The sequence below is a fragment of the Bacteroides faecichinchillae JCM 17102 genome, assembly GCF_000614145.1.
In the GTDB taxonomy this organism is placed as follows: Bacteria; Bacteroidota; Bacteroidia; order Bacteroidales; family Bacteroidaceae; genus Bacteroides; species Bacteroides faecichinchillae.
In genome coordinates, this window is record NZ_BAKK01000008.1 from 57672 (window position 1) to 148376 (window position 90705).

At 38.1% G+C, this 90705-nt stretch carries 56 protein-coding genes, 11 pseudogenes and 1 riboswitch (1 of these 68 cut by a window edge); of the genes and pseudogenes, 39 read left to right on the forward strand and 28 right to left on the reverse strand.

Translation table 11 applies throughout. The features are described from left to right. On the forward strand, nt 1-70 hold the 3' portion of the coding sequence (locus tag JCM17102_RS06025) for a 4'-phosphopantetheinyl transferase family protein (RefSeq protein WP_025074405.1). It extends 563 nt beyond the left edge of the window; the window shows 70 of its 633 coding nt (coding positions 564-633); the start codon falls outside the window, past its left edge; it ends in the stop codon at nt 68-70. 121 nt (nt 71-191) lie between these two features. Here the strand turns inward: JCM17102_RS06025 and JCM17102_RS06030 are convergent, their stop codons facing one another. The 6 genes and pseudogenes from JCM17102_RS06030 to phoB all read right to left on the reverse strand — a co-directional run bounded on the left by JCM17102_RS06030 (nt 192) and on the right by phoB (nt 8471). Continuing rightward, nucleotides 192-1046, reverse strand: coding sequence for a hypothetical protein (locus tag JCM17102_RS06030; RefSeq protein ID WP_025074406.1), 855 nt, complete (start codon nt 1044-1046; stop codon nt 192-194). A gap of 13 nt (nt 1047-1059) precedes the next feature. Continuing rightward, a complete protein-coding gene (locus JCM17102_RS06035; protein WP_025074407.1) occupies nt 1060-2400 on the reverse strand; it encodes a DUF5074 domain-containing protein in 1341 nt (446 codons plus the stop codon). Nucleotides 2401-2418: 18 nt separating this feature from the next. Further along, nucleotides 2419-3798, reverse strand: coding sequence for a DUF5074 domain-containing protein (locus tag JCM17102_RS26410; RefSeq protein WP_051572794.1), 1380 nt, complete (start codon nt 3796-3798; stop codon nt 2419-2421). Between the two features lie 205 nt (nt 3799-4003). Continuing rightward, nucleotides 4004-4209, reverse strand: a riboswitch (cobalamin riboswitch). A 102-nt stretch (nt 4210-4311) separates the two neighbouring features. Beyond that, nucleotides 4312-5252: pseudogene (locus JCM17102_RS26415) on the reverse strand (DUF5106 domain-containing protein). Between the two features lie 738 nt (nt 5253-5990). Next, complete coding sequence (phoR, locus tag JCM17102_RS06050) at nt 5991-7772, reverse strand: two-component system sensor histidine kinase PhoR (protein ID WP_025074408.1); 1782 nt, start codon at nt 7770-7772, stop codon at nt 5991-5993. A 9-nt stretch (nt 7773-7781) separates the two neighbouring features. Continuing rightward, entirely contained in the window at nt 7782-8471 is a 690-nt protein-coding gene (gene phoB, locus JCM17102_RS06055) for a two-component system response regulator PhoB (protein ID WP_025074409.1), read from the reverse strand. Between the two features lie 241 nt (nt 8472-8712). On the opposite strand from phoB, the gene JCM17102_RS06060 reads away from it, so the two are divergent. The 4 genes and pseudogenes from JCM17102_RS06060 (at nt 8713) to JCM17102_RS06075 (ending at nt 13611) form a co-directional block, all read left to right on the forward strand. Beyond that, a complete protein-coding gene (locus JCM17102_RS06060) occupies nt 8713-9906 on the forward strand; it encodes a hypothetical protein (RefSeq protein ID WP_025074410.1) in 1194 nt (397 codons plus the stop codon). A 102-nt stretch (nt 9907-10008) separates the two neighbouring features. Beyond that, nucleotides 10009-10833 (forward strand): DUF3805 domain-containing protein, encoded by an 825-nt coding sequence (locus JCM17102_RS06065; RefSeq protein ID WP_025074411.1) that lies wholly within the window; start codon nt 10009-10011, stop codon nt 10831-10833. A 60-nt stretch (nt 10834-10893) separates the two neighbouring features. Continuing rightward, nucleotides 10894-12701 (forward strand): annotated as a pseudogene (locus JCM17102_RS26420) (ABC-F family ATP-binding cassette domain-containing protein). Between the two features lie 67 nt (nt 12702-12768). Continuing rightward, nucleotides 12769-13611, forward strand: coding sequence for a histidinol-phosphatase (locus tag JCM17102_RS06075; protein ID WP_025074412.1), 843 nt, complete (start codon nt 12769-12771; stop codon nt 13609-13611). Here JCM17102_RS06075 and JCM17102_RS06080 read toward each other — a convergent pair. Both JCM17102_RS06080 and JCM17102_RS06085 read right to left on the reverse strand, forming a co-directional pair. Then, the gene (locus JCM17102_RS06080) at nt 13601-15670 is read right to left on the reverse strand and encodes a M48 family metallopeptidase (protein ID WP_081800197.1); all 2070 of its coding nucleotides are present in this window, start codon (nt 15668-15670) and stop codon (nt 13601-13603) included. The genes JCM17102_RS06075 and JCM17102_RS06080 overlap by 11 nt on opposite strands. 99 nt (nt 15671-15769) lie before the next feature. Then, nucleotides 15770-17005, reverse strand: a complete 1236-nt coding sequence (locus JCM17102_RS06085) for an L-arabinose isomerase family protein (RefSeq protein WP_025074414.1) — start codon at nt 17003-17005, stop codon at nt 15770-15772. A 180-nt stretch (nt 17006-17185) separates the two neighbouring features. Here JCM17102_RS06085 and JCM17102_RS06095 point away from each other — a divergent pair, with 180 nt between their 5' ends. Together JCM17102_RS06095 and JCM17102_RS06100 are read left to right on the forward strand one after the other, a co-directional pair. Further along, complete coding sequence (locus JCM17102_RS06095; RefSeq protein ID WP_025074415.1) at nt 17186-18385, forward strand: pyridoxal phosphate-dependent aminotransferase; 1200 nt, start codon at nt 17186-17188, stop codon at nt 18383-18385. 18 nt (nt 18386-18403) lie between these two features. Continuing rightward, complete coding sequence (locus JCM17102_RS06100) at nt 18404-19648, forward strand: ABC transporter permease (protein ID WP_025074416.1); 1245 nt, start codon at nt 18404-18406, stop codon at nt 19646-19648. Between the two features lie 18 nt (nt 19649-19666). Here JCM17102_RS06100 and JCM17102_RS06105 read toward each other — a convergent pair whose 3' ends face one another. The 6 genes and pseudogenes from JCM17102_RS06105 to JCM17102_RS06125 all read right to left on the reverse strand — a co-directional run bounded on the left by JCM17102_RS06105 (nt 19667) and on the right by JCM17102_RS06125 (nt 26899). Continuing rightward, complete coding sequence (locus JCM17102_RS06105; RefSeq protein WP_025074417.1) at nt 19667-20839, reverse strand: glycosyltransferase; 1173 nt, start codon at nt 20837-20839, stop codon at nt 19667-19669. A gap of 56 nt (nt 20840-20895) precedes the next feature. After that, nucleotides 20896-21921 (reverse strand): AI-2E family transporter, encoded by a 1026-nt coding sequence (locus tag JCM17102_RS06110; protein ID WP_025074418.1) that lies wholly within the window; start codon nt 21919-21921, stop codon nt 20896-20898. Nucleotides 21922-22459: 538 nt separating this feature from the next. Next, a pseudogene (locus JCM17102_RS31325) lies at nt 22460-22622 on the reverse strand (thioredoxin domain-containing protein); the annotation flags it as partial. 620 nt (nt 22623-23242) lie between these two features. After that, nucleotides 23243-24742: an L-lactate permease gene (locus JCM17102_RS06115; RefSeq protein WP_025074419.1), complete on the reverse strand. Its 1500-nt coding sequence runs from the start codon at nt 24740-24742 to the stop codon at nt 23243-23245. 93 nt (nt 24743-24835) lie between these two features. Then, a complete protein-coding gene (locus JCM17102_RS06120; protein WP_025074420.1) occupies nt 24836-26287 on the reverse strand; it encodes a DUF3868 domain-containing protein in 1452 nt (483 codons plus the stop codon). A 24-nt stretch (nt 26288-26311) separates the two neighbouring features. Beyond that, nucleotides 26312-26899: a DUF3575 domain-containing protein gene (locus JCM17102_RS06125; protein ID WP_025074421.1), complete on the reverse strand. Its 588-nt coding sequence runs from the start codon at nt 26897-26899 to the stop codon at nt 26312-26314. Between the two features lie 184 nt (nt 26900-27083). Between JCM17102_RS06125 and JCM17102_RS06130 the strand changes: the two genes are divergently transcribed. The 10 genes from JCM17102_RS06130 (at nt 27084) to JCM17102_RS06175 (ending at nt 44813) form a co-directional block, all read left to right on the forward strand. Then, nucleotides 27084-28628 (forward strand): acyl-CoA carboxylase subunit beta, encoded by a 1545-nt coding sequence (locus tag JCM17102_RS06130; protein WP_025074422.1) that lies wholly within the window; start codon nt 27084-27086, stop codon nt 28626-28628. Between the two features lie 19 nt (nt 28629-28647). Further along, complete coding sequence (accC, locus tag JCM17102_RS06135; RefSeq protein WP_025074423.1) at nt 28648-30159, forward strand: acetyl-CoA carboxylase biotin carboxylase subunit; 1512 nt, start codon at nt 28648-28650, stop codon at nt 30157-30159. Nucleotides 30160-30182: 23 nt separating this feature from the next. Then, on the forward strand, nt 30183-30707 hold the full coding sequence (locus JCM17102_RS06140; RefSeq protein WP_025074424.1) for a biotin/lipoyl-containing protein: 525 nt from the start codon (nt 30183-30185) through the stop codon (nt 30705-30707). 173 nt (nt 30708-30880) lie between these two features. Further along, on the forward strand, nt 30881-33241 hold the full coding sequence (locus JCM17102_RS06145; protein ID WP_025074425.1) for a PAS domain-containing sensor histidine kinase: 2361 nt from the start codon (nt 30881-30883) through the stop codon (nt 33239-33241). A gap of 443 nt (nt 33242-33684) precedes the next feature. Continuing rightward, nucleotides 33685-34161, forward strand: a complete 477-nt coding sequence (locus JCM17102_RS06150; RefSeq protein ID WP_025074426.1) for a helix-turn-helix domain-containing protein — start codon at nt 33685-33687, stop codon at nt 34159-34161. Between the two features lie 44 nt (nt 34162-34205). Beyond that, the gene (locus JCM17102_RS06155) at nt 34206-37193 is read left to right on the forward strand and encodes a coiled-coil domain-containing protein (protein ID WP_025074427.1); all 2988 of its coding nucleotides are present in this window, start codon (nt 34206-34208) and stop codon (nt 37191-37193) included. A gap of 21 nt (nt 37194-37214) precedes the next feature. After that, nucleotides 37215-38147 (forward strand): BT1926 family outer membrane beta-barrel protein, encoded by a 933-nt coding sequence (locus tag JCM17102_RS06160; RefSeq protein ID WP_025074428.1) that lies wholly within the window; start codon nt 37215-37217, stop codon nt 38145-38147. Nucleotides 38148-38250: 103 nt separating this feature from the next. After that, nucleotides 38251-38826: a DUF4369 domain-containing protein gene (locus tag JCM17102_RS06165; protein WP_025074429.1), complete on the forward strand. Its 576-nt coding sequence runs from the start codon at nt 38251-38253 to the stop codon at nt 38824-38826. Nucleotides 38827-38839: 13 nt separating this feature from the next. Continuing rightward, a complete protein-coding gene (locus tag JCM17102_RS06170) occupies nt 38840-39907 on the forward strand; it encodes an OmpA family protein (RefSeq protein WP_025074430.1) in 1068 nt (355 codons plus the stop codon). Between the two features lie 265 nt (nt 39908-40172). Continuing rightward, entirely contained in the window at nt 40173-44813 is a 4641-nt protein-coding gene (locus JCM17102_RS06175) for a DUF4062 domain-containing protein (RefSeq protein ID WP_033886580.1), read from the forward strand. A gap of 205 nt (nt 44814-45018) precedes the next feature. Here the strand turns inward: JCM17102_RS06175 and bioD are convergent, their stop codons facing one another. The 6 genes and pseudogenes from bioD to JCM17102_RS06205 all read right to left on the reverse strand — a co-directional run bounded on the left by bioD (nt 45019) and on the right by JCM17102_RS06205 (nt 52136). Continuing rightward, nucleotides 45019-45669, reverse strand: a complete 651-nt coding sequence (gene bioD, locus JCM17102_RS06180) for a dethiobiotin synthase (protein WP_025074432.1) — start codon at nt 45667-45669, stop codon at nt 45019-45021. Then, nucleotides 45666-46463 carry a malonyl-ACP O-methyltransferase BioC gene (gene bioC, locus JCM17102_RS06185; RefSeq protein WP_025074433.1) on the reverse strand — a complete coding sequence of 266 codons (798 nt, stop codon included), beginning with the start codon at nt 46461-46463 and terminating at the stop codon, nt 45666-45668. Before bioC ends, bioD begins: the two co-directional genes overlap by 4 nt. 192 nt (nt 46464-46655) lie before the next feature. Continuing rightward, a pseudogene (locus JCM17102_RS26425) lies at nt 46656-47323 on the reverse strand (DUF452 family protein). After that, nucleotides 47320-48483 (reverse strand): 8-amino-7-oxononanoate synthase, encoded by a 1164-nt coding sequence (locus tag JCM17102_RS06195; protein WP_025074434.1) that lies wholly within the window; start codon nt 48481-48483, stop codon nt 47320-47322. The pseudogene JCM17102_RS26425 and the gene JCM17102_RS06195 overlap by 4 nt, the downstream one beginning before the upstream one ends. Nucleotides 48484-48551: 68 nt before the next feature. Next, on the reverse strand, nt 48552-50963 hold the full coding sequence (bioA, locus tag JCM17102_RS06200) for an adenosylmethionine--8-amino-7-oxononanoate transaminase (RefSeq protein WP_025074435.1): 2412 nt from the start codon (nt 50961-50963) through the stop codon (nt 48552-48554). 66 nt (nt 50964-51029) lie between these two features. Beyond that, nucleotides 51030-52136 (reverse strand): DUF4421 domain-containing protein, encoded by a 1107-nt coding sequence (locus JCM17102_RS06205; RefSeq protein ID WP_025074436.1) that lies wholly within the window; start codon nt 52134-52136, stop codon nt 51030-51032. 158 nt (nt 52137-52294) lie between these two features. On the opposite strand from JCM17102_RS06205, the gene JCM17102_RS06210 reads away from it, so the two are divergent. Together JCM17102_RS06210 and JCM17102_RS06215 are read left to right on the forward strand one after the other, a co-directional pair. Next, the gene (locus JCM17102_RS06210) at nt 52295-55420 is read left to right on the forward strand and encodes a SusC/RagA family TonB-linked outer membrane protein (RefSeq protein ID WP_025074437.1); all 3126 of its coding nucleotides are present in this window, start codon (nt 52295-52297) and stop codon (nt 55418-55420) included. Nucleotides 55421-55434: 14 nt separating this feature from the next. Next, nucleotides 55435-56916, forward strand: a complete 1482-nt coding sequence (locus JCM17102_RS06215; protein ID WP_025074438.1) for a RagB/SusD family nutrient uptake outer membrane protein — start codon at nt 55435-55437, stop codon at nt 56914-56916. A 164-nt stretch (nt 56917-57080) separates the two neighbouring features. On the opposite strand, the gene JCM17102_RS06220 is transcribed toward JCM17102_RS06215, so the two are convergent. Further along, nucleotides 57081-58283: an MFS transporter gene (locus JCM17102_RS06220; protein WP_025074439.1), complete on the reverse strand. Its 1203-nt coding sequence runs from the start codon at nt 58281-58283 to the stop codon at nt 57081-57083. Between the two features lie 99 nt (nt 58284-58382). Here JCM17102_RS06220 and JCM17102_RS06225 point away from each other — a divergent pair, with 99 nt between their 5' ends. From JCM17102_RS06225 to JCM17102_RS06235, 3 genes are all read left to right on the forward strand, one after another. After that, nucleotides 58383-59543, forward strand: a complete 1161-nt coding sequence (locus JCM17102_RS06225; RefSeq protein ID WP_025074440.1) for a glycerate kinase family protein — start codon at nt 58383-58385, stop codon at nt 59541-59543. A 99-nt stretch (nt 59544-59642) separates the two neighbouring features. Next, the gene (locus tag JCM17102_RS22325; protein WP_033886581.1) at nt 59643-59879 is read left to right on the forward strand and encodes a GlsB/YeaQ/YmgE family stress response membrane protein; all 237 of its coding nucleotides are present in this window, start codon (nt 59643-59645) and stop codon (nt 59877-59879) included. A 47-nt stretch (nt 59880-59926) separates the two neighbouring features. Further along, the gene (locus JCM17102_RS06235) at nt 59927-60214 is read left to right on the forward strand and encodes a YtxH domain-containing protein (protein ID WP_025074441.1); all 288 of its coding nucleotides are present in this window, start codon (nt 59927-59929) and stop codon (nt 60212-60214) included. A gap of 124 nt (nt 60215-60338) precedes the next feature. Here JCM17102_RS06235 and JCM17102_RS06240 read toward each other — a convergent pair whose 3' ends face one another. Continuing rightward, nucleotides 60339-61190 (reverse strand): sugar phosphate isomerase/epimerase family protein, encoded by an 852-nt coding sequence (locus JCM17102_RS06240; RefSeq protein WP_025074442.1) that lies wholly within the window; start codon nt 61188-61190, stop codon nt 60339-60341. Nucleotides 61191-61661: 471 nt separating this feature from the next. On the opposite strand from JCM17102_RS06240, the gene JCM17102_RS06245 reads away from it, so the two are divergent. The 5 genes and pseudogenes from JCM17102_RS06245 to JCM17102_RS06265 all read left to right on the forward strand — a co-directional run bounded on the left by JCM17102_RS06245 (nt 61662) and on the right by JCM17102_RS06265 (nt 66232). Then, a complete protein-coding gene (locus JCM17102_RS06245; protein ID WP_025074443.1) occupies nt 61662-62732 on the forward strand; it encodes a LacI family DNA-binding transcriptional regulator in 1071 nt (356 codons plus the stop codon). A 22-nt stretch (nt 62733-62754) separates the two neighbouring features. Beyond that, a complete protein-coding gene (locus tag JCM17102_RS06250; protein ID WP_025074444.1) occupies nt 62755-63567 on the forward strand; it encodes an SDR family oxidoreductase in 813 nt (270 codons plus the stop codon). Between the two features lie 33 nt (nt 63568-63600). Continuing rightward, a pseudogene (gene uxuA / locus JCM17102_RS26430) lies at nt 63601-64769 on the forward strand (mannonate dehydratase). Between the two features lie 157 nt (nt 64770-64926). Further along, complete coding sequence (locus tag JCM17102_RS06260) at nt 64927-65745, forward strand: AraC family transcriptional regulator (RefSeq protein ID WP_025074445.1); 819 nt, start codon at nt 64927-64929, stop codon at nt 65743-65745. A 73-nt stretch (nt 65746-65818) separates the two neighbouring features. Continuing rightward, nucleotides 65819-66232 carry a pyridoxamine 5'-phosphate oxidase family protein gene (locus JCM17102_RS06265; RefSeq protein WP_025074446.1) on the forward strand — a complete coding sequence of 138 codons (414 nt, stop codon included), beginning with the start codon at nt 65819-65821 and terminating at the stop codon, nt 66230-66232. Between the two features lie 48 nt (nt 66233-66280). Here the strand turns inward: JCM17102_RS06265 and JCM17102_RS06270 are convergent, their stop codons facing one another. Continuing rightward, on the reverse strand, nt 66281-66808 hold the full coding sequence (locus JCM17102_RS06270; RefSeq protein WP_025074447.1) for a 3'-5' exonuclease: 528 nt from the start codon (nt 66806-66808) through the stop codon (nt 66281-66283). 243 nt (nt 66809-67051) lie between these two features. Between JCM17102_RS06270 and nrfH the strand changes: the two are divergent. From nrfH to JCM17102_RS26440, 5 genes and pseudogenes are all read left to right on the forward strand, one after another. Beyond that, a pseudogene (gene nrfH / locus JCM17102_RS26435) lies at nt 67052-67644 on the forward strand (cytochrome c nitrite reductase small subunit). A 36-nt stretch (nt 67645-67680) separates the two neighbouring features. Then, nucleotides 67681-69162 carry an ammonia-forming cytochrome c nitrite reductase gene (gene nrfA, locus JCM17102_RS06280; protein ID WP_025074448.1) on the forward strand — a complete coding sequence of 494 codons (1482 nt, stop codon included), beginning with the start codon at nt 67681-67683 and terminating at the stop codon, nt 69160-69162. Nucleotides 69163-69172: 10 nt separating this feature from the next. Further along, on the forward strand, nt 69173-70408 hold the full coding sequence (locus tag JCM17102_RS06285; RefSeq protein WP_025074449.1) for a cytochrome c biogenesis ResB family protein: 1236 nt from the start codon (nt 69173-69175) through the stop codon (nt 70406-70408). Further along, the gene (gene ccsA, locus JCM17102_RS06290) at nt 70405-71196 is read left to right on the forward strand and encodes a cytochrome c biogenesis protein CcsA (protein WP_025074450.1); all 792 of its coding nucleotides are present in this window, start codon (nt 70405-70407) and stop codon (nt 71194-71196) included. The genes JCM17102_RS06285 and ccsA overlap by 4 nt, the downstream gene beginning before the upstream one ends. Before the next feature lie 8 nt (nt 71197-71204). Continuing rightward, nucleotides 71205-72481 (forward strand): annotated as a pseudogene (locus JCM17102_RS26440) (alginate export family protein). A gap of 228 nt (nt 72482-72709) precedes the next feature. Here JCM17102_RS26440 and JCM17102_RS06300 read toward each other — a convergent pair. Further along, entirely contained in the window at nt 72710-73399 is a 690-nt protein-coding gene (locus JCM17102_RS06300) for a Crp/Fnr family transcriptional regulator (protein WP_025074451.1), read from the reverse strand. Nucleotides 73400-73621: 222 nt separating this feature from the next. Here JCM17102_RS06300 and JCM17102_RS06305 point away from each other — a divergent pair, with 222 nt between their 5' ends. Together JCM17102_RS06305 and JCM17102_RS26445 are read left to right on the forward strand one after the other, a co-directional pair. After that, a complete protein-coding gene (locus JCM17102_RS06305) occupies nt 73622-74449 on the forward strand; it encodes an MBL fold metallo-hydrolase (protein WP_025074452.1) in 828 nt (275 codons plus the stop codon). Nucleotides 74450-74458: 9 nt separating this feature from the next. Next, a pseudogene (locus JCM17102_RS26445) lies at nt 74459-77745 on the forward strand (S41 family peptidase). A 186-nt stretch (nt 77746-77931) separates the two neighbouring features. Here the strand turns inward: JCM17102_RS26445 and JCM17102_RS26450 are convergent. Both JCM17102_RS26450 and JCM17102_RS06320 read right to left on the reverse strand, forming a co-directional pair. Next, a pseudogene (locus tag JCM17102_RS26450) lies at nt 77932-80294 on the reverse strand (sensor histidine kinase). A gap of 197 nt (nt 80295-80491) precedes the next feature. Further along, nucleotides 80492-81118, reverse strand: coding sequence for an HAD family hydrolase (locus JCM17102_RS06320; RefSeq protein WP_025074453.1), 627 nt, complete (start codon nt 81116-81118; stop codon nt 80492-80494). A gap of 420 nt (nt 81119-81538) precedes the next feature. Here JCM17102_RS06320 and JCM17102_RS06330 point away from each other — a divergent pair, with 420 nt between their 5' ends. Together JCM17102_RS06330 and JCM17102_RS06335 are read left to right on the forward strand one after the other, a co-directional pair. Continuing rightward, the gene (locus JCM17102_RS06330) at nt 81539-83176 is read left to right on the forward strand and encodes a glycosyl hydrolase (RefSeq protein WP_051572795.1); all 1638 of its coding nucleotides are present in this window, start codon (nt 81539-81541) and stop codon (nt 83174-83176) included. A 153-nt stretch (nt 83177-83329) separates the two neighbouring features. Further along, nucleotides 83330-83962, forward strand: a complete 633-nt coding sequence (locus JCM17102_RS06335) for a hypothetical protein (RefSeq protein ID WP_025074455.1) — start codon at nt 83330-83332, stop codon at nt 83960-83962. A gap of 144 nt (nt 83963-84106) precedes the next feature. Here the strand turns inward: JCM17102_RS06335 and JCM17102_RS06340 are convergent, their stop codons facing one another. Continuing rightward, nucleotides 84107-85867 carry a 1-deoxy-D-xylulose-5-phosphate synthase gene (locus JCM17102_RS06340; RefSeq protein ID WP_025074456.1) on the reverse strand — a complete coding sequence of 587 codons (1761 nt, stop codon included), beginning with the start codon at nt 85865-85867 and terminating at the stop codon, nt 84107-84109. A 360-nt stretch (nt 85868-86227) separates the two neighbouring features. Between JCM17102_RS06340 and JCM17102_RS26455 the strand changes: the two are divergent. Together JCM17102_RS26455 and JCM17102_RS06350 are read left to right on the forward strand one after the other, a co-directional pair. Then, a pseudogene (locus JCM17102_RS26455) lies at nt 86228-87618 on the forward strand (dermokine domain-containing protein). A 52-nt stretch (nt 87619-87670) separates the two neighbouring features. Then, a complete protein-coding gene (locus JCM17102_RS06350) occupies nt 87671-89278 on the forward strand; it encodes a hypothetical protein (RefSeq protein WP_025074457.1) in 1608 nt (535 codons plus the stop codon). A 106-nt stretch (nt 89279-89384) separates the two neighbouring features. Here JCM17102_RS06350 and JCM17102_RS31330 read toward each other — a convergent pair. Continuing rightward, nucleotides 89385-89553: pseudogene (locus tag JCM17102_RS31330) on the reverse strand (N-acetylmuramoyl-L-alanine amidase); the annotation flags it as partial. A gap of 431 nt (nt 89554-89984) precedes the next feature. Here JCM17102_RS31330 and JCM17102_RS06355 point away from each other — a divergent pair. Beyond that, the coding region (locus JCM17102_RS06355) for an alpha/beta hydrolase (RefSeq protein ID WP_025074458.1) at nt 89985-90705 on the forward strand (721 nt) is incomplete at its 3' end.

Consider the following 90705-nt stretch of genomic DNA (forward strand, 5'->3'; position numbering starts at 1 on the left):
ACAGAAGCAACTGTTTGATGTGGGCTATCGCATTAATCCCGATTTTGTATTAACTTGGGTAGCCGGTTGATTGGGGCATTTCTATCTTTTATACAGATTTCTGCATGCTGCTATAGTTTCAGTTGATAAAATGAAAAAAGCCAGAGTCTCTTTTTGAAAAACTCAGGTTTATCTTGTGTTATATATTTTTTTTAAAATGCTTTGAAACCTGCTACTTCGGTAGAGACTTCACCAATTACTCCTGCATTTTTTAGAATTGCACTTTGTACTTTCACAAAATGAATACTTTCCAATTGCACCGGATCACCGTTCGAATCAACGGCATTGTCTAGATCGAATTGGTTGTAACGGTAATTTCCATATTCGTCTTTAGCAATATCTTTTCCCCAATTATCAGCATACCCTTCTCCAAAATCCTTGTTATGCCATTCTCCTTCAACTTGTTCAGTACGTGGTTCAAGCTTACTTCCAGTTAATGTGTATGAACTAGTTTTGATCCAATTGGGATAATACATTTGTTTATGGAATTGAGGAAGGTGTGTGATCGTACCTGATTCTCCTTGATTGTCTTCCCAAGGAATATCTCCTATTTCGTCAGGTCTGTAATATGTTACTGAATAGTCGCGAGTCGTTTCATCGCTTCCATTCAATTCATACCAAACGTCGTCTGCTTTTCCGTTACCGTTATCATCTCTTGATACCCATACGATCCCTGGTTCGGAACTGCCGGAAAATGGGTTACCAATAATTGCAAAGTCATATCCTTTACGGTTCTTGATTTCTTTTGGCATTTTTACTGTTATATAACCTCCAAATGCTCCTAAAGAAACAAATCCTTTCTTTTTGAAACGCTCTTCTGCATAGGTGTTTGCTTCATCCATTGTTTGGCAATTGTATCCATCGTTGATAAACTGTCCCGGTGCAGGACAATACTCTAATACTTTTAGTTCTCCATCGTTGTTGTTTGGAAGAAGTTCGTCATGATCGTTTCCACATGAAGAAAATATAGTAGCTATGATAGCTAAAATATACCAATGTTTTTTCATAATTTATATCTGTTTAATTATTAAATATTATGTGAGATGGAACATTTTTACCACAATCAATGGAGTTAATTTGTTCTCCATCTTTGTTATAAATGACAATTTTATAATCTTCCCATTGTTCACCATAGATGGCGTATAGTTCGCCAGTCTTCTGGTTTAACTGTAAAGTAGTGGCAATTGGTAATCCGGATTCATCGGCTGAGATGAAAGGTTCTTTGATAGAGTTGGGATCACCAATGATATATTTATAAATGCAATTGTCAGCAGACGCAATATAAATGATACCCTCCGTTTCTGATACAACCATACCAACTGTGGGGCTTGACCAATACGGACCTTTTGCCGGTTTAAAATTGATAGGAGTTTTTTGTACTGTAAAGTTTTTGTCGATTTGAACAATACTACAACCTTCGTCCGTTGATTCAAGTGTGTATATGTTGCCATCCTTTGCTTGTACAAAATTTATTTTCTGATTCTGTATTATATCAAGTCCCGGTTCTATAGTTAAAGGCATTTCGTTTTCTTTAGCAGCCAACAGGTCACTTACATTATAACATTTAACTTGGGAGGGCTCTCCATAAGTATCGTTCACCAGAACTTTTCCATTATATACAATTCCATTGAATAGGCTATAAGAACTGTTCTTTGTAAGGCTGACACTGCTTAGAGATTTAAGATTGATACGTCGTATTCCATCTCCTCCTGCCAGTGCATATTGGTCATTCAGTATGATCATACCATGCAAATGAGTTCCAATCGTTGCCGATTTCTCATAGTAGAGAGTTTTCGAATCAACAATAAAAAGGTGCTCTGCATTAGTCGTGTTACTATTGTTTAGAATATATAACTTTCCATTATTGCTACAAACACTAGGCTTATCGGCTCCTAACTTTTTACCGGCATTTAAAGAACTATAACAATCTTCATATTTTACTTTCTTTTCTGCATCATAGAAGTTAAAAGTATCATCGATATAGAGGAATCCTTTTGAGAAATCATGATTAGATTTGAAACTTGTAGTCATTTCTACCTTACCATATTCGTTGCTGATAATACAAGTTAGATTAGCACGACAAGGCTTATCAACCTTATAGCTGAAAGTGTTTTCGTTGGAGTATTCTTCTCCATTGATAAGCCAAGAGTAAGTAGCATTTTCCGGATTGAGTAACTCCGGAGTAATTTCCAATGTTTCTCCCATGTTCAGAACCTGATTTTCTGTAGGAAATGTTCCTTTCAATACATTAGGGTAATGTGCCAGATTGTTGAGGTGTAAATCTTCGCAGTCATCGTTGCTGCATGAGGCAAAACCTATGGATACACATACCATCAATAAAATTGAATGTAATCTATTCATTATTTTCTGTTTTTGCGATTAATTGAAAATGAATGTAGCGGGGAAGAAGTATCCGTCATAAGCTACTTCTGATATTTTTTCTCCGGTTTTAGCGTTAAATCTTACTATTAGGTTTTTCTGATAATCTTCAGTCAGATAATTTGCTAATAATTCATTTGTTTTAGAGTTAATGCGAATACTTGCACCATAGAAGTTATATCCTTCCTTAGTATAGTTAATGAAAGCTTCCGAAGGAGCAGGATCATTAAAAGTTGCTTTGTATATGCTTCCGCCAGCAATATAGTAGAATGTACCATCAGGAGTACCACAGAAATTGGCTTCCCTATAACTTCCAAAAGAGGAAGGTATATAGTTACTATGAATTGCTTTTTTTTCTATTTCCCAATTTGAGTTGATTTTTACCAGATTGTTTTCTATATTTTCTTTAATTGTTTCCATTGTGTATAGATCCTTACCACATTGGACAAAGCGAGTACCTCCAGTTGTTTTTATATCTAATGTTTCGAATGGGAACTGGTTCTGCCAATTGTATTGAGAGAGGTCGCCACATAAAGTTTCAATATCAATAACATATATTTTTTGCCCTTTTACATTGAGCAGCAATTTATTATTGTAGACTATTCCACTTCCACAACCTCCCCAGCTGCTGCCTGTAGAGATTCCTACGGCTTCGAATGTATTTAGATCTACTCGATAGAAATCTCCATTGGCTGTTATTACACCGTAGCGGTCATTGATTCCAATAAATTCATAAGCTTGTCTATTATTAGGTAACAAATGCCCTATATTTTTCTCTACATAGAGTGTTTTAGGATCCATAATCACCAATTGATTATTTTCTTTAGAGCAAACATATAATTTTCCATTCCACAATGTCGCTGATTGTGTAGTGACTCCTAAAACATCACCGAAATTTTGATTTTTATAACACCAATGGTCTATATTATTAGTCTGGTAATTATAAAATGAAATACTTCCTGTTCCATGTCCAAACCATCCTTCGTTAATTACGAAGCAACCTTTTGAATAGTCAGCTCCGGGGACAATCACTTTATTTTCCAAAGTTACCTTTCCGAGATCATTGCTAAGTTCCAGTACTACTTTTGTGCGGGTGGGGCGCTTGGCATGGAAAGTGAATGAAGGGTCTGTAGATATATCCTCACCATTCTGATACCATTGATAGTATATGTCTAATGGGCTACTTGCTTTGGGAGAATATTCATATAGCTCCCCGACATTGAGAGTTAGATTTTTTTCAGGAAAAGTTCCTTCTTTAAGAGTTGGCAATCCTTGTAATTTATCGATGTGGTCGAGATCACAATCATCGTTGGAACAAGCTGCAATGACAAGCACTGTAGCCAGGCATAGAAACGATTTAAATAGTTTTTTAAAGTTCATATTTTATTTATTAAAAAAATGCTTGTAAATACAATCCATAATACATTCTTCATAAAAGTGTCCGGGCGAAATCCCTTCGACCGGACACGCATAATAAACTTGGCAGAGTTTATCTTTACTACATACTTTCTCTGAATCAGAGTGGTGAATGAAATGATAGACGAATGGTCCGGTTCATTAGATTCAACGCTTTTTCCTCGAAAGCAGTGAAATAGGTTACATGGCAGGTCTTCTGACTTATTCCTGTTGTGAACGCCTTCCCGGAAAATTATCCAGTGGCTCATGAGTTCAGTTGCTCACAACATAATATATGGAACTTACAGCAGCGGGACTGTTCAGGATTTACACCTGATTCCCTTTTAATCGCTTCCCTCGTATGAGAGTTGCAAACCAATGCAGGACAAAGATAGGTAGTTTCTTTTTCTTATGCAAGAAAGAAAGGAAGGGAATTTAAATAATCTGATTATCCGTTCTTTTAATGCTGGGATAAGTAACGGATAATCAGATTGTATTTTATGAATGGAGGGTTAAAAATTCTTCAATAGCTTGTGCTGTAGCATCTTTCAATAATACGGTTTTCTCTTTGTCAATGAGGTAAAGAGTAGGGATTGCTTTTAAATCGTAGATTTGCTCTTCTTTGATGGTGAATTTTTTATCATAAGCATTGATCCATTCTTTAGGAAATTCACTCAAATGTTTTCTCCATTCATCAAGTTCCTCATCTGGATAAAGAGAAAGTAGTATCAGTTTCTTTTCTTTCAGAAGTTTGTTGATGATAGGAGCATTCTTTAGTTGCCCGATCATTTCAGAACATGCGTGGCAACCGGGGTTGTTGATGAACAATAAGATGTAATCGGCATTAAGCTTATAGAGATTACCTTGTGCACCGGAAGCAACGTGTATGTAAAATCAAGTGCTTTTGTTCCGATACGGTTTTTGAGGGCCAGTTCCAAACGAGCTTTTGGACGTATCTTTTCTGTTTCATTCAGTATGGGTGAGGCGATCATTGCTTCAAGCACAGGAATATAAAATTCTTCGTTGCGTAACGGAGAATTAGGATCATATAAATATTTGTCGGCTAAATCTGTGATATAAAAAAATACTTTTTTATTTGCGTTCGTCTGTTCAATGGTCTTTCGGATAGCTTCATGAGCAGTTGTTAAAGGTACATGATTAAGGATATCACAATAATCAGCCCATGCTTGTTCTGTGATGTCAGGATGATGAATATAATTTGTATCGGTAAAATTTACGTTATCCCAATAATGTTTTACCAGAAAGTCTGCACGTTGTTCCGGATCTGTCATCATTTGTGGAATGGAGGGCAAAGTGAAGGATTTAATGGTATCTTGTGGTATTTCATTCTTGTTTTGACTGGAAGCGTTCCCACTTTTGCAGGAAGTGCAAAGAAGAAAAAAACAAAGAATGGAAAGAAAGTTTATATTCAATTTCATAACTTACTGTTTTTACGTTGAACTTTACATCATATACGTTGAGACAAAGATAGCTTCCTTTTTACTTTCTTCAAAGAATTTTCAGAAAAGAATATTCCAGATATAAGAATGAATTAGGCTGAAAATGTGCTGTTTTTAAGAAATCTCTTCAATTTATTGATGGTTTGGTAAATGAATTAGAAAAGAAATTGTATAAATGAGTGTAATAATATGCAGAAAGTCGGTTTGTTTTGTATGTTACTGCACAGAATATGCAATTAATAGTGTCACTATAAGTTATGTTTCTCACCGACGAACACTCTGTTTCTCACTGATGAACACATTGTTTGTCGGTAATGAACATTCAGTTTCTTGGTAAACTAGTTATAATGTGAGAAAATCTATCTGTTTTTAGTCTGGTTTACTTTTTATTGAAGGTAGATGTAAATTGATAAAATGGAGTGAAATGCAGTCTATGTCGTTCTAAAAAATTATATTGACAAGTGAATATAATCGTTTTGATATGAATAAAGTCTTAGGTGTAGAAAAATGAAATTTACTATTGGTGAATGCCAGTGATTTTCTGTTTACTTCGGAAACTCCGCTAGATTTATTCATTTATAGATTGATTAAATATCCCGTTTTTAAGGATGATCTATTTTATATCATTAATAAGTCTAAGAGTATCGATAAAAAGGAATAAGTCGATTCATTGTTTCGATTCTAATCTATTGGTCATCTCGTAGACTTATATAATGTCTATTTTTCTTTAGCCAGTGTAAATACGAATTCCAATCCTCCTCCTTGATTATTTTTAGCGGAAATGCTTCCACCATGGATAATTACAGCATTCTTTACAATTGCCAGACCAAGCCCTGTTCCACCTAACTTACGTGAACGTCCTTTATCTACGCGATAGAAACGTTCGAATAGGCGATTCAAGTGCTCGGGAGATACACCGATACCAGTATCGGCAACACTAAAATAATAGTAGTTTTCATCTTCACGAAAACAATTGATATTGATTTGGATATTTGTTCCGGCGTAGGCTATAGCATTATCCATCAGATTACGGAAGATAGAGTAAAGCAATGAGTAATTCCCTTTGATTTGAATACTTTTTTTGAGAGAATTGACAACGGTGATTTGCTTCTCTTCTAATTCCAGAGATACTTCATTAATGATATTGCCTACTAAAAGACTAATGTCTATTCGTTCCATATCAATCATATTAGCAGCTTCATCCATACGGGTAAGTACGGAGATATCACGAAGCAAGCGACTCAATCGATTACTTTGAGCATAACATCGTTTAAGGAAGGTATTCATCTTGTCTCTAGGGATTGTCTCATTATTGACAATAGTCTCCAGATATCCCTGAATACTGCTGACAGGAGTTTTTAGTTCATGCGCAATATTCTGAGTCAGTTGACGTTTCAGTCGCACCTGTTCTTCCTCTTGGGTAACGTCATTAATAGAAATCTCGAAACTTGCGTCCTGGAAAATGATGCACTCTACGATAAATGTCCTTCCGTTTTTGTTGATTGTCACAGACATTCTCTTTTCATCTTTACCGCTGGAACGCTGTTGCTGATTCTTGTTGATGAAATGAGTGATATCTTTCAATTCTTCAATGGCAAACACTTCCTCGGTTGTTTCCAGATTAGAGTCTGAAATCAGGTTGCTGTATTGTGTAAAAAGATTATTTACCAGAATTTCTTTCTTGTCTTTAGTGAATATCCCCAATCCTTCGTGTGAAATTTGTAGGTGAGTGATTAACTTTTCACGTTCAATGTAAAGAGCTTCTTTTGTTTCGTGCAGACGTTTGTATATCTGGATAATATGCTGTGAAATCTCTCCTAGTTCATTGTGTGGAAAAGCAGAATTCATCTCCATCTCAATAGGCTCGTTCCGATCGGCACGCATGGCGAATTCGCGAAGTTGACTGATAGAAGTTCCCAGTTTCTTGGTAAACTTGTAAAAGATGAAAATTAATAGTAGAGATACAATCACAGTGAACCACAAATAGTGTGGATCTGCTTTCAGATTATTAATCAGGCTGACGTTGTAGGGTAATGCCGAGCGTATGAAATAATCTCCGTAACGAGTAGCTGAATAGAAATATGGCACTCCTGTGGTTTCCGAAGTGCGGCGTACGTCAAATCCGTTGCCGTTTTTCAGTGCTTTTTGTATTTCCGGGCGGTTCAGGTGGTTTTCAATCTGGAGATTGGATGTTTGATAACTGTCATATAACACATTGCCTTGTAAATCAATCAGCGTTACCCGTAAGTCCTTCAAAGAGTGATTACGGATATATTCATAAGTTGCCTCTTCGATGGCCGATGTGGTATTTAATTGTTCATATAGTCGGTTGCTGTAATCTTGTAACTGTGTATTTAGCAATTCGATTTTGTATTCTCTTTCACGTTGATATTGATATGCGATAAAGCATGCGGCAAATACAAGAAATAGAGATATAACCGAAAGGAACAACTTCCGGCTGAAAGAAAGAAAATGTTTATGTGTGACAGGTAGGTTCATAATTGTTTATTATTCAGCTTCAAAGCAATATCCATATCCCAGGCGGGTAACGATACATTTGCCGTATTCGCCTATTTTCTTGCGTAAACGGGTAATGTTTACGTCAATGGTACGATCGAGTACATACACCTCATCGCTCCAAATGCGTGCAAGAATATCTTCGCGCGAGAAGACACGTCCTTTATATTGTACTAACAGAAGCAGTATTTCAAACTCTTTTTTGGTAAGTTGCACTTCTTCGCCGTCGATACTTACTTTCTTTTTGGTAATATCGATCACGAGTGACTGATAAACAAGACGTTCGGGAGCTTGTTCAGTTTCTGCAGTCGTTGTACGTCTTAAGACAGCTTTTACGCGGGCAATGACTTCACGCAGAGAAAATGGTTTCGAAATATAATCATCCGCTCCCAGATTAAATCCTGTAACGGTATCGTTCTCAGTATCTTTGGCTGTGATAAAGATGATAGGCACCTTATCTGTTTTCTTATCCTTCTTTAGCATATTAGCCATTTTGAATCCGGAGATTTCTCCCATCATCACATCAAGAAGTAGCAGGTTATAACTGCTGATATCCATCTTCAATGCTTCTTCGGCAGAATTTGCGGTATCCACTTCAAAACCTTCATTTTCCAGATTAAACTTCAGGATTTCACAGAGGTCCTCTTCATCATCGACAACTAAAATGCGGTAATCATTCATAATCTATATGTATTAATGTGATATGACAAAGTTACATCTTTATTTTATTCTGTCGCAAAGATGAGGAGACTTTGTTACGGGCGGATGAAACAAATATTACATTCATATTACATTCTACAAAATACGTTATCCGGCATAGATTTTAATAGTTTTTGCGGAATGTATGAGGAATAAATGGTTGCTATTTGTTATCTTTGTTAGAGAAATGTGATAGATACATTATAATATACATCAACAGGCAATGATAAATATTGACTTTAAGCAGCATCGGCGCGAAATAATCGGTATCATTATAGCGATTTTACTAATAATAGGAGGTATGTCTATCTTTAGATATACTTCTTTTAATAAAGATTTTGAGATTGTAGACGATTTGGGAGGGAATATATTTCCGTCGGCTATCTTGTCGGTAGCTACAACGGATGCACAAGTAATCACACCTTCGGATTCTTTGTATTTGGGAAATCCTAAATCGTGTATTGCCATCCGGATAAAATCAAGGACAGCTTATAGTCGTGTGCGGATTGAAGTGGCGGAAACTCCTTTCTTTTCCCGTTCTGTATCGGAATTTGTATTGAATAAACCCCGGACGGAATATACCATTTATCCGGATATTATCTGGAATTATGAAGCATTGAAAAATAATGTGCAGGCAGAACCAATCAGTGTTGCGATGGAAGTCGAGATAAATGGAGAGAGTCTGGGGCAACGTGTCCGTACATTCTCTGTGCGTAGTATCAATGAATGTCTGTTGGGGTATGTGGCAAAAGGCGTTAAGTTTTATGATACCGGTATTTTCTTTGCTGCTTATGTCAATGAGGAGAATCCTATGATTGATCAATTGCTCCTCGAAGCATTAAATACTCGTATCGTGAATCGTTTTCTAGGTTATCAGAGTCCGGTTAAAGGTGCTGTAGACAAACAGGTGTATGCACTATGGAATGTACTACAAAAACGCAAATTCCGTTATAGCTCTGTATCTAATACAAGCCTTTCAAGTAATGTCGTCTTTTCTCAACGTGTTCGTACGTTTGATGATTCATTGGAGTCTTCACAGATCAACTGTGTAGATGGAAGCGTACTTTTTGCTTCCTTGCTTCGTGCCATTAATATCGATCCGATTCTGGTACGTACGCCGGGACATATGTTTGTTGGCTATTATACGGATAACTCTCATAAAGATATGAATTTCTTAGAAACCACAATGATTGGGGATGTGGACTTGGATGACTTTTTTCCAGATGAACAGTTGGACTCTACGATGGTCGGTAAATCTCAGAATGAGATGTCATTACTGACTTTTGAAAAATCCAAAGAATACGGGAATAAGAAATACAAGGAGAATGAGAAAGGAATTCATTCAGGTAAATTGAATTATATGTTTTTGGAAATCTCCAAAGATGTACGTCGAAAAATACAGCCTATAGGGAAATAGTGTTGTTTTTCATCTTGTTTATCAGCCTTTCTTTGAGTGATTGAAATTACTTTCCACTTTTTATTTTTATCTTTGCATTTATAATTCTTAAAATGAAAGAGAATGCAAGGCAAGAAATTTATCTCTCCCGGAGCATGGTTCTCCATGATTTATCCATCAGACTGGAACGAGTTTGAGGATGGTGAAGGCTCATTTCTTTTCTATAACCCTGAAGTATGGACGGGCAACTTTCGTATATCTGCTTTTAAAGGGAAAGTCGGTTATGGCAAAGAAGCCGTTCGGCAGGAACTGAAAGAGAATGAAACAGCTTCTTTGGTTAAAATAGGAATGTTGGAATGTGCGTATAGCAAAGAAATGTTTCAGGAAGAAGGGACTTATTATACTTCTCATCTATGGATGGTCGGAATAGATGATTTAGCTTTTGAATGTTCGTTTACTGTGCCTAAAGGGGGTGATGTGAAGGAGGCGGAAGCTGTCATTGCTACATTGGAAGTTCGGAAGGAAGGACGGAAATATCCAGCGGAACTTATTCCTGTTCGTCTGTTGGAGATTTACCAGATTAATGAAGGATATGAATGGGCAGTTTCTAAAGTGAAGCAGGAGTTGAAGAAAGACTTTCAGGGAGTAGAAGAAGACTTGGAAAAGCTTCAGTGCGTGATTGATAGTGGTAAGATAGGTCCCAAAAAGAAGGATGAATGGTTAGCAATCGGTTTAACGGTTTGTTCTATTTTGGCCAATGAAGTGGAAGGGGTAGAATGGAAAACGTTAATCGATGGAAATCGTGAAACACCTGTTCTTCAATATCACGATCAGGTGATTGATCCTATGAAATTGGCTTGGAGCAAAATAAAAGCAGGTCAGCCTTGCAATGTCATTGAGGAATATAAAACCATACTTAATTTAATCATTACAAACCAACTAACCTAAGTGGCAGTACCTTATTTACAAGTAGACAATCTGACCAAGTCTTTCGGGGATTTGGTCTTGATGGAAAATATATCTTTTGGCATTGCCGAAGGGCAGCGTGTCGGACTTATCGCCAAGAACGGAAGCGGTAAAACGACCTTATTGAATATTATTGCCGGAAAAGAAGGATACGATAGTGGAAACATTGTATTTCGTCGCGATCTCCGGGTAGATTATCTGGAACAAGATCCTAAATATCCCGAAGAACTAACTGTACTTGAAGCCTGTTTTCATCATGGGAACAGTACCGTCGAACTTATTAAAGAGTATGAACGTTGCATGGAAACAGTCGGTCATCCCGGACTAGAAGATCTGTTGGTACGTATGGATCAGGAGAAAGCCTGGGAATATGAACAAAAAGCCAAACAGATTCTCTCGCAACTGAAAATCCGTAATTTCGACCAACAGGTGAAGCAACTTTCCGGTGGTCAGTTAAAGCGCGTTGCATTAGCCAATGCATTGATTACTGAGCCGGATTTACTGATTCTCGATGAGCCTACCAATCACTTGGATCTTGATATGACGGAATGGCTGGAAGAATATCTTCGTCGTACTAATCTGAGTTTGCTGATGGTGACGCATGATCGTTACTTTCTTGATCGTGTATGTTCAGAAATTATAGAAATAGATAACCGGCAAATTTATCAGTATAAAGGAAACTACAGCTATTATTTGGAGAAACGCGAGGAACGGATTGAGGCCAAAAGTGTAGAAATAGAACGTGCCAACAATCTTTATCGTACAGAACTTGATTGGATGCGTCGTATGCCTCAGGCACGCGGACATAAAGCGCGCTATCGGGAAGAGGCTTTTTACGAATTGGAGAAGGTTGCCAAACAACGTCTTCGCAATGATGATGTGAAGTTGGAAGTGAAGGCTTCTTATATTGGAAGTAAAATATTCGAAGCTGATCATCTCTCTAAGAGCTTCGGCGACATGAAGATTCTGGATGATTTTTCTTATATCTTTTCCCGTTACGAAAAGATGGGAATCGTGGGAAACAACGGAACCGGTAAGTCTACCTTTATCAAGATACTGATGGGGCTGGTTCAGCCGGATAGCGGAATATTGGAAATCGGTGAAACGGTTCGCTTCGGTTATTATTCACAGGATGGGCTTCAGTTTGACGAACAGATGAAGGTGATTGATGTGGTACAAGATATTGCTGAAGTGATAGAGCTGGGTAACGGTAAGAAACTGACTGCTTCGCAGTTCTTACAACATTTCCTGTTTACGCCCGAAACTCAACATAGTTATGTTTATAAGTTGAGTGGGGAGAACGCCGTAGACTTTACCTCTGTACGGTGCTGATGCGTAATCCGAACTTCCTCGTGTTGGACGAGCCTACCAATGATTTGGATATTATTACTTTAAATGTGCTGGAAGAGTATCTTCGAAATTTCAAAGGGTGTGTGATCGTTGTATCCCACGACCGTTACTTTATGGATAAAGTAGTCGATCACTTGCTGGTGTTCAACGGGCAAGGAGATATTCGTGACTTTCCGGGGAATTATAGTGATTATCGTGATTGGAAAGAAGCGAAAGCGCAGAAAGAGAAAGAAGCAGCAAAGCCTCAGGAGGAAAAGACTGCCCGCGTCCGCTTGAACGAAAAACGAAAGATGAGCTTTAAAGAAAAGCGTGAGTTTGAACTTCTGGAAAAGGAAATTGCTGATTTGGAGGCAGAGAAGACCCAGATAGAAGAGTTGCTCTGCAGTGGTACGCTTTCTGTCGATGAACTAACGGAAAAATCGAAACGTTTGTCCGAAGTAAATAATTTGATTGATGAGAAAACAATGCGCTGGTTGGAGCTAAGCGAGATAGAGGGGTAGGCTTAATAAACTGACTAAATACGAAAAAACAAGTAATTGATAATAAATAATTTATAACTTTTCTGTCATGTCGAACCTGACCAATTATCATAGTCACTGTCTTTATTGTGACGGACGAGCAAATATGGAAGATTTCATTCGCTTTGCCATTAGTGAGGATTTCTCTTCCTATGGTATTTCTTCTCATGCCCCATTACCATTTTCTACCGCATGGACTATGGAATGGGATCGTATGAATGATTATCTGTGCGAATTTTCCCGTCTGAAGAAAAAATATGCTGATAAGATAGAATTGGCAATCGGGCTTGAGATTGATTATCTAAATGAAGAGAGCCATCCGGCTTTGCCCTGTTTCCAGGAATTGCCACTCAATTATCGAATAGGTTCTGTGCATATGTTATATTCACCGGAGGGGAAAGTGGTGGATATCGATACTTCTGCCGATACTTACCGTCAGCTGATAGACATGCATTTTGGTGGTGATATTGAACAGGTAGTTCGTCTGTATTATAAGAATTTACTTCGGATGGTGGAGTTAGGTGGATTTGATATCGTAGGCCATGCAGATAAAATGCACTATAATGCTTCATGTTATCGTCCCGGTTTGCTGGATGAGGTTTGGTATGACACTCTTGTGCGTGATTATTTTGCAGAGATAGCCCGTCGCGGTTATATTATTGAAATCAATACCAAGTCATATCGTGATTTGGGCACTTTCTATCCCAATGAACGTTATTTTCCTTTCTTAAAAGAATTAGGTGTCCGGGTACAAGTGAATAGTGATGCACATTATCCGGAACGGATTAATAATAGCCGTCACGAAGCCCTTCTAGCCTTGAGAAAAGCAGGATTTGAGACGGTTACAGAATGGCATAAAGGGAAATGGGAGGAAATACCCATTAATCTATAATAGGTAGGTTCCTTTCAATTTCTTCAATCTTCGCTCCTAATCTGATTTTAGACTTGTGTTCCAGTGTTTTCAGAAGATAGAAATAAATGACCTTGACTTGAATCATGGTGTTAATTTGTTCTGTATCAATCACTGAATTTGTGGATTCGTCAAGAGGACTTTGTACAAAGGTTTGTAGAAGTTCTATCATTTTAGTATCTCCCACTGTTGATAATAAATTCCAGTTGCCGGCACTTACTATCTTCTTGATGTCATTTGTTAAGGAGTTAATCATTTTTTTGAGTTCTATTATTTCTTCGTCAGTTCGATTGACGGGGCGGTTAAGCTCATTAACTAATGCATTGATTCTCATGTCTAACTCTGAGTCATGTTCTTTTATGTTAGTTTGTGCAAAGAATATTGCATCATAAATAGAATTAATTTCGTTAGTTAAAGCATTATTATTCAGCTTACAACAATACATCAGATATTGATAGATATCCTTATCGATTTGTTTTACTTTGACTGATAATGTTCCTACGTACTCCTCGTGTCTTTTGATTGGAAGTGCTTTTATTGAACACTCTTCGTTGAGATAACGAATACTCTCTACTTCTATTTGTTTGTAATATACTTTATATAGTGTATTACAATCATTGAGTGCTACTTCGTATTCTTTAATCACATCGCAATTGGCAGCAGTAAAAGGTGTATCTATTTTATTAGCAGCTACTTCCGATCTGTCAAATACCAGAATATTCCGATTCAGAAAATATCTGTACTTTTCTATAACGATATTATTGCAGTAATATTCCAGATACCATTGTCTAAACGCTTCATTAGATATTGTTTTCAGAGTTTCTGCCTCAGCTGATGTTTGGACCTCTTTTTCTACAATATCGGCAACTTTCAGTTTGATGTTCTCTGGTAGTAATGTCCATGAAGAGACGAAAGAAGTCACTTTTTTCTTGCTGTTACATGATGTCAAATGTGAAACTCTTTTTTCTGTAGAAGGATGTGTATCCCATGTGTTCTCAATAACGATTCTGGAAGGGGGATATAGAGTGGGTATCTCCTGATCCATCAATGATTGATAGGATATTGATAAGTGATTATTTTGAGTGATGATATCTGTTATGATTTGATATGCTTCAAAGAAGTTATTCACTTTTTTCTTTTCTTCGGCCAAATTGGCTAATGCTTCTTTAGTAACATTAAATGAGGAGGCTAAAATTTCAATTTTATATAATGCAGAAGCAAATACATCTTTTCCGATGTAATCGCATGCTATCCTGTCCGCATCATATTCCATCTGGCGTGATAGCTTGAAATAGGAATGATTCACTACTCTATACATATATTGTAATATTCTCTTGACCAGATTAGTGAATATTCGGGTGAATTTACCAAAAAAAGCAAGAGATTGTATCGGAATTACACACCACTCATCTACCCATTTATCCCATTTATCTTCTTGAAAAGCAAGGTTATAGATAACAGTGTTAGCTATATAAACAGTAGAGCCTACTTTCATACTTTTTTGTGAGAAGTGGCCGAATTCATGTGCAAGTATCCCTTTTAGTTCATTCGTATTGGTAGCATTGAATAGTCCTAAACCTATTTCCAGATTTTTCTTTACCGGAAAGAATATACTCCAGAAACTGGTATTATAAAAGACGCAGGCATTGACATCCGGTGATAAATATACTTTTTTAGGCATAGGGCATTGCGTTTCCAAAGCAACTTCGCGGATTGCTTGAAATAACTGTGGACATTCTGTTTCTGTAATTAATCTCCTGCTCTCGTTGTTGTTTATTGTACGGGAAAAGATGAATTTCACGAGATAGATACCAAACATAAGGGAGAAACCTATTCCTCCGACCATAAGGGCGAGTAGTAAAAGCATTAGTCTTATCGAATGGAGAGCGGTTAAATGTAGAACTCCCCAAAAACAAAATTGATAAGCCAGCCAAATTAGCAGTACTCCTATGGCGATTAATCCTATATATACAAGGATAAAGAGGGATATTTTGAAGAGAACAATAGAAGAGTGCTGTCGGATAGTGTCGTTGTGTTTCATAGCCTTTATATGATATAGTTATTCCTATGCAAATATAGGATTAATTTGCATAGGAATAACTATATAAAAGACTTTTTGATGAGCAGAACAAGAATAATATTATTCTGTTCTTTTACAAGCATTTGCTTGGAAGAACTCGTTCAACGCATCTTCGTAGTTACCTTGTATTAGGATATGATGATTACCGAGTGGATTTTTCAGGAAATATTCGGTAGGGGTATTCATTTTAATGCGTACTTGTGTACGGCACATGTTGATATAGTTGGTATTTTCTGTTAATGTTCCGGTAGATAGATAATATTCGTCCAAACACTCTCCACCGCATTTTACAATAGTCACATCTCCAGTAGGAAGTAATCCCTGTATACCTATACTTTTCTCCGATTCAAAATGATTTCGGATGACATATCTTTCCGTTTGTTTGAGTCCTACGGTACAGTGTGCCAATACCAGTTCGTTCGAACGAGAGGTTATCATAGACGGGTTAGCCATGAATCCCCCTTTTCCTGTCAGTGTTTTCACTGCAAGTAGGGTAAAGACAGATTGTAAATCGCCTTCACATCCTGCAATGATTCCTTCATCATTCAATAAGGACAAAGCCAGACAGCCTGTAGTATCAATTTGTTCCAATATTTTAAAACAACTGATTGTCAATGCATGCAGCTTGTTTTCTTCACAAACTTTTTTTATAGCCCTATATAGTTTCATTGCATTAATTAAATCTTTGGGACTACCCTCCCGGCAAGCGAGAGCCTGTGAAGCGACGGCAGCGCACGATGCACCTACTTCGTCATCAGTGATATGTTGGAAATGCTTATATATGGACTCTAGTGGAATATCATTGTATTCGATTCCCCAACGTCGTTTGGCTAACAGATAATCAACATTACTGGCTATTAACCAAGGAGAGGGTGTGCCAATGACGCCGATGCGTTTTCCAAATAAGGAACGCTGAGCTTGGAAGTTATTGTATAGGATATGGATTCTCAATATGATAGCTGGTAGTTCTCCATGTAAGATTTCACTTTTCATGCCACGTCCCCGTAACCAGGAAGAAATCTCCAAAGCTGCTGCAAGTGAATTCTGCATACCGTCCGCTAATAAAATAGCGGGGCGGGGGAGACGTTCAAAATGCTGGATGACTAGTCTTTCCACTCCTCCGGTAGCGATGAAGATAATTTTGAAATCATTACTACTCAGTTTGTCCATATCTTGGTAATCGATGAATTTAACGGTATAGTATTTCTCGAGCTCACTTAACACAGCTTCATGTGAACTACGTAGTGAAGTCTGTTTATGAAGAAGCGAAGCGAATGAGATGAGATGTATAGTCATTATGGTATTGTTTTAAGTTTTCCATATGACAAATGTATAGCTTTCTTTCCATATTTCAATAACGATTTTAACCTTGCTAAGGTTTTTAAAGTTTTTATGTCTCTGTATTCAAATTATTGCGTACATTTGCAGCTTCAAGTAGAAAAAGTAAATAGTAATTAGTAATTTGTAATTAAAATTATGCCAACCATCTCCATTCGCGGAAATGAGATGCCTGCATCTCCTATTAGAAAACTGGCTCCTTTAGCAGATGCTGCCAAACAGCGGGGAGTCCATGTGTTTCACCTGAATATCGGACAGCCTGATCTGCCCACTCCTCAGGCCGCGATTGACGCGATACGCAGCATTGACCGTAAAGTGCTGGAATATAGTCCGAGTGCCGGTTATCGTAGCTATCGTGAAAAATTAGTAGGATATTATGCTAAATTCAATATTAATCTGACTGCTGATGATATAATTATTACGTCAGGAGGGTCGGAAGCGGTGCTTTTCTCTTTTCTTTCCTGTTTGAATCCGGGAGATGAAATTATTGTTCCTGAGCCGGCTTATGCCAACTATATGGCTTTTGCAATTTCGGCTGGAGCAAAAATCCGTACAATTGCCACTACTATTGAAGAAGGCTTTTCTCTTCCGAAGGTGGAGAAGTTTGAAGAACTGATCAATGAGCGGACAAAAGCGATATTGATTTGTAATCCGAATAATCCGACCGGATATCTGTATACTCGTCGTGAGATGAATCAGATTCGTGATCTGGTGAAGAAATATGACTTGTTTTTGTTCTCCGACGAAGTTTATCGTGAGTTTATTTATACCGGATCTCCTTATATCTCTGCCTGTCATCTGGAAGGAATTGAGAACAATGTTGTATTGATTGATTCCGTTTCAAAACGATATTCAGAATGCGGTATTCGTATCGGTGCGTTAATTACCAAGAACAAAGAGATACGTGACGCTGTTATGAAATTCTGCCAGGCACGTTTAAGTCCTCCATTGATCGGGCAGATTGCTGCGGAGGCTTCTTTGGATGCTCCTGAAGAATATTCGCGTGAAACGTACGATGAATATGTGGAACGTCGTAAATGTTTGATTGACGGATTGAATCGCATACCAGGTGTATATTCTCCTATTCCGATGGGAGCTTTCTACACAGTGGCAAAGCTTCCGGTGGATGATTCGGATAAGTTCTGTGCCTGGTGTCTTTCTGATTTTGAATACGAAGGGCAAACAGTCTTTATGGCTCCGGCTTCCGGTTTCTATACGACTCCGGGTTCAGGAGTCAATGAAGTACGTATTGCTTATGTATTGAAAAAAGAAGATTTGACGCGTGCGCTTTTCGTTTTGCAAAAAGCATTGGAAGCGTATCCGGGAAGAACAGAATAAAAGAATTGCAGAAAATAAATGTCATTCTCACTTTTTATAGCTCGGCGTATTTATCGTGAAAGCGATGGTGGTAAGCAGGTATCTCGTCCTGCTGTCCTCATTGCGATGGCGGGTATTGCTATAGGGTTAGCTGTAATGATTATTGCTGTTGCGGTAGTGGTTGGTTTTAAGAGTGAGGTGAGGGATAAAGTCGTAGGATTTGGTTCGCATATACAAATCACTAATCTGGATGCAGTTAATTCTTATGAAACTCATCCTGTTGTAGTGGGAGATAGTATGATGACTGCACTTGCCGGTTATCCGGAAGTCAGTCATGTGCAGCGTTATTCTACGAAACCGGGAATGATAAAGACCGATGAGGCTTTTCAAGGAATGGTATTGAAAGGCGTCGGTCCGGAGTTTGATCCGCATTTTATAAAGGAATATTTGTTAGAAGGAGAAATTCCTGTTTTCAGTGATTCGGTTTCTACTAATAAAGTTCTTATTTCCAAAGATCTGGCTGCCAAGTTGAAGTTGAAGCTTGGAGATAAAATTTATACTTATTATATTCAGGATGATATTCGTGCTCGCCGATTAACGATTGCAGGGATTTATCAAACTAATTTTTCTGAATATGATAATCTCTTCTTGCTTACGGATCTTTATACAGTCAATCGTTTGAATGGCTGGCAACCGGAGCAAGTGAGTGGGGTAGAACTAGAAGTTAATGATTATAATCGTTTAGATGAGATTACCTACAAAATAGCGGAAGATACAGACAATCAACATGATCTTTTTGGCGGTACTTACTATGTTCGAAATATAGAACAACTGAATCCTCAAATCTTTGAGTGGTTAGGGTTGCTGGATACCAATATCTGGGTAATTCTTGTTCTTATGATGGGGGTTGCCGGTTTCACCATGATTTCTGGTTTACTGATTATTATTATTGAGCGAACCAACATGATTGGTATTCTAAAAGCTTTGGGGGCTGATAATTTTACTATTCGCAAAACCTTTTTATGGTTCTCTGTTTTTCTGATTGGTAAAGGAATGATTCTAGGAAATATCATAGGACTTGCCTTCTGTTTTCTCCAATCTTATTTTCAGATATTTAAATTAGATCCTACCAACTACTATATGGACTCCGTTCCTGTTTATTTTAATATCTGGTTCTTGTTATTAATCAATGCGGGGACATTACTTTCGTCTGTACTTATGTTGATAGGTCCTTCTTTCATCATTGCTAAAATTAATCCGGCAAGTTCAATGAGATACGAATGATATTTCTAGTGATGATTTTTATCTTCTCATGAAATCTCCTTTCCCACGGAAGAAACGACAAGACTTGAATCTTAGTGATTGTATCGGTTGAAGTAGATCAAAAATAGGTAAAGAGAAATAGTATTTTCTTCCTCCGCCCATTTCTTTGGCTGTCTGATTGATTACGATTGCTTGAAGGATATAACGGAGTATCCAGACAAATAAAGCGATTCCCACGACCAACCAATGAAAGTTAAGGATACCGAATACGATTCCGGCAATACATACTCCATAGAATAGTAATCTTGAAAAGGTTTCGAAGCCTAGTAAATAACGTTGTATTCCACGATAATAACGTGCTGTCGCCATAAAACTTACCTTTTCTTCTTTCCAATCCTTTATACGTTCTATCGGCTGTATTCTTACTGTTGCATTATAATCAGTTTCGACTTTCGTATTTTCTGCTGTAGCTATTTGGTTAATAAACAAATCATCCTCACCACGTTGTAGATTTAGGTAAGATGAATATCCTTTTTGTTTGAAGAATAATTCTTTCCGATAAGCCAGATTACGTCCGATACCCATATAAGGTTTTCCGGCTATAGCAAAGCCAAGATAACGCATGGATTGAAAGAGTGCATCGAATGCCACCCGTTTATGAAACCATCCTTTAGTACGATCATAGCCACTATAACCTAGCACAATCTGTGTTTGCGAAGTAAAGTTACGTGCCATTAGTTTCAGCCATTGATTACTTGCCGGAATACAGTTTGTTTCAGTAAATACCAGCCAATCGTGTTTACTGGCTTTGATACCTAATGTAAGAGCTAGTTTCTTGTGGCTGATATATCGTGCACTTTCCGGAGTGAAACTGTGATAAAGATTGGAATATTTTTCTTCAAAGATTCCTAATACGTCTGCTGTTTCATCGGTCGAAGCGTCATTGATAACGATCACTTCGAATTGCGGATAATCCTGTTCCAAAATCGTTGGAAGTATCTTGCGCAGATTATCAGCCTCGTTACGGGCACAGATAATAACGGATAGAGGAGGAAATTCTCGTGAAAAATGAACCTCTTCCTTGCGTACAGCTGTATTATGTCTGTGTATTCGGTTGTACAAACCAAAATAGTAAATGAGTTGGATAATAAAGAGGATACCTGCAGCTGATAATAATATCAGTTCGATAGTATTAAATGTAAATGCTTCCATTAATTTATATGTCGTTTTTTATACCTGCAAAAGTACGTATTTTTTCGGTAGCTTTGCTACTTTGCAGGGAGGTTATTTCGTGAATCCAGATATTCTTTCTTGAACATATCCACAAACAGAAAGAATAATGACAGCAATAAAGGACCGAATATGACTCCCATAAACCCAAATAATGGTAATCCGACTACGACTCCGAAAATGGTTATCAACGGATGAATATCCGCCATTTTCTTTTGTATAATAAAACGTATCAAATTGTCGAGCTGGGAAATGATTAATCCGCCATAGGCGAAGAGCCCGATAGCGTTAAACCACTCTCCATTCAATGCAAAATAAGCCGCTACAGGTACCCAGACCAGAGCTGTTCCTACCATGGGAATAACTGTCGCAAAACAGGTTAGGAATCCTAAAAGCCAGATATTGGGAGCACCGAAAATAAGATATCCGATCATGGCCACTCCTCCTTGTATGATAGCCAATAAAGGAATACCGATGGCATTGGACCGTACAATCATATTGATTTCGTGAATAACATCTTTGGTGTTTGTTTCATTGAAAGGAAGAATATCATTGACATAAGATTCCATTTTCTGACCACCGATTAACATGAAATATAACACGAAAATCATCACAAATAAATTGATGGCAAGGTTGCTGATTCCACCCATTATTGCCTGTCCTATCCGAGGGAGTAATGATACTATAAATGATAATGTATCACTACCTAACACATCATACCCGGTTTTTTCTTTGATAATGACTGCTGTCTGTTGGATGGGAGCAATAAAGGTCTGTGGTGCTAAATTAATATCTTGTAATTTATTAACCAACAGCCAGATAGTCAATGCAGCAGGGACAAGGAATACGAGAGCTGTTTCTAACGTGATCAGAAAAGCACTGAGACTTCGCTTCATTTTCCTTGTTTTAGTCAAATAAATCATTTGGTTGCGTACTAGGATATATATGGTGAGTGCACCCAACAATCCGCCCAAAAAGGGAGTGATTTGACGGAAGATAATAACTCCTATCAATAGTATAATGACAATGAGGGAATATTTCCAGTATTGTTCTTTAATGTTCATATTGTGTAATCAGTTCGTTTATACGTTAATAAAAACAATTAAAGCCTCTGAAAGTTTTGTTTATAAAGAAAGGTTGATATGAAAAATGGTTCCTTTGGTTCAAAGTTTCTTTTGATAATTCGATCAGATATTCGTTAATATCCGATCGAATTATGTTAAAATGTTAATGAATGCGTTCTTCTTATTAAACCATGTTATAAGATATACTATTTTTTTCCAGAAATTTGGATAAGAACTGAGAAATTGTACTTTTGTAGTGTGTTTTTCATAGTATTAGATTTAAGGTTAATAAAAAAGATTGGCTGTCTGGGATAGATAGCCTTTTTTTTGATATTTATTCTTCTCTGTCCTCTTCCGAATATTTTAATTCAAATATTTAATAGAACTTTAATAGTTATAGTTTCTATAATTGGGTGAATTGTATTTTGTACTTTTGTTTATATGACTATTAAGTGATAACAATGATATAGAATAGCTCTCTATCAACCACAAGAAAATTGATAGAGAGTAACAGCACGACGAGAAAAAGCTGTAATAATTACTTCGTTTTGATATTCTGTTTTAGAAGAAAGTCATTGGTTGTTTTCTTTTGCTGATCTTTAGGCATTGCACCTTGAATAATTCTGGGATCTTCTTTCTTCTAGAATAGGGTACATAGCTTTACAAGGTCCGTACCACGTTGCGTAGAAGTCTATTATCGCGATAAAAAGAGTATTCACCCTTTAAAATGATGGAAAGGGTTTTAATTATGTGGGAGCTATAATATTTTTAAATTAGAACTAAGTTGTCTCGTCGGGAAGATGAGGCTTTGTAACTTCAGTTTTCATATTTACCCCAAATCTTCTATCAGTAGGTAACAGTTGATTAGTCCTGCAATCACTATTTTATTATTCAAATTATTCACTTCAATGCAGTGGATAGATGTGTTGTATAAGTATCCAAGCATTGATATCACGTGTATTCTATGTTTAAAAAGAATAATTATCTGCCATCTTACACCAATTTGTGTATATCTGTTTGATATATAGAAGTTTAATGGCGTGTAAGATGTGTGTTGCAGATGTGTGTAAGATAAAGTATCTTACACACATCTAATTTATTTAAGTAGCACTTTACTTTAAATTAATCTCCTTCTTAAAATTAGTCTCAAACCATCTGACTAAAGTATTTCAAGCCTTTGACTACTTATTTCATATAGGAAGAACACTTTGTTCAAGGCATAGAACACATTGTTTCACTACATAGAACACATTGTTTCAAGCCTTTGAACACTTCGTATTGTACGCTGTTACGATTCATTTGTCAGGTGATTACTTAGAAATTAGCTGAAGATATAAACAATAATTCCCGTAATAATAACATAAGCCAATGCGTATGGGATAGCAGCTTTCAGTATTTCCCCTTCTTTGCCTTGTTGATTTCCGGCAGAGGTGGCAATGGCTATACTTTGCGGGGAAATAATTTTTCCTCCGGTAGCACCTACTGTATTAGCGGCTGACAACCAATCCGGGCTGACATGAATTTGTCCGGCAACACTAGCTTGTAGTTTACCAAAGAGAATATTGGAGGATGTATCACTCCCTGTGATAAATGTTCCCAAGCATCCGATGACTGGGGCAAAGAGTGGGTATAAACTTCCGGTCGCAGTTGCCAATGCCGTAGCAATAACAGCAATCATACCGGAGGTATCCATGATAGTAGATAATCCGACTAGACAAATTACCGTTATAAAAGTTTTCTTTAACTGCTTCACAGTATTCCAAAGAACTATAAATAAATCTTTGACTTTTGCTCCTTGTATCAATCCTCCTATAAAAGTTCCAATGAATAATAATACTCCTGCGTGAGTAAGCCAGGAGATTGTATAATTAACTGTAGAAGCATTGATCGGAAGGCTAATTCTGGTAATCCAATTATTTTCTAATGTATGTCTTAATCCTGGGAGGAGGGGACTAGTCAGAATAATAAGGAATAGAATGAGTAAATAAATACTCCATGCATTAAGAATATCTTTTGTTTTAAGCGTGCTTTTTCGTGCCTTTTCTTCTTTGGAAGCTGTTAGTTTACCGTAGAGAACGATTACGATGATTGATAGTATGCTTCCAATAATGGCCGGAGATTCTGCACCCATATATTTGGCTGCTACATATTGTCCGAGCAAGGAAACACCTCCTACTAATAGAGCTAGAAATATATTCTTTGGCAGTGATTTCACTTTAGGATCAGTGAGGAATAGCAATACTAGAGGGATAAGGAACATTAAGACGGAAAGTTGTAACACAACGTTCGTACTCAGTTGCAATACATCTAAGTTCGTTTCTTTTGCCAATACAAGTACAGGCGTTCCAATGGCTCCGAAAGCGGTGGCAACACTGTTGGCAATCAAACTGACAGTAGCAGAGAAAATCGGCTTAAATCCTAAACTGATTAATATAGCTGCCGGAATAGCAACAGCAGTACCAAATCCGGCCATTGCTTCCAATAAACCGCCGAATCCCCATGTTAATAACAGCACCTGAATACTTTTATCCGTAGAAATCGACGAAAATTGTTGTTTGATGACTTCCATCTTCTGTGTTTTCAGCAAGACATTATAGCTGAAAATAGCCATTAAAATAATGATTAAGATAGGCGAAACTGCCTTCAATGCTCCATAGATAAATGAGAACAACAGATTGTCTACAGTGACGGAAAAACCAAAAAAAGCAATAAGGATAGTAACAATTAGAGAGATGATACTACTTTTATCACCAGGCATTTTGAAGAATGCCATTAAAACTATCAACAGCAGTACCGGAATCACAGCAAGGATTAGAGTCATAACTATCAGATTTAAAAAAGTGAAACGTCCGTTTGTTAAAGTTATAACAAACGAACGTCTCATTTGGTCTGCTGAATAGAATATTTTTTCTATTTATTTCATTTTCATGTTAAGGATTTGCTGCAATTGTTGCAAGTTTGCCTGAGCTGTTTCATTGCCCATCTTAGCTGCCTGTTCGAAAGCAGCTTTCGCACGTTGGATATCACCGTTCAGGAAATTATATACACCTGTATTGTTTAAGAATTCAGCAGTGGCATGATCTGCTTTTTCCATAAATTTCACTGCTGTATTTAAATCCTTCATAGATAAAGCAACAGCTGCTGCATTCAGGTTGGCAACCGGATCGTTCGGATACATACGTACGGCAATGTCGAATACATTTACGAAATCTTTGCTACCTTTCGGATAACTGTTGGCTATTTGATACATTTCATTCAGACTCAAGTATTTTGGATTCTCACGAATAATGATACGTCCTTGCTCTACATCGAAATTGATAACAGTATAGTCAATCTTGCAATTTACTTTACGTAAACCCGGATAGATTTCTTTCAACATGGTACGATAAGGAACACCGCCACCTACGCGCATAATTTCTTGTTTACGTTTCGCATCATCGGTAGTATTTTTGATGATATTCAGGAAAGTTTCTTTGTCTTTCATAGAAGAAGCCTTAAGAGCTTTCACCAGACCGTCCCAGTTTTCACCACCGAAAGTAACATTATATACGTTGGCAGGAACTTTTTCATTCTTTACCAGATAGTCTTTCAAAGCGACTGCACGTTTCTTGGAAAGTTGTTCATTGAATGCCAAAGGACCTTCTGGGGAGGCGAAACCTTCAATGCTGATTCCGGTTACCGTTAAGTTTTTATCATTCTGAATCTTGTCGAACATAGAATGAATATTCACTAATTCAGAATGATTATTCATGAAATCAGTCAAAATGACGTATTTATTAACAGGGAAATCCAGATGAGCTTCGTATTGTTCGCTACGGGTTTTTACCACTTCCACTGTTGGTTGGATATAGGCAACCAGTGGTGACATGGCACTCAGTCGTTTGGCTTCAGTAGAAACATCATTTGTAATTAGTTCCTGAGCGGTCATTTCTTGGTAGTTGCCACATCCGCATAATGTTTCTACAAGTTGTAAGGAAGCATTTGCCATCCATGGTTGGTAAGGAATAACCTGTGTGTAGTTTAAAGTTTCCCGCTTGTTATAAGGGACAATGATAGCCGTTGGCTCTTGTTTACTCATGGCTAATCCACGAATATATGCTTTTTCACGTCTTTTTCCGTTTATAATAATTTCTTGTAGAGGAACATTGTGTTGTCCGTCTGTCAATAGAGGAACAAGGCTTAGACTTCTTGCGGAACCGACTGTTAGATTTTTCATATCCATTGTCATTCCTACATATAAAGACTCTCCCTGTTGCCATAAAGTCACATCCGAGAGTGTGAGTGCATCATTCATGAATTTTTGTGCATGAGCCGGTGCTATGACGGCTACAAGGGCTATAATGAGATAAATAAGTTTCTTTTTCATCATTGTAAGTATTATAAGTTTTGATTATTTGATGACATAAATAAAGCTTAAACCTATTTTGGTCGGACCAAAATAGTTACGAGTATTATGTCCTAGCTTTTCACCTCCGTCGCCGCGGGCATATTTATCATACTTTACGCGGGCATATCCAACTCCGATGGTCGCTTCCATACTCCAACGTCTACTGATAATCCATTGGTATCCATAAGAAATGCCGGCTCCGTACAAGTTACCGTCATAACGGTCGTGCCCCATTCCGAAAATATTCAGATTACTGACATCCATATCAGCATAGTGACCATGCAGACCGAAGAAACTACCGTTGAAACGTTCACAAAGCCAATAACGCAATTCCGGTTGGACAAGCCAATGTTTGATTTGCCGGTCGTCTCCAAATTTCCATGGATTATAGTTACCCGATACATCAAGAGTCAGTTTTTTGGAGAGTGCGATTTCAATTCCCAAGTTGGGAGTGGAAGTCGCCCAATACAAAGCGTTTGTCTTAATAGCAAATTTGGGTAAATAGGTTTCATTACGTTGTACTTGTGCATGAATGCTTGTACCGAAAGCAAGCAGGAAACCAACTGCTAGTAAAAGTTTAATTGTTCTCATTTTCGTTAGGATATTGGTTTTATTAAAATGATAAGCGATAAACACCTGACCAAGGAACTTTGTTGAGACAACTTGCAAAAAAAATATTCGTGGATAAACTAAGAAAGATGTTTAAGGGCATAAATACTAACAAAATATAATGGAGAAACGTTTATTATAGTAAAACATCAAATATACACAGTTTATGAAAGAGCTTATCAAGAATTTGGAAGAATTGAACAGGAAAGCTGAAAAAGGGGGCGGAGATGCCCGTATTGAGAAACAACATTCGGGGGGGAAACTGACAGCCCGTGAACGTATTGATTTACTATTAGAAAAAGGTTCATTTATCGAATTGGATAAATTGGTGACTCATCGCTGTACCGATTTCGGTATGGAAAAACAGAAATTTGCAGGAGATGGAGTAGTTACCGGTTACGGTATGATTGGAAAACGTTTAGTTTATGTTTTTGCACAGGACTTTACCGTGTTTGGAGGAGCTCTTTCGGAAACACATGCCAAGAAGATATGTAAAGTGATGGATATGGCTATGCAGATGGGAGCACCTATCATCGGATTAAATGATTCAGGAGGTGCCCGTATACAGGAAGGAGTGCGCTCATTAGCAGGATATGCTGAAATATTCCTTCGTAATTCGATGGCTTCGGGTGTTATTCCACAAATCAGTGCGATAATGGGGCCTTGTGCCGGAGGGGCGGTTTACTCACCTGCACTGACCGATTTTATTCTGATGGTAAAGAATTCCGGTTATATGTTTATTACCGGTCCCGATGTCGTGAAAAGTGTGACACAGGAAGAGGTAAGTAAGGATGATCTGGGCGGAGTGGATGTTCACATGACAAAATCGGGTGTTGCCCATCTTTCAGCAGAAAATGATATTGAATGTATTAATTATATCAGGGAATTGATCTCCTATCTTCCGGGAAATAATATGGAAGAACCTCCTTTTGTAGCTACCAGTGATTCGCCTACACGCTTGACACCGGAACTATCTAATCTGATTCCTACTAATCCGAATCAACCTTACAATATAAAGGAGATGATAGAATCTGTAGCGGATGAAAATAGCTTCTTTGAACTTCAATCGGAGTTTGCACCGAATATTGTTACCGGTTACATTCGCCTGAATGGAAAGACGGTGGGAGTTGTAGCTAATCAACCATTGGTATTGGCAGGAACATTGGATATAAATGCTTCCGTCAAAGCTGCCCGTTTTGTCCGTTTCTGTGATGCATTTAATATACCATTACTGACATTGGTCGATGTGCCGGGATTTCTTCCGGGAGTGGATCAGGAATATGGTGGCATTATTCGTAATGGTGCCAAATTGCTTTATGCTTATTGTGAAGCTACAGTTCCTAAAGTTACTGTTATCACACGTAAGGCGTATGGAGGTGCTTATGATGTGATGAGTTCTAAACATATTCGTGGGGATGTGAATCTGGCTTTTCCAACGGCAGAGATAGCTGTAATGGGACCGGATGGTGCTGTAAATATCTTGTTCCGCAAAGAAATAGATAAAGCCCAGTCACCCGAGACAAAACGAAAAGAACTTCAGGAAGAGTATCGCGAGAAATTCGCTAATCCCTATCGGGCGGCAGAATTAGGTTATGTGGATGAAGTGATTGACCCGGCAGTTACCCGTTTGCGGTTGATTCGCAGTTTTGAGATGCTTGCCAACAAGCGTCAGTCCAATCCGCCTAAAAAACATTCGAATATTCCACTTTAAGAGATGAAAGGAGAAAATTATGATTAAGAAAATATTAGTTGCTAACCGGGGTGAAATAGCTTTGCGCATCTTTCGTACGTGTAGAGTGATGAATATTTCAACGGTAGCCGTTTATACTCACGTAGATCGTAGTGCTTTGCATGTTCGATATGCAGAGGAAGCTTATTGTATTTCCGATTCGTTGGAGGATACTTCTTATCTGAAACCGGAATTGATATTGGCTATTGCAAAGAAGACAGGTGCGGCTATTCATCCGGGATATGGTTTCTTGTCGGAGAATGCGGAATTCGCCCGTCGTTGTGAAGAAGAAGGAGTGATCTTTATCGGTCCGAGTGCCGACATCATTTCGAAGATGGGAATTAAGACTGAGGCACGTAAGATTATGCGTGAAGCCGGATTACCGATTGTTCCCGGAACTGAGACTCCCGTACAAGGCATAGAGGAAGTAAAAAGAGTTGCCAAAGAAGTTGGTTATCCTATTATGTTGAAAGCTCTTGCCGGTGGTGGAGGAAAAGGGATGAGACTGGTTCGTTCGGAGGAAGAGGTAGATACAGCCCTTCGTCTTTCGCAATCCGAGGCAGGGACGTCTTTTGGAAATGATGCAGTCTACATCGAAAAATATATCGAAAATCCACATCATATCGAAGTGCAGATAATGGGAGATAAATATGGTAATGTGGTTCATCTTTACGAACGTGAATGTTCCATTCAGCGTCGTAACCAGAAAGTGATTGAAGAATCACCGTCTCCTTTTGTGAAAGAAGAGACGCGGAAAAATATGTTGAAAGTAGCCGTAGAAGCTTGCAAGAAAATAGGGTATTACAGTGCCGGAACCTTGGAGTTTATGATGGATAAGGATCAGAATTTCTACTTCCTTGAAATGAATACCCGGTTGCAAGTGGAACATTTAGTAACCGAAGAATGTACGGGAGTAGATCTGGTACGCGATATGATAATAGTTGCAGCAGGTAATCCGTTACCTTATAAACAGGATGATATTAAATTTAGCGGGGCTGCCATCGAATGTCGTATTTATGCGGAAGATCCGGAGAACAACTTTATGCCTTCGCCTGGAGTGATAACAGTTCGTGAGGCTCCCGAAGGTCGTAATCTCCGTTTGGATAGTGCTGCTTATGCCGGTTTTGAAGTATCTCTGCATTATGACCCGATGATTGCCAAGCTTTGTTGTTGGGGACGTACTCGTGCTTCGGCTATCTCTAACATGGCTCGTGCTTTGCGCGAATATAAAATTCTGGGAATAAAGACTACCATTCCTTTCCATCAACGGGTTCTGAAGAATGCCGCATTTCTGGAAGGAAAGTATGATACCACTTTTATTGATACCCGTTTTGATAAGGAAGACTTGAAGCGGCGCCAGAATACAGATCCTACAGTGGCTGTGATTGCAGCTGCGGTGAGACATTATGAAAGAGAGAAAGAAGCTGCTTCCCGAGCAACAACTCTTCCAGTGGTGGGCGAATCTCTCTGGAAGTATTATGGCAAGTTACAAATGACTGCCAACAATTATTAAATGGAGTAATAAAAAATATTAATATGGGTACAACATTAGCTACATATTATGCCAAACTTCTGGATATGCCTGATACAGAATACAAGGTAGAAATTCTGGAAGATGGACCGATCAAGAAAATTGCGGTCAATGGCAAGGTTTATGAGGTAGATTATAATGTGGGAGGTGACTCCATTCATTCAATTATCATCGATCATCATTCTCATGGAGTACAAATTTCTCCTTCTTCCAATAATTCATATACAATCATGAATAAGGGAGAACTTTACCAAATTGAGTTGCAGGGGGAAATGGAGAAAATACACAACGCACGTGCTGCTTCTGAAGCTGTGGGACGTCAGGTAGTACAAGCACCAATGCCGGGAGTTATCCTGAAGACATACGTTAAGAAAGGAGATGACGTGAAGCGCGGGGACCCGCTTTGTGTATTAGTTGCCATGAAAATGGAAAACGAGATCCGTTCCACGACAGATGGAACGGTAAAAGAGGTATTTGTAGAAAATAATATGAAGGTAGGGTTAAATGACCGTATCATGGTGATTGAATAACTTTTTAGATGATTAGTTTTTAAAAATTAGTTTTCAATAGGAATTTCCGTATGGACAACCGAAATACATTCGGACCATACGGAACTTTTTTTAATAATATGTCTTATAATATCTTTATTATTAAAACTTTTATCTACATTTGACAGTTAAGTATATAAATATCTCACTACCTTATGGATAGTGAACAAACAAAAACAACACTCGAAGAGCAACTAGAGGCACTTAAAGAGGAGAATGCGCAATTGAAAAAACAGCTCTCTTTTTTAAAAGAGCATGCCCCTTTTGATTTTAGAGAGAAATATGCAGTTAAGATATTAGATTCACTACCTGATATGCTGACTGTTTTCAGGCATGATGAAGTTGGCGTGGAAGTGGTGTCGAATGAAGAAACCAATCATGTAGGCGTATCAAATAAGGATTTTGAAGGGATGCGAATGTGTGATATGGTTCCGTTGGAAGCATATCAAAATATACATTCCAATATGCAAAAAGTGATTTCAACTGGAACGGTTTCAACAGCACATCATGAATTAGACATTAATGGCGAACATCATTATTATGAAAATCGTATTTTTCCTTTGGATGAAGAATATGTGCTGATAATGTGCCGGGATATTACTAATCGAATTGTTACTCAACGTCAACTGGAAGTTTTTAAAAGTGTACTTGATAAGGTTAGTGATAGCATTCTTGCCGTCTCAGCGGATGGAACATTAGTCTATGCTAATAAACAATTCATTGAAGAATGCGGTGTAACCCAACAACTGGGTGTACAAAAGATATATGATTTGCCTGTTTCTATGAAAACGCCTGAAGCTTGGCAAGCACGTCTTCAACAAATCCGAGATAATGGTGGTAGTTTCTCTTATTGTGCTGATTACACGCGAAAGGGATATGATAAAAAAGGGGTTCACCAAGTTTCCACATTTTTGACTAAAGAAAATAATAAAGAACTAATCTGGTTCTTTACTCAAGATATTACCGATGTTATCAAAAAAAAGGATGAACTTCGGGAACTCAATGCGCTGCTTGAGGGTGTTTTAAATAATGTCCCCGTTTACCTGTATGTGAAAGATCCGGAAGACGAATTCAGGTATTTATATTGGAATAGAGCGTTTACTGAGCATTCAGGAATACCAGCATATAAAGCTATTGGGCATACGGATGCGGAAGTCTTTCCTGAGAGCGAAGATGCCGAAAAATTTCATAGGGATGATTTGGAAGTACTTCGTACCCATGAGCCTCTTGAAATGCAGGAAAACTATATTTCGGCTAGTGGAGAAACACGTATTGTACAAACTTTAAAAACGCTGGTTCCTATGGAAGGACGTAAACCATTGTTAATTGGTATTTCCTGGGATATTACTAGTCTGAAAAGTATAGAGCAAGAATTGATAACTGCAAGACTTAAAGCAGAGCAGTCTGATAGATTGAAAACAGCTTTCCTTGCTAATATGAGCCATGAGATACGTACTCCTTTGAATGCCATTGTTGGCTTTTCCAAGCTGCTGCCTTTAGCAGAAAGTCCGGAGGAGGAGGAAACTTACTCAGATATCATTAATCAGAACTCTGACATACTTTTGCAATTGATTAATGATATTCTTGATTTATCCAAGATAGAAGCAGAGACATTAGAATATGTCAAGCGTCCAATGAATCTTGGAGAATTGTGTCGTACCATTTATGAAGTCCATAAAGGTCGCGTGCAGGAAGGAGTGACTTTATTCATAGACAATCAAGAAGAAGACCTAATGATTGAGGAGGACCATAATCGGATTATGCAGGTCATAACCAATTTCATTACTAATGCTTGTAAGTTCACTTATTCGGGTGAAATTCGTTACGGTTTTGAAGTGCGGGAAGATCACATTTACTTTTATGTGAAGGATACCGGTATTGGAGTAGCACAGGATAAGATCAACCACATTTTTGATCGCTTTGTCAAATTGAACTCTTTTGCTCAAGGTACAGGATTGGGGCTGGCGATTAGTCGAATAATTATAGAAAAGATTGGTGGCGAAATCGGAGCTATCTCCGACATAGGTAAAGGATCCACTTTCTATTTTACTATACCTTATAAAGATAAAGATCGTGAACAGATAAAAGTCTTTAAAGCTGTAGAAGAAAAGCAAGAAGATAGTTTGGTTAAAAGACCACAGCAGATCAAGAAGATTTTGATTGCTGAGGATGTAGAAAGTAATTACATCTTAGTAAAGAGTCTGATAGGGGAGAATTATACGCTATTATGGGCTAAAGATGGAATGGAAGCTGTGGAGATGTATAAGGAATATCAGCCCGATTTGATTTTAATGGATATCAAGATGCCTCGTATGAATGGATTAGATGCTATTCACATTATACGTACTTATTCAAAGGACATTCCTATTATAGCATTGACAGCTTATGCATTTGAAACGGATAAAGAAAAGGCATTTGAGGCAGGGTGTAATGATTTTGTGACTAAGCCTATTTCGGAAGAAGCTTTAGTTAAAGTGCTGAGAAAATATTCCGGTTTTTCTAATCAAATAGTGTAATTGTATGTCTGTATATATACCTGAAAATGGGAAAAATAATTAGTACTGTTTGTTATTATATATCTAAAATGAAAGAAGTCTAGGAAGTTATATTAAAAGATTATCTATTATTTTTCAATGAATACACACTTTATTTTAAAGTGGCTGTTTTGGGGTGGAATGAACGACTCATTAGGTTTAAACCGAGGAGTCGTTCTGCTTATATAAAATAATGTATCTTTTTAAATCATTAATGGATGAATTCTCCTACCTCATGTAATTTAAAAGAGTGTTGAAAGTTATTCAACACTTTACTTTGGTTTTGTCCTTAATAAATTCCCGAAAAATATCTTTTGTCCTAAAACTTAAAAAATATTATCAGATATTAAAGAATTTCTAATATATTTTCTTTCATTATTAAATAAATTAATAAGTTTGTTGCACAATCAAACAAAAAATACAGTATGGGGACACATGGGGAACAATTAGCGGGTACTAAACTGTACAATATAACTTCTACAAATATTAATCTGTATAACGGGGAAATGAAAGATACAGACGGTAAAGTACTAATAAATGAAAAGATGAAGGACATATATGAGGATATTCTTTATGTTCTTGAAGATAAAAAGGTTTATCTTGACGCTCAGTTAAATCTGACAAAGTTAAGTCAGATTCTATTTACGAATACGACTTACCTTTCAAGAGTTATTAATCTCCTTTTTAAATGTAATCTAAAGACTTTACTTAATAGATATCGCATTAATTATGCCAAAGAACTTTTGAAGAAGGAAGAATGCGATATTCAAAGCTTACCAACTAAATGTGGATTTGTTTCACGAAGCACGTTCTATAGTGCTTTTACTAAGTTTGAACATATCACTCCATCAAACTTTCGATCGCGTATTTTAAGTTTGAGATTACGGAATAAAGAAATTTAAGTTAAATATAAATTTTTATTTTTCAATTAAACTACTTATTTATTATGAAGAAATGGACTTTTTTGGTTGCATCTGCCATGTTAGTGGGTGCGACACCGGTCTTCACCGGATGTATTGACAATGACGAACCGGAGGGTATCAATATCCTTCGAAAAGCAAAGGCTGAACTTATTATAGCAAAGAAGGTTGTAGAAGAAGCTGAATCTTTGCGTGTGAAAGCGGAAGCTACAAAACTGGAGGCAGAAGCTAAAGTACAGGAAGCTGAAGCTGAATTGAGAAAAGCACAAGCTGAGAAGGTAAAAGCGGAAGCTGCTCAGGTTGCTGCTTTAACTGAATCTGAAAAGGCTAAGTATGCAGCTGAAATAGCAGAAATAGAAGCTCGAATCGCTCAATCAAAAGCTGAAACAGAAGTTGCTATTGCTGCGGCTGAATCAGCTAGACAAGCTGCTGAAGACGCTCATCAACAGGCTTTGGCTGAAATGGAAAAGGCAAAAAATACACTGTCTGTAGAGGAACGTGCAACAATAGAGATGTATCAGAAACGTTATGATGCTGCTGCAACAGAATATAATTCTCGTTATATTGCGTATACTGATGCACAACGTGAATATGTAAAAGCTTTGGCTGCTGCAGAAAAGGGACAGAATAATGTTCAGTATACAAGACAGCTGGAAAAGAATGTTATAACTCAACAAGAGAATGTCGAACTTAAGAAGATTGCTTTGGAAGAGGCTGAAGCTAAATTAGAAGAGGTGAAGGCATATGTACCTGGTGCACTTGCTGTAAAACTGACTGAAGCGCAAGATAAATGGAACGATATTCAAGATGAGTTGAATGCTCTAAACGTGAAGATAGCCGAAGAACGCATTAAAAATGATGCAGAATACAAAAAACAGGCTGATTTACAGAAAGCATACAATGATTTGATGACTACAGAGGATGCTAAAATTTATGCAAAACCATTGACTATCGAACTTCCGACAATTGGAATTCCGGGTTATCAGGAAGGTAAATATGAGATTATAGAGGAGAAGGTTTATGGGTTCCATGTTGATAAGGATGGAGAGGCTATAGCTTCTAATAGTCACAATGGATATGTAACTGCAGTAGGACAGGTGAAAAACTTCATTTCAGGTCTTACTAGTAAACAATTGGATAAAGATGACCAGGCGTGGACACAAGCCAGCATTAATGAAATGACTGCTGAACTGAAGGGTTTGCAGGAAGCTTATGATGCTGATTTGAAGACATGGCAAATGGCTGTTGATGGTTATAATAGTGGTAATGGTACTGTATATTCTAAATATGTTGGTTACAATCCACTTATTAACCGTATTAATAACTACAATACGTCAGTTGAGAAACTGGAGCCTTTGAGAGTAGATTGGATAGCTAAAACTGAAGCTAAAGATGCTGCAGAACAAGCTTGGAATGATAAAACAGGTGCTGGTGAACATACTGCATGGTTTATATGGAGAGAGACTAAAAACAAAGCTCAGGAAGAGTATGAAAGTGTAGCCAATAATATGTATAATGGTGCAGAGAAAGATGGTACAGCATGGGCTGCATATAGAGCTACTGCGCAAACATTATATAATGCTGTACATAAAGCTCAGGAAGATATGAGAGTGGCAGAGAATAAAATTTCACTGCTGGAAGAAAAATTAGCACAGAATCCTACGGATGAGGCGTTGAAGGCACAATTAGACGCTGCTAAAAAGGAACTTGGTGCTGATGATACTGAAGGATTGAGAAAGGTCTATGCTGAGGCAAGCAAAAATCGTAATGAAGGTTTAGCTAAGGCTGCCAAGACTCGTGACAATGCGATTGCAATAGCTGAAAGAGAACGTGACCTTGCTCTGGCTCAGGCTTCGAAAGATTATACGAATCATAATATTGATTGGACTGCAACTAATGGGATAGATCCTGCATTTGTAGCTGAATTAAAGAAAAATTATGAAGAGGCAGATGCTGCATGGATAAAGGCAGATGAACTTTATCAACCGGCTAAAGAGGCTGCAATCACACTCCATAATGAAATGTCAGAAGCTTATGTAACTCTTAAAGAGAATGTATTGGATGATTTAAGTGGTACTAGTTTTGTAGGAAGTTCTTACCCAGTAGTTATTGAAAACGGATTAAATATTGGTTATTACAGTTTGTCTTCAATTGTAGATGACCGTGAAGCTCAGACTTTTGATATCAAAGATCTTGTAATTAATAGCAAAAACTTTGTAATTGTAGCTTCACGTGTGCTTTACGGTTTGCCTTCAATGATTGATAAGTCTAATGATCAACAGTATAATAATATAATAAATGGCTTATTGAACGCAGAACGTATCACTCCTCTTGAAAAAGCAGAACTGGATAAGATTATTATAGCAGAACATTATTTGACGGATCGTGAATATGAGGCTCCTACTTGGTATGGATTCTATGGATCTTTCGGTAATAAACTAGCTAAAGAAAGAGATATTGCCTATGCTAAAGCATTTATTAATGAACAGCCAACGATTGATGCCGTTCTTGCAACTCTGAATGAATATTTGACCGATTTGGAAGCACAAAAAGATGCACAAGGTGAGGTCGTATTGGAAGCTTATAACAATTGTGATGAACAAAATGAAGTAGTCAAAGAATTGGAAGCTGCATTCGAACCCGAAAGACGCGAATTGTCTATGAAGAGCAAGTTGCAAGGTAAGCTTGTTGCTTCTATTGAGGGGGCAATGGAAGCAGAAGGAACTTCTGATGAAGCAAAACGTGATGAAGCTGCTATCAAGTCTTTAATTGAAATTTGGACTACTAATGTGAAAGACGCTAAGGATGCCGAGTTCTCTGCAGGTACTCAGTTGCAAATAGCAGAAAAGACACTGGAAGCATGGAACAATGAGTTGATTGATGCAGCAGATGCTAAGAAGGTATTGATGGACAATGCCAAGTATTATCTGGATATAGCTAAAACAACTGTAGACAATACTGCTGCTGAATTGCAAATGATCCTTGAAAGAATCGGTGTATCTACAAAAGAATAATAATAAACTAAGAAGACTAAGATGATTAAGAAACTTTGCACAATCTTATTATCAGCCTTGCTTGCTGCGCCTCTTTGGGCGCAGCCTGCCAAAGGCGATAAGGGTGGTGTAGTGTTTGCTCCCCGTAAAGGTCAATGGCAAATCTCTTTGGTGTTAGGTGGAAGTAACTCTTTTTATAATGAGAATACAGGAAGCTATCTTCTACCTGCCTACAATAATGCTGCCGGAAGCATCGGATTACCCAATGGTGGTACCGGAGGTATTCTGGATAAAGGTAGCACTTCCGGTGATGTTATTGCAAATGGTAATCAATCAGGTTATCTGAATGATTTCTTACAGATTAACGGGTTTAATAATAATAGCTTGGTGAATATAGTTGGCTTGCAAGCCAAATATTTTTTCAATGATTGTTGGGATGTCAATTTCTCTTTGGGGATGAATATCAATGTTACTCCAAAGAAGGATTACATAGAAGGTGACAATAGTGTGACCGATATGGTAATTCCCAACCAGAAATATGTCAATGCGCAAACCACTAATAATTGGTATGCAAATGTTGGCACCGAGCGTTATTTTAAGACAGGCAATCCACGCATCCATCCTTATATAGGGGCTATGGTTGGCTTCCAGATGGCACGTATTGAAACAATGGAGCCTTATACTGGTAAAATTTATATGAGTGAGGACGATGATAGCGAAGACAATGCCGTAGACCAGCAAGTCTATTTGCCTGCAGGTAAAGTAGGTCAGATGTTTGGCATCAAGGGTGCTCTTGTGGGTGGTATTGAATATAGCTTAGCTAACGGATTTGTTATTGGTTTTGAATGTCAACCATTAGCATATCGTTATGATATCATTCAAATTGCCCCCAAAGGATTCGACAAATATAATTTGTCACATCACAATATAAAAATTATTGATATGCCGGTATTGAAGCTCGGTTTCCGGTTTTAATAGAACTGTGCGTTAATAATAACGTAATGTATGTAAATACAGGGAAGGCGGTTTTGCTAACATGATTAGCCGGATCGTCTTCTTTGCTTAAATAAATCCAAAAATGAGAAAATATTTTCTGCTTTTACTTTTACTTGTGTGCAGTTGGGTAATGGAAAGTTGTAGAAAACAACAAATACAGTCACGTTGTATAGTGGAGATGAAAATAGAATATCCCGAATATACTCAGGGTTATCTAAAAAAATTAGACGGTAAGCAATTGGATTCGCTTATAGTGATCAACGGTCATTTAAATTTGGAACGTACAGATACTCTTTTGATGCCTTATGTGGCATTCATTAGCCTCAAGAATCCAACAGATTCTATAGATCGGATTGAAATACCATTCGTGGTAGAAGGTGGAAAAGTTAATATCGAGATTGGGGAGTATATCAATATAAGTGGAACTCCGCTCAATCAACGTCTGCAAGATTACCTGAATGATTTGCAGGCTTTACGTTCTAGTCTTGATGAAAAGACACTCTCAATAAAGGAAACTAACCATATCTTTTCCGAATTCTACAGACAACAGATTCTGAATAATAAAAATAATGTACTTGGACAGTATATTTATAAGAGCTATGGTGTTCATTTGAATGACACAGATCGTGATCTGGTAAAAGCACAGTTGGATAGTTAAAAAACAGTTTACTATGAAATTTAAATCAATTATTACTTTTCTAACACTTGCAGCTGCGTATGTAGGCGTGCAAGCACAAGAAATGAACCCGAATCCATGGTTTATTCAAGGGCAGCTTGGTGCTTCTTATTCTAGCGGTGATGCAAACTTTGGAAAGCTGATCGCACCTTCGGGAGCCATTTCTTTCGGTAAGTACTTCTCACCTGTATGGGGAGCCCGATTTTCTATTAGTGGTTGGCAAGGACGTGTCGGTTCGGAAATAACTAAAAAAGCTCATGGGTTTTACTATGGTGCTGCTACTGTAGACGGATTGATGAACCTTAGTCAGTTAATACGGAAATATCCCGAACGTTTATTCGATGTAAATGTGATTGCCGGTATAGGTTTCAATCGTGCTTTTAGCAGTAGCGTTAGTTCTTTTATGGGACGATTGGGATTACAAGGAAGCTTCCAGATGAATGATGCACTTGATTTTAATATCGAAGTTACCGCCAATGGTGTATCTGATCGCTGGAACGGACGTGATGATCATTCTATTGATACTTACTTTAATCTGGGATTAGGTTTTACCTATAAATTCAGAACAGGATATAAATGTGTTACTTGTATATCGAAAGAATATCCAGAAATGCTTTATACGGAAGAAGAAGTGAATGAAATGATCAATCAACAGCGTGCGAAAACTGTAGAGAAGATTATTCAAAAGACAGATACTGTAGTGATAAATTCTGAAACCGCATCCAGTACAAAAGTGGTAAGAGGTATCAGAAGTCACGTGGGATTTGGACTTGCCAAAACAAATATTGAAGAGAGTCAAGTGTTAAACATACTTGCTATTGTTGATTACATGAAGCAATTTCCCAATGCAAAAGCTACTATTATGGGATATGCCGATAATGGAACTGGAAGCCGGGAAATTAATCTGAGACTTGCCAAGCAACGTGCCGAAGCTGTTGCCAATCAGTTGATCAACAAATACGGCATTAGTAAAGACCGTCTCACCGTATCAAGTATGAAAGATAGAGAACAACCTTTCCAGACTAACGACTGGAACCGGGTTGTGATTATAATTGCTAATTAGTCCATTTTAGTAAAAAGGCTTTTATTGTTTTCAATAAAAAGCTCTCTATTAGGACAAGGTGCCAGGAATCCTTTAGGAATCCTGGCACCTTTCTTTTAGAATATGCCATTCTTATAGGAGTTGGTGAACATAATTCTTAGGATGTTTAAATTTTGTATTAAGAAAAAGTATCTGTATCTTGATTAGATTGTTTATCTTTGTTGTAAATGACGGTGAGATGTAGACTTGTCTGATTTCACAAACGAAATAATTAAATACTGATATTATGAAACGCAGAAGATTTAAAACCATTCGTGTCTTTGTTAGTTCAACCTTTAAAGACTTGAAAGAAGAAAGAGATTATTTATTTTTGCATGCATTCCGAGAGTTGGAGACGTATTGTAAAAGTAAAGGCTGGAAATTTCAGCCAATAGATTTGCGTTGGGGGATTAGTGCCAATGCTGCATTTAAAAATAAAACCATGCAGACTTGTCTGGAAGAATTGAGACATTGTCAGGATATCTCGCCACGACCTAATTTTATTACTTTATTAGGAGATGTTTATGGGTGGAAACCACTTCCTGCAGAGTTGGATGTAGCATTAGTCGAAAAAATGTTTGATGACTTTTCTGATGCTGATATTCAGTTGTTTAAAGACCATTATGAATATATTGATTATAATAGCATAGATGCAAATAGTATTCCTAAACCTGTTTATGTGTTGGTAGAAAGGCATGGGGCTTATCTGGATAATTACGAACTCTATCGGCAGCAAGTAGAAGAGCCATTGCATAAGTTATTGACAGATTGGGCAGCCTTGCATCTTGAAAATCCCGATAATATGGTTACAAACTGTAGTTGTAGTAACTGTGAATTGAGTGAAGAGCAGAAAAATAGGCTGAAGATGGAAAGGTCGGCTACTGAGCAAGAAATATATGAGGGGATATTCTGCGCTGACTTACCCGAGAATCATGTTTATGCATACTTAAAGAATGGCATGGAGGGAGATGATCCAGATGTGAAAAGACTGAAAAAACTGCTGACTGGTAGGTTAAAAGAAAATACAATAGCCTTTACAAAGGTTGAAGAACTCGACAGGTCGATTTATCATAATCTGAAACGAGTGATTGATGATGAAATAGCAAGTTATGTAGAGGATGACGAAGAGCTGATTAATGAATTCTTTGCAAATGAAAGAATTGCCGCTTTTAGAGGTCGTACTACAGAGTTAGAAGCTATTGATGGTTATATTAATTCGACTGATGAAAGGACTCCTTTTCTTGTGACAGGTGAGGCAGGTTGTGGAAAAACTACATTATTAGCTTTTTCGGCTGCTCAACAGAGGAAGGTCGATCCTGAATGTTTGGTCATACAGAGGTTTATCGGGGTAAACAAACACGCTTCTCGTGACAAGGATATCGTAATGAGCATTTGTAAAGTGATTATCCAGCGTTTCGGTATGAGTGAGTGGTCAATACCAACAAAGCCGGATGAGTTGAATGGCTTTTTTATGTTCCTGCTTGGCTCTATATCACCGGAGAAGAAGGTGGTGATTTATATAGATGCACTCGATCAACTGGATAATGACAGTAGTAAGGATTACTTGTGGCTTCCAATGCTATTGCAGGAGAATGTGAAAATTATATTGTCGTGTTTGCCAAATGCGGAATATGAAACATTGGTTGAAAGAGGATGTCGGACTTGCCGGATAGAAAAGATGGATGAGGTGGATGCTGAAAGTATACTTCGATTTTGGTTGCAACGTGAGAAAAGAACAATATCGGATTGGCAGATGAAGAAGGTGATGTCATTGTTTAGGCAGAGTGGAGCCAATATGTTGTATCTGCGATTGTGTTTTGAGAAATTGCGAAAAAGCAGAAGCTATGATTCATTGAATGATATGGTCGGAAATTTGCAGAATTTCATCATATATTTTTTTGAAAAGGTGCTTACTGAGCAGGAAGGACATTCACCTATTTTAGTTAAGAAAATCATTTCTTATCTTTATGTAGCTAAAAATGGATTGAATGATATTGAGATACTGGAACTCCTGAGCAAAGATGCTGAGTTTATAGCTGATTTCAATCAGGAGAAGTTTCATGCCAATTGCGGAGATAAGGTACCGATAATTCTGTGGTTGGGCTTGTACAATGACATGAGGCATTATTTATCAGAGAGAATAACTCCGGGGGGAGAAGTCGTTACTTTTTATCACCGATGCATCCGGGAGACTGTTAAAGAAATGTATTTGTTTGAGGGGGCGCAACCGTCAGAGGAGAAGATTCATAGTTTAGAGGCTGATTATTTTGGAAGCCAACCTTGGTACTACGATGTGAATGAACGTGTGGTGAATCAACGAAAAACAGAAGAGTATCCTTATCATTTGGCTTTGTCCGGGGAAAAAGAGCGTTTGGTGAGCGAGATGTGTAGTTTGAGTTTCATGAGAGCTAAGTCCGTTGCACGTAATGTGCAAGGATTGATTGACGATTTTTATCGGGCACTTTTAACTTTCGAAGTTTTCTCTCAGCAGGATCAGAAAATGCAAGAGCGATTGAAGCAATATGATTTGTATGCGGAACAATTAATAACTTCTTTTACCTCTCCGGATAAGAATCCTGTATTGAATTCGGTTTCGATGTGTAGAAAGGAGATTGGGAATGATGTAATAGTGACTGAAGCAGAAGAGGAGACATGTCTGTATGATCGCCTGTTCTATTTTTATCATTTCATACTGTTTATGCAATCGGAATTGAATGAGTTACACGATGTCTCTCCCGGTTATATTGAGCTTCTGGAAGATTATTATAGAAATGAGAAGAGTGATGTGGGTTGTCATGATATAGCTTTTGAACTGGTATCGGCAGTTAATAGTTCATTGGTCCACATGTCGATTTCGCTTAATCAGCGTTCGCTTTATGTAGAAACCATAGGAGGAGATTTTTATCAATATGATTTACATAGTGGAAAGCTGGTTCGACGATTGGATGTATTGCTGTGTAAGGAGTGCCATGATTTCAATATGAGTGCCGACGAAAAGTTCTTTTTTTGTACTGATTTGAAGGCGAATGAATTTATCTTGTTTTCTATTGATGAAAAGAGAATTGTAAAATCATTGCATGTCGATTTCCCTATCGGACATTTTTATAATCGGTTTTTATCTATGGTTGCATCGGGACAACCGCCACATTCATTGTTAGATCAGATATCGCTTTCCTCTGATTTGCATCATGTCAGTTTTCGTTTATATGGGGATAAAATTTGTTGTTGGGATATTGAAAAGAATGCGGTTGATATATTATTTGATGATTTGAATAGTGAAAAAAAGGCGAATATAAAAGATACGGAAGATTGTATGTCTCATAAAGTTACTGCCGGCTTTCTTCCGGAATATCATTATCAATTGCTAATTTCAATGCATCCGATTATTAGCGCTTTATACTTGAACGGGTTGGTCGTAATGATGGCCTATGCTGAAAGTTATGAACGTTATTTGGGAGATAAACTGTTTTCTGATGATTCTTCGATAATTGGATGTCATATGTATAAGTTAAGCGAGTGGATTGAAGAAAGTAAGGATATTTATATTCTTGCTTCCGGGATAGCTGTTAACTCTAAATATATTGCGTTTATATTATCTGATCAGAGAGTGCTTGTGGGTGAAATGAGTGTAGAAAATAGTATTTCTATATTAAATGAGTTCCACTTGCCGGATGCAAAAGTAGAGATGTTGGATTTTCAATACTATCATATTGAGGTTAGTACTGATGCAAAAAGAGTACTTTGTATCACGAAGAATGGAAATTATGTATATGATACTGAACAGAATAATTTATATTCTGTTCTTCTCGATTATCAATCTATTCGCTTTATTTGTATGACAGCTGATGCCTCAAAGGTAGCATTATTTGCTGATGACGGTTTATTGCATATTACGGATTTAGAACTTTCGTCATTGTTGTCCGTAGCTCCCGAAATAGAAAGTAGTGACAGTGTAAGAAGAAGTAAATACGATTTGGCGAATGGTAATGAGGTCTTTGTAGATTATAAGCAAAAATCAGTTATACTTGAGAATACCGATAAGGAGGTAGAGACAATTTCTTTTAAAGAGAAAATCGAGCAGTTCAGTGTATCAGCTAATTCCAAATATTTTATGGTTGTTACCTTTCCCTCATGTACTGTTCATGCTTATGACTTTACCGGTCGGTGTATCTGGAAACAGAACCTGAAAAAACATAAATACTTCTTTAAAAGAAAACATAAAGATGGAAGTTCTTTGGGAATAGAATTTGATTTTTTCTCTGATATGAAACATCTGGTGATAGTGGCTTATAAAAAAGTATTTTACTTGAGTGAAGATAGTGATGTTGTATATACTTGCCCATTAAAGATTAACGACTCATTTAATAATATTTTATGCTTGAATGACGGGAAAACATTTTGGATTTATAATTCGAATGATTTAGACTCAGTAGTGAACTGTACTATTCGCGATGGTTCAATAGCTTGGAAGTATGCCGACGAATATTTTAATATTGGACATTATTTTGCGGACGGCCGACGGATGCTGGTAAGGTTGAATTCGCAACAAAGAAGATTTGTGGCCCAACATTCGGATATTGATGTAGATATTGTCGATCTTCCGGACGGATTCTATATTTACGACATCGTGACGAAAAAGTATATAACCGTTTATGTACAGGAAAATATAGAGCAAAATACATGGTTCCTTTCAACAGACGAAAAGTATATTGTTATACAGAGAATGCAACATTTTCGTATCTATGATTCTGTAACCGGTAAATTATTGAATACTCTTCCTGCATTTGATTTTGATTGTTTTAAGAACGATACTTTTTATTTTAGATCAAAACAAAGAAGTTATCAGGTGTCACTTAAGAATGATTTGGAAATTGTTAAACATTCCTGAATACTATTTTTTTTATTAGCATATGTATATTGTGACGAGGCTGTTCGAAAAGTCTATTAGTTCTATAGCATTTTTCATTCGTAGTGAAGGACCTCTTCTTTGAAGTATTTAAGAGCAGTCCTTTAATAAGCTCAGGACGACAGAGTAAAATGATAGCATATAATTACTTTTCAGACAGCCTCTCTGATAAAATACAATTTAGTCTTTAAATTTCAGAGATCTCAGGTACTAAAAGAAATTTGGTACCTGGAAAGTTCTTCTCCAAATAAGTATGAATGAACTCCATCGTATCATTCTGAATAGTTTTGTCTTCTATAGTCGGGTATAAATTATAAAGTACAGTATCTAGTATAATACCACGTCTTTGTATAGCTTCCAAACTTAGAAGCGTATGATTAATACTACCCAATTTACCGGAAGTGACGAAGATTAATGGATATTGTTCTTGAGAGATGTAGTCGATAGTCAGGAGTTCTGTGGTAAGAGGTACCATAAGACCACCCGCTCCTTCGAGTAGTACATAATCATAGCGTTTACTCAATTCTTGTGTGGAACGTTTGATTTTGTCAAAGTCGATGGGGCGGTTGTCCAGACGGGCGGCGAGATGAGGAGAGGCCGGATAAGAAAAGATTTCCGGCATGGTTAGTCCTTCCTTGTCTTCTTGTGTAAAAGGGATTCCCATAATGCGTCGATGTAGGTCGATGTCTTCGGAATGCCCTACATTACCGGTTTGAATAAACTTTTGTGTGATAGTTTTTTTTCCACTTTTATTCCATTCATGTGCCAGAAAACCAGTGGCAAAACTTTTACCGGCATCGGTATCGATACCACTTACGAAATATACATTCTGTTTCATACTCTTTTTTTCTTTGCTATAATATAAATTGGATGATATGTTAGAGGTACTGTACTACCTTGACTGAACACTTGGGTGTAGCGTTCACAAAAGCGATATAGATCACGACGAGTCCATGGATGTACTTTGGCTTTATGATCTTGTTCTGTAGGTAAAGATGCAGGCGTTGATAGTCCGGTTACACCGGTTTGTTTCAGATGATAGAGCACTTTCATCGGATTCTCGAAGCGGAGAGGGATAATTTCTTCTTCTGAATACAAGATATCAAAGTGAGGAGATAAAGCTGCTTCTAACTCTTTTCGTGAACGATAAGGGAGTCCGTTTCCAGTGAGTTCTCTAACTTCTTTCATATTGTCTTTTCCAAATGTGCTGAAAGCAAAAAAGCCGTCTTCGTTGAGTAAGTTGTTGCATCTCTGAAAGAACTTTTCGAGAGATTCGAACCATTGCAAGGCAGAGCAGGAAGTGATTAATGAACTACTATTAGGAAAAAAGATATTTTCTGCATCTCCCGGAAGAAAGGCAACTTGGTGTTCTTTTAATAAATCTTCGCAGCAATATTTCATCTCTTCGCAAAGGTCATTCAACACCAGAGATTTCGGACGAAGACTTTGGAGCAACATGCGGGAATAAATTCCTGTTCCACAGCCGAATTCGATGACATTTGGGCAAGGAGCGGACAAGTGTTCTTGAAGAAGGTGGATCATCTTGTTGGCAATTTGCCTTTGTACATTTGCTTCCTCGGAATAGGTGGTGATGGCTTTAGAGAAGCGTTCGGCAATCAATGATTTATTCATGAGCAATAATTAAAGTTTTACGCTTGATTTGCAATATTATACTTTACTTCCACAAGTGGTTTTCTTAGGCTTGGGAAGGTTATTATTTATCCATTTGTTGAGTATTAATAGATTGTGTCTCAACTATTAATACTTCATTTCCCAGCTATTAATAGCCAATATCTCAATAGTTAAAAGCCTTGTTTGTTACTGCTAATCTGTTGAAAATAAATGTTTTAATGGTAAGTAGAAAAGCTCTTTCTGATAGTGTGCCCCATCTGTTTCTTCTATCATGTCTACTTTGTCTTTCCAGGCCTGCCATTGATTTTCCGGAAGGAAAATACGATCATTCTTTCCAATAATAACTTTCTGCCAAATGAATGAAGAAGGAGGTAAAGCCAGATACGAACATTGAATAGCAGTTAGTTCATCTTTTAATTCTTCAACAGGGCGTTGTGGGACTACTGACAGAAACTCTTTGTATTCAACTGCTGAACCGCACATTCTCCTTTGGAATTTAAGTAGTGTCTGTTCATTTAAGCCTTGAAGTGTTCCGTCAAAAATTGAGTATGCAATACCTCGTGTGTCGTCTATCGGATAAAGTGTACCGTTGAGAGCAATACTATAGACGATTGGTAAATAGGAAAATTTTTGCATAATCTGCGAGGTACCCATACTCCCATTGACCAGGCAATCAGTGTGATATGAGAGTATTTCTGAATAAGTGTATCGTCAAAATCCAATGAACGGTAGTCATAACAAATCATCCAATCACAATCATTGGAATGAATTTGTTGAAATGGTGTTTCGTCCATTCCCCAACCTGCAAAGAAGAGAATCAGATGTGGATGACTATTTTTGATTAAAAATTTCTGTATCATTTGTTTAGAATAGAATTTATTAATTCATCAATTTCTTTCTTAGTGATATCTGCTGTTAATGAGAAACGGATACGGGAAGTTCCTTCGGGAACTGTTGGCGGACGAACAGGCAAAGCATAAAATCCTTTTCGTTGAAGTTCTTCTGCTTTGAGTATAGTGTCTTTGCTGTCGCCTACCACCATAGGAACAATGTGGCTGACAGAAGGGCAAACATATCCTTTACAAGTGAGAGCTTCTTTAAGTTTTCGGCTAATTTGCAGTAAATGTTGCCTCTTTTCCTGAAAACTTGATAAGCGTTTTAAAATAAAAGAAGTCCATTGCACATTGATAGGTGGAAGAGCTGTTGTAAATATAAATGTCCTCATCTTATTGATGAGATAATCACGTATCACATTACGACAAGCGATATAAGCACCTGTAGAAGCAATTGCTTTTCCGAAAGTTCCAACCAGAAAATCGATATCGTTTATACAGTTTTGTTCTTCGGCACAACCTAATCCTTTTTCTCCGCGTACACCAAAAGCGTGAGCTTCATCGACATATAATAGGACATTAGGATAGTGCTGTTTGAACTTGACAATAGTTGAAAGATCAGCTTCGTCACCGTCCATACTAAAGATACTTTCGGTAACGATGATGATTTTATTAAAGTGATTGTAATTTTCTTCTATTAATCTTTTCAATTGTGATAAGTCGTTGTGCCGATACCGGATACACTTTGCGGCTGATAGACGGATACCATCTATCAGGCTGGCGTGAACCAACTTGTCTGCCAAAATCAGTGTATGAATATCACTGACAGCCGGAAGAATTCCGGTATTTGCATGATAACCGCTATTGAATACTAATGTACTTTCCGTACTGAACATATATGCTAATTGTTGTTCCAATTCTTGATAGGCTGTGAAATTGCCTGTCAATAGACGTGAAGAAGAGGAAGTTGGCAGAAAGGTTTGAGGAGTCAAAGTTTCTAAAAAGTCATTTCTTAGAGACAAGTCGTTCGACAGACCCAAATAGTCATTGGAAGAGAGGTTTAGCATTCGCTGTCCGTTCACTACTACCTCACCCTTATTGTGAATAAGTTGAGGAAGGGAACGGAAATTTCTTTTTTCTTTTAAAGTTTGTAATTCTTCTTGTATTGAATTGATAAAATCATTCATATGGTAGTTGCTTGCATAATTAATAAACATTCATTAGTCTAATTTATTCTTTTCTGTACGGTTACCTTCTACATCTCTTTTATTATCTTGAGCAATCCGGAAGTCAGTTTACTTAATTGAGAGTCAGTGATAATAAATGGAGGCATTAGATAAACGAGTTTTCCAAATGGCCGTACCCAGATTCCTTCTTCTACAAATCTACGTTGCATATACGCCATATTTACAGGTTGTTTGGTTTCGATGACTCCGATAGCTCCCAATACCCGTACATCAGCTACTTGCGGAAGTTTACGAGCGGGTGCTAGTTCTTCATTCAATTGTGTTTCGATTCGTTTTACATTCCTCTGCCATCCCGAATCTAACAATAATCGTATGGAAGCACAAGCCACAGCACAAGCAAGCGGATTGCCCATAAAAGTAGGTCCATGCATAAAGGCTCCTGGTGCATGATTGGAAATTGTATCAGCTATCCGGTTACTAGCTAATACAGCAGATAGGGTCATATAACCTCCAGTGAGTGCCTTACCGATACACATAATATCCGGTTCTACTTGAGCATGTTCCCAGGCAAAGAGTTTTCCGGTACGTCCGAATCCAGTAGCGATCTCATCGAAAATAAGCAAGATATTATGTTTTTGACAAAGCTGGGAGGCCTCTTTTAGATATTGTGGATGATAGAACCGCATACCACCAGCACCCTGAACAATCGGCTCCAGAATCAGTGCAGCCAAATCATTGGAATGCTCTTCAATCACTTTTTGTAGCGGTTCAATATCTGTCGGTTGCCATTCTTTCCCAAATTTAGAAACAGGGGAAGGAGCAAAATAACGAATCGGAAGAGAAGTCTCGAAAAGATTGTGCATTCCTGTGACCGGATCACAAACAGACATGGCATTCCATGTGTCTCCATGATAACCGGACCGAATTGTTACGAAATTGTTTTTGCTGGATTTTCCTATAGCATACCAATACTGAATAGCCATTTTCATAGCGACTTCAACCGCTACTGATCCTGAATCTGCATAGAAAATCTTCTGCATAGAAGGGGGAACTAAAGGAAGGATTAACTTGCCTAATTCTATTGCAGGATCGTGTGTCAATCCTCCAAACATTACGTGAGACATTTTATCTAACTGTTCTTTCGCTGCCTGATTGAGTATAGGATGATTATATCCATGTACCGCACACCACCAGGAAGACATTCCTTCAATCAATTCCTGTCCGCTTTCTAATGTGATGGTTACACCATCCGCTCTTTTCACCTTATATACCGGAAGCGGGTCTGTCGTAGAAGTATAAGGATGCCACAAATGCTCGCGGTCGAATTGTGAATCGGCGAAATGATATCCTTCTTTCAGAATCATCTGTTTATCATCGGATATTTTAGAGCCTAGAGTGGTAAGAAGATCGCCGACTATTGCCGAATTGATTCCGATATACAATGCTTTTTGCATCGCTTCCGTACTGAGTTGCGAACGTCCTCCGGCAAAACGTAGAAATGCTGTGGGATTAATAAATCGGAATAATGCAATGGTCCTCAGTATCTCTTCTACACTTAACGGTTCTTCCTTTTCAAGAGGAGTGCCTGGTATAGGACTTAACAGATTGATAGGAATAGACTGGACATTCAGTTTTGCAAGGGTAAATGCAAATTCAATGCGTTGTTCCATAGTTTCTCCCATACCAATAATACCTCCACAACAAATATCCATACCTACTCGGCGTGCTGCATCAAGCGTAGCCAATTTTTGCTCTTGCGTATGAGTGGAACAAAGTTTTGGAAAGTAGGAGGGAGCCGTTTCCAGATTACAGTGATAACGGGTAATTCCTGCATCATGAAGTGCTTTTAATTCTCCTTCATTGAGTAATCCCAATGAAGCACAAAGTTGAATCGATGAATGTTTTCGAATGTGACTTACCGTATCACAAAGTTGGGTAATCTGTTTGGGAGAAGGTTTTCGTCCGCTGGTGACGAGGGAGAAACGATTGACGTCTTGATTTTCGTTGTATTTTGCCTGTCGGAGGCATTCTTCTGAGGGGAGGAGGTCGTAAATATCCGCTTTAGTCTGATAGTGGGAAGATTGTGCACACCACTTACAGTTCTCCGGACACTTGCCGGACTTGGCATTAATGATGGAACACATGTCGAATTCGTGTGAAGCACATGCGACAGTAATTTCGTGTGCGGCAGCGTAGAGCGCATCTCCGTCCGCCATGTTGGCTAGCCAGGTAGCTTGTTCGGGCGATACTTCGATCCCTGCCAGTACCTGGTCTTTAATTTCTTTAAGTGTCATAAATGTTTGGGATGAGATAGTTACTTTGACATCCTGCTTCTGAAGCGCAATATCTATCACATTGGTATGTAGATGACCAATCTGAAATTCACGTCCCAAACTAGCAAAAGCGGCATAGTTTTTTCTGCCCCAATATTGGAAACGGGGAAGGGTGCGTGTAGTCTGTATGTGATATTGTTTCTTCATCAGGTTCGTGTCCTTATTTGAATAGAACGGGACAAATGTACGAAGAATCTATGGATAAGCAAATCTTTATTTACTTTTCCGATACTGCTTACGTACATTGAAATTGAAGCCAGCATATATCTGGAGTGTACCGAAACCATTGTCGAGAGAGAAACTGCCTCGATGATAATTATAGTTCTTTCCGACAAATGAAGTACCCACGAAGTATTTTCCATTGTTGTATACAATCCCTGCACGAATAAGGAAATCCAGATTGAACTTGCCATACCATTTTCTTCCTTCGCGGACTTCTGCATCTATGTCGGATGCTTTATAAGCAATAGCAGGAGTAAGAGAAAGACAGGCTAGACAGTTTCGTGCAAAGACCCAGTTGTAGGCATAACCGAAGCTGATATTAGCATTCGTATATTTTATTTTCTCTACTTTCATTCCGTCATTCATGTTTTCTTGAATAATATTCGGTAATTGTGTATATTCAAAATCCAGATTGTGCTTGGAAATCGAAAAACCGGCAATGAACGAACCTGCATTAAGTCGTTGATTGGTCGATTGGCTAAAAGCTGCGGGATAGGAGAATCTACGATTATTAAATATATAGTATAGATTCAATCCTTTTATATTCACCTCCATACCATTAAAATTAGCCGTATAATCTGATGGTATTTCTTCCGGGAATCCTTTTATTTTATGAATCTTATAATTATTTCCCGTACGGCGATAGAAGATATCCACACCAAATTTAGAACTATAAAGGCTCAAATCGAACTCGGTCCCTTTGTTCTTCCGGTTTGTTTTTCGGTAGATATCATCCACATCGAAAGACCATCCTAGAAAAATCCATTGCCAACCGAAATAAAGACCAATTTTATTATGAGGATTGGGTGAAAAACTCAACTTCTGCGGGTGAGGTTGCGCGCTGGTGACGGAATAATATTCGAAATTGCTGAAATGAGTGATCATGAGTGCGTAATTGTAACGATTAGGACTAATATAGGTTGTATCAAAATCACTGAAATTCAGGAACTTCTTGATTGCTCTTTTAAAAGTACCGGATTTGGTGGAGATGGTATCTGTTTGTTCACTGTTGCAGACAAGTGTATCCTTCCTCTCAGTCTGAGCCTGTAGGGAGAACGACATAAATAGAAAAAGATAAAGAACAAATCGTTTTATCATGTGATTCCTTTTGTCAGTTGGGCCTAATTCGTTTTACGAAAGTACGACCTTTCTGGGATTTATACTAATAATCATCTAAAAAATGTTTTGTTTCCTAAACAATAAACTTCATTGTACTGTTAGTTACAGCAAGCAAATAAATCCTAAACCACAAAATTATGAGAATCTATTTTCGTCTGATCATGGCGTTTCTTTTGCTCTCGGCGGGAAATATGGTATATGCAGGAGTACAGCAAGATAAACGTGTAACGGGTACAGTGAGTTCTGAAGGCGAACCTTTACCCGGCGTTTCTGTGCAAGTAAAAGGTACTTCTACTGGCACAATCACTAATATAGATGGAAATTATTCCATTGAAGTTCCGGTGAATGGAACATTAATATTTCGTTTTGTCGGCTTGAGAACCGTTGAACAAGCAGTGGATGGTCGGAATACGATTAATGTTATTATGGAAACGGAAAGCAAAGAATTGGATGAAGTAATGGTAGTAGCTTATACTACGGCCAAAAAGTATAGTTTTACCGGAGCGGCCTCGACGATGAAAGCCGGAGAAATTGAAAAGCTGCAGACTTCCAGTATCTCACGTGTACTGGAAGGAACGGTGTCGGGTGTACAGGCTAGTGCAGCCAGTGGACAGCCCGGTACGGATGCAGAGATTCGTATTCGTGGTATCGGTTCTATCAATGCTTCCAGTGCTCCGTTGTATGTGGTGGATGGGGTTCCGTTTGATGGTAGTGTCAATTCTATTAATCCCGATGATATAGCCTCTATGACAGTATTGAAAGATGCAGCCTCTGCTGCTTTGTACGGTTCACGTGGTGCTAACGGTGTAATTATTATCACAACAAAACAAGGTCAGCAGGAGTCTAAACCGACAGTGAAGATAAAAGCTACTTTGGGAGGTTCTAATCGAGCCGTTCGTGATTACGATCGTGTCAGTACAGATCAATATTTTGAGTTATATTGGGAGGCACTTAGAAATCAATATGCCCGTAGTTCCGATTATACTCCTGCCACTGCGGCTATGCAGGCTTCCAAAGAGTTGGTTACTAGGTTGATGGGAGACGGTTCGAATCCTTATGGTCCGCAATATTCTCAGCCTGTTGGTACAGATGGTAAACTGGTGAATGGTGCACGTCCGTTGTGGAATTCCAATTGGAGTGATGCTATGGAACAGCAGGCACTTCGGACGGAGTTGAATCTGAGTGTTTCTGGTGGCGGTAAATCCAATCAGTACTTTTTCTCAGCAGGATATCTGAATGATAAAGGTATTGCGCTTGAATCCGGTTATAAACGTTTTAATCTGCGTTCAAATGTGACAAGTGAAATGACTTCCTGGCTGAAAGGAAGTGTAAACTTGAGTTTTACTCATTCAATGCAGAACTATCCGGTATCTTCGGATTCAAAGACTAGTAATGTGATTACTGCCGGACGTACTATGCCCGGTTTCTATCCTATTTATGAAAGGAATGCAGATGGAAGTTTTCGGTTGGACGAAAATGGAAAGCGTATTTATGATTTCGGTTCGTACCGTCCTTCAGGATCAATGGCAAACTGGAACTTACCAGCTACATTACCGACGGATAAGTCCGAAAGGATGAAAGATGAATTCTCCGGTCGTACGTTTCTGGAAGCAGCTATTTTGGAAGGACTGAAGTTCAAGACGAGTTTCAACTTCGATTTGATCAACTATAATACATTAGATTATACGAATATAAAATTGGGTCCCGCAGCAATAAATGGTGGTGGAGCAAGTCGTCTCAATTCTCGGACTTTCTCTTGGACTTGGAATAATATCGCTACTTACGATAAAACGTTTGGTGATCATCATTTCAATATTTTGGCGGGAATGGAAGCTTATTCTTATCGTTACGATGAACTGACAGCTTCCCGTTCTAAAATGTCACAACCTGATATGCCGGAATTGGTAGTCGGTTCACAACTGACAGGAGGGTCGGGATATCGTGTAGATTACGCATTGGTAGGTTATCTGTCACAGTTATTATATGATTATCAGAATAAATATTTCTTTTCGGCTTCTTACCGCCGCGACGGTTCTTCCCGGTTTGCACCCGGTACACGCTGGGGAAACTTCTGGTCATTGGGTGTATCCTGGCGTATAGATCGTGAGAATTTTATGGCTGCTACTACCGACTGGTTATCTGCATTAACCATAAAAATGAGTTATGGCGCTCAGGGAAATGATAATCTGGGTACGTATTATGCAAGTAAAGGGCTTTATACAATTGTTTCGAATCTAGGTGAGAATGCGCTGGTATCCAGTCGTATGGCAACTCCCAATTTAAAATGGGAGACTAACCTGAATTTTAATTTAGGTCTTGACTTTTCACTATTTAACAACCGTTTCTCCGGTTCGTTCGACTTTTTCCAACGACGTTCGAAAGATTTGTTATATGCACGCCCGATAGCACCTTCTTTGGGATATATTACGATAGATGAGAATGTGGGAGCATTGAAGAATACCGGTGTTGAGTTGGTACTGAACGGAACGATTATCAATCAAAACGGTTGGGTTTGGAAACTAGGTATAAACTTGACTCATTATAAGAATAAGGTAACTGAACTTCCATTGAAGGATATGCCACAAAGCGGAGTGAATAAATTGCAAGTGGGTCGTTCGGTTTATGATTTCTATATGAAAGAGTGGGCGGGAGTGAATCCTGAAAACGGAGACCCGTTGTGGTATAAAGATCTGAAAGATGACAATAAAAATGTGATTGGACGTACGACTACCAACGATTATTCTAAAGCCAGTGATTATTATATTAATAAATCCTCACTTCCCAAAGTATATGGTGGGTTTAATACTTCACTTTCCTGGAAAGGCATTGACCTTTCGGCTGTATTTGCATATAGCATTGGTGGATATATTTACAACCGTGACATCACAATGATTCTGCACAATGGTAGTTTAGAAGGGCGTGATTGGTCTACGGAGATTTTAAAACGATGGACTCCTGAAAACCGATATACGGATGTACCTGCTTTGAGTACTACATCCAATAATTGGAATTCGACTTCTACTCGTTTCTTGCAGAATAACTCCTATATGCGTCTGAAGAACCTGACACTTTCTTATACATTGCCCAAACAATGGATTAACAGAATTGCTTTAGGAGAAGTACAGGTATATGTGCAGGGGGACAATCTATTTACGATCCATCGGAATCAGGGATTAGACCCGGAACAGGGGATTACAGGTATCACTTATTACCGTTATCCGGCTATGAGAACGATTTCCGGTGGCATTAATATTTCTTTTTAAATGCAGTATAAATGATGAAGAAGATAAAAATAAAATCCATTCTAACAGTAGTTGCCGGATTCTTCCTGGTGACAAGCTGTAGCAGTAATTTCTTAAATACGGATCCTACGGACGCGGTAGATTCTGATAAAGTTCCTGTCCCGGAAAATGCGGAAGCACTCTTTAATGGTGCATGGTATAATCTGTTTGAATATACCAGTACGTATGCCAATGTCGGTTATCGTGCACTTCAATGTCAAGACGATATGATGGCGAGCGACGTTGTTTCCCGTCCGAAGTACGGTTTCAATTCTTCATATCAGTTTGGTGATGTGGCAATTCCTTCCAATAACAGAACTGCATTTGCATGGTATCTGATGTATAAGACGATTGATAACTGTAATACAGCTATTTCTATAAAAGGCGACTCGGAAAAACTTCGACAGTCACAAGGACAGGCATTAGTTTTACGAGCTTTTTGTTATTTGCATTTGGTACAACACTATCAGTTCACTTATCTGAAGGATAAAAATGCTCCTTGCGTGCCAATTTATACAGAACCCAATACCTATACCTCAGTGCCAAAAGGAAAGTCGTCTGTGGCACAAGTGTATCAGCGTATCTTTGATGATTTGAATCTGGCACAAGATTACCTCAAGAATTATGCTCGTGGTGGCGATAATCAGAAGTTTAAACCCAATACGGCAGTCATCCATGGGCTTTTAGCTCGTGCTTATTTATTGACCGGACAATGGAGGGAAGCTGCAAAAGCAGCAGAAGCAGCTCGTGAAGGATATTCGTTAATGACAACTACAGCTGAATATGGAGGTTTTAATAACGTATCCAATAAGGAATGGATATGGGGTTTTCCGCAGATTCCTTCTCAATCGGATGCGAGTTATAACTTTTTGTATTTAGATCCGATGTATGTTGGTGGATATAGCAGTTTTATGGCAGATCCTCATCTGAAAGATACCTTTACGGAGGGAGATATTCGTCTACCTCTGTTTCAATGGATGCGTGAAGGTTACTTGGGATATAAAAAATTTCAAATGCGCGCGGATGATACAGCTGATATCGTACTGATGCGTGCTGCCGAAATGTATTTGATAGAAGCGGAAGCAAAAGTTCGTGACGGAGTAGAATTGCAGCAGGCTGTCATACCGTTGAATACATTGCGCCGAGCGCGTGGAGTAGGTGATTATGACCTGACCGGTAAATCCGAAGACGATGTGATCAAAGAAATTTTGATGGAACGTCGTCGTGAACTTTGGGGAGAAGGATTTGGTATTACTGATGTACTTCGTACACAGCAAGCGGTAGAACGTACTGCTCTATCGGAAGAAGTACAAAAGATCCAAGTTGATTGTTTACAGGAAGACGGTACTTTTGCCAAACGTAATCCGTTGGGACATTGGTTCCTTAAATTCCCTAATGACAAACCGTTTACTCCCAATAGTACTTACTATTTATATGCTATTCCGGAAAAAGAGATAAATGCTAACCCTAATCTTTAAATAGCTCTCTTGATTTTTTGACTTTGACCTTAACATGTGAGCCGGTGTACGTCGGGATGACGTATACCGGCTATTTTTTCTTATAGTTGGAATACAGTTGATAGTGCCGGAATTTTTAAGATGTCAATTGAATTAGCCAGTTTGTCATCGGTAGTCATTAAAAGTTATATTTTTGTTTTTTTCAGATTAGGTAGAAACCATGTGACTAATCCTAATAATGGCATATAAGCAACTACATTATAAACAGTTTCTATGCCATAATGATCCGCCATGTTTCCCAATACTGCTGATGCAACTCCGGCTACTCCAAAAGCAAACCCAAAGAAGAGCCCTGAAATTAGTCCGAGTTTGGTGGGAAGTAACTCTTGTGCGTATAACAGAATCGCGGGAAAAGCAGAAGAAAGGGTTAATCCCACACAGAAACTGAGAATAATGGTCCATTCCAAACTAGCATGAGGTATTAATAAGCTGAACGGTGCTGCCCCCAAAATAGAAGACCAGATCACATATTTCCGACCGATACGGTCACCTAATGGACCTCCTATTAATGTTCCGATAGCTGTGGCGACTAAAAATATAAATAAATATAGCTGCGATTCTTGTACAGTTACATTAAACTTGTGAATCAGGTAGAAAGTATAAAAGCTCGTCAAACTTGCCATATAAATATACTTCGAAAAGATCAGTATCAGCAATATTCCAATGGAAATAGCTGTTTTGTCCATAGGCAGGGGAAGCTTCATAGTATTTCTAACGCTGATAGTTTGTGTTTTCATACGAGTCAGGTAAGATTTGTACCATTTGCAAATAGGATACATCACTCCGATAGCTGCCAGTGCAACAAAGGCAAAGACTACAATATGTTGTCTTCCGTAAGGTGCTACAAGTAAGGCTACTAATAAAGGACCTAACGAGCCACCGAAATTACCGCCAACCTGAAACAAAGATTGTGCAAGTCCACGTTTTCCACCTGAAGCCAAAAAGGTAATACGCGATGCTTCAGGATGCAGAACTGAAGAACCAATTCCAATTAAGAACACCGAAAGTAATATCCAATGAATATTAGTTGCAAAAGACAGACTGACTAATCCAATCATTGTGAAACTCATTCCGATGGGTAATGACCAAGCTATGGGATGTTTATCGAAAATCATCCCGGTGATTGGCTGAAATACGGATGCAGATAACTGATAAACCAATGTAATCAGACCGATTTGGGCAAAACTAAGCGACAAATCATCTTTGAATAATGGATATGACGCTGAGAGGACGGATTGTAACAAATCATTGAGACAATGTGAAAGACTCAACGCTATTAAAATGGAAAATGTAATTTTTCCGACAGGTTGTTCTTGATTTCGTACCATAATACCTATTTCTTTTTGAGATGTTCCTGAAAAATTGGCTGCAAAGGTAGGCAAACTTCCTGTTTCTCGATATATTTGTCACAGTTAATTTGAAAAGATATGAAGAAAGTAGTAGTTGCAATGGATTCATTTAAGGGTTGTCTGTCATCTGTTGAAGTAGAGCAAGCCGCTGAAGAAGGAATTAAGGACGTTTGTCCGGATTGTAGGGTGATCTGTTTTCCGATGGCTGATGGAGGTGAAGGTATCTTGGAAATCTTAGTTGAAGCTACTCATGGTACTTATCACGAGGTTTTAGCAAATGATCCTTTGATGCGTCAGATGAAAACTTGTTATGGAATTTCTGGAGATGGAGAAACAGCTTTGATTGAAATGGCTACTGTAAATGGACTGCCTTTATTAACGGAATTGGAACGAAATCCTATGCTGACTACTACTTTCGGAACAGGAGAATTGATTTTAGATGCTTTGGATCAGGGATGTAGGAAATTTATCATAGGCATTGGTGGAAGTGCTACTAACGATGCCGGGCTTGGTATGTTACAAGCTTTGGGAATTCGTCTGGTGGATGATGGTGGAAAAGCTTTAGGAACCGGTGGAAAGATCATGAACCAAGTCGCCTCTATTGATTGTTCATCTTTCCACCCAGCTTTAAGAAATGCACATTTTACTATAGCCTGTGATGTTCGTAATCCTTTTTATGGTCCACAAGGAGCAGCACATATCTTTGCACGTCAGAAGGGGGCGGATAATGCAATGATTGAAGAGTTAGATAGGGGGATGCACTCTTTGTCAGAAGTCATTAAATTGACAACCGGAAGAGAAATAGGTCATGTGCCGGGTGCAGGAGCTGCCGGAGGTTTGGGAGGAGCTTTTCTTGCATTTATGAATGCTGAATTGAAACCCGGAATTGAATTATTACTTCAAACATTAAATTTTGGTGAAAGAATTAAAGGAGCCGATTTAATTATCACCGGAGAGGGAAGGGTAGATCAACAATCTTTGATGGGAAAAGTACCCTCGGGTGTTCTCGAAGAAGCGCGGAAACAATCAATTCCTGTAATTGTGGTGGCAGGCAGTGTGGAAGATACTGAAATCTTGAATCAAGCAGGTTTTCAGGGGATTTATTCCATTGTTTCCACTCCTATGTCTTTGGAAGAGGCTATTAAACCGGAAACGGCAAAAGCAAATATTAGTAGAACCGTTGCTCAACTTATCTCTCTGGCAGATTATTTTCAAAACCGAAAGAATGGATCATTGTAAACATTAAAACTAAGTATTCTAAATTGTCGTTAATTCATTTTTGAATGATTGAACTTTCCTTTGCACCTACTGTTATAAAAAATAAAAAAGGAGGATAGTATGAGCTTTATTTGGTATATTATTATAGGTATAGTAGCCGGATTTCTGGCGGGCAAAATCATGCGTGGAGGAGGCTTCGGTCTTATCATAAACTTGTTGCTTGGTATTCTCGGAGGAATATTAGGCGGTTGGGTATTCGGCCTTTTCGGTCTTGCTGCCTCCGGATTGATCGGTAGTTTGATAACTGCTACTGTGGGAGCTGTCCTAGTGTTATGGATTGCTTCTTTATTTAGGTAAAATTTGAATCATTATATTTTTAACCAATTAAAACTTGAAACTTAATTATGGGATGTAAACATGGAAATTTCTGGATTGGACTTGGAATTGGGTCTCTCCTTGGTGCTATAGCTTATCGTTTGTCACGTACTGCTAGAGCGAAGAAACTTGAAAGTGATATTTATGATGCTATCCATCGTATCGGTCAGGATGCGGAATCAGCTGCTGCTGATGCGGAAAAAAAAGCCAGACATTTAGGTGTAAGAGCAGTGGAAGCGGGAGCAAAAGCTGCTGATAAGGTGGCTGAGGAAGCTGATAAAATGGCTGGTAAAGTAAAAGAAAAGCTAGAGAAATAAAGGATAGGGTTGAGGGTATTGAGGTACTGTAGCTATATAAAAACGCAGATTGATAAGATAACATTAAGATTTTTATAAACCAGGTGTGATCTCTTCAATCTGTGTTTTCAATGAACAACTCTTTCTATTTAAGTTGCTGGATTGATTTGTTAAAATAGTTGATACATTCTTTGATATCTGGTACCGAATTATTCCAGTTATATTCATATTCGATAGAGAATACACCTTTGAAATTCTGCCGTTTCAATTCTTTCAACATACTTTTCACATCCAGAATGCCTCTTCCCCAGATAACATCGTATTGCTCTTTTTCGCCTTCAATTTTAGGTGCTATATCCTTGAAATGCAAAGAAACAATACGGCCTTTTAGTTTTATTAAGCAGTCAATCTGATCCAAACCTTCCCTTCGCCAATGACCGACATCCGCACAAGAACCTAATAGCTTACTGCGGTGGGAAATTGCATTTAGTAAATTATCGGGATTCCAGTAATCTGACGGTTTCGGATGATTATGGACAGAAACTTTAATTTTATATTGTTTGGCAAGTTTTTCCACCAAATCCCAGTCTTTCAAAGCAGGTTCGCAGGTGATGAATTCCAACTTCATGTTGTGTGCGAACTTGAACATCTTTTCCCAATCAGCAGAGTTGTCAGTTACGAAAACTCCGGTTCCGACGATCTTTATTCCTTTAGAAGCAGCAAATTCCCGTAACTCTTTTTGAGTCTGGAGGTCTAGGTTGAAGTCGAAAACTTTGTCTCCCCATTTACCACCTAATTTATGACCGGGATAAACCTCAATATATTTCACCCCTAATTCTTCTGTTTTATCAAGCGCTTCCGTCAAAGAAAAAAGATGGAAAGTATAAGATTGGATTCCTAAACGCCAGCCATTTTTTTCAGACTTTGTTTGAGCCTGTGCCGGTAACACTAGCAGGCAGCAAACCATAATAATGATGATTTTTTTTATGTTTTTCATATTGGCAAAGATATAGAATTATTTTAAATTTTCATCGTTTCGCCTTAACAGATTGATGAATTATTTATCTGTTTTTAGTTATTTACTTAATGAAGAGATGCGTTTTAGGGTATGTCCAACAGATAGAATTGGTTTGTATAAAAAGTGAGGTAATTTCATCTTTATTCGATAGATGATACTGGTGTTGATGTGTCCGCACACATTTTCTCCAATTTTTTTGTGTTTTCTACTTTTCTCACTGGTAATTTCTTCTTTTTTATTTGTCATGACAAACGATGTATCTCTTCTTTTGTTATTGTATTTCTTATTTTTATTATGTTTAACAGCATGTATATCTATTTACTTTTTTTATAATATTTTGATTTATAGTGATTTAATCTGTTATAGGTGATATGTGTGTGCGCACACACTATTGTCGTTTTCAATAATTCATTTTAAATTTGCAGCGAAAAATAATCAATTTGATTGGTAATGGATAAAGAATTCTCAAATATACGTATTGTAGACATCGCTAAAATGGCGGGAGTTTCTATCGGTACGGTAGATAGGGTGATTCATAATCGTGGAAAAGTTTCGGAAGAGAACCGGAAAAAAGTTCAGGCTATTCTCGATATGGTTCATTATCAACCTAATTTGATGGCACGTTCTTTAGCTTCTAAAAAACAATATCATTTTGTGGCAATTACTCCTTTTTTTATTAAGGGCGAATATTGGGAGGCCATTTCAGAAGGTATTGATAAAGCTGCTTTAGAAATGGAATCCTATAACGTAACCATTACAAAGCTCTTTTTTGATCAGTATAATAATAAAACGTTTGATGATATCATTCGTAAGTTATTTGATGGGAGAGTAGATGGAGTGCTGATTGCTACCTTATTTACTGATTCTGTTATTCGTCTTTCCTTGGAACTGGATAAGAATGATATACCTTATGTCTACGTAGATTCCAATATTGAAGGACAACATCAATTGGCTTATTATGGAACGGAGTCTTATGATGCAGGGGTAATTGCTGCCCGATTGCTGACAGACAGACTATCTTCTAATTCCGATATTCTGATGGCACGAATTACTCATAATGGTAAGAATGACTCTAATCAGGGAAAGAATCGTAGAGAAGGTTTTTGCTGTTATCTGAAAGAAATCGGTTTCGGTGGAAAGCTGTATGAAGTAGAACTAAAAATTGATGATTCGGTATACAATTTCATGAAATTGGATGGGATATTCGGAATGCATCCGAATATTGCAGGTGCTGTTATCTTTAATTCAACATGTTATATTTTGGGAAATTACTTAAAGGCGAGAGAAATGAAGTCTGTAAAACTGGTTGGTTATGATCTAATCAAACGTAATACCCAATTGCTTTCTGAAGGTGTGATAACTGCATTAGTTGCGCAACGTCCTGAAAAACAGGGATATGATGGTATCAAATCTTTATGTAATCATCTGTTATTTAAGCAGAGTTTGGCGAAAGTAAACCTTATGCCGATTGATATTCTCTTAAAAGAAAACTTGAAATATTATCTGAATAATATGTTATAAACAATATAAAAATTAAGAAGTTATGAATGAATTATTTAATGTAAAAGACAAAGTTGTTGTTATCACCGGTGGAGCTGGAATCTTGGGTAAAGGAATTGCTGCTTATCTTGCAAAAGAAGGTGCAAAAGTCGTGATTCTCGACAGGAGTGAAGAGGCTGGAAAAGCGTTGGTTGAGAGCATAAAGGCTGAAGGTAATGAAGCTATGTTCTTATATACAGATGTAATGGACAAAGAAATCTTGCAAGGGAATAAAGCAGAGATCATGAAAGTTTACGGACGTATTGATGTATTGCTTAATGCTGCCGGTGGAAACATGGCGGGAGCTACTATCGCGCCTGATAAAACTTTCTTTGATCTGCAAATAGACGCTTTCAAGAAAGTTGTAGATTTGAATCTGTTTGGTACAGTATTGCCTACGATGGTATTTGCTGAGGTGATGGTTGAACAAAAGAAAGGTTCTATTGTCAACTTCTGTTCTGAATCAGCTCTTCGTCCATTGACACGTGTTGTCGGTTATGGTGCAGCTAAAGCAGCTATTGCGAATTTTACTAAATACATGGCTGGTGAGTTAGCTTTGAAATTCGGTAATGGTCTACGTGTAAATGCGATTGCTCCGGGCTTCTTCCTGACCGATCAGAATCGTACTTTGTTGACTAATCCTGATGGTTCATTGACCGATCGTTCGAAAACTATTTTAGCTCATACTCCTTTCAACCGTTTTGGTGAACCGGAAGACCTTTACGGAACAATTCATTACTTGATTAGTGATGCTTCTAACTTCGTAACAGGTACAGTAGCAGTTATTGACGGTGGTTTTGACGCATTCTCTATCTAAAAAATAATTCTATATACTTAATAACTGAACAATATGTTTTTATGTGAACAAACTTGGCGTTGGTATGGTCCGAATGACCCTGTGAGCTTGTGGGATATCAAACAAGCCGGTGCTACCGGTATAGTAAATGCTCTTCACCATATTCCGAATGGTGAAGTGTGGACAGTAGAAGAAATCATGAAGCGTAAGCAAATGATTGAAGAAGTGGGGTTGACGTGGTCGGTTGTTGAAAGTGTACCTGTACACGAACATATCAAGACGCAAACCGGAGAATTTATGAAATATATCGAAAACTATAAAGAAAGTATCCGTAATTTGGCTAAGTGTGGTGTAATGGTAGTTACTTACAACTTTATGCCTGTATTGGACTGGACTCGTACAGACTTGGCTTACACCATGCCTGATGGTTCCAAAGCACTTCGCTTTAAAAAGCAGCTTTTGTGGCTTTTGATCTTTTCATTCTAAAACGTCCGGGAGCAGAAAAAGACTATACTTCGGAAGAAATAGCTAAAGCAAAAGCACGTTTCGAACAAATGAGTGAAGATGACAAGAAATTGTTGGTTCGGAACATGATTGCCGGTTTGCCAGGTTCGGAGGAAAGCTTTACTGTAGAGCAATTCCAGGAAGCTTTGGACAGATATAACGATATAGATGCTGATAAACTTCGTGCTAATTTGATATTCTTCCTGAAAGAGATTGCACCGGTTGCCGACGAGGTAGGGGTGAAGTTGGTGATCCATCCGGACGATCCCCCTTATACCATTTTAGGTTTGCCGCGCATTATGAGTACAGAAGAAGACTTTAAGAAATTGGTCGAGGCTGTACCTAACGAATCGAATGGTCTTTGCTTGTGTACAGGTTCTCTTGGAGTACGTGCCGATAATGATTTGGCTGGTATGATGGAACGTTGGGGGGATCGGGTAAACTTTGTGCACTTACGTAGTACGCAACGTGATGCTGAAGGTAATTTCCATGAAGCAAACCACCTGGAAGGTGATGTAGATATGTACAATGTTATGAAAAATTTGATTCTGTTGCAACAACGTCGTGCATGTTCTATCGCTATGCGTCCCGACCATGGTCATCAGATGATTGACGATTTGAAGAAAAAAACAAATCCGGGCTACTCTTGCTTAGGCCGTCTTCGCGGATTGGCAGAACTTCGCGGATTGGAAATGGGGATCGCTAAGTCCATTCTCTAAACGATTTTCATAGTTAGTTATTCTACTAGGGCACTGCTGATCATTGTTACAGTTAGTAATAGTTGGTAGTGCCCTACTTAATTATTATATCTGTTTTTCTGCGTGTAAATTCTCAATTAGAATTTATTCTCTCTATATTTGTGCACAAAAATGGCGAATGTATACTGAATATCAACCTTCTCCTATATTGGCTCCATATATTGATAATTATTGGGAGTTTAAAGGAAATCCGGAATATGGGATGCGTATCCATATATTGCCGGATGGGTGTGCAGATTTTATATTTACGCTTGGAGAGGTTGCCAGCACTGTTGAGGAAGACGTACAAGTTATACAACCTTATCGTTCTTTCTTTGTGGGACCGATGACCAAATATTCAGAGTTGGTAATATATACTGATTCAGTACATATGTTCGGAGTTCGTTTTCTACCTTGTGGGTTATCTTGTTTTACTAAGCTTTCTTTAAATGAGTTTGCCAATCAGAGAATCAGTACAAGTGATATGCCGTCCATTTTTGAGGAGACATTTGCAGAAAGACTTAATGAACAGAAACATATTAATGGACGCATTCGGTTGGTAGAAGAATATCTTTTATTATATCTCAAACATTATTATCAGTCCGCAGATGTTCGTATTACTTTTGCTGTGAATACCATCAATCAATTCAAAGGAAAGTTGTCCATGATTAATTTAATGGATAAAGTCTGTATGTGTCAACGGCATTTTGAACGAAAGTTCAAATATTGCACCGGATTCACTCCTAAAGAATATAGCCGGATTGTCAAGTTCAAAAATGCGATAAATTTACTTCGAAACAGTACCACAGCTAGTTTGTTATCTACTGCTATTGACGCCGGATATTATGACCTGTCACATTTCTCCAAAGAAATTAAAGCCTTATCTGGTAATACGCCCGGCTCATTTCTCTCGCTTACAGTTCCGGATGATATCACATTGACTTATGTAGAATCATGAAAGTCGATTTTTTACAATAAAGCGGCTTTCCTATCCCTTATCTTTGTGTCATCAAATTAAAAACAATTGATTTATGGCTAGGAAAACATTAAAAGAACAAGCTGTAGAGTTATTGCAGCAATGTGAGGTCGTAGTATTGACTTCAATCAATAAAGAAGGGTATCCACGTCCTGTTCCAATTAGTAAAATAGCAACCGAAGGTATTTCTGTTGTATGGATGGCTACCGGAGCTGAGTCACTGAAAACTAAGGATTTTCTTTCCAATCCGAAAGCGGGTTTGTGCTTTTATGAAAAAGGAGACAGTGTAGCTTTAACGGGTGAAGTAGAAGTCGTGACAGATGAGAAACAGAAAGCAGCACTTTGGCAAGACTGGTTTATTGCTCATTTTCCCGGTGGTCCTACCGATCCAAATTATGTGTTGCTGAAATTCAAGTCTAATCATGCAACTTACTGGATTGATGGAACATTTATTCACCGACAACTTTAATTTATCAATCTATGAGGGTGTCGGACACCCTCTTAACACTGATCTTTTCTACCATTGTAATGTCAGATTATAATCTGGTTCAGGAATAATCTGCATTGCAATTTGGGCACAGGCTTCTGCATCTGCCAGTGCATGGTGATGATTGGTTAAGTCATATCCACATTTTGCTGCAACTGTATGTAATTGGTGATTGGGGAGTTCGTTTTTGAATATTTTCCGGGAAGCCCGGCAAGTACAATAAAACTTATAATCCGGATAGGTCATCTTATAGACTTCATAAACAGCTTTTAAACATCCTTCATCAAAAGGACTATTGTGTGCTACGAGTGGCAGACCTTGGATATGGGGTGCTATTTCCAACCAGACGGTAGGAAAGTCATTAGCTTCTGCCGTATCAATGGCTGTCAAACCATGAACAGCAGTAGTCCATCGTGTATAGTAATTAGGACGGGGACGAATGAGACTGTATATTCTGTTTACAATCTTTCCGTTCCGTACAATAACTATTCCGACACTACATACGCTGGTACGTTGTTCATTTGCGGTTTCAAAATCAATGGCTACAAAGTTTCTCATTAATCTCCTGCTGCATTTAAAAAACTAAATCACAAAGATATTCTTTTTCTTTTCAATAACTTACCTTTGCAATACAATAATTAATTTATATCTTTATTGTCTAGTGATTATTCATGTGGCTATAAGATGCAGAATCGTAGGCTGTTTTCTCAGTTCAGAACCCAATCTTTTCTTTAAAAAGTGTAATAGATATTACGTTTCTTTTATTTCTAATCCTTTATCTTTGTGAAAAAATCTTTTTATATGATGAAGTTTCCAATTCTAAATCGAATATTCCCTTCGTATAGGTGGAAAGTGACAGCAATCATTATTACCGGTATTATTGTAGGCGGAGGGGGCTTATTCATGTATCAGCTTCGTGTACATACTTATTTGGGTGATGATCCGGCAGCTGTGTGAACTGTCATATCATGGCACCATATTATGCGACCTGGTTTCATAGTTCTCATGCCCGGAATGCGACTTGCAATGATTGTCATGTACCTCATAAAAATGCAGTAAAGAAATGGGTATTCAAAGGTATGGATGGAATGAAACATGTAGCCGCATTCCTTACGAAAAGTGAACCGCAGGTAATTCAGGCTCATGAAGCCAGTTCTCAAGTGATTATGAATAACTGTATTCGTTGCCATACACAATTGAATATGGAAATTGTGAAGACGGGAAAGATAGACTATATGATGTCACAAGTTGGAGAAGGAAAAGCCTGTTGGGATTGTCATCGTGATGTACCTCATGGTGGAAAGAACTCACTTTCCGGTACTCCGGCGGCTATCGTACCTTATCCGAAATCTCCTGTACCAGAGTGGCTTCGGAAAATGATGAATGATCAATAATACAACATAAATAAAATAGAAAAACAATATATAATGATGGAAAAGAAATTAAAATCATGGCAAGGATGGCTATTGTTCGGAGGTTCAATGGTTATTGTTTTTGTTTTGGGATTGTGTGTTTCTGCGCTGATGGAACGGAGAGCGGAAGTAGCAAGTATATTCAATAATCGTAAAAACGTTATCAAAGGAATTGAGGCTCGTAACGAACGCTATAATGATGATTTTCCTCGTGAATATCAGACGTGGATGGAAACAGCCAAGACAGATTTTGAAAGTGAGTTTAATGGGAATGTAGCAGTTGATGTGTTGGAGAAACGTCCTGAGATGGTTGTTCTCTGGGCCGGATACGCATTCTCTAAGGATTATTCTACTCCGCGCGGACACATGCATGCAATTGAAGATATAACTGCATCTCTGCGTACTGGAGCACCTATGAATCCGACCGAAGGTCCTCAACCTTCTACTTGTTGGACATGTAAAAGCCCGGATGTTCCTCGTATGATGGAAGCTCTTGGCGTAGATTCATTTTATCATAATAAATGGGCTGCATTTGGGGATGAAATAGTGAATCCGATCGGGTGTTCTGATTGTCACGATTCGGAAACAATGAATCTTCATATCAGTCGTCCGGCTTTGATTGAGGCTTTCCAACGTCAAGGTAAGGATATCACAAAAGCTACTCCGCAAGAAATGCGTTCACTGGTATGTGCACAGTGTCATGTAGAATATTATTTCAAAGGTGATGGCAAATATCTGACATTCCCTTGGGATAAAGGTTTCACAGTAGAAGATATGGAAGCATATTATGATGAGGCAGGTTTTTATGATTATATTCACAAGTTGAGTCGCACTCCGATTTTGAAAGCTCAACATCCTGATTATGAAATAGCACAGATGGGGATTCATGGGCAGAGAGGTGTTTCTTGTGCAGACTGTCACATGCCGTATAAGAGTGAAGGTGGTGTAAAATTTAGTGATCACCATATACAAAGTCCGTTGGCAATGATAGATCGTACTTGTCAGGCTTGTCATCGCGAGAATGAAGAAACATTGCGAAACAACGTTTACGAACGCCAACACAAAGCGAATGAAATCCGTAATCGTTTGGAACAGGAACTTGCAAAAGCACATATCGAAGCAAAATATGCTTGGGATGCGGGAGCTACAGAAGACCAGATGAAAGATGTACTTGCTTTGATTCGTCAGGCACAATGGCGTTGGGATTTTGGAGTTGCTTCACATGGTGGTTCGTTTCACGCTCCTCAGGAAATTCAAAGAATACTTTCTCATGGACTTGATCGGGCTATGCAAGCTCGTTTGGCAGTATCCAAAGTATTAGTCAAGAATGGTTTTATAGAAGAAGTTCCAATGCCTGATCTTTCTACTAAAGCGAAAGCACAGCAATATATTGGTTTGGATATGGATGCAGAAAAGGCAGCAAAAGAGAAATTCCTGAATACAACAGTTCCTGCCTGGTTGCAGAAAGCAAAGGCAACAGGTCGTTTGGTACAGAAATAAAAACAGATATATGTGGAGTAAACCGTGGAGTTATAAAGAAGGTCTGTTGATTGGTATGGGCTTGCTGGTAACAGGATTTCTGTTGCATGTGACTGTAGGAGCTATCAATTGGAACTTATTCGCCTATCCGGTCAATGTGATTGTATTAATAGTTTATATTATCGGACTAGTCAGTATGCATCTTCTTCATAAACGCGTTTACTTGTTTGGATGGCTGAGTCATTATTCTGCGGCAGTTTCCTCCTTAGTATGGGTGACATTGCTGACAGTAATGATGGGACTTATCCGACAAGCTTCTTCCGGTAATTCTCCTGGGGATATCTTGGGCTTTTCCCGAATGATTTCGTCCTGGTCTTTTGTGCTACTCTATTTCTGGATGGTTACGGTTTTGGGATTAACCATCCTTCGTGTCGGCTTTCCTTTGAAAGTAAGCAAATTATCTTTCTTGCTTAATCATATAGGGCTATTCATAGCTTTGATAACTGCTACTTTGGGAAATGCCGATCTGCAACGACTGAAGATGACGACACAGATAGGAAATACAGAATGGCGGGCTTCTGACGAACAGGGACAATTAATAGAACTGCCGTTGGCCATCGAATTGAAGGATTTTACGATTGATGAGTATCCTCCCAAACTGATGCTGATTGACAATGAAACGGGAAGTGCGATTCCTGAAAAATCTCCTGTTCATCTCTTACTTGAAGAAAATGTGACTGATGGAGCATTGCAGGATTGGCAACTAACAATCTTGCAATCTATTCCGACGGCTGCCTCTGTGACTACTGAAGATACATTGAAATTTACGGATTTTCACTCCATGGGAGCAACGTATGCCGTTTATTTGAAAGCTGTGAATCAGAAGAAACAGTTAACTAGAGAAGGGTGGGTTAGTTGTGGCAGTTTCCTTTTTCCATATAAAGCATTACGTCTTGATTCATTGACCAGTCTTGTAATGCCGGAACGTGAACCTCAGCGTTTTGCCTCGGACGTAAAAGTCTATACGCAGACAGGAAAGATTACGGAAGCGACCATAGAAGTAAACCGTCCGTTAGAGTTGGAAGGGTGGAAGATTTATCAATTAAGTTACGATGAATTGAAAGGGCGGTGGAGCGATATTAGTGTCTTTGAGTTGGTTCGGGATCCTTGGCTACCTGCAGTTTATACAGGAATTGTAATGATGATGATCGGAGCTATCTGTTTGTTTGTGAATGCTCAGAAGAGGAAAGAGGAGGAAAAAGTATGAGTTGGGAACATTTCATCTTATTTGCAATAGCGGCACTTATCTGTTGGGGATTAGGAGCGTTTACTGCCTGGCGTGGAAAGAAAACGGGATGGTCGTATGGATTTACTATACTGGGATTGGCTATCTTCTTCAGTTTTATCATTGGTTTCTGGTTGTCTCTGGAACGTCCTCCGATGCGTACAATGGGAGAGACTCGGCTGTGGTACTCTTTTTTCCTGCCACTTGCTGGATTGATAACCTATAGCCGTTGGAAGTATAAATGGATTCTTAGTTTCAGTTTTATCCTTTCACTAGTATTTATCTGTATTAATATTTTTAAGCCAGAGATTCATAATAAGACCTTGATGCCTGCTCTTCAAAGTCCATGGTTTCCTCCTCATGTGATTGTGTATATGTTTGCTTATGCCATGTTAGGGGCGGCAACGGTGATGGCAATTTATTTACTTTGGTTCAAAAAAAAGACCATCGAACGGAAAGAAGTGGATTTGTGTGATAACCTCACTTATGTTGGTTTTGCATTTATGACATTGGGTATGCTTACAGGAGCAGTCTGGGCAAAAGAAGCTTGGGGACATTATTGGGCATGGGATCCAAAAGAGACATGGGCGGCAGCTACTTGGTTTGCTTATCTGATATATATTCATTTCAGATTGGGGAAACCCTTGCAGGTTCGCCCGGCATTAATTATTCTTTTAGTCTCATTCGTATTATTGCAAATGTGCTGGTATGGAATTAATTATCTTCCATCTGCACAGGGAGTCAGTGTACATATTTATAACTTAAATTGAAATAATAGATGAAAACACTTTATTGGTCATTTATTCTTATGCTATTGCCAAGCATGGCATATACACAAAACACAGAGAAAGAGAATGAATTTACGATGTCCATGCAAATCAGACCTCGTGCCGAGTATAGGAATGGAGCTTTGTTTCCTCGGAATGAAGGGCAGAAGGCTGCATCCTTTATCAATAATCGTGCCCGCTTGTCTATGGATTATAAGCGCTCGGATCTGGAAATCAAAATGTCTGCTCAGCATGTCGGTGTCTGGGGACAAGATCCGCAGATTGACAAGAACGGACGTTTCATCTTGAATGAGGCTTGGACGAAACTGAATTTCGGACAGGGATTTTTTGCACAACTAGGTCGTCAAACATTGGTTTATGATGACGAGCGTATCTTAGGAGGGTTGGATTGGAATGTGGCCGGTCGATATCATGATGCGTTGAAGTTAGGATATACCAATAAAAATAATGAACTTCACCTTATCCTCGCTTTCAATCAGAATGATGAAAAAAAGATAGGTGGTACTTATTATAATGACGCTATCGGACAACCTTACAAGAATATGCAAACAGTTTGGTATCACTATAAAGCAAATAAAGTTCCGTTTGATGCTTCTCTGCTATTTATGAATCTGGGATTAGAAACGGGAGATGCAGCTACACAGGACTCTCATACCCGTTACTTGCAAACAATGGGAACTTATCTCACATATAAGAATAATAGTTGGAACTTAGATGGTGCTTTCTACTATCAGATGGGTAAGAATAAAAATACGGAGAAAGTTTCAGCTTTGATGGGAAATGTACAGGCTGCTTATACTTTTAATCAGACATGGGGAGCGGTAATCAGCTTGATTATTTAAGTGGTGATAAAGGTAATGGAGATAAATATAAAGCTTTTGATCCTCTTTACGGGACGCATCATAAGTTTTACGGAGGAATGGATTACTTCTATGCTTCTTTGTTTAAAGACGGATTTGCACCGGGGCTTGTGGATAGTCGTGTTGGAGTCTGTTTCCATGCATCTACCAAAGTAGATATGGAACTGAATTATCACTATTTTACCACTGCGGTTAAACTAGCGGATTTGAGCAAATCATTAGGCTCAGAGGTTGATTATCAGATTAATTGGGTAGTTATGAAAGATGTGAAACTGTCTGCTGGATATTCTTTCATGCGTGGTACAAAAACAATGGATGTAGTGAAAGGAGGAGATCATAAAAGTTGGCAGGACTGGGGATGGGTCTCGCTGAATATAAATCCGAAAGTTTTATTCGTAAAATGGTAACAAGCATATCTTATATAATTTCAAATTGTGCCACTTCGGTGGCACAGTTGTGTCGGTAAGATGGTACGACTGTGTCACTAGGGTGGCATAAGTGTGCCATCAAGGTGGCACAACATTGTTTATTAAATAGGAAATAATGTTGTAATACTACTCTACAGAATAGGGCACCTATTGAACTAAAATAAAATGAATAGATAATGAGTGAGTGCCCCGTAAACAGGGGATGATTTAAATGTATTTTTCTAATGCCGTTTGGTTCAAAATCTCTATTCGCTTTCCTTCCATTGTGATTAGTTGTTCCTTGATCATTTTATTGATTTCTTTGGATAAAGCAGGACGTGTTACGTTTAGATATTCGGCCAATTGAGACTGAGTGTGCATAATATTCACTATCAAAGAGTCCTTCTTCTTATGCTCAAACAGGTAAACAATGAATCTTTCCCGCACAGTCTTACGTGAAAGAGGTTTTAATCGAGATACTGTGCAAATGTTGCAATTACCAGCAATACATAGAAAATTATGCAGTACTTGAGGGTCTTGACTGATGACTTTGAAAGTCGATTCTTTAGTAGCCATCAACACTACACTATTTTCAATAGCTGTGAAAGTGGCAGGTAGTGTATTGTTTGAGTTAAACAGATGGGGAGTGGCAAAAGTGCGTGGAGCAATGATGTATTCAATCATCACTTCATTTCCTAGTCCGTCGATAATGTCAGTACGCAATTTCCCCTCTAACAATACAAAGAGCTTATTACAAGGTGTACCTTGCATAACGACAATTTCCTTTTTATCTGCTTCATAAACCACAAACTCCAACTTATCAAGCAAAGAGTGCTTGATATTTAAGGGTAATTCCTGAAAAAGAGGAATTTTAAATAACTTTTCTTTATGCGAATCGGATAGCGGGATCTTTCTCATTGTTTTGTGATATTGTGTAATAGGACAAAGATAGAAATTATAAATGGCTCGGAAAAATTTTTCTTCTTTTTGTTGCTTGTTTGGAGCTTGTTGGTGAGTCTGGGAGTTAAGAATTCCCTTCTTCATTTAGAACTAATTTCTGGCTAAGTATTTGATCTGCCATAGAATTATCCTAATTTTGTGGCAGAACTTTTTGTTGGGTATAATTCTAAAATCAAAATCATGGGATATACAATAACCACCCTTGTAGAGAATTGTGTCTATGGACGCAAATTGCAAGCTGAACATGGGCTATCTCTTTATATTGAGGCCTCCGGTTATCGATTGCTCTTTGATACAGGTGCATCCGATCTGTTCATACGTAATGCGCGTTTGTTACATATTGATCTGCAAACAGTAGATTATTTGATTCTTTCTCATGGTCATAGTGACCATACAGGCGGGTTACGTTATTTTCTGGAATTGAATAGCCGAGCAACAGTCGTTTGTAAACGAGAAGTTTTTTCTCCGAAATTTAAGGATGATCGTGAGAATGGAATCAAACATACACAGACATTCGAAATTTCCCGCTTTCGTTTCATTGATGACCAAACAGAACTTGTTCCCGGAGTTTTTCTTTTCCCGTCTTTTGAGATTGTAGATCAAGAAGACACTCATTTTGAACGTTTTTGGGTACAGCAGGAAGAGGGCCGTAAAATACCTGATACCTTTCAGGATGAATTGGCGGTGGCTTTGGTTGATTCTAAGGGGCTGAATGTGCTAAGTGCATGTTCTCACCGCGGAATTACGAATATATTGCGGACTATACAGGAGGCATTTCCCGGACTCTCTTGTAATCTGGTATTAGGTGGCTTTCATATTCATAATGCGGAAGAGCAGAAATATCGGGTGATTGCGAGTTACTTAAGGAACTTTTTACCTCTTCAAATAGGTGTTTGTCATTGTACAGGGGTAGATAAGTATGCATTCTTTTATCGGGATTTTGGGGAGAGAATATTCTATAACTATACAGGAAGAATTATCCAAACTGATTTGAAAAATAATATATAATTGATTGATATGAAGAAATTTATTACATGTTTAACACTTGCGCTGACGGCATTATCCGGTTATGCTGTCACCCCTTTATGGATGCGTGATGCACGTATCTCACCGGATGGAACGGAAATTGTGTTTTGTTATAAAGGAGATATTTATAAAGTACCTTCCCAAGGAGGTACTGCTACTCAATTGACAACGCAAGCATCCTATGAAGCCAATCCGGTATGGTCGCCCGACGGAAAGAAAATAGCATTTGCCAGTGACCGTAACGGTAATTTTGACCTTTTTATTATGTCTGCCAATGGAGGAGTAGCTCAACGACTTACGAGTCATTCAGCTTCAGAAATACCTTCGGCTTTTACTCCTGACGGGCAGTATGTACTTTTTTCAGCTTCTATTCAAGACCCTGCAAGTAGTGCATTGTTTCCTTCTGGAGCAATGACAGAATTATATAAAGTTCCTGTAAACGGAGGGCAGACAGAACAAGTACTGGCAACACCTGCCGAACGAGTTTGTTTTGACAAAGTGGGGAAGAACTTTCTTTATCAGGATCAAAAAGGTTTTGAAAATGAATGGAGAAAACATCATACATCGTCGATTACAAGAGATCTTTGGTTATATGATATCCAGAACGGAAAGCATACGAATCTGACCAATCGGGGAGGAGAAGATAGGGATCCGGTTTTTGCGCCGGATGGAAATTCAGTTTATTTTTTGAGTGAACGTAACGGAGGATCATTTAATGTCTATTCTTTCCCATTGAATGCTCCTCAGCAGGTGAAGGCTATAACTGAGTTCCGTACTCATCCGGTACGATTCCTGTCGGTGAGTGATAAAGGTACGTTGTGTTATACTTATGACGGTGAACTTTATACACAGGAGACAAATGCTCGTCCTAAGAAAGTGAAAGTGGAATTAGTTCGTGATGATGAGCCTCAACTGACTACATTAAGATTCTCTCAAGGAGCAACTTCTGCCAGCGTATCGCCTGACGGAAAGCAAGTCGCTTTTATCGTACGTGGTGATGTTTTTGTGACTGCGACAGAATATGGAACAACAAAACAAATAACAAATACTCCGGCTGGCGAGTCTGCTGTTTCTTTTGCTCCAGACAACCGTACATTGGTTTATGCTAGTGAACGGAATGGCAATTGGCAACTTTATACCGCTAAAATAGCTCGTAAAGAAGAAGCGAATTTTCCAAATGCAACTCTTATCGATGAGGAAGTGTTGCTTCCTTCACAAACAGTAGAACGTACTTATCCGCAATATTCTCCGGATGGCAAAGAATTGGCTTTTATTGAAGATCGTGTTCGGTTGATGGTGTATAACTTGGAGACGAAAAAGGTACGTCAGGTTACGGATGGTTCTACCTGGTTTAATACAGGAGGTGGTTTTGATTATGAATGGTCGCCCGACGGTAAATGGTTTACCCTTGAATTTATAGGAAACCGTCATGATCCTTATTCGGATATAGGTATTGTCAGTGCTGAAGGAGGAGAAATCACTAATCTGACAAATAGCGGATATATCAGTGGTTCTCCGCGTTGGGTGCTCGATGGAAATGCAATTCTTTTCCAAACAGAGCGTTATGGTATGCGTGCACACGCTTCGTGGGGATCACAACAGGACGTTATGCTAGTATTTTTGAATCAGGATGCTTATGATCGTTATCGCTTAAGTAAAGAGGATTTTGAGTTACTCAAAGACTTTGAGAAGGAACAGAAAAAGGCAAAAGAGAAAGAGAAGGAAGGAGACAAGAAGAAAGACGGAGATAAGGTTAAAAAAGAGACGGAAGATAAAGACAAGAATAAAACCGAAGATAAAAAAGAGGATAAGAAAGATATTGTCGTGGAACTTAAAGGGATTGAAGACCGAATTGTACGTCTCACTCCTAATTCATCTAATTTAGGTAGTGCTATCTTGTCGAAAGATGGAGAAAATCTTTATTATTTCTCAGCTTTTGAAGGAGGATATGATCTCTGGAAAATGAATCTTCGTGAGAAGAATACGAAACGTCTGCATAAATTGAACTCAGGATGGGCATCGTTGATGCTTGATAAAGATGGAAGTATATTCTTATTGGGCAGTAGAAATATGCAAAAGATGGATGCGAAATCGGATGCCTTGAAATCCATTAATTATCTGGCTGAGATGAGGATGGACTTGGCAGCCGAACGGGAGGCTATGTTTGACCATGTATATAAGCAACAGCAAAAACGTTTTTACAATCTCAATATGCATGGAATAGATTGGGATACTATGACTGCCGCTTATCGCAAATTTCTGCCTCATATCGACAATAATTATGACTTTGCCGAATTGTTGAGCGAGTGGTTAGGTGAACTAAATGTATCACATACCGGAGGACGCTATTATCCGAGAGGTAATGGAGATGTGACTTCTAATTTAGGTTTATTGTTTGACTGGACTTATCAGGGAAAGGGTATGCAGATAGCTGAGATTGTGGAGAAAGGGCCGTTCGATCATTCTCGTACCAAGGTCAAGACGGATGTATCATTGAAAAGATAAATGGAGAAGAGATTACTTCTGATAATAATATAACGAACTTGTTGAACAATCAAGCAAGAAAGAAAACGCTGGTTTCTATCTATGATCCACAGAGTAAAGAGCGCTGGGATGAAGTGGTCATGCCAATCACAAGCGGACAGTTGAATGGATTATTATATGATCGGTGGGTGAAACAACGTGCGGCAGATGTTGAGAAGTGGTCAAATGGACGGTTAGGATATGTTCATATTCAGTCTATGGGAGATGATAGTTTCCGTACTATTTACTCGGATATATTGGGGAAATATAATAATTGTGAGGGGATTGTAATTGATACGCGATTTAATGGAGGTGGTCGTTTGCACGAAGATATTGAAATCCTATTCAGTGGACAGAAATATTTCACTCAAGTGGTGCGTGGGCGTGAAGCTTGTGATATGCCCAGCCGCCGTTGGAATAAGCCTTCTATTATGTTGCAGTGCGAAGCCAACTATTCGAATGCACATGGTACTCCTTGGGTATATAGCCATCGTAACATAGGCAAACTTGTCGGAATGCCTGTGCCGGGTACGATGACTAGTGTGTCCTGGGAAACTTTACAAGATCCTTCATTAGTTTTTGGTATTCCTATTATTGGTTATCGTTTGCCTGATGGTAGTTATTTGGAAAATAGTCAATTGGAACCGGACATTAAAGTAGCCAATAGTCCTGAAAAGGTGGTTAAAGGTGAAGATACACAATTGAAAGCTGCGGTTGATGAGCTTTTAAAAGAGGTGGACGGATTAAAGAAATAGGAGGATCTTATTTTTAGAATTATCATATTTCTGATGCGTGGATTTTACAGATTCAATAAAGAGTTCGGTAAAATCCACGCTTAATTGTTTATGACACTGTCCAAAATATTGTGTAAGTGGAAACAGGATTCAGTTATAGGTTCTCTTTATAGGTACTATAGAATATTTTGTGTGATATACTATCCATTAATTCTTGTCATTTCCCTTGTTTGCAATAGAAAAAATCACAGCAAAACAACTACCTTTTCCTACTTCTGAATATACTTCTATGCGTCCTGATAGTTTTTCAATAATAACCTTACAAATAGGAAGTCCGAGACCGCTTCCTTGTCCAAACTCATCGCTCTTGTAAAAACGGTTAAAGATCATCATAAGTTCCTTATCATCAATTCCCTTACCGCTGTCTTTCACATATATGCAAACTTCATTGCGAGTCTGGTCAATTTTACATCCTAATGTGATATACCCACTTTGAGTAAACTTGTTGGCATTGTTCAATAAGTTAGAAATAACTTGGATGAAGCGTGATCGGTCTATATTTACAGGCAGAAGCATTGTTTCATCTAATTCAAGATGAAACTGCAAGGAAGGTTGGATTAATGACTGATATTGAAAATAAATTTCTTTGATAATTTTTGTTACATCCCATACTTTTATATCAAAATCCATGTTACCAGAGTCTAAATGGGATATTTCCAGCACATCATTTATAAGCTTTAAAAGCAGTTCATTATTATGATTAATGATTTCCAGCATACTTTTTTTTTCATCTTGGTCGATTTCGTCGGCACTTTCTACCAATAAGTTAGTGAATCCTACAATGGCATTGAGTGGGGTACGAATTTCATGACTCATGTTATTGAGGAAGGATTGTTTCAATTCAGCCTTTTCAGCTATCTCTTTGGCTAAAATAAGTTGATGTTCGCGTTCTACAACTTCTTGGATATTCTGCATAATACCTGCTAGCATCGTTTCACCTTGTGCATCAGTCAGGCTACGGCATCGGAGTTCATACCAATGATAGTCATTCTTGTCGTTGAAACAGAATCGTATACGCAATATTTGTATGCTTGGAGATTTGTATAGTGTTTCGTTATATGGATCTAATAGTTGCAAATCATCAGGATGTACATACTTTAAAAGATCAGTTTGTGTAAAACGACGTTGTTTTAGTCCTGTCAAACGAATAAAATGGTCGTCAAATTCTATTTCACCCCTGTGCATATTCCAGAGCGAAATCTGACCTCCATCTGTAGAAAGAGTCAATCGCTTATGGGCTTCCTGAAGAATATTCAGATTTTTATGTTCGATCAGAGAATGCCGGTAAATACGTAGTAATATAGTGGATATAACGATGAATGCAAGAATAAATAATCCGATTAAAAAATAGAGTTCCTTGCGATAACGATCATGAAAAGAATAATTGATAATGCGTACATTTGAGGATACATTTTTAATATCATAATCATTATAAGCTGAGAAACAAGTCCAGTCTAATACATATTCTTTCTCTAAATCTCTTATTTTAACTATACCGATTTTTTCTTTATTGAATAACTGGATAGCCAGATTGACAGCAGCTCGGGCAGAAATCTCTTCAGTGGCCATATAGCCTCCCACAATGTTTGCCCCTTCTCCGAATCCTCGGTGTAAACAACTGAAAGAAGGGATATTTAGAGTTTTGACTGTTGGAAGTACTGCTAAATCGAATTTATCGAGTAAAAATACTCTTTTCTCCTGATCGGACTTTGATCTATCTAATATAGAAAGTAAAGAACTGTTTTTAATGTATTGGAAAGGACAAAGGCTAATCATCAAATCTTCCTTTTTATTATTGGCAACTGCTGGCATGAGACTATAATATTCAATCATTTGTCTCATCTCTTTATATTCAAATTCATTGGTAAATGCTGATTGTGGGCTTAGAAAACGCACATTTTTTCTATCAACGATATGAGTTAATAAGTCAAAGGATTGACGTCCGGGTGGAGTTAAATCAATGTTATAAATAACTTCTATGCTTTTATGAGGTTGTAATGACTTTATAAATTCAATGTTACGTTTAAAGTCCGGAGTATCACGTAAAAATATATTTTTCTGGTCTCATATTCTTTAATAAGTTTCTCGTCAGGGAAATGTACATTGCAAGCTACTACGGGAATGGAGGAAAGGAGGCGGTGTTTGGTGGATAATAAAGAATTGACAGATTGATCTCCAACTGTCAGGATTAGATCGATAGGCTTATTTTTGATAGTCTCCAAATAATTACTCATATTTTCTATTCCAACTTTCTGGCAGGAATTATTGCAATCAAGATAGAAGTTATTGAAAATAGGCTCTATTCCTTGTTCTCTGAACTCCTGTTTTAAAAGTTCTTCAAAATTTCCGTTGCCAATGCCGTTTTCCGAGAAAGAATATATGAGGGAGATATATTTATGTGTTCTATTATTTGTGATATACCACCGTTTGAAGTTATAGCCACATAAAAAGGTGACTAACAAACAGACAACGATGAATATGTATTTATACTTAAAATTAACAAATGTCATAACTTAATTTTATTCCAACAAGAGTAATATAATTTTCAAGATAGTAGAGTTCTCGGTTAAATATATATTATTGAGTATTTTCCTTATGAACTATTTTGCTGAATTTTATATTTTCTAGTTGTATTTCTCATTTGATTGTTTGCTTTGTTCCCTATTTCTTAGAAAGTAGTATGGAACTGTTAATTCACCTCTCTTTCTCATGATAGTGATTTTAATAACTGTGTTAATTCTTCTCTCCAGTCAGTATCATTTTGAGGTTGGAATGTATAGAATCCTAGTTTTTTTCCGATACCTATATTTACACTTCCGTCATCTACAAAAATAGTTTCTGAAGGAGTTATCTTACTATCTTTTATCATGAAATTGAAAATCTCAGGTTCCGGTTTTGTGTAACCTATTTGATAGGATAGATAAAGTTTCTCACAATAATCAGCCAAGGATTTTCCTTGTGATGAGAATTGAGGACTACATGCCCACGACATCACATAAGGATTGGTATTGCTTAAAATGTATATACGATATGATTTTTTAAGTTCTAATATATAATCTAATTTGCGTATATCTATTCCTGTAATGAATCCCATCCATGCTTGTTGGACTTCTTCTATAGTAAGCTCTCTACTACATAGTTTGCTTAATTCTTTCCGGAATTCATCAACACTTAATTTACCTTCTTCTAATTCCTGGAAAATACCAGTTTGGTGATATTTATCCAAACGTATTTCTGCATCCTTTAATCCTATTTTGAAGAATGCCTGAACTGCTTTGTCACGACTAATATCGGCAATAACACCACCGAAATCGAATACTATATTTTTTATCATATTTTTAAAGCTCTACGTAATAAAGATAGAACTAAAAGCTTTTAATTTAGTCACTGCTCTTTTTAATTATCTAAAGTCTGCTAATAACTTTTTAGACTGTTACTTATAATTTAAATGTAGGATTCAGACATATATTAGTGAAATTACGATTTTTTCAAATAGGTATTATAGATGGATTTAAATGTATTCTCATCTCCTTGTTTTATTTCACAATCGTTCTTTTTCATACTTTTAATAATGTCCATAAATAAAATTTAATTGATCAAAGATACAAATATATTCTGGGAATTCAATTTTTTAGAGAGAAATATAGCTTTGATGTTATGAATTTGAATATTACAAATGTGCTGTAAAGTTATGGTAACTTATGAAGTATTTTGTAACTTTGAACTTATTATGTGTAACCAAAGTAAATTAAATATGAGAAACACAAAGTTTAGAATAGAAGTAATTTTATTAAAGTTATTTACATTTATACTATGTAGTGCTATGACACCTACCCAAATGCAGGAGAAAGATCAAATTCCGATTAAAATAACATTTGATCAGCCGGGAGCACTTTACCATGTTAAAGAAAAGGGAACAGCTTTTATACAAGTTCCGGATTCCTATCAGGAAGTGATAGTAGAATTATTAGATACAGATAGAAAAGTGTTGACCCGGAAACCGTTTTCGATAGAAAAGAAGGAGCATTCTCCCATTCACTATCCACTTAAACAAAAGGATTTAGGATATTATACTCTAAAGGTGATTGCTGTGTCCGGGATAAAAACTGACACTATCGAAGGAGGATTTGGAGTAATACCGAATGTAACTCTTACAAAAAAAGATTGGGATTCTCCTTTTGGTATTTGCGGGCATTTTACCCGATATGATTATAAGAAATGGAAGATTGCAGCAGTGCAACAGAAGTTGGGTATAGCTTGGGTACGTGATGAAAGTAATTGGAAGAAAGTTATTGAAGACGGATTAAAGAGCGATCCTGATTTGGATTATCTGGATAGCCATCATATCTGCTGGCTCAATTTGTTTGGATATGTAGATTCATTTAATGGTGTACAAAATAAGAAAGGCATTTGGACTTGGGATAACGATATATCTATTCTAAAAAAATATGTAGAACTGACTAAAGGACATTTCCCTATATTTGAGTCGCAAAATGAACCTAATAATTTTGGTGGATGGTCGAAACGTTGGCCGCATCCTGAGGGACAACAATGGCGGCCTCAAGGTTGGGGAAAACCGTTTGCGGACCTTATTAAGCAGATGGGAGATTCTATTCGTGAGGTAGATCCATCCATTCAATTAATGTGGCAGGGGGAAGGGGAATGGATTGAATATTTTGTAAATGAAAGAGGAGCAGCTCCTTATATTGATGTTGTTGCAATTCATCCCTATGTGAATGATAAAATCTATCCTGAAACGGAGAAATTCGCTTCCGGTTTTTATAATGAAAATAAGAATAAACTGAAGGAGTTGAAAGTATCAACAGAAATGTGGGTTACGGAAGTGGGTTGGACTACTTATACAAGTGATGGGAAACCTAACCATTATGTACCTGTTACCGAATATGAACAGGCTGCTTATCTGGTTAGAACTTATTTATCACATCTATACTATGGGGCTAAAAAAGTGTTCTGGTATGAGATTGCTGATGAACCGTTCGGAGCTTATAATCCCGAAGCCTTTTTCGGTATTCTCAGATTTAATGAATCTCTTAGTGTGAAACCGTCTGCCGTAGCATATTCTAATATGATACATAATTATAGATATGCAACTCCTATTGGCAAATATACAGGTTCGACGTATGGATTTGCGTATGATAATAAAGGGAAAACTCAGATGTGTTTGTGGATAGAAAAGGGACATAGCGAAGAGACCTTGCATTTACAGCATACTAAAAAGATAATTGTCACAGATATTTTTGGAAGAATGCAACTATTTAAAGTTGTGGACGGAAAAGTAACTATTTCTGTCGGATACTTACCTGTGACAATAACAGGTATTGATAAAAAGGATTTTAAGAAGTTATATATTCCTCGAATGATTGTAGAATAATAATGGATCGTTATTGACTATCTGTCAAACTCTTTTTTATGTTTTTTCGTTATATTCTATGAAGTTGTATTGCTGTAGTAGTGGCAACGAAAATAATTGTTTTATTGAACCTGGTTCATATTTTAGCAAATCATTTTTTAATTTATAGTAATTATGAAAAATCTAAATGTAATGGCGGGAGTGTGCTTGTTGGCAATGACAGCTTGTACACCCCAACAAGTAAGTGTGAAGGGAGTGATCTCTGACGTTACAATGAATACTTTAACTATCGTTTCTCAATTGGGTGACACCTTAGAGTTTAGTACACTAAATGCCGAAAGAGACTCTCCCAGCGGAATATTATTGGAAGACACTGCTACAGTATATTACAATGGAAAGTATTCTGAAGGAATGTCGGCTACTAAAATAGTAGTGATTCCTCGTGAAAAGGCGCTTTTAGGTGGTGATCGTGATGACCATGGATGTATCGGTTCTGCCGGATATGTATGGTGTGAAGTTCAGCAAGATTGCATACGCCTTTTTGAGAAAGGAATACGTACGGAAGCTATAGACGGGAGTGGCGCTTCTGCTTTTATCGTTTTTAGTCCGGATTCTGTGCGGGCAGAACTTTTCTTTTCTAATAATCAGCCTAATGAAATATTGGATAAACGTAGTTTGCCATACGGTGGATCTGCCTGGAATGTAGAAGACGATGATACAAAGAATGTAAGACTTATAGACGGATTGTGGACAATCAGCCAGAGAGGTAAATTGATCTTTAGTCAGAAAAAGGACGAAGGAAAATAGTTCCTTATCTTTTATCTTTAAAGATGATTGAAGGAGCTGTTTCTCACAAATTGGAAAACGGAGACTTTATTGAAGAACAGAGCGCCTTATTGATGTAAATAGGCGCTCTGTTTGAGTAATCAGAGAAACAGTATGAACTATTATTTATCCGATAAGATTCATAATATCTTCCACAATCTGTTCGTCAGTCAAATGATTGGCACGAAGCAGTTCTTGCAAATCAAAACGATCTACAAACTCTTTTTTTGCTCCGAAGTTAAGAACCTTCATATCCGAGGCCCCATAGTAACGGGCGATCTTTTCACCAAATCCTCCGTCCAATACACCATCCTCCAAAGTAATCACCAGCTGATGATCAGCTTTCAGTTCATTCATGAGTACACTATCCACTCCTGTGATATAACGCGGATTGATTAATGTAGCGTCAATGCCTGTTTGCTTTTTCAATAAAGAGATCACTGACTGTCCTAATCCAAAGAAAGAACCCAAAGCCAGAATTGCTACTTTTGAACCACGATGAGTAATTTTATAACGGTTGGGTTCGCTATAATCAGTATCGACAGGTTCACCACAACTAATAACTTCGGTTGCCGGAACACGAATCGCTACCGGATGTTCGTTTTGACGGATACTCCATTCGAGCATAGCCAGATATTCTTCTTTGCAAGTCGGTGCCAGATAAACCATATTAGGGATGTTGCTAATGAGTGGAATATCGAAGAAACAGAGATGTGTTACATCATTCATACCAGATAATGTTCCCCAGAAAACTAACAACACTGCCGGATTATTATTAATACAGAGATCTTGCGAAAGCTGGTCATAAGAACGTTGGATAAATGTACTATATACTCCATAAACAGGTTTTCCACCATTGGCTGCAATACCTGAAGCCAGCGCTACAGCGTGTTCTTCAGCAATACCGACATCCACGAATTGTTTACCTGCTTCCTGCCGACGATTCGGAGTAAATCCCATAACGGTGGGAGTACCCGAAGTTATTGTTACTACACGTGAATCTTCTTTCATTTTCTTTAGCAGATACCGTGCGGTTACTTCGGAATAATCTCCCGTCTGACCGTAATTCGCTTTCGCTTCTCCTGTTTCTATGTTGAATGGAGTACGCCAATGATAAGTCTCTTTGTTTTGTTCAGCACGTTCATAACCTTTGCCTTTAAGCGTGTTAATATGTACTACAATAGGATGTTGGATATCTTTTACCTTGGAGAAAGCCTCAATCAAAGTTTCCACATTATTGCCATCCTTTACATACATATAATCAAGACCCATAGCTTTGAAGTAGTTACATTCACATTGACCGTTACTGTCACGCAGAGCTTTTAGATTCTGGTATAAGCCTCCATGATTTTCGGCAATGGACATCTGATTATCATTAACGATAATGATCATATTACTACCTAAATCCGCAGCATAATCCAAACCTTCGAAAGCTTCACCGCCGCTTAACGAACCATCGCCTATCACTGCTATTATATTTTCATTTCCTCCATTCAGATCTCGCCCTTTAGCCAATCCGCTTGCCAAACTAATGGAAGTCGATGTATGACCTATAATAAAGAAATCATGTTTACTTTCTTTGGGTTCGGTATAACCTGACACTTCATCATATTTGTCCGGATTAAGAAAGGCATCTTTACGTCCAGTCAGCATCTTGTGCACATAACTTTGGTGTGACACGTCAAATACTATTTTATCTTTTGGAGAATTGAACACATAATGTAAGGCAATAGTCGCTTCCACTATTCCGAAATTAGGTCCAAAGTGCCCTCCATGTTCACTTAACTTTTGCAACAGTGCCATACGAATTTCACCACTTAAACCATTCAGTTCTTTCACTGATAACTTCTTTACATCTTCCGGGGAATAAATATTTTCTAAGTACATACATAAATAATGTTTTAAAATTTTCCTTTTAATTATTGATGCAAAGGTATAGTGGAATCGCGAACCTGATTGTATATAAATTACGGGTTATGTAACCATGATTACTGTTTCTATCAAGAACTGTACTTTTCCTGTAAGAAGAACCGCTCACCCTCAAAAAAGCTAAAAAGTGCCATATAACAACATTTAATGCTAATTTATTGTTAGTTAGTATGCTGTTAATCAGTATTTTTTTATTTTTGTGATAAAATAATAGGGAAATCCCTATAATCGTTTGGGGAAAATCTCCCTTTAAAGGAGAATCTCTTCTTTATCTTTGTAAAGTGAAAAAGTATAAGTAATTATATAAACCGCGATGATATGAAAAAGATTGTTTATTTCCTGTTGATTGCTTTATGCCTCCCGCTAGGCCTGAGGGCACAAAGCGCTGATGATGACCTTTACTTCATCCCTTCTAAAGATAAAAAGGAGAAAAAAGAAACTCCGGTCAAGAAGGAACCGAAGAAACAGGTTACGACCAACATCTATACCTCTCCGGGTACTACGGTCGTTATTCAAGACCGTAAGGGAAAAACACGAGATGTGGATGAATATAATCGTCGTTACGATGCTCGTGACAACGAGTTCGAAATGGAGAATGACACTTTATATATTAAAGGAAAAAAGACTTCAGATTTAGATGGAGAATGGATAAATGGTGAGTTCAACGGAACAGATGAAGATTATGAATATGCAGAACGTATTATTCGTTTTCGTAATCCGCGTTTCGCTATCAGTGTCAATAGTCCGCTCTATTGGGATTTAGTCTACGGAGTTAATTCGTGGGACTGGAACATTTATACTGATGGATTTTATGCTTATGCATTCCCTACATTCGGTAATCCGGCTTGGTGGGATTGGCGCTATAACTCTTTTGGTTGGGGCTGGAATTATGGCTGGGGATGGAATTACGGTTGGGGCTGGAATCGTCCTTACTGTGGTTGGGGATACTATCCTTATTATGGTAGCTACTGGGGTGGCTGGTATGGTGGCGGTTCATGGGGACATCATCATCATCATTGGGGTGGTGGTCCGAGTTGGGGAGGCGTAAGCCGACCTTATTATGGTGGACGCAGTGTACTGAATGCCAATAATCGTGCCCGTTATAGCAGTGGTTCATCATTTTATTCTAGACGAGGTGAGGGAAGCCGTTCCAACTATCAGGGAAGTTCTGTTCGTGGATCATCCAATGGCAGAGTCGTAGGTACTCGGATTCCTACAAATTCCCGTATAGAGGTACATCCGGTACTCGAGGTGAATCCTCTCGTCGTGGTTCATCTACCTATACGCGTCCTAGTAGTACACGTGCTAATACGTCAACTACTACAAGAGAACCATCTACATATCGTCGAAGTTCATCTACGGAAACTCGTAGAAGTTCTTCTTACTCTCGTGGTAATTCTTCTTCATCTTCCCGTGGAAGTTCAACCTATACTCGTGGTAGCTCTTCCTCTACTCGTAGCAGCTCGACTTATTCTCGTGGAAGTTCATCTTCTTCACGTAGTAGTTCAACGTATTCACCGGGTTCTAGTCGCAGTTCATCACCGTCTTATACTCCTTCCAGAAGCAGTAGTCCATCCTATACTCCTTCTCGTAGTAGTAGCCCATCTTATAGCCCTTCTTCTAGTGGAAGTTCTCGTAGTAGCGGTGGTTCTTCTCGCAGTTCTGGTGGTGGCTCTTCACGTTCATCTGGCGGTGGTAGTAGAAGATAGCATAGGGAAGAAAATAGCAAGCAGATAAATGATTGACTAAAGATATAAAGTTATGAAAAATATAGGTAAATTAACCCTAATCGGTGTACTTCTTTTTTGCATGGGTAGCGTGTATGCACAGCCTACTATCTATGATGCCAATCGTTGGATGGGAAGCGACTTAAATGGAACCGCACGTTTTATTGGTATGGGTGGCGCTATGGGAGCATTAGGAGGTGACATTTCAACTATGGGAACCAATCCTGCCGGCATCGGTATATATCGTAGTAATGATGCGATGTTATCTTTTGGCTTTACCAATATAGGTTCCAAACAATCAGGAGGTGGACCGAGCGTAGATAAATTTCGCGGTTCCTTTGATAATGCGGGATTTATACTCTCAACGAAAATAGGAAATTATTCCTCTTTACGTTTTGTAAATTTCGGTTTTAATTATCGCCGTACGAAATCTTTTGATAAGAATATGGTAATGAATGGAATCTTCGGATCGTCTCAAACAGAGACTATGGCAGGAATGTTGAATTATAATGATAAGGGGCAGTATGCTCCATTCCCTGTTGAAACTCTGAACCGGAAAGATGCCTATACAAATCCGGATATACCTTGGCTTGGATTATTGGGATATGACGCACATTTAGCTGTTCCGGAATATCTTGAGAATACAGAAAATCCCGAAGAAGGAGAGTTGTTCAATGGTTATCTTTCATATTTTAACAATGGTGATAAGGTAAGACAAGCTTATACAGCTCGTGAAAGAGGAGGTCTACATTCTTATGATTTCAATGTCTCTTTCAATTTCTATGATCGGTTTTATCTGGGTGCAACTATTGGTGCATATAGTATAGACTATAAACGTACAAGCCTTTATAAAGAGGACTTTACTGATAAGCAAGGTAATGAACAAGGTGGTTATGATCTAGGTAATGACTTCTGGTCTGATGGTAGTGGAGTTGATTTAAAGTTAGGATTTATTTGGCGTCCGATTGAAAGTTCTTCTTTCCGTATTGGGGGTGCAATCCATACTCCAACTTTCTATTCCATAACTGAGAGTAACCGTGCATTTATTGATTATGATTTGAATGTAGAAGGTGTAGCACCCGGATTTGCCGAACCTGTTGATCGTAATAGTAATCCGATGGATGGTGAATTTAAGTATCGCTTGGTAACGCCTTGGAAGTTTAATTTGAGTACAGGATATACATTTGGTTCGGTTGCTGCTGTAGGATTGGAATATGAATATATGGATTACTCATCCGCTAAAATAAAAACTCCCGATGGAGAGGAGTTGCAACAGACTGATGACGTGAAAACAATGATGGATGGAGTTCATACACTTCGTGCAGGAGTTGAGTTCAAGTTAGCTCCCGAATTTGCTTTCCGTCTGGGGTATAATCATGTTACAGCTTCAATGAAATCAAGCGCCTTTAAATATTTGCAGGACAACTCAATCCGTACAGATACGGAGTATTCAAATGCTGGGGCAACTAACAATTACACTTTAGGTTGTGGTTATCGTGGAGAGATGTTCTATGTAGATATGGCTTATCAATATAGTCAATACAAAGAAGATTTCTATGCTTTCTATAATAAGTATTTGGAAGGAACAGAATTAAAGAATAACAATCATAAAGTAGTCCTCACTGTAGGTTTGCGCTTTTAACAGAACAGTTTTCAATTTTCTATAATAACTTTTGTGTGTAAGGAAAATCCCTGGAATGCCAAGTGTCTAAGGCATTACCGGGGATTTTATGTTATATCTGTCCTATTTAAAGCAATTTCCAGTCTTTTGCATCAAAGCAAGGGTAAGCTTTAGTCCATTCTTCTGGTTCTATTTCGCCATAACTGTTGCTAAATCACGATGACCACTATGCGGCAGTTCGGATTATCTTTCAGCAATGTGAGAATCAATACACGCATCGAATGTTTTTGGCATGTGCTCCGATTTTCTCTATTTATACATTTTATTCTCGTACCTTGTAAGTCTTTTAACTTCTGGCTTTTTATAGTGAATATTTAATTGAATGTTTGGTACTAATGTGTATTTTCCTAATAGCCATAGAATTTACGTCCATATTTAATTTCGCAACTTTTGGACTGTTTTAGGAAGGACGCATAGAAGAGCCCATAAGTCATTTGGATATAGTTGACTGTTTTTTATTTTATGGGTTTGGGTAAAAACGCAATTAAGGTTATACTATCTGTAATTGGGGTATAACTTTTTTTCTTCCCTTCCGGGTAAAACATCAAATTCTGTAATTTGGGTAATAATAGCCGTAATATGTCTACAATGATTTTTCTCTATTCTTTCGAATTTTGCAATGTCGAAATTAGGTAATCAATATATTAATCATTAAAATAGGTAAGATATGAGACGAATACTATTATTGCTAGTAACATTTCTAACGTCATTAGGCATCAGCTTTTCCTTTGCGCAGACAGATGCGGATAATTTTTATAAGAGTGATCTGTTGAATACAGAGAAAGTGTCTTTTTCCAATCAGTATAAGATGAAAGTGAGCGGAAACCTTTTCCTGCCTAAAAGTATGAAAGAAGGGGATAAATACCCAGCCATCATTGTTGGTCACCCAATGGGAGCGGTCAAAGAACAGAGTGCGAATCTTTATGCGACTAAGATGGCTGAACGTGGTTATGTTACCTTATCTATTGACCTTTCATTTTGGGGTGAGAGTGAAGGGGAGCCTCGTAATGCTGTCTTGCCGGAAGTCTATGCAGAAACTTTCAGTGCAGCAATGGACTTTTTAGGTACACGTCCGTTTATTGACAGGAATCGTATTGGGGTAATTGGAATTTGTGGTAGTGGAAGTTTTGCTATCAGTGCTGCAAAAATCGATCCTCGCCTCAAAGCTATCGCAACGGTAAGCATGTACGATATGGGAACAGCCAATCGTAATGGATTGAAGCGCGCACTTACTTTGGAACAGAGAAAACAAATTCTTGTTGAGGCAGCCAATCAACGGTATGTGGAATTTATAGGGGGAAAGACTAAATATACCAGTGGTACAGTGCATGAACTGACCAAAGAATCTACCCCGATAGAACGTGAATTTTATGAATTCTATCGTACAT

Bases quoted from the DNA above. Each gene is read 5' to 3' on its own strand.
- JCM17102_RS06225 (WP_025074440.1), top strand. From the start codon at position 58,383: ATGAAGAAAGTAGTAGTTGCAATGGATTCATTTAAGGGTTGTCTGTCA.
- JCM17102_RS06250 (WP_025074444.1), top strand. From the start codon at position 62,755: ATGAATGAATTATTTAATGTAAAAGACAAAGTTGTTGTTATCACCGGT.
- JCM17102_RS06065 (WP_025074411.1), top strand. From the start codon at position 10,009: ATGCAAGGCAAGAAATTTATCTCTCCCGGAGCATGGTTCTCCATGATT.
- JCM17102_RS06305 (WP_025074452.1), top strand. From the start codon at position 73,622: ATGGGATATACAATAACCACCCTTGTAGAGAATTGTGTCTATGGACGC.
- JCM17102_RS22325 (WP_033886581.1), top strand. From the start codon at position 59,643: ATGAGCTTTATTTGGTATATTATTATAGGTATAGTAGCCGGATTTCTG.
- JCM17102_RS06245 (WP_025074443.1), top strand. From the start codon at position 61,662: ATGGATAAAGAATTCTCAAATATACGTATTGTAGACATCGCTAAAATG.
- JCM17102_RS06210 (WP_025074437.1), top strand. From the start codon at position 52,295: ATGAGAATCTATTTTCGTCTGATCATGGCGTTTCTTTTGCTCTCGGCG.
- JCM17102_RS06240 (WP_025074442.1), bottom strand. From the start codon at position 61,190: ATGAAAAACATAAAAAAAATCATCATTATTATGGTTTGCTGCCTGCTA.
- JCM17102_RS06130 (WP_025074422.1), top strand. From the start codon at position 27,084: ATGAAAGAGCTTATCAAGAATTTGGAAGAATTGAACAGGAAAGCTGAA.
- bioC (WP_025074433.1), bottom strand. From the start codon at position 46,463: ATGAATAAATCATTGATTGCCGAACGCTTCTCTAAAGCCATCACCACC.
- phoR (WP_025074408.1), bottom strand. From the start codon at position 7,772: ATGAACCTACCTGTCACACATAAACATTTTCTTTCTTTCAGCCGGAAG.
- JCM17102_RS06235 (WP_025074441.1), top strand. From the start codon at position 59,927: ATGGGATGTAAACATGGAAATTTCTGGATTGGACTTGGAATTGGGTCT.
- JCM17102_RS06330 (WP_051572795.1), top strand. From the start codon at position 81,539: ATGAGAAACACAAAGTTTAGAATAGAAGTAATTTTATTAAAGTTATTT.
- bioA (WP_025074435.1), bottom strand. From the start codon at position 50,963: ATGAAGAAACAATATCACATACAGACTACACGCACCCTTCCCCGTTTC.
- JCM17102_RS06170 (WP_025074430.1), top strand. From the start codon at position 38,840: ATGAAATTTAAATCAATTATTACTTTTCTAACACTTGCAGCTGCGTAT.
- JCM17102_RS06030 (WP_025074406.1), bottom strand. From the start codon at position 1,046: ATGAAAAAACATTGGTATATTTTAGCTATCATAGCTACTATATTTTCT.
- JCM17102_RS06155 (WP_025074427.1), top strand. From the start codon at position 34,206: ATGAAGAAATGGACTTTTTTGGTTGCATCTGCCATGTTAGTGGGTGCG.
- JCM17102_RS06300 (WP_025074451.1), bottom strand. From the start codon at position 73,399: ATGAGAAAGATCCCGCTATCCGATTCGCATAAAGAAAAGTTATTTAAA.
- nrfA (WP_025074448.1), top strand. From the start codon at position 67,681: ATGGAAAAGAAATTAAAATCATGGCAAGGATGGCTATTGTTCGGAGGT.
- JCM17102_RS06340 (WP_025074456.1), bottom strand. From the start codon at position 85,867: ATGTACTTAGAAAATATTTATTCCCCGGAAGATGTAAAGAAGTTATCA.
- JCM17102_RS06100 (WP_025074416.1), top strand. From the start codon at position 18,404: ATGTCATTCTCACTTTTTATAGCTCGGCGTATTTATCGTGAAAGCGAT.
- JCM17102_RS06160 (WP_025074428.1), top strand. From the start codon at position 37,215: ATGATTAAGAAACTTTGCACAATCTTATTATCAGCCTTGCTTGCTGCG.
- JCM17102_RS06320 (WP_025074453.1), bottom strand. From the start codon at position 81,118: ATGATAAAAAATATAGTATTCGATTTCGGTGGTGTTATTGCCGATATT.
- JCM17102_RS06075 (WP_025074412.1), top strand. From the start codon at position 12,769: ATGTCGAACCTGACCAATTATCATAGTCACTGTCTTTATTGTGACGGA.
- JCM17102_RS06260 (WP_025074445.1), top strand. From the start codon at position 64,927: ATGTATACTGAATATCAACCTTCTCCTATATTGGCTCCATATATTGAT.
- JCM17102_RS06125 (WP_025074421.1), bottom strand. From the start codon at position 26,899: ATGAGAACAATTAAACTTTTACTAGCAGTTGGTTTCCTGCTTGCTTTC.
- phoB (WP_025074409.1), bottom strand. From the start codon at position 8,471: ATGAATGATTACCGCATTTTAGTTGTCGATGATGAAGAGGACCTCTGT.
- JCM17102_RS06335 (WP_025074455.1), top strand. From the start codon at position 83,330: ATGAAAAATCTAAATGTAATGGCGGGAGTGTGCTTGTTGGCAATGACA.
- JCM17102_RS06145 (WP_025074425.1), top strand. From the start codon at position 30,881: ATGGATAGTGAACAAACAAAAACAACACTCGAAGAGCAACTAGAGGCA.
- JCM17102_RS06080 (WP_081800197.1), bottom strand. From the start codon at position 15,670: ATGAAACACAACGACACTATCCGACAGCACTCTTCTATTGTTCTCTTC.
- JCM17102_RS06215 (WP_025074438.1), top strand. From the start codon at position 55,435: ATGAAGAAGATAAAAATAAAATCCATTCTAACAGTAGTTGCCGGATTC.
- JCM17102_RS06035 (WP_025074407.1), bottom strand. From the start codon at position 2,400: ATGAATAGATTACATTCAATTTTATTGATGGTATGTGTATCCATAGGT.
- JCM17102_RS26410 (WP_051572794.1), bottom strand. From the start codon at position 3,798: ATGAACTTTAAAAAACTATTTAAATCGTTTCTATGCCTGGCTACAGTG.
- accC (WP_025074423.1), top strand. From the start codon at position 28,648: ATGATTAAGAAAATATTAGTTGCTAACCGGGGTGAAATAGCTTTGCGC.
- JCM17102_RS06150 (WP_025074426.1), top strand. From the start codon at position 33,685: ATGGGGACACATGGGGAACAATTAGCGGGTACTAAACTGTACAATATA.
- JCM17102_RS06270 (WP_025074447.1), bottom strand. From the start codon at position 66,808: ATGAGAAACTTTGTAGCCATTGATTTTGAAACCGCAAATGAACAACGT.
- JCM17102_RS06220 (WP_025074439.1), bottom strand. From the start codon at position 58,283: ATGGTACGAAATCAAGAACAACCTGTCGGAAAAATTACATTTTCCATT.
- JCM17102_RS06265 (WP_025074446.1), top strand. From the start codon at position 65,819: ATGGCTAGGAAAACATTAAAAGAACAAGCTGTAGAGTTATTGCAGCAA.
- JCM17102_RS06195 (WP_025074434.1), bottom strand. From the start codon at position 48,483: ATGAATGATTTTATCAATTCAATACAAGAAGAATTACAAACTTTAAAA.
- JCM17102_RS06205 (WP_025074436.1), bottom strand. From the start codon at position 52,136: ATGATAAAACGATTTGTTCTTTATCTTTTTCTATTTATGTCGTTCTCC.
- ccsA (WP_025074450.1), top strand. From the start codon at position 70,405: ATGAGTTGGGAACATTTCATCTTATTTGCAATAGCGGCACTTATCTGT.
- JCM17102_RS06350 (WP_025074457.1), top strand. From the start codon at position 87,671: ATGAAAAATATAGGTAAATTAACCCTAATCGGTGTACTTCTTTTTTGC.
- bioD (WP_025074432.1), bottom strand. From the start codon at position 45,669: ATGAAACAGAATGTATATTTCGTAAGTGGTATCGATACCGATGCCGGT.
- JCM17102_RS06115 (WP_025074419.1), bottom strand. From the start codon at position 24,742: ATGACTCTAATCCTTGCTGTGATTCCGGTACTGCTGTTGATAGTTTTA.
- JCM17102_RS06110 (WP_025074418.1), bottom strand. From the start codon at position 21,921: ATGAACATTAAAGAACAATACTGGAAATATTCCCTCATTGTCATTATA.
- JCM17102_RS06175 (WP_033886580.1), top strand. From the start codon at position 40,173: ATGAAACGCAGAAGATTTAAAACCATTCGTGTCTTTGTTAGTTCAACC.
- JCM17102_RS06120 (WP_025074420.1), bottom strand. From the start codon at position 26,287: ATGAAAAAGAAACTTATTTATCTCATTATAGCCCTTGTAGCCGTCATA.
- JCM17102_RS06165 (WP_025074429.1), top strand. From the start codon at position 38,251: ATGAGAAAATATTTTCTGCTTTTACTTTTACTTGTGTGCAGTTGGGTA.
- JCM17102_RS06105 (WP_025074417.1), bottom strand. From the start codon at position 20,839: ATGGAAGCATTTACATTTAATACTATCGAACTGATATTATTATCAGCT.
- JCM17102_RS06140 (WP_025074424.1), top strand. From the start codon at position 30,183: ATGGGTACAACATTAGCTACATATTATGCCAAACTTCTGGATATGCCT.
- JCM17102_RS06085 (WP_025074414.1), bottom strand. From the start codon at position 17,005: ATGACTATACATCTCATCTCATTCGCTTCGCTTCTTCATAAACAGACT.
- JCM17102_RS06095 (WP_025074415.1), top strand. From the start codon at position 17,186: ATGCCAACCATCTCCATTCGCGGAAATGAGATGCCTGCATCTCCTATT.
- JCM17102_RS06060 (WP_025074410.1), top strand. From the start codon at position 8,713: ATGATAAATATTGACTTTAAGCAGCATCGGCGCGAAATAATCGGTATC.
- JCM17102_RS06285 (WP_025074449.1), top strand. From the start codon at position 69,173: ATGTGGAGTAAACCGTGGAGTTATAAAGAAGGTCTGTTGATTGGTATG.